Here is a 114549-nt window from a genome sequence, read left to right on the forward strand (position 1 = left end):
GGGATCGAGCACAGGGGTCATCGACGCGAGCACGTCGGGATCCGCGCCGTCCATGAGACTCAGGCGCGACCGTGGCGCTTCTCGTACTCCAGGTGCTCGGCGGCGTGCTTGCGCCGGACGACCTCGTCGGCCAATGCCTCGTCGAACCCGTGGCGGCGCAGCGTCGCGCGTCGGTAGTACTTGTCAAACACGAAGCAGAAGTACAGGGCGCCCAGGATGATCGGGAGCGTGACGATGATCGCCGTACCCCAGCCGACCGACCGATAGGTCAGCAGGAACGGCGACATGAGCAGCACGACGGGGAGCATGAACCGGCAGACGACGCGGCGCGTGGCGCCCGGTCCGGCATTGTCCTCGCGGACCCACTCGTTGTATTTCGCCGGCAGCGGGCGCTTGCCATACGTGCGCCTGCCGTAGGCGTACGGGATGAACTCCCAGAATCCAGGGCGCGGGCGCTCTTTGTTGCTCACGCCCCCAGTTTAGGAGGTGGCTCCCCGGGACCTTTGACCCATCCCCCGGGGAGGTTCCCAGGGAGGTCGGGCGTCAGTCGGCGCGCGGCTTGACGAGCGGGAAGAGCACCGTCTCCCGGATACCCAGTCCGGTGAGCGCCATGAGCAGGCGGTCAATACCCATCCCGGTGCCGGCCGTCGGCGGCATGGCGTGTTCCATCGCCGCGAGGAATTCCTCGTCGAGCACCATGGCCTCGTCGTCGCCGGCCGCGGCGAGGCGGGCCTGGTCGACGAAGCGCTCGCGCTGGATGATCGGGTCGACGAGTTCCGAGTAGCCGGTGGCCAGCTCGAATCCGCGCACGTAGAGGTCCCACTTCTCGACGACCCCCGGGATGTCGCGGTGGGCTCGGACGAGCGGCGATGTCTCCACCGGGAAGTCGCGGACGAAGACCGGCTCGTCGAGCTTCGACCCGACGAGGTGCTCCCACAGCTCCTCGACGAGCTTGCCGTGGCCGTAGCCCTTGCCGGCCGGGATGTCGAGTCCGGCGTCGTCGGCGATCTTGAGCAGTTCATCGACGGTGGTGCCCTGCGCGACGCCGTCCTTCTCATGCTGCGGGACGATCTCGCGGCCCAGCGCCTCCGACAGCGACGGGTACATCGAGAGCGTGGTCCACTCACCGGACAGGTCGTAGGTGCTGCCGTCGGGCATGGTCGGGGTGAGGGTGCCGAGCGCCTTTTCCGCCACGGTCTGCACGAGGCTGCGGATGAGTTCCGCGGCATCGTCGTAGGTGCCGTATGCCTGGTAGGTCTCGAGCATCGCGAACTCGGGGCTGTGCGTGGAGTCGGCGCCCTCGTTGCGGAAGTTGCGGTTGACCTCGAAGACGCGGTCGATGCCGCCCACGACGCAGCGCTTGAGGAACAGCTCCGGCGCGATGCGCAGGAAGAGGTCCATGTCGAAGGCGTTGGAGTGGGTGACGAAGGGGCGGGCCGCGGCACCGCCGTGCAGGGTCTGCAGCATCGGCGTCTCGACTTCGAGGAAGCCGCGGCCGTCGAGGAAGGCGCGCAGCTCGGCCATCACCTTGATGCGGGTGCGCGCGATCTCGCGGGCCTCCGGACGGACGATGAGGTCGACGTAGCGCTGGCGCACGCGCGTTTCTTCGTTGAGGTCCTTGTGCGCGACGGGCAGCGGGCGCAACGACTTCGAGGCGAGGCTCCACTCGTCGGCCATCACCGACAGCTCGCCGGTGCGCGACGAGATGATCTGGCCGTGGACGAACACGATGTCGCCGAGGTCGACGTCGGACTTCCACCGCGCCAGCGATTCCTCGCCGACCCCGTTGAAGCTGACCATCACCTGCAGCTGGGTTCCGTCGCCCTCCTGCAGCGTGGCGAAGCAGAGCTTGCCCTTGTTCCGCAGGAAGATGACACGACCGGCGACCCCCGCCTCGACGCCCGTCTCGGTGCCGGCCTCCAGCTGGCCGTACTCGGCGCGGATCTGCGCGAGGGTGTGGGTGCGCGCCACCTCGACGGGATAGGCCTCACGACCCTCGGCGAGGATGCGGTCGCGCTTCTCGCGTCGAATCCGCAGCTGCTCGGGCAGATCGTCGACGGCAGCGGTGCGCTCGTTGTCAGTCACGGCTGCCGAGTTTATCCCCGCACGCGCGGGGAGCCCGAATCGAGACCGCCGCGGCCAACTGCCGAACGACGGTGGTCTACTGCGGGTGGTCGGCGACCATCGCGAGTTCGCCGACGCTGAGCGGGCCGTTGAGGCCGCGGCGCCGAAGGGCGTCGTGGCCGCCGGCCAGGAACACCGCCCCGGCGACGCCGCGCGCCCGCAAATGCCAGGCCAGCCACTCGGCGTCGTCCCCGTCGTCGGAGATCAACAGCCAGCGGGCATCGGCGGATGCGGCGCGCAGGGCGGATGCCGTGCCCGGGGTCAGGCGCTCGAGCGCGTCGAGCGGATCGAGCGCCAAGGCGCCGTGGACCGCGCCGTCGGCGCTGCGCTGCGCCTGCGTGCGGATGTCGACCGCGCGCAGCCCGGCGTCGAGCGCGGCTCGGAAGTCGCGGGCGGGCACCGAGAGCGCGGTGTCGAGGGCGGGTGCCTGGATGGGGGCAGCGGGCAACGTGGTTGCGGAGGAAGAAACAGGAGCCAGGGTGGCGGTGGTCATCTGAGAACTTTCGGGTGATCACTCGAGCCCGAGACGGGCGAGTAAAGCGGATGGTCGGGAAGCGGACTCCGGGCCGGCGCCACAGCAAAACGACGTTGCTGATGAGGCAGCTCAGCCCTGACAACACTTCCGACAACGCTTGATCACGACGACCAGTCTGTCATGCCCACTCGTCGTCGCTCAACCTTTTCGCGCCCCATGACGCAAAATCCATCAAAATTCACTACCGGTTCATGCCGGTGCACCCAGATGTGACTAGGGTGGAGCGGGCACCGTGCAGGGCACGGCCGAACAATCGAAGTGAAGGTGGATTTTTCATGAGTGACACTCTCAACGTTGGTGACCGCCTGGGCACCGGACAGTCGCTGACCTCGGCAAACGGCGCTTACACGCTGACGCTGCAGGACGACGGCAACCTGGTTCTCACCGACGGCGGCAAGGCCGTCTGGTCGACCAAGACCAACGGCAAGGGCGCCGTCCGCGCATCCGTGCAGGAAGACGGCAACTTCGTCCTGTACAACGGCTCCGACGAGGGCGTCTGGTCGACCAAGACCTCGGGTGCCGGTGCGCGCCTGGTGCTGCAGGACGACCGCAACGTCGTGCTGTACGTCGGCGACAAGGGCGAGTGGAGCTCCAAGACCGTGACCGACGCTCCAGTCGCGCAGGCCGCGTCGAACGAGGCACCGGCTCCGGCCAAGACCTACACCGTCGTCGAGGGCGACACCCTGTGGGCCATCGCCGAGCGCTTCCTGGGTGACGGCAACAAGTACCCCGAGCTCGCGTCGCTCAACGGCATCGCGAACCCGGACCTGATCAACGTCGGTCAGGTCATCAAGCTCCCGTAGGGAGCCCGGGTACTGCAAACCCAGCAGTTTCGGACAGACCCCGCACCTTCACGGTGCGGGGTTTGTCTTGTTCTGCGGGGTTTGCGCGTGCAGCTCTTCCAGCGCCTGCCACAGCCGCCCCTCCCGCTCCTCGTCGTAGGACTCCTCCGACGAGCGGGCCGCGACGTTGCGATCGAGATAGCCGCCCGACTCGACCTCGACCGCGCCGAGCGCCGCGTCGGCGAGGTAGCGGCCCGCCGCCGACGCGGAGGTGGCCAGCGGAGTCAGCGTCATGAGCGGCATGATCCGCCGCACCGCGAACCGCGACAGCGCTCCCGCATGCCGCGTGAGGTCCGTCCCCGGGACGAACCCCGGGTTGTAGCCGACGATGCTCACCCCCGCCGGCAGGCAACGCGCATATTCGTGCACCAGGTAGATCGCGGCGAGCTTGCTCGTCGAATAGGCGGTCCGCCCGGCCGTCACCGACGACGGTTCGGGGAAGGCTCCGATCCGCGCGAGCCGACTCGGGTCGTCGGGCCATCTCGGCCCGGGGACCATTCCCAGGTTGTGCCGGAGGTCGCCGAAGTGGGTGTCGCTGACCGTCACGACGATGCGCGCCCCGGCCGTGAGCGACGGCGCCAACTCCTGAAGCAGGACGTGGTTGGCCAGCACGTTCACGGCGAAGGTCGATTCCAAGCCGTCGACCGTCTCGGTCAGGTCGTCGACGTGTTGGATGCCGGCGTTGGCGACCATCGTCCGCAGCGGCGGGAGGTTGCCGTGCGCCAACTCATCGGCCAGGCGCGCGGCGGCCGCTCGCACGCTCGCCAGCGACGAGAGGTCGGTGTCGATCGAGACGACGGCGTGCCCGGCGCCCGACATCTCATCCGCCAAGGCCGACCCACCCGGTTCACGGGCGAGGATCACGAACGTCGAACCCGGCGCGGCTCGTCGTGCGAGTTCGTCGAGCGCCACCCGGCCGATGCCGCGCGTCGCACCGGTCATCACGATCGTCTCGGGCACCCTGTTCTCCCTCGTCGTTGTTGCTGTAGTGATCGCTACAGTATCGGGAGGGTTGGGTTCGGTCAATGGTGCGGTCGGCGAGGCCCGGTTGCGGGGTCTCGATACGGTTCCTCGCCCAGGGGCTCGGATCCACTCGACCACCCCGGATCCACTCGACCACCCCGGATCCACCCGACCACCGTCGAGGTCGGCACTCAATCTGCCGTACGGAGGCGGTCGATGACCGCGAGGATCGCGTGCGCGTGCAGATCGAACAGGGCAGCACTGTCGATTGCCTCCCCCTCGTCGGCACCGATCTCGCGGGCGATGAAGAGGCCGTCGGCACCGGCCATCGCGTAGACGGCCACTTGCTGCACGGCCTGCCCGTCGAGGTCGGGGAACTGCTCGGCGAGGGCCGCGCGGACCGTCGCCAACGCCGTCTCGCGCACACGCAGGAAGACTTCGCGTGCCCGCGGTTCGACCGGACGCCGACCGAGCGCGAGCGTCAGGCCGAGTCGCAGGAAGTCCGGTGACGACGCCTGGGCCTGCGCCACGGCGACCGTCGCATGGATCAGTCGCTCTCGTCCCGATCCGGATTCCGGCACCTCCCAGGCCGCCAGCCACTCGGCGAAGCTGCGCTCGATGACCGCGGCGATCAGCTCGTCCTTGTTGGCGAAATGCCAATAGATCGAACTCGCGGGCAACCCGCTCCGCCCGCTGACGAGTGCGATCGAGGTGCCGTCGTAGCCGAGTTCGCCGGCGATCTCCGTTGCCGCGTCGAGAATCCTCGCCCGCGACGCCTCGCCGTTGGCGCGGGTCCGCCGACCGGGCTTGTCCTCACCCGCCGGGTTCTCGGTCTCGCCCGACGACATCAGCGCGACTTGCCCGCTTTGACGCGCTCGTAGACGCGGCGCAGACCGTCGAGGGTGAGGAAGCTGTGGTGGTCGGTGATGGTCTCGCATTCGCCGACCATGAGCGGCGCAAGGTAGCCGGTCGCGACGACGCGGGTGTCGTCGGAATCGAAGTCGGGCACCTCGTCGCGAATCCGGTCGACCAACCCGTCGACCTGGCCGGCGAAGCCGAACAGGATCCCCGACTGCAATGCCTCGACGGTGTTCTTGCCCAGCACGCTGCGCGGCGGGCGCAACTCGACGCGGCGCACCGTCACCGTGTGCTCGCTCAGCGCGTCGACCGCCAGATTCACCCCGGGCGCGATCGCCCCGCCGAGGAACTCGCCTTTCGCCGAAACCGCGTCGACGACGGTGGCCGTGCCGAAGGCGACGACGATCGTCGGGGCACCGGGATAGTTACCACTGGCCGCGACGGCGTTCGCGACGCGATCGGTGCCCACTTCCTTCGGGTTGTCCACCAGCAGCGGCACCCCGGTCCGCACCCCGGGCTCCAGCAGCACATGCGGTCCGGCACCGAAGTGTTTGTCGACCATCGCCCGCAGTTCGCGCAGCAGCGAGGGCACCGTGGAGAGCGCAGCGACCGCGGTCACCTGTTCCAGGTCCGGGCCGAGGAGACCGCGGATCAACAGTTCCAGCTCGTCGGCGGTGAGGTACGGATCGGTGTGGATGCGCCAATCCCGCACCAACGTCGCATGATCCCCCGAGCCGGCGAAGACGCCCAGGTGGATATTGGTGTTGCCGACCGCAGCGGTGAGCAGCATCAGGCGATCGACGCGACGAGGCTCTCGCGTCCGCGCGGATCCTTCAGTCCGGAACCGGCGGGGACGTCGGCGGGATCGGTGCCCTCGGTGAGCACTCGGTTGTGCTCGTCGACGAACACGACGGCCGGCGAGTAGTCGGCCAATTCCTCGGGGCTCATCACGCCGTAGGCGATGATGATGACGAGGTCGCCGGGGTGTACCAGATGCGCGGCGGCGCCGTTGATCCCGATGACCCCGGTCCCGCGCTCACCGGCGATCACGTAGGTCTCCAGGCGGTTGCCGTTGTCGATGTCGACGATGCACACCTGCTCGCCCTCGAGCAGGTCGGCGGCGTCGAGCAGGTCGGCGTCGATGGTCACCGAACCGACGTAGTGCAGGTCGGCCTGCGTCACCGTCGCGCGGTGGATCTTGGACTTCATCATGGTGCGAAACATGGGTTCCTCCGTGAGGTCTGTGGTCTGCGAGGTCTGCGGTGTCAGGGTCTGGCTGAGGTTTGCGGCTGGTCGCCGGGGGCGAGCGGGAGCGGTTCGGGCTCGTCGGTGCGGGAGACGCCGATCGCGACGCCGACGTTGTCGATCAACCGCGTGGTGCCCAGACGCGCCGCGACGAGCAGGCGGCCGTCGCCCCGTTCCGGCGGGGGCCCCAGGTCGCGGCCCAGTAGTTCCAGGTAGTCGACATCCACTCCGTCCACCCCGTCGAGGACGGACCGGGCGGTGGTCAGCACCGCGTCGGCCCCGGCTGGTGCGGCATGGGCACCGGCGGTCAGCGCGGCCGAAAGCGTGGTCGCCAACCGGCGCTGCTCTTCGTCGAGGTAGCGGTTGCGCGACGACATGGCCAGGCCGTCTGACTCGCGGACCGTCGGGACGCCGACGACGTCGACCGGCAGGTTCAAATCCGTGACCATCTGCTGGATCAGCACCAGCTGCTGATAGTCCTTCTCCCCGAAGTAGGCGGCGTTGGGGGCGACGATCGTCAGCAGCTTCGCGACGACGGTGAGCATGCCGGTGAAGTGGGTGGGCCGCGACTTCGCCTCGAGGATCTCCCCGACCGGACCGGGATGGATCGTGGTGCGCCGACCGTTCGGATACATCGCCGCATCGGTGGGCGCGAAAACCAATTCGACGCCGAGCGCGCGCAGCTTGGCACAGTCCTCGTCGAAGGTGCGCGGGTAGGCGTCGAGGTCCTCCCCGGCGCCGAACTGCAGCGGGTTCACGTAGATGGACACGACGACGACGGTGTTGCCCGCCGCGCGGCACTCCCGCACCAGCGTCAGGTGGCCGTCGTGCAGGGCGCCCATCGTCGGGACGAGCACGACGCGTCTACCGGTGGCGCGCAACGCGGCGGTCACCTTGTGCATCGTCGCGGGATCGCGGTGGACGGTCAGTTCACCCGGGGTGAACGCCGACGACAGGTCGCTCATCACGCCTCCCCCGACTCGTCGGATCGACCCGGTCCGCTCGCCGCGCCGCCGAGCACGGCGGCCAGGGCGGGCGACGGGCGGGCATGGGCGGCGGCCCGGCGGGCCTGCATGAGATAGGCGTCGACGATGGTCGTATCGGCGGCCGGAGCGGTCTTCCCCCACCGGGTCAGCGCGTTCAGGTGCGCGGCGACCGCATCCGCATCGCCCCGGGCGACCGGCCCGGTCAGCGCCGCGGGCCCCATCTGCAGGGCGTTGTCCAGCGCTGCGGTGACCAGCGGCGTCAGCATCTCCTGCGCGGAACGCAGCGGGGCCCCGTCGGCATCGGCCCGTTCGATCACCGAGTGCAGCACGGTCACGGCGTCGTCGATGAGGGCGACGAGGTGGTTCGCCCCGTGCGCGAGGGCGGCGTGGTACAGCGTGCGGTCGGCCTCGCCGATCCGCACCGGCTGCCCGCCGATCTCGTAGACGAGCGACGAGCCGACGGTGAATCCGATCTCGTCGTCGGCCGTGACCGCGAAGCAGGCGGACTGCATCCGCCGGGTGTCCTCGGCGGCCCCGACGAAGGTCATCGCCGGGTGGACGGCCACCGCGAGCGCGCCGAGCGCGGTCAGCGGTGCGAGAACGCCGGTGCCGTGTGCGCCGGCGGTGTGCACGACGATCGTGCCCGGGCGGACCCGCCCGCCGTCGGCCAATGCGGCGACGACGGTCGGCAACTCGTCGTCGGGGACGGCCAGGATCAGCAGTTCGCTGCGTGCCGCCACCTCGTCGGCGTCGGCGAAGACCTCGGAATCGGGGAGGCGCAGCCGCGCCCGCTCCTGCGACTGGTCCGAGCGCGCGACGACGGCGCCGACGACGTGCCCGACGGATTCGAGTGCTTGGGCCAGCGCGGTTCCGACGCGCCCGGCCGAGACGAGGCCCACGGCCAAACGCGCGGGCGCCGACGGATCGGCAACACCGAGCAGCGGTGAATCAGTCACCGTGGATCCTCCAGAGTCGTTCCAGTCCCACCACCGACGGCGGGTACCAGACGTTTGCGGTCCAAGGATACTGCGATTGCGCAGGTACTGCCTACGCGGTGTGACCGGCCTCACCCGGATGGTCGGGACGGACTCCCCGCCGACCCCGGCCGGAGGCCGAAACGCGTATCAGCTGTTCTCGCCGCGCAACTGGTTGAACAGCTCGGCCGCGGAGATGCCGCGACCGGATTCGTGCTGGCCCTCGGCCCGGCGACGGCGACCCGCTCCGGCGGACGGCGCGGAACTCGACGGGGTCACCCAGGACTCGGTGGGCGCCTCGCGTTGCGCCTCTTCGGCCGCATCGCTCACCGGCTCGGGAATCCCCATCACATCGACCGGTTCGGCGACGTCGGCGGGCTCGGCCGTTTCGGTCGTCGGCGGGACATACGCCCCGGCGGTGTACGCCTGGGCACCGGACCAGCTGGGCGTATGGGTCGATTCGGAGGTGGGCGCGGCAGTCGGCTGACCCGCGCCGAAGGTCTGCGGCGGGGCGCCGAAGGGCGCGAACGGTTCCGGCGCCGGCTCCTCCTCCACGACGGGGATGATCTCGGTGAGGTCGTTGCGGCCACCCTGCGGCGGCGGGGCGTGGCGGCCGTCGGCCGACGGCGGTGCCGTCGTCGCGAAGTCGGTCGCCGCCAGAACACTGTCGTCGGGTGTGTAGGTCGACATCGACGAGGCGAGTTCCCGCAACCGCTCGTTGGGCAGCGCCACCCGCTGCTCCGGCAGCGGCTGGCCCATCATCGCTTCCAGGCTCGCCCGCAGGGCGGCGATCTGTTGCTGCAATTCGTGCAGGTCGCGGTTCGCCTCGGCCGTCACCTCGGCGCGGATCTGCGCTTCGATGTCCATCTCGTATTGGCGCCGGGCCGCGATCTCGCGCTCCAACTGCAACTCGTAGACCAGCCGCATGTCCTGGCCGCGGGCCTCGGCGACCTCGGCCTGGCGGCGATAGCGAGTGATCCCGATGGCGCCGAGCACGGCCGCCCACAACGCGGCGACCACCGCGACGGAGGCGCTGACGGAGAGCTCTTTGCTCCAGATCATCAGGCAGCTCGCGACGAGGGCGAGAACGATCAGGAGACCGAGGAACCATTGCCCTGCACCGCGCGGTGACCCTGCGCTGCGCTTTCCGGCCGAACGACCCTCGCTCGTCGTCATAATCGTGAACCTACCCGTCTATCATCCCAAATCGGCTGAGGTTGCGCCGGAGAGTCGCCGACGCCCACACCTCAGGCTGCATCCGGGTTGGGCACCTGACCGTCGTCGGTCGGATCGTCGGGCGCGCGGCAGCATTGCTCAAGCCACAGCGCCGCGACGACGAGCGCGATTCCCCCCAATGCTCCGATGATGCTACCCGCCTTGCTGGCATTCGCGCTGGCTACGTCCTGCAGGTGGAACAGGTAACCGGCGATCGCACCCCACGCCCCGGCGGCCACGGCACCGACGATCGCCGACGCCTTCGCCAGCGCGACCAGCCGTGCGACGGTCAGCGGGTGCAGTTGTTCGCGGGCCTGTCCCACCTCGTTGTCGGCGACGCGACGGCGGACCACCAGGGCCACCACCGCCTCGACGGCAGCCAAGACGAACAGCGCCGCACCGGTGTACCAACGGATGATCGGGAAGTCGCCGAAGTTGAAAGCGATCAACACCCAGCCGAGGATCGCGGCACCCACCGCCAGCAGGATCAGGTCGCGCACCCGGGTCGGGCCGAGCCGCCCCTCCGGGTCGTCGGGGCCGGGCGAGGGCGCCGTCATCGACCACCCGATTCATTCGGCCCGCTCGCTGCGCTCCCGGCGCCGGGGAGTGCGACGTCGAGGCAGGTGATTCCGTCACGCTCGGACGGGGCGAGGGCGGCGACCAGGTCGGTGACCCTGCTTGTCGCGCCGTCGGGAAAATCGAGGCGGGCATCCGGGTCCGCGGCCAGCCACGGGATCAATACGAACCCGCGCTCCGCGGCGCGCGGATGCGGCAGCGTCAACTCCTCGGTGGCGCTGAACTCCGGGACACCGGCCGCGTCGCGCACGGCGACGACGTCCACGTCGAGGGTGCGCGGACCCCAGCGGACCTCCCGTCGACGATCGGCCGCCGCCTCCAGTTCGGCTCCGCGCCGCAACCAGGACAGCCCGTCGCGCGGGCCTTCGACGATGAGCACGATATTCGCGAAGTCCTCCTGCTCGACCCCACCCCACGGCGGCGTCGAATAGACCGGCGACACCGCGACGATCCGGTCGCCGGAGTCCTTGAAGCCGTCGACCACGGAGGCCAGATGGGCCAACCGGTCCCCCAGGTTGGAGCCGACCGAGAGCACCGCGACCGATGTCACTGCTGCCCCCGCGCCAACATCGTCTTGCGGGAACGCCGCGTCACGACGGCGACGTCGGCGAAGTCCAGCGGGATCGGTGCCGACGGCTTGTGCACGGTGACCTCCACCGCGTGCAGCCGTTCGTCGGCCATCACCGCCTCGGCGATCTCGGCGCCGACCTTCTCGATCAGGTTGCGCGGCGCTCCGGCGACGATGTCGTGGACGAGTTGGGCGAGCGCGCCGTAGTCGAGGGTGTCGGTGAGCTCGTCGCTCTCGGCGGCGATGGACAGGTCCAGCCACACCGAGACGTCGATGATGAAGTCCTGCCCGTCGCGGCGCTCGTGGTCGAAGACGCCGTGGTGCCCGCGCACGCGCAACCCGGTCAGCTCGATCCGGTCAGCCATCTGATTCCCCTCTTCCCCGCCACGCCCGGGCGACGGCGATCGCGTCCCGGCTCGCCGCCGGGTCGTGGACGCGCACTCCCCACACCCCGGCGGCCGCCGCCAGTGCCGATACCGCGGCGGTCGCCGCCTCCCGGCCGGCCGGCGGACGGTCGACTCCGTCGGGACCGGCCAACAACGAACCGAGGAAGCGTTTGCGCGACGCCCCGACGAGCACCGGGAAGCCCAGCCCCACCAGGGTCGGCAATCCGCGCAGCAACTCCCAGTTGTGCTCGGCGTTCTTGGCGAAGCCCAGGCCCGGGTCCAGGATCAACCGGTCGGGGTCGACCCCGGCGGCCACCGCCGAGTCGACCTGCGCGAGCAGTTCACCGCTGACCTCGCCGACCACGTCGCGGTAGGCGCCGGTCTGCCCGGCCCGGTGCGTGAAGTCGTCCGGCCCGTACGGATCCGCCTCCGCGCCGGGGGCGTCGGCGGACGGACGGGATCGATTCGCGGCGCGCTCGGTCAGCGGCCGCCAGTGCATGAGGATCCACGGCAGCCCCGCCTGCGCGACGACGGTGGCCATCGCCGGGTCGGCCCGCCCGCCGGAGACGTCGTTGACATAGGAGGCGCCGGCCTCGATGGCGGCCGCGGCGACCCCCGCGCGCATCGTGTCCACCGAGACCGTGACACCGTCGCTCGCCAGGTCGGCGATCACCGGCACGACCCGCGCCGTCTCGGTCTTCTCGTCGACGCGATGCGCCCCCGGCCGGGTGGACTCCCCGCCGATGTCGACGATGTCGGCGCCGTCCGCGACGAGTCGGTGCGCATGGGCCAGCGCCGCGTCGACGTCGAGGTAGCGCCCGCCGTCGGAGAAGGAATCGGCGGTCACGTTCAGCACGCCCATGATCCGCACGGCGTCGGTGGTCGGGTCAGGGCGCATCGGTCAACGCGCGATCAGCTGCAAGGCCTCGCTGCGCGACACCGCGTTGGTCTTGAAGATCCCGCGCACCGCCGACGTGGTAGTGCTGGACCCGGGCTTGCGGATACCGCGCATCGCCATGCAGAGGTGCTCGGCCTCGATGACGACGATGACGCCGCGCGGGTCGAGCTTGCTCATCACCGCGTCGGCGATCTGGCTGGTCAACCGCTCCTGCACCTGTGGCCGCTTGGCATACAGGTCGACGACGCGGGCCAGCTTCGACAGGCCGGTGACGCGGCCGGAGGGGCCGGGGATGTAGCCGACGTGGGCGACCCCGTGGAAGGCGACGAGGTGGTGTTCACACGTCGAGTACAACGGGATGTCCTTGACCAGGACGAGTTCCTCGTGGTTCTCGTCGAACGTCGTCGACAGCACCTCGTCGGGGTCGGTGTAGAGACCGGCGAACACCTCGCGGAAGGCGTTGGCGACCCGCGTGGGGGTGCGGCGCAATCCCTCCCGGTCGGGGTCCTCGCCGAGCGCGAGGAGCAGTTCGCGCACGGCGGCCTCGGCCCGCGCCTGGTCGAATTCGCCGATGCGGGATGGCTCAGTGCTCATCGGTGTCCGTCCCGGACTCCGCGGGGCCCTCGGACTGCTGACCGTTGGGTGCCTGACCGTTGGGTGCCTGGCCGTTGGGCGCCTGACCGTTGGGGCCGGGCACGCCGTTGGCCGGGTATCCCTGGGGCTGGCCGCCCGGATGCGGCGCGGGCGGCCACCCGGGCGCCGACCAACCCGCCGGCGCACCGTAGTCGCCACCGGCCGGGTAGGCACCCGCAGGCGGATACGCGCCGGCCGGGTAACCGGGTTGGGGATAGCCGGGCTGCGGGTAGCCCTGCTGGGGGTAAGGCTGCGGATAGCCGGCCGGTGCCACACCGGTCGACTGCGCCGGTTGCGGAACCGAGACTGCCTCGGGCGCGGGATCGGGCTCGGGCGGCCACGGCTCGCCGCGCTCGATCGCCAGCTCGCCCGGCGTCTTCACCGGCGGCTTGTCGCTGGGAGTACGCCCGCCGAAGTCGTCGAAGTCGGTGATGCGGTCACGCTTCGTGACGCCCTCGAAGATCTCCTCGAGGTCCTTGCGTGTCAACGTCTCCTTCTCCAGGAGTTCGGTGGCGAGCACGTCGAGGGTGTCGCGGTACTCGGTGAGGATCGCCCACGCCTCGGTGTGGGCCGCCTCGATGAGCCGGCGCACCTCCACGTCGATCTGGGCGGCGACCTCGTCGGAGTAATCCGCCTGACTGCCCATCCCGCGGCCCAGGAAGGGATCGCCCTGCTCCTGGCCATAGCGCACGGCACCCAGCTTGGAACTCATGCCGTACTCGGTGACCATCGCCCGCGCGATCTTGGTGGCCTGGTCGATATCCGACGAGGCGCCCGTCGTCGGCTCGCGGAACACGAGTTCCTCGGCGGCGCGCCCGCCCATCGCCATGACCAGCCGCGCGATCATCTCCGACCGCGTCAGCACGTCCTTGTCCTGCTCCGGCACGGCCAACGCATGTCCCCCGGTACGGCCGCGGGCCAGGATGGTGACCTTGTAGATCGGGTCGAGGTCGGGCATGGCCCACGCGGCGAGCGTGTGACCGCCCTCGTGGTAGGCGACGACCTTCTTCTCGTGCTCGCTGATGATGTGGCTCTTGCGTCGCGGGCCGCCGATGACGCGGTCGACCGACTCCTCCAGCGTGGCCGCGGTGATCATCGTCTGGTTCTCGCGGGCGGTGAGCAACGCCGATTCGTTGATGACATTGGCCAGGTCCGCCCCGGACATGCCCGGGGTGCGCTTGGCCAGACCGGCCAGGTCGACGTCGGCGGCCAACGGCTTGCCGTTGGCGTGTACGCGCAGGATGGCCTCGCGACCGCGCATGTCGGGGTTGCTGACCGGGATCTGCCGGTCGAATCGGCCCGGGCGCAGCAGCGCCGGGTCCAGGATGTCGGGGCGGTTGGTCGCGGCGATCAGGATGATCCCGGAACGGTCGCCGAAACCGTCCATCTCGACGAGCAGCTGGTTGAGGGTCTGCTCGCGCTCGTCGTGCCCGCCGCCGAATCCGGCGCCGCGCTGACGGCCGACGGCGTCGATCTCGTCGACGAAGATGATGCACGGGCTGTTCTGCTTGGCCTGCTCGAACAGGTCGCGCACGCGCGACGCGCCGACACCGACGAACATCTCGACGAAGTCGGAGCCGGAGATGGTGAAGAAGGGCACGCCCGCCTCACCCGCGACGGCCCGGGCGAGCAGCGTCTTACCGGTTCCGGGCGGACCGTAGAGCAGGACGCCCTTGGGGATCTTGGCGCCCAGCGCCTCGTAGCGCGCCGGGTTCTGCAGGAAGTCCTTGATCTCGTAGAGCTCTTCGACCGCCTCGTCCGCACCCGCGACGTCGGCAAACGTCGTCTTGGGCATGTCCTTGGTGATCTCTTTGGCGCGCGAGCGGCCGAAGCCCATCACGCCGCCGCGACCGCCGCCCTGCATGCGGTTCATCACGAAGAAGAACAGGCCGAGCAGCAACAACAGCGGCAGGATCAGTGCCGCCATCTGCATGATCGCCGAATCCTGGCGCACATTGGTCTGATAGGTCGCACCGGATTGGCGCACCGAGTCGAATACGAAGTCCGCCCCGCGCGCGGGGTACTTCGCGCTGATCTGGGTGGCCTTGACCTTCGCGGCCTTGGGGCTGTTGCCGTCGACCTCGATCGGGTTCTTCAGCTCGATGCGCAACTGCTGCTCGCGGTCGTCGATGTCGACCTTCTTGGCGTTCTTGACGTTGAGCTGCGTCAGCGCGACCGACGTGTCGACGCCGCGGTACTCGCGCGAGCTGTCGCGCATGTAGCTCCATCCCCAGAGGGCGAGCAGGATCAAGACGAAGATCGCGACATTGCGAAAGACTGTCTTACGGTTCATACCTGGTGCGGCGACAACCGGTACCGGAGCCGCCAACGTCCTTCCATCAGAAGATTTCCTACCAGGTTACCTGGGTCGCGCCCGGTGCGTCATCGGTGCCGAATCGGACAGGCGAGCGCACCGCGCCGCGCGTCAGCCCTGGTAGACCGACGGCTTGAGCCGGCCGATGAACGGCAGGTCGCGGTAGCGCTCCGCGTAGTCGAGCCCGTAGCCGACGACGAAGTCGTTGGGGATGTCGAAACCGACGTCGGCGACGTCGAGTTCGGCGCGCACCGCGTCGGGTTTGCGCAGCAACGTGCAGACGCTCAGCGAGCGCGGCGAGCGGGTGGCGAGGTTCTTGAGCAACCACGAAAGCGTCAGCCCGGAGTCGATGATGTCCTCCACGATCACGACATCGCGATCGGCGATGTCGCGGTCGAGATCCTTGAGGATGCGCACCACGCCCGACGACGAGGTCGACGAGCCGTAGCTCGACACCGCCATGAACTCCATCTGAGACGGGATCGGCAGCGCGCGCGCGAAATCGGTCATGAACATGATCGCGCCTTTGAGGACCCCGATGAGCACCAGGTCGTCGGGGGCGTCGCGAAACCGGTCGGCTACCGATTCCGCCAGCTCCACCGTCCGCTGCTTGATCTGTTCTTCACTGACGACCACGGCCTCGATGTCGTCGTCGTAAGGATGGCTGCTCACCCCTCTAGCTTGTCACGGCCCGCGCGCCCAACACCGCGCAACCCGCCCCTGCCGGGTGGTCGGAGCCAGGTACCCGAGGCCGCGTCGGACCTATCCGGCGAGTGCCCGTGCGCCAGGAGCTGTGCGAAATTGCCCGCATACTTGGCGACGTTCGGGATCGATCATTCGCTGCCCCATCAGGTCGACAACGACCGTGCATTGGCCTGGTTTGCCACCGCATTGCTGGGGAGGCGCTGACCCCGCCGATAGGCCGCAAAGGCCAGTGGCGCGGGTCGGTCCGGAACGGGGGTTCGGACCGACCCGCGCTGTCGTGTATTCCGCGCAAACCGCCCAACTTGTGGCGATTGATCCCCTTTGCGCGAATCAGATTTCACCTCCGGCGGCACGCGTGGTTAGCGTTGGATTCCGGGACGCCGCACGCCTCCCCGCATCCCCGCACCCACACGTCCGATACCTACTCGAGGAGCGCCACCGGCCATGACGACAGCAACCTGGAACCGAGCGCACTCGGTGCGGATCGCGGCGATGGGAATCGCCGTGGCAGCGGGGGCCGCCGCGACCCTCGGCGGCTCGGCGCGAGCGGCGGCGGCGACCGCCTCGGACATCCCCTACACGGTCCGCCATGTGGGCAAGTCGGCTCAGATCACCCTGGGTCGCGGACACTTCAGCATCGAGCGGGGCACCCTCGTCGTCGACGACGACGCCGGTCGGCCGAGGTTCGCCTACCCGCTCTCCTTCGTCCTCGGCGCCAGGTCCTATCCGATCGATGTCCAGACCATCGGGAGGTCGGCGACGCTGACCCCCGTCGTCGATGCCGCCCGCTCGGTCCAGCTCAGTTCCGCCGACGGCGACCGCACCGACCGGCACTCCCCGAAGTCTCCCAAGACCAGGGACGGCAAGTGGGAAATCGTCGGGCCGCAGACAAAGCAACAGCGCGACGACCAGGATCTCGAACAGTTCAGCTCAGAGGTGAACGCGACCATGACCATTGCGTCGATCGTCGGGTTGGCCGTCGGCGCGGTGGTCGGCGGGGCCGTGCTCGGATTGGTCGGCTGCGCCGCGCTGGTCGTCCTCGGGTGTGTGCCCGGGTTGATCCCGGGCGTCATCGTCGGCTCCACACTCGGATCCATCGCCGGGGTGATCATCGGCGGCGGTGGCGGCGCCCTGCTCTACGCCGTGCAGTACTTCAACGAGGTCAACGCCCCGTTCAAGCCCCACTACCGCCGGGTGCCCGGCGGCACACGGGCCTCGTAGCAGTGCCGCCTAGCGGCGCGGTTGGCGGCGCAGCCGCAGCGCGTCACCGTCGCGTTCGACGACCAGGCGCGCGGCGAGATCCCCGCCCACCGCGACCGGTCCGCGCCCCCGCCAGTCGGTGACCAGCGCGTCGACCGCGGCGACTACCCGCGACGACGGCTCGGTGGCCCCGCCGTCGAGCAGCCACCGCCGCAGCACCCGGGTGCGCAGCGCGGCCGGCGCCGCGACGAGGGGCGCCACGCACAGTCGATCCCCGGCGCCCGCGGCAGCGGCCGATTCACTGGCGCCCGCAGCGGCGGCCAGTTCACCGGCGAGAGTGCTCAAGAGCTCGTCGTCGGCTGCGAGCAGGTCCGCGGTCCGCGCCAGTGCAGGCGCCACGCCGCCGCCGAGGACCTCCTCCAGCAACGGCAGCACTTCGCTGCGCACGCGTACCCGGGTGAACCGGGGGTCGTCGTTGTGCGGGTCGTGCGCCGGGGCGAGCCCCCACTGCTCGCACGCACCGACGGTGTCGGCGCGGCGCATCCCCAGCAGGGGTCGGCCCCAGGGTGCGCGCCAGGGGCGCATCCCGGACAGCGACGCCGGTCCCGACCCCCGGCCGAGACCGAGGAGCACCGTCTCGGCCTGGTCGTCGAGGGTGTGGCCGAGCAGCACCGGCCGCCCGTCCCGCGCGGAGTCCAGCGCCTCGTAGCGCGCCGCCCGCGCCGCCGCCTCCAACCCGCCGTCGGCGCCCACCAGCACCGGGAGGACCCGGGCATCGGCGCCCAACGAGCGGGCCGCCGCGGCCGCGCCGTCGGCCACCCGGGCCGACTGCTCCCGTAGACCGTGGTCGACGACGAGTGCCGACACCTCGAATCCGGCGTGTACCGCCGCGGCCGTGAGCGCCAGGGAATCGGGACCGCCGGAGAGGGCCACGCAGACGTCGCGCCGACCGTCGAGCCACTCGTCGGCGAAGGCGCGGACCGCGCCGATCAGAGCACGCGGGAGATCCACCGGTCCGGCTCGTCGATCTCGTCGGGGCGGGGCAGCGTCTCCGGCCCGGTCCAGACGGTGTTGAACGCGGGCATGCCGACCGCTCCCACCACGTGGTCGGTGAAGGCTTTGCCGCGGATGTACTGGGCCATCTTCGCGTCCATCCCGATCAACGCGCGCATCAGGCGGGCCAGCGGGTTGCGCGGCGCGGCGCGGCGGGCGTCGAAACCGGCCCGGATGCGCTCGACGGTCGGCACGTGCGCCGGCCCCACGGCGTCCATGACGTGATCGGCGTGGCCCTCCAGCAGGGTGCCGAGCATCATCAGATTGGTGAACGCCTCGTACTGCTCCGGCGACTGGAGCAGCTGCATCACCCCGAGGACCCCGGATTCGCGCGGCTTCTCCCCACGCACGCCCGCCGCGATGCGGGCGACCAGTTGGGCTGCGGTCTCGTCGCCGGCGTCGGTGAGTTTGGCGACGTTGTCGACCATGTAGCCGCGCAGCCACGGATTGGCGGAGAACTGCACGCGGTGGGTGACCTCGTGCAGACAGACCCAGAGCCGGAAGTCCGACGGCACGGCCTTCAACTTCCGTTCGACGGCGACGATGTTGGGCGCGACCAGGAGCAGCACGCCGTCAGCGCCGGTGCTCTCGTCGACGGTGAACGGGTCGTACTGCCCGAGGATGGCGCCGGAGAGGAAGGCCAGCAGGCCACCGGCCTGGAAACCGCCCGCCTTCGCGGTCAGCCCGGACATCAGGGCGCCGATGGTGCCGGTGTCGTCGTCGGAGGCCGACGCATCGGACCCCTTGTCCTGGTCAGCGGCGGACTCGACCTCCGGTTCGTCGGTCGCGGCCCCGATCATCGAGCGCATCGAATCGGCGGCGGCACCGATCCACTGGCCGCGGTCGACGATCCGCGCGGTCGGCACGGCCAATCCGTCGGCCAGCCCGGTCACCTCGCGCACCGGCCCTTCGGCGCGCACCGCGGCGTCGGCGAGTTCGGCGTACACCTGGTCACGGGTGTAGTCGGTCATCGCCGGGCCGCTGCGGGCCAGTCGGCGGCCCACCGTCGCGGCGGTGCGCCAGTCGATGGATCCGCTTAGGTCGGGACGCGGCCGATCGGCACCGGTCGCGGAGGTCACCGACACCCGCAATCGCGGATCTTGCCGACGACGGCGTCGAGCGCGGGCCGGGCGACGTCGGGCGATGTCCCGTTGGACATCAGCGCGAAGGACAGCACCCGTCCGTCGACGGTCTGCACGATGCCGGTCAGCGAACTGACCCCGGTCAGCGTCCCGGTCTTGGCGCGCACCCACCCGGCCCCCGAGGTCTTGCGCGGGTCGAAGCGCTCGGCGAGTGTGCCGGTGCCGGCCGCCACCGGCAGCCCGTCGAGCAGGACGCGCAGCTGTGGGTAGCGGCTGCCGGCGATGCCGGACATCATGTCGTTGAGGACGCGGGCGGGCACCCGGTTCGCGTAGGAGAGGCCCGAGGTGTCGTGCAGGGTGACCCCCGAGGTGTCGAATCCCTTGTCGGCCAGTGTCTTGCGCACCGCGTCGGCCCCGCCGGCCAGGGTGCCGGGTCCGCCCGCGGACAGCGACAGTTCGATCGAGAGCGCTTCGGCCAGGACGTTGTCCGAGTACCGCATCATGTCGTTGACGCGCGTCGCCAGCGGCGCCGAGCGCACCTGCGCGACGACCTTGGCGCCGTCGGCGGCTTTCGCCTGCTTCACCGGCGCGTCGACGCCGAGCGCCTTGGCCAGCGCCTTGCCCGCGGCGATCGCCGGGTCGGGGGTGCGCGGGGAGAACTCGTCGAGCGGGTCGAGGCGTCCCGCGTCGAGCATCAGCGACTTGATCGGTGCGATGTCACCGCCGGCGATGTCGCGGCGGTCCCAGGTCTTGTCCATCGACGATCCGCTGAACAGTGAGAGGTCGACGGCCACCGAGGTCGGCTTGATGCCGGCGGCGCGAATCTGTTGGGCCAGGTCGGCGATGCGCGGCGCGTCGGTGAAGAAGGTCTCCGCGGCGGCGGGCTGCCCGGACAGGGTCGGGTCGCCGGCCCCGCGCAGGATGATCTGACCGTTCTCGCCCGCGACCACCGTCGTGGTCAGGCGGCGGTCCTGCGGCATACCGAGCAGTGCGGCCGCCGCGGTCAGGATCTTGGCGTTCGACGCGGGGATGAGCGGGCGGCCCGGGTTCTTCTCCCACAGCACCGCTCCGGTCAGCGGGTCGGAGACCTGGCCGGTGAGTTCACCGAGGTCGGGGGAGACCGACACCTTGGCCAGCGCCATCGTCAGCCCGGTCGCGGTGGGGATCGGGGCATTCGCCTCGACGGGCAGGATCTGCGGCGCAGGGGTCACCAGTTCGGGGCGCGGGGGCGTGCCGTCGGGCGTCTTCTCCCCCGCCCACACGGTCTTCTTCGCGACGAAGCCGCCACCGGCGACGAGTGCGACCACCAGCAATGCCACCAGGGCCCAGCGCACCGCGCCGCCCCGCTTGCCCGTGTCGGCCACTGACCACCTCCGCGTCGAATCACGGGTCGGTTCCGGCCCGCTACAGCTAAACAGTATCGTTTGAGCCGTCTGGTGCCGACCAACGAGAGGAACCGCCGTGGCCGTCGACGTCATCATCGAAATCCCCAAGGGAAGCCGCAACAAGTACGAGGTCGACCATGAAACCGGTCGCGTCTTCCTCGACCGCTACCTGTACACCTCGATGGGGTACCCGGCCGACTACGGCTTTTTCGAGAACACCCTCGGCGAGGACGGCGACCCGCTCGACGCGCTGGTGCTGCTCCCCGAGTCGGTCTTCCCCGGCTGCACGGTGAAGGCCCGCGTCGTCGGCATGTACACGATGACCGACGAGGCCGGCGGCGACGACAAGCTGCTCTGCGTCCCGGCCGGCGACGTCCGCTGGGACCACATCCAGGACGTCTCCGACGTCAGCAAGTTCGAGCTGGACGCGATCAGCCACTTCTTCGAGCACTACAAGGACCTGGAGCCGGGCAAGGAGGTCACCCCGGGTGGTTGGGTCGGCCGCGAGCAGGCGCAGAAGGTCCTCGACGAGGCCGTCGAGCGCCTCAAGACCCAGGGCCACTGATCCCGGCCGCACATCGGCTACCGGATTTCACAACTTCTACCGTTGCTTCGGTAGAAGTTGTGGGTTTTGGTAGCGGATGTCCGTCAGCGCCCCGCGCTACGGTGACAACGTGAGTGCAGCACCGACTTTCCTCCTCTCGGGGGACCCCGGTTCGGTGCGCGGCAGCGGCGTCGCACGTGCGTTTTCCGACGGAGAAGCGGCCGCCGCCGCGTTGCGAGACGGCGGTTGCGCAGCGCTGGTCGGGGCACTGCCCTTCACCCCGGGCGACCCGGTGGCCCTGTGGGAGCCCGCCGAGCTGATCACCGATCACGACCCGATCCGACCGTCGTGGCCGCAACGCCGACGTCTTCGAGTCAACGCCGCACGGCCGGAGCCGGCCGAGCACCAGCGTCGCGTCGCAGAACTCGTCTCCCGGATCCGCGCGGGTGAGGCGGGCAAGGTCGTCCTGGCCCGGGCGCTGGAGATGTCGCTCGAGGAGGACGTGGATCCGCTTGCCCTGGCCGCCGCCTTCGCCCACGGCAACGCCGCACACAACGCCTTCGCCGTCGCATTGGACGCGGCGGGCGGGTCTCACGCCGGGCAGTGGCTCGTCGGGGCCAGCCCGGAGCTGCTGGTCCGCCGCCGCGGGCCGGAGGTGTTCTGCCGCCCATACGCGGGCACGATGGCCCGCTCGGACAATCCCGCGGTCGACAAAGAGCGGGCAGAAGCGCTGCGCGGGTCGGCCAAGGATCTCGCCGAGCACGCCTTCGTCGTCGACTATCTGCGTGAGCGCCTGGCACCGTTCTGCACCGAGCTCGACATGCCGGCCGAGCCCGTGTTGCTCTCCACCGGGGAGTTGTGGCACTTGGCGACGCCCATCCGCGCCCGGTTGAAGGACCCCGCCACCACCTCGCTCGACCTCGCCCTCGCGCTGTCCCCCACGCCCGCGCTGTGCGGCACCCCGAGCGATGTCGCGGCGGCGATGATCGAGCAGTACGAGCGCGACCGCGGCTTCTACGGCGGCGCGGTCGGCTGGAGCAATGCCGACGGCGACGGCGACTGGGTCGTCGCCATCCGCTGCGTCCTGCTCGACGCCGATCGCCGTCGCGTCACCGCCTGGGCCGGCGGCGGGATCGTCGCCGACTCCGATCCGGCCGCGGAGCTCGCCGAGACGACCGCGAAGTTCGGCACCGCCCTGCGCGCCTTGGGCGCCGATCCGGCCGTCGCCGACCGGTAGTCCCAGCGCCTGCCCGTTGTCCTAAACTGTCAAATACTTGGCCTGAACTGTCAATACGCCCGACCTCCTCATCCGCCACAGTTGACCCAGACCGCAACGGCAGGAGAAGACACATGGGCTCGTCGCACCACTCACCTCGGCGCATTCGCCGACTGTCCGCCATCGGCATCGCCGGAGTCACCTTGGTCGTGGCCGCCTGTTCGACGTCGACTCCCGCACCGTCCTCGCCCGGCACGGTCTCGGCCGCCGAGGCCGCCAGTATCGCCGAGGCGGCCTACATCTACGGCTATCCCCTCGTCACGGTCGACATGACTCGACGCGTCCTGACCAACGTCGCCGAACCGGCGGGCACACGAGCGCCGATGAATCAGCTGGTGCGGATGCGCCAGTACCCGACCGCGGCCTTCCGCGATGTCACCGCCCCCAACGCCGACACCCTCTACACCACCGGCTTCGTCGACGTCGCCAAGGAGCCCTGGCTGCTCACCCTTCCCGACGCCAACGACCGGTACTACTTGTTCCCGATGCTCGACGGGTACACGAATGTGTTTCAGTCGCCGGGCAAGCGCACGACGGGGACCGGTCGGCAAACGTATGCGATCACCGGCCCCGATTGGAAGGGCACGCTGCCCGACGGCGTCAAGGAGTACAAGTCGCCGACCTCGATGGTCTGGCTGCTGGGCCGGATCTACTGCAACGGCACACCGGAGGACTACGCCGCGGTGCACAAAATGCAGGACGAGATCACGCTGGTCCCACTGAGCTCCTACGGGAAGCCCTATACCCCGGAGCCCGGCACGGTCGATCCCGCCGTCGATATGAGGACACCGGTCCGCGACCAGGTCAACAACCTGTCTGTCGAGGACTTCTTCACCAGGTTGGCCGCCTTGATGAAGAACAATCCGCCGACCGCGGCAGACAAGCCGATCGTCGAGAAGATGGCGAAGATCGGCCTCGAACCCGGCAAGCCGTTCGACATAGCCAAACTCGGTGCCGATGCGGCCGGCGCCCTGCGTTCGGTCCCCAAGACGGCGCTCGCCGCGATCGTCGCGCATTTCGCCCAGCTCGACACGATCAACGGGTGGAAGTTCTCCACCCAGACCGGTCAGTACGGAACCGACTACCTGCAGCGCGCCTCCATCACCTACGTGGGTCTCGGTGCGAATCTGCCGCAGGATGCCATCTACCCAACCTCCGACGCCGACAACACCGGGCAGGCCTATGACGGCGCCCACCGCTACACACTGCGCTTCGGCAAGGGGCAGCTGCCTCCGGTGAACGCATTCTGGTCGTTGACGATGTACGACGCGGGCTACTTCTTCGTTGCCAACCCGCTCAACCGTTACACGCTGAGCCAACGAGACAAGCTCACGCCGAACCCGGACGGGTCCATCGATCTGTACCTGCAGCACGAGAATCCCGGAGCCCAGCGGGAGGCGAACTGGTTGCCCGCACCGAGCGGCCGATTCAACCTGATGCTGCGCCTGTATTGGCCCAAGACCAACTCACCGTCGATCCTCGACGGCACCTGGAAACCGCCCGCGGTGACACGAACAGATTGAGGGAGCGGAAGAAGGACTAACCGAGGGCCTGGTCGAGATCGGCGATCAGGTCCTCGGTGTTCTCCAGGCCGATGGAGATGCGCACCACCGAGTCGGTGATGCCGACCGCGGCGCGGCCCTCCGGCCCCATCGCGCGGTGGGTCGTCGTCGCCGGGTGCGTGGTGAGGGTCTTGGCGTCGCCGAGGTTGTTGGAGATCTTGACGACGCGCAGCTTGTTGAGGACCTCGAAGACGCGCTCCTTGCCCTTCTTGTCCGCGGTGTCGGCGATCTCGTAGGTGACCACGGTCCCGCCGGCCGACATCTGCTTGCGCGCCAGGTCGTACTGCGGGTGCGACGGCAGATACGGGTACTTGGTCCACGCGACGCGCTTGTCGTCATCGAGGAACTGCGCGACCTTCAGCGCCGAGGCGACCGAGGCGTCGACCCGCAACCGCATGGTCTCCAGGCCCTTGAGCAGCGTCCACGCGTTGAACGGGCTCAATGCCGGCCCGGTGTGGCGCATCAGGTTCTGCACCGGGCCCATGACGAACTCCTCGGTGCCGAGGATGGCCCCGCCCATGACCCGGCCCTGCCCGTCCATGTGCTTGGTCGCCGAGTACACGACGACGTCGGCGCCCAGGTCGAATCCGCGCTGCAGCAGCGGGGTGGCGAAGACGTTGTCCAAGACCACCTTGGCGCCCGCCGCATGAGCGAGTTCGCAGACCGCGGCCACGTCGACGAGGGTCTGCATCGGGTTGGCCGGCGTCTCGAAGAAGACGGCCGTCGTCGGCACCGACAGCGCCTCCTCCCACTGCTGCAGGTCCTCCCCGTCGACGAAGACGGTCTCGATGCCCCAGCGCGGCAGGATCTCGTTGCAGATGACGAAGCAGGAGCCGAACAGGCTGCGCGCGGCGACCAGCCGGTCGCCCGCCTTCAGGATCGCGCCGAGCGCGACGAACACGGCCGCCATGCCGCTTCCGGTGGCGAAGCAGGCCTCGGCGCCGTCGAGCAGCCGCAGCCGCTCCTGGAACATCGCGACCGTCGGATTCCCATAGCGGGAGTAGACGAACCGCTCCTCCTCGCCGGTGAAGGCGCGCTCGGCGGAATCCGCCGAGTCGAAGACGTAGCCGCTGGTCAGATACAGCGCTTCGGAGGTCTCCTGGAACTGCGATCGCGCCACCCCGCCCTGCACCGCGACGGTGTCGAACCCCACGTCGGGTGGCAGCTCACCGAATATGTCGTTCACTTATCGCTCCTCTTCGATGGCTGTCAGGACTGGCGCCACGGCAGGTTCTGTGCCCGCCAGCCCTGGCCGCCGCGGTGGTCGTTCTCGTCGAGATGCCCCTCGAAGCCGTCGAGGATGTTGAACGCCTGGGCGATCCCGGCCGCGGTCGCGGCCTGCGCGGCACCGATCGACCGATGCCCCGAGCGGCAGATGAACAGCACCCGGTTGTCGTCGGTGATGCCCGCGTCGCGCAGCTGCTCGACGAACCGCGGGTTGGGCGTGCCCGACGGGAAGGTGGTCCACTCGACGAAGACGGTGCGCTTCTCGATGACTTCGAGGTCGGGCACGCCGACGAAGTTCCATTCGGCCTGCGTGCGACAGTCGACGAGGACAGTGTTCTCGTCGTTCTCCAGCAGCTCCCAGGCCTCGGTGGGGCTCACGTCCCCGGCATATCCCTGAGTCATCAGCACACCTTCCAGTTGCCGCCCTGGTGGACCAGGGTGGTGGGCGTCGCCGTCGTCGCGTCGCCCTTCTTCGCGTGTCGCACATGCACGGTCGCCGTCGCGCTGTCGCCCTTGATGACGACGTCGGTGATCGACGGGATCTCGACGGCACCGTTCTCCTCGGCCGACCGCCGGTTCACCGAGATGAACTCCGCCTGCGACGGGGTCTTCGCCGCGCACGTCGCGCCGGCGAAGCGGTTGTAGTCCAGGGCGTTAGCGGCACTGAAGTGCGCGTCGATGGCGCTGCGCACCGCGAAATCGGGGCTGCTGCGATCCGGACCCGGCCGGGAGAGCACGCCAATTAAAATCACGCTGACTAAAACCGCGACGACGGCCAGTGCGGCGACGATCGGCCACCTCGTCGGGGCGTCGCGCTCATCCAACTCGTCCGTCAATCGGCCCAAGTCATCGTCGGGGGAATCCGCCACAACGATCCAGTATATGGCCGCGCAGGTCAACACCCGAAGTGAGGCGAACCTCACTGCACGCACCGGGCCGCATTTTGGCGGGCGGTGGCAAGGACATACCGTAGATGTCATGAGCGAGGAAAACCGCGCGCTGCGCGTTGCCATCGTCGGCGCCGGGCCGGCCGGCATCTATGCCGCCGATGCCCTGATGAAGCACGACGACCTGGCCGACCGCGGCGTCAGCATCGACCTGTACGAGCGCATGCCGGCCCCCTTCGGCCTCATCCGCTACGGCGTGGCTCCCGACCACCCGCGCATCAAGGGCATCATCACCGCCTTGCACAAGGTGCTCGACAAGCCGCAGATCCGCCTGTTGGGCAACATCGACTACGGCACCGACATCACGCTCGAGGACCTGAAGAACCACTACGACGCGGTGATCTTCTCCACCGGCGCCACCGACGACCGCGGCCTCAACATCCCCGGCGTCGACCTCGAGCGCAGCTACGGCGCCGCCCAGTTCGTCGCCTGGTACGACGGCCACCCCGACTTCCCGCGCACCTGGCCGCTGGACGAGGAGAAGGTCGCGGTCATCGGCGTCGGCAACGTCGCCCTCGACGTCGCGCGCGTGCTCGCGAAGACCGGCGACGAGCTGCTGCCCACCGAGATCCCGGCCAACGTCTACGAGGGCCTCAAGGCGAACAAGGCCGTCGAGGTCCACGTCTTCGGACGCCGCGGCCCGGCCCAGGCGAAGTTCACCCCGCTCGAACTCAAGGAGCTTGACCACTCCCCCAATATCGAGGTCATCGTCAACCCCGAGGACATCGAGTACGACGAGGGTTCGGCCGTCGCCCGGCGCAGCTCCAAGATCACCGACCAGGTCGCGACGATCATCGAGAACTATGCGATCCGCGAGCCGAAGCAGGGCGCGATCCACAAGCTCTTCCTGCACTTCTTCGAGAACCCCGTCGAGATCCTCGGCGAGGACGGGAAGGTCGTCGGGCTGCGCACCGAGCGCACCGAACTCGACGGCACCGGCAACGTGCAGCCCACCGGCCGCACCACCGACTGGGATGTCACCGCCATCTACCGCGCGGTCGGCTACCTCTCGGACAACCTGCCGCAGATTCCGTTCGACACCAACGCCGGCGTCATCCCCAACGAGGCGGGCCGCATCTTCGACGAGGGCGCCCACCTGACCGGCCTGTACACGACCGGCTGGGTCAAGCGCGGCCCGGTCGGCCTGATCGGCCACACCAAGGGCGACGCGAACGAGACCGTCGACTGCATCGTCGAGGACATGAAGAACGACAGCCTCGGCACGCCGACCGATGCCTCCGAAGAGGCGATCATCGCCCTGCTGGAGGAGCGCAGCATCCCGTTCACGACCTGGGACGGCTGGTACCGCCTCGACGAGCACGAGCGCTCATTGGGCGCCGCCGAGGGTCGCGAGCGCATCAAGGTCGTCGAGCGCGAGGACATGCTCGCCGCCTCCGAGCCGGACAAGGTCCGCAAGGCATGATCGGCCGGGTGTAAACCCCGCAGTTATGGACAGACCCAGCACCTCTGAGGTGCTGGGTCTGTCCAGTTCTGTCGGGTTTGCGACCGGCTGGGCGCTTAGGACGAGCCCGCGGGCGGGGGCACGTTCGGGTTCGCCGGGCGCTGGATGTCGGTGCGCCAGAAGCCGAAGTTATTGCCCAGGTCGTCGTAGGTGTCACCCCAGGTGTAGCCGCTGATCGACGTCGGGACACATCCGGTCCAGCGCGTCTCGATCGGCCGCTGCCACCGCTTGGTCTTGTTGTTCCAGTGCGACATCGACTGGCCGGGCTTGATCTCGCGCACGGTGACGCGCGGACCGTTGATCTCCTGCAGGGTCACGTTGCGCATGGTGGTCCCGCCGATGTTGACGACGGTCATCCAGCGCACCTGGTACCACAGGTTGTTCCACGTCGACCCCTTCTGGCCGAAGTGGCATTCGATACCGCCGCGAATCTGCAGCTCTCCCGGGCTCGCGGCCTGGGCGGGTGCGGCGACGGCGGCGGATACGGCCATCGTGGTGGATGCGGCAGCGGCGATCAGTCCTGCACGCCAGTTGGCCTTCGTATTACGCATGGCTTCATTGCCTCCTGGTTCAGCGTTACGACGACCGTCTCGGCGCGGCCGCTCATCAAGTCTTTCGGTGCGCGGATCGGCAGCGTTAGCCGCTTCAGAGCATGCCCAGCATTCTGGCAGCCGACCCGCAGGATCGAGCCCCGGTAATATTGGGCGCCATGCGCTCAGAGAAAACCGCCCGTCGCCGTTGGTTCTGGTCGGGCACCGCCCTGATCACCGCCCTGCTCGTCGGCCTCGGCATCGTCGGGTGGCAGCAGGCGCGCCGCGACGAGGGTTCGCCGCTGGCCGGTATCTGGCCCGCCTCCCGCCCGACCTTCCCCGCCACCGACCCGGGCCTCTCCCCGACGCGGGTCCGCATCCTGAACGTGTTGCGCGGCGAATACGAGCACACCCGTCCCACCGAGGAGTACACGCAGGGCGTCAAAGAGGCGTGGTGTGCGGACTTCGTCAGTTGGACGCAGCGCCGCGCCGGGGTGACGCTGCGCAACCCGAACACGGGCTCGTGGCGCATCCCCGGCGTCGCGACGCTGACCGAGTACTACCAGTCCGTCGGCCGCTTCCACGGGCCCGACTACCGGCCGAAGCCGGGCGACGTGGTGCTCTACTCCCCGCCGAACCGGTTCAAGCAGCACACCAACACCGTCATCGCGGTGAACGGCGACCACGTCACGACCCTCGGCGGCAACGAGCCGCCCAACGGCATCAGCATCAACGGTTACGACCTCTCGACCGTGAAGGGCATCGTCGGATACGGGAGCCCGCGCTAGACCCGACGGCCGACCCGCCGGCGCGGAGAGCGCCGGGCGCTCAGAACGTGAACGCCCCGACCAGCCAGATCGCCGTCGCGCAGAGGGCGCCGGCGAGTTCGACGAGCATGCTCGCGCCCGCCGCCTTCGTCGCCGCCCAGGCACCGCGCCAGGCAGCGTCGAAACTCCACCCGCGGACCAACTCGCTGGCCATCGCGCCGACGATGAACCCGATGATCAGGCCGAAGACCGGCACCACGAAGAATCCGACGATGCCGACGACCCCGCCGACGAGAACCGTCGTACTGGGCACCCCCGCCGATTTCAGGGTCCGCCCGGCGACGTAGTACTTCACCACTTCGGCCAGGAGGATGATCACCGCCGCGGCGGCGAAGAAGGCCCAGGCCCAGCCGCCGACGAAGAAGGCCCACACCCCGATCGCGAGACCGACGAGAAGGCCGCCGGGCAGCACCGGGAACACGATCCCGAGCAGGCCGACGACGATGACGAGGCCGACGAGGGCCTCACCCCAGAACGGCACCTACTTGGCGCCGATGACGGCGGTCGGAGCCTCCGACTCGACCCGATCCGCACCCCGCTCGGCATTCGAGACGACGCGGATCAGCGACGCGGCCTCACCGGCCCGGCGTCGGGCCGCATCGGTGTCGTCGGCGGTCGCGGTGACCACGCCCAGGCGGCGGCGCGGCCGCGACTCCGGCTTGCCGAACAACCACACGCTGGTCTCCGGCACCGCCAGCGCGGCGGCGACGTTCACGAAGCCGACCGCCTCTTCCTGGCGGTCGCCGTAGATCACCGCCGAGGCGCCGGGCGAGGCCAGGGTGACCTCCACCGGCAGCCCCAGGATCGCGCGGGCGTGCATCTCGAACTCGCTGATCCGCTGGCTGGCCATCGTCACCAGTCCGGTGTCGTGCGGCCGCGGGCTGACCTCGGAGAAGTAGACGTCCTCGCCCTTGACGAACAGCTCGACGCCGAAGATCCCGCGGCCACCGATCCCGTCCTCGTCACCGGCGAGCGCGCGGGTGATACGCGCGGCGATCGACGTGGCCGAGGCCATCGGGAAGGACTCCATCGGCTGGGGCTGCCAACTCTCGACGTAGTCGCCGTCGACCTGGCGGTGCCCGATCGGGGCGCAGAACTGTGTGCTGATCGTGCCGGTGCGCGGGTCGACGGAGCGGACCGTCAGCAGCGTTACCTCGTAGTCGAAGTCGATGAAACCCTCGACGATGACGCGCGAATTCGCGACGCGCGCCTTGGTCGTCGCGTTCCGCCACGCGGCCTCGACGTCACGCGGGCCGGCGAGGATCGTCTGCCCCTTGCCCGACGACGACATGATCGGCTTCACCACACACGGGTAGCCGATGCTCTGCGCCGCGCCGCGCAGCTCCTCGAGAGAGTTCGCGAACAGATACGGCGGCACCGGGATGCCCAGCTTCTCGTCGGCGAGACGTCGGATCCGCTCGCGGTCGAGCGTCGCGGCGACCCCCTGCGCCGATGGCACGACCTGCGCGATACCGCGGTTCTCGACGTCGATCAGGGCATCGGTGGCGATGGCCTCGATCTCCGGGACCACGAAATCGGGGCGGTACTTCTCGATGACCGCGGTGACCGCCGCGGCATCGGTCATGTCGATGACCTCGGCGTGGTGGGCCACCTGGTGTGCCGGAGCGTCGGCGTAGCGGTCCACCGCCACCACCTCGACGCCCAGGCGGGTGAAGGCGATGGTCAACTCTTTGCCCAGCTCGCCGGAGCCCAGGATCAGGACCCGCGTCGCCGAATCCGACAACGGGGTGCCCAGAACGGACGGCGCTGGCGATGCGGGCCGACCCTGCCTCGCGGCCTGCGCCTTGGAACCTGCCGGTTGGGAATCGCTGTTCATGCCAGCATCCTACTTGTCCGCATCATCGGGTAGTGCCCCGCAGACCACCGTCGGCTCACTGCGCCCGCGCAGCACCTGCGCCTCGAGTTCCTCCCAGTGCGCCGCCTCCTCCGGACCGGCCGCGCGCACGGCCACCTGCGACGCCAACGGACGGCGCGGATCGCGTTTGGCGAGTTCGGAAAGCCGGGAACTCTCGTTGACCGGGTCGCCGATGACGGTGAACTCGAACCGCTCGATCGCGCCGACGTTCCCCGCCACCGCCGGTCCGTATCCGACGCCGATCCCGGCCGCCAGCTCCGGCACCTCGACGGGCAGCCGGGCCGCGATCCGCCGCGCCGCCGCCAACGCTGCCCCCGCCGGGTCCGGCAGGTGCAGCGGCGCGCCGAAGATGGCCAGCACCGCGTCGCCCTCGAACTTGTTGACCAGTCCCTGGTGCTCCTCGACGCCGCCGACGATGACCCCGAAGAACCGGTTGAGAATGCTGACGGTCTCGGTCGGGCTGTGCGTGGTGGCGAGCGTCGTCGAGCCGATCACGTCGATGAACATGGTCGCGACGACCTGCTCGCTGCCACCCAACTCCGGGTCGTGCCGCAGCGCGGCGGCGGCGACGTCCTGCCCGACGTGCCGGCCGAACAGATCGCGGATCCGCTCCCGCTCGCGCAGCCCGTACACCATCGTGTTGAAACCCACCTGCAGGTCGCCGAGCTCCGAACCGTCGTAGACGACCACGTCGACGTCGGTGTCGCCGGCGCGCACCCGGCGCATCCCCTCCTGCACCGAGCGCACCGGGCCCACGACGCTCATCGTCGAAAGGATCGTCAGCAGGAGTCCGGTGAACACCGCGACGCCGCCGATGACACCGACCGAGACGATGAGGTCCTGCTTGCGGATGTTGCTGAAGAAGATCGAGAACAGCGCCACCAGCAGGATCCCGAGGATCGGCACCCCGGAGCCGACGAGCCATGCCGCGATGGCCCGGCCGCGCAACCGCATGCGCCGGCCGGTGGTGAATCCGGCGGCGAGGATGGACGCCTCGGTGGGGCGCAGGATGAATTCGACGAACATCGCGGAGATCGAGACGACGACGGTCCCCGCGAAGGCCAGGACGATCAGCACCTTGGGGATCAGCTGCGGGTCGACGAGTCCGTAGAGGATCGTCGCGCCGGTGGTCGCGACCAGCCACAGCAGGCTCTGCAGCGCGATCAGGCGCCACGGCACCCGGCGGGCCCGTTTCGCGTCGGCGGCGGTGGGGATGTCGCCGCGGATCGCCCACTTCAAGTCGCGGACGGTGGCGTAGGTCCCCCACCCCCACCCGACGACGAGCGCGAAGAGGCAGTAGGTCGGGACGACGATGAAGTTGACCCACCACAGTTCGGATCGGAACACCGACGGCACCGGGATGCCGACCGTGACCAGGACGAGGACGATCGCGATCCCGATGATGTTCGTGCCGACGAGCGCGATCGTCAGCAGGGTCTGGATGCGGACACGCTTGCGGAGCTGGCTGTCGGTGCTGGAGCCCAGGAGCACCGAGCCGTAGTCACGGGCAGACGACCGAAGCGGCATGCCCGCACCCCCGTCTCGTCAGTGTTCTCGTCGTGACACCGGAGCCCCCGGCGTGCCGCGTCAGGCGATCGCGCGCCGGACGATCGTCTCGTCGCGGCCCGGGCCCACTCCGATGCAGGAGATGTGCGCGCCCGACAGCTCTTCGAGTCGTAGCACGTAGCGCTGCGCATTCGGGGGCAATTCCTCGAATGTCCGCGCGGTCGAGATGTCCTCCCACCAACCGGGCATCGTCTCGTACACCGGGGTCGCCACCGAGAAGTCCGATTGCGTCATCGGCATCTCGTCGAAGCGCTTGCCGTCGACCTCGTAGGCGACGCAGATCGGCACCTCGTCGAGCCCGGACAACACGTCGAGCTTGGTCAGGAAGTAGTCGGTGATGCCGTTGACGCGGGTGGCGTAGCGGGCGATCACCGCGTCGAACCAACCGCAGCGTCGCGCGCGACCGGTGGTCACGCCGACCTCGCCGCCGGTCTTGGCCAGGTACTCACCGGCGTCGTCGAACAGCTCGGTCGGGAACGGGCCGGAGCCCACCCGGGTGGTGTAGGCCTTCAGGATGCCCAGCACCGTCGTGATGCGACCCGGGCCGATGCCGGATCCGACCGACGCGCCACCCGACGTGGGGTTGGACGAGGTCACGTACGGGTAGGTGCCGTGGTCGACGTCGAGCAGGGTGCCCTGCGAACCCTCGAGCAGCACGGTCTCGCCGGCTTCGAGCGCCTGGTTCAGCAGCAGCCTGGTGTCGGCGATCCTTCCCTTGAAGCCCTCGGCGAGGCCGAGTACCTCGTCGACGACCGCCTCCGGCTCGAGGGCCTTGCGGTTGTAGATCTTGGTGAGGATCTGGTTCTTGATCTCCAGCGCGGCCTCGACCTTCTCGGCGAACAGCTTCTCGTCGAGGACGTCGGCGGCCCGGATTCCGACGCGGGCGATCTTGTCCTGGTAGCAGGGGCCGATGCCGCGACCGGTGGTGCCGATCTTCGCGTTGCCCAGGAAGCGCTCGGTGACCTTGTCGATGGCGACGTGGTAGGGCATCAGCAGGTGCGCGTCGGCCGAGAGCAGCAGGTTGGTCGTGTCGACGCCGCGGTCCTCCAGCCCGGCCAGCTCGGAGAGCAGGACGCTGGGGTCGACGACGACGCCGTTGCCGATGACGTTGCGGACGCCCGGGGTGAGAATCCCCGACGGGATGAGATGCAGGGCGAAGGTCTCGCCGTTCGGCAAGACGACGGTGTGACCCGCGTTGTTACCGCCCTGGTACCGCACGACCCACTGCAACTTGCCGCCCAGCAGGTCGGTCGCCTTCCCCTTGCCCTCGTCGCCCCATTGGGCACCGATCAGCACGATCGCAGGCATTGCGTCAGCTCCTTATTCAGCCGGACAATCGGGCATAACCCTACTTGGTCGGGCCGCCCACTACGCTATTCGCCGTGACCGCCGCCGTGCTGACGCCTCCCGAGACCGACGATTGGACCCTGCTCGGGCTGCGTTCGGCGGTCAAGCCGATCGTCGACGAGGCGGTCGCGGGCGGCTCGTCACGGCTCGTCGTCGACGCGCGTGCGTGCGCCCATCCAGATGCTTTTCTCGGTGCGGTCCTCGCACGGTTGATGGCGGTCGAGCGGCTCGACGTCGAGATCGCCTATGTCGCCGCGGCGCCCACCGCCGCCACGCGCCGCCTGTCACTCCCGATCGGCGCGGCGGCGTTGGCGCTGGCGGAGTCCGGGAGGGCCGACGAACTCCCCCTCATCCGCGACGACGCCGCCTCGGTCCTCGTCGGCCGGGCGCGCCACGTCGGGGAGGGGGGCGGAAAGCTGATCGGCGAGGGCTACCTGGACAGCCGGCGACTGTTCGACGGGGAGGTCGCCGCGGTGGAGATCGAGCCGAGCGGCGACGGGGTGCGGGCACGGGTTTCCCGACGCGGGGTGCCGCGACGCTGGGTCCTCGGCCGCGCCGCCCAGACCGGCGGACCCGCAGTCTTCGTCGAGCGCGAGGGCATCCTCACCCCCCGACCGACGCCGCGCTCCACCTTCTACCCGCACCACGTCGGGTGGCGGCTGGTCCGCTGACTTCTCGCTCGGGAACAGCTACCAGCTCAGTTCGTGACAGCCTTCGCTCTCGACCTGGACGGTGGCGTGTTCCAGACCGGCGTCGGCGAGCACATCCCTGGCCGCGGCGAGGACGACGGCGCTCTCGGCGGTGCTGGTGAGATGCACGGTCGCGACGTCCATCCCGGTGGTCAACGTCCAGACGTGCAGGTCGTGGACGTCGGAGACGCCGGGGATCGCGCCGAGCCGCTGGGCGACGGCCTCCACGTCGACGTGTTTGGGGGCCTGCTGGTTGAGGATGCGCAGCGCGTCGGCGGCCAGGCGAACGGCCCGCGGCACCACCCACAGCGCGATCAGCACCGCGACGACGATGTCGCCGTAGCCCGATCCGGTGACCATCGCGAACACACCGGCGACGAGTACGCCGACACTGCCGACGGCGTCGGCCAGCACTTCCAGGTAGGCGCCGCGCATCGCGATCGATTCCTTGGCGCCGGCGCGCAGGAGCAGCATGGCCACGATGTTCACCGCGAGGCCGATCAGCGCGACGACGATCAGGGTGAGGCCGGGAACCTTCGGGTTCTCGCCGATCCGCTCGATCGCCTCGTAGAGGACGTAGGCCCCCACCCCGATCAGCAGCACCGCGTTCACCACCGCGCTGAACACCTCGGCCCGGTGCCACCCGAAGGAGCGGCGCGCGCTCACCGAGCCGTGCCGGGCGAGCAGCACCGCGGACATCCCCATCAGCAACGCGACGACGTCGGTGGCCATGTGTCCCGCATCGGCGATCAGCGCCAAGGAGTTCGACGCGATGCCGACGATCAGCTCGACGACGAAGAAGCCGCCGATGAGCGCGACGGCCGCCACCATCGGCCAGAGTCGACGCGGCGGCGACGCGGCACTGGCATGCGCATGATCGTGGGAGTGGCCCATACGCCGAACATATGCGTCAGAACGCATGTTTGCAAGACTTGGGATCACATCGGTCAGGACCGCGAATGCAACTGCGCGACGGCCGACGTGCGCGACAGCCCGGCGATCATCAGCATGTCGACCAGTTGCGAGCGGATCTGCGCCAAGGTCGAGACCGCCGTCAGCTCGCCGTCGGCGACCAACTCCGGCTTGGCCTGCCGGACGATGCCGCGCAGCACCCGCGCCGCGTCGGCCGCGTCGGGCTCGCCGTCGGGTGGCGCCAACATGTAGGCCCGCAGGATTTCGTATCCGTCGGCGAGCTGGTCGATCAGATCGACGATGCCGTCGGGCACCTGCTCGCCGCGCGTCAGCATCCCGTTGACCCGGCGCACCAGAACCAGCAGGTTGCGCACCGCGCCGTCGATGGGCTCGGCGGTGCTGGCGATCCGCGCGATCCGTGCCCGGGAACTCCAGTACAGCGGCGAGATGACGCTGACCTCCCGGCCACCGCGCATGTCGGCGCGCATCGTGTCCAGCGCGCCGCGCAGGCCGTAGATCTCGTCGTATACCGCGCCGGCCGATATGTCATCCCCGGCCCGCACCGCATCGGCCAGGCGATGACAGGTGTCGCGCATGGTCGCGAGGATCCGCGCGGCGTCGAGTCGCGCGCGATGCGCCGGGTTAGTGGGAAGGATCGCGACGATGAGCACACCCACCACGCCACCGATCAGGGCGTCGACGGCCCGCGTGAAACCCGCCCCGACGATCGGCACGGCGACCACCAGCACCGCCGACGACGCCGCCTGCATCGGGATGATCGGGCCGTCGTCGACGAAGACGGCCACCGACATCGCCACGGCGACGGCCACCGCGATCTGCCATGCGCCCGATCCGAAGTAGCGGACCAGCAAGTCGCCGATCAAGACGCCGATCGTTACGCCGCCGACCAGTTCCAGCGACCGGCGCCAGCGCTTGCTCAACGAGAGCCCCAGGGAGATGATCGCCGCGATCGGCGCGAAGAACGGCGCCCGGTGGCCGAAGACGGTCGTCGCGAGCCACCACGAGAGGGCAGCGGCGACGCAGCACTGCAGTATCGGCACCACCGCGTTGAGCAGTCGGCGCACGCGCGCCCGCATGGTCGGCGGCAGTCGACGCAGAAGGCGGCTCCCCGGCGCCCGGGCCCGCATCCACTGTTCGCCGACGGCCTGCGCCGGATGGGGGTGCGACGGCCACTCGCGTGACCTCGCCGCCCACCGTTCCCACGCCATGGCCGAATGATAGCCGCGCCGCTGTCGCTACTCGCCGCCTCGACGCCTCAGCTCCTGACAGGATGGCCACATGCATCACGTCGGCGACGCGCTCATCCGGATCGGGCCCGTACTCGTCATCGTGATGGTGGTCCTCGCCGGAGTCGCGGTGGCCGTGAACGTCGCGTCGAGCGGCTACGGACGCGACACCGCGATCGCCGTTGTGCGCGCGACCGTCCAGCTCACCGCGCTCGCCGCGGTGCTCGCCGTCGTGATCGGTCACCTGTGGGCGTCGGTGCTGTTCATCGTGCTCATGTCGCTGACGGCCGCCTGGACCGCGGCGACCCGGATCACCAAGGACCGCCGGCCATTCCGTGACACCCTGTGGTGCCTGCTCCCAGCGGCAGTTCCCACCGCGGTGATCATGCTGGCTGTCGTCGCAGCCGGGGTGGTTCCCGCAGCCGGCATCGCAATCATCCCGACGGCGGGCATCATGCTCGGAAACGCGATGATCGCGACATCGCTGGCAGGACGACACTCCCTCGACGACCTGACGACACGACGCGGCGAGGTCGACGCCGCGTTGTCGTTGGGCTTTTCCAGCCGGGATGCGCGAATGGAGGTCGTCCGACCGGCTGCTGCGACGGCCCTGATTCCCGGAATCGATCAGACCAGATCGGTCGGCCTGGTGACCATCCCCGGTTCCTTCGTCGGCATGGTTCTGGGCGGTGCGTCGACGACGGTAGCGGCCGTCATGCAACTCTTCGTTCTCATCGCCCTGCTGGCCGTGAGCGCGATCGCGGTGCTCGGCACCACCGAACTGGTCAGTCGCGGACTATTGGGAGTCCACGTCGCGAAAGCAGAGGCCGCGGACGGGCCCCGGCGTCCACTCAGAGGCCGACATTCTCCGCCGCGCGCGGATCGCAGTCGTTGAGCAGATCGAGGCAGCGGAGATACTCGTCCTCCTCGCCGATGATCTTCGCGGCGCGGGCCAGCGCGCCGACGCAGCGCAGGAAGCCCTGGTTCTGCTGGTGTTCCCACGGGACCGGGCCGTAGCCCTTCCAACCGTGCTTGCGGAGCTGGTCGAGACCGCGGTGGTAGCCGGTCCGCGCGTAGGCGTATGCGGCGACGACCTCGGGCGGAACATCGCCCGCGGCCGCGGCCGAATCATCGACGCCCTCGAGTGCGGCCTCGGCGAGGTAGGCCCACGCGATCGACGCCGTCGGCGAACCCGCCGCAACGGTCGCCGGAGCGACGCCGTTGAGCAGGTCAGACTCGGCTTCATCGTCGCCGGTGAGTAGGGTTGGCGGGGGGCCGAGAAGGTCTCCGAAGGAAGTCACCGCCCAATTCAATCACCTCTGGACGGTGCGATCACCTCGTCGGCGGGCATCCAAGTGTGTCGCAGCCGACGGATTTCGCTAGTGTGGACCCGCTAGTGATCTATGGACAAAGGCAGGGCGGGCCCGATGGCGCAGTCAGACGAAACCCCCAACGAGGGCGGCAACGGCGAGGACTCCGGTAAGACGGAGGTCGAGTCGCTGCGTAACCGCCGCTCGCCGGACGACTCGAAGCCCGCCCCGCGCGGTGGCCTCGGGATCGATTCCGCGACCCGTGTGATCGGCCGCGACCAACTCCCGGAGCTGGCGGACGACCTGCCCGATCTCGAGGACATCGACGCCATCGACGGCACCGCCGACGAGGAGAACGCGGCGGACAACACCGTCGACGAGTCGGAACTCGACGAGGCCGCCGACGCGGAGGCCGCCGAAAACCTCGACGAGGCCGGTCTCGGTGACGTCGCCGACGAAGGCGAGAACGCCGAGGACTCGGCCGCCGAAGGGGAGGCCGACCTCGCTTCCGCCGATGCCGACGCCGCTTCCGCGGAAGCAGCGGAGTCCGAGGACGACGTCGACGCCGAGGCGGTTGCCGAGGATGCCGCCGACGCCGAGGCAGTGGAAGCCGATTCCGCGGTCGCCGCCACGGCCGCGGCCGGTGCCACCGCTGCGGCCGTCGCCGCCGCCGTCGCCGCCAAGCTCGCCGGCGAGCGGGCCAAGGCCAAGGCTGCCGAAGCCGACGAGGACAAGACCGAGAAGGCCACGGACGAGGACGACAAGGCCGAGGACGAAGGAGCCGAAGAGGCTGCCGAGTCCGACGCCGAGAAGACCGCGGACGAGAAGACAGAGGACGCGGAGAGCGAAGCCGACGCCCAGGAGGAATCGGAGAAGGGCGAGTCCGAAACCCTCGTCACCAAGCGCTCCGACGCCAAGGAAGCTGACACCAAGGACGCCGAGACCGACGCAGACGAGACCGAGGCCGAGTCGGTCGAAGAGGACAAGGCCGAGGACGAGAAGGCCGAGCCGCTCGTCACCAAGCGACCCGAAACCAAGAAGGCCGACACCAAGAAGGTCGACGCCAAGGTCGCGGAGAAGACCGACGAGGTCGAGGCGGACGAGGCTCCGACCGAGGCCGTCGCGACGCCGCCGAAGGCCGAGCCGACCACCGTCGCGCCGACCCCGGCACCGGCACCGGCGAAGCCCAAGCGGTCGCGCAAGCCCCTGTGGCTCACCGCGGCTGCCGTCATCGTGATCGCCGCGGTGGCCGCCGCGTTCTGGTTCCTGCGCAAGCCGGCTCCGGCCGACGTCGCCGCCCAGACCGCCGTCGACTACGTGGCCGCGATGAACAACGGCAACCTGCAGCAGCTGCGCGACGTCACCTGCGGCGATACCCACGAGTACTACGCCAAGATCGGCGACGCCGAGTACGCCAAGCTGTTCGCGGCCCAGCAGGCCCGCAACCAGCTGGTGAACATCAGCGGCGTGCGCGCCGCCAAGGTGGTCAAGGGCGATCAGGCCGTCGTCGAGGTCAACTCCTACCGGACCGCCACCCCGAACGAGATCGTTCCGACGTCGATCAACCTGCGCAAGGTCGACGGCCAGTGGAAGGTCTGCACCCCGAAGTAGGCCAGAAATGGTGGTCGAGTGCCGTAGACGGTGGTCGAGTGCCGTAGACGGTGGTCGAGTGCCGGCGAGGCGCTAGCCGAGTCGGTGTATCGAGACCGCGCTAGCCGAGAAGGTGTATCGAGACCCAAACGAAATCGCCCCCGACCAACCGGTCGGGGGCGATTCTCGTCTGCGGGGTCAGGCCGAGATCGACTTGCCCGCGGACTTCAGGTCGTTGCAGGCCTCGACGACGCGCTCGGCCATCCCGGTCTCGGCCTTCTTCAGGTAGCTGCGCGGGTCGTAGACCTTCTTGTTCCCGACCTCGCCGTCGACCTTCAGCACACCGTCGTAGTTGGTGAACATGTGCCCCACGACCGGGCGGCTGAAGGCGTACTGCGTGTCGGTGTCGACGTTCATCTTCACGACGCCGTAGGACAGCGACTCCTCGATCTCGCTCTTCGCCGAGCCCGATCCGCCGTGGAAGACGAAGTCGAACGGCTTGGCGCCGTCGCCGAGGCCGGCGAGCTTGGCCGCGGCCTTCTGACCGTCGTCGAGGACGGAGGGCTTGAGCTTGACGTTGCCCGGCTTGTACACGCCGTGGACGTTGCCGAAGGTCGCCGCCAGCAAGTACTTGCCCTTCTCGCCGGTGCCGAGCGCCTTCACGGTCTTCTCGAAGTCTTCGACCGAGGTGTAGAGCTTGTCGTTGATCTCGGCCTCGACGCCGTCCTCTTCACCGCCGACGACGCCGATCTCCACCTCGAGGATGATGTTGGCGTTCTTGCACTTCTCCAGGAGTTCCTGCGCGATCTCGAGGTTCTCGTCGATCGGCACGGCCGAGCCGTCCCACATGTGCGACTGGAACAGCGGGTTCTGTCCCTTGTCCACGCGCTCCTGCGAAATCTCCAGCAGCGGGCGGACGAAGCCGTCGAGCTTGTCCTTCGGGCAGTGGTCGGTGTGCAGGGCGATGGTCACGTCGTACTGTGCGGCGACGACGTGGGCGAACTCGGCCAATGCGACGGCGCCGACGACCATATCCTTCACACCGAGGCCGGAGCCGAACTCGGCGCCACCGGTGGAGAACTGGATGATGCCGTCCGAACCCGCGTCGGCGAATCCCTTGATGGCGGCGTTGATCGTCTCCGACGAGGTGCAGTTGATGGCCGGGAAGGCGTACCCGCCGTCCTTGGCCTTTTGCAGCATCTGCGCGTAGGTCTCCGGAGTGGCGATGGGCATGGAACTGTCCTCCAAGATGGTCTGACCGCATCCGCCGCGGCGGCGGGATGACGAAATGTCCCCCCAGTATGGCAAGTCGCGCCGCGACGCACTGGAGACGGCCCCTCAGTGGGTTCTCAGCCGGGCGCCGGTAGCCTTTTGGCCTGTGAACATCTTGTCGCTGGCGCAGACCACCACCGATGTCGTCGCCCTGCCGGGAATCCTGGACCCGTTCAACGTGATCGGCTGGTTCGGCACGTGGGCACTCGTCGGACTGCTGCTCGTGGTCTTCATCGAATCCGGTGTGCTGTTTCCGGTACTCCCCGGTGACTCGCTGCTCTTCGTCGCCGGGCTGATCGCCGCGGGCAAGGTCGGCGAGCATGCGGGCAAGGTCGCCGACGCCCACTTCAACATCTGGATCCTGCTGATCAGCATCCCGATCGCCGCCATCCTCGGCGGCCAGGTCGGCTACTGGATCGGCCGCTTCATCGGCGTCGAGATGTTCAAGCCGGACGCCCGATTCCTCAAGCAGCGCTACCTCGACGAGGCGCACGCCTTCTTCGAGAAGCGCGGCCCGGTCACCATCTTCCTGGCCCGATTCGTCCCGATCGTGCGCACCCTCGCCCCGATCGTCGCCGGCTCGGCGAAGATGGGCTTCGCCAAGTTCACCGCGTACAACGTCATCGGCGCGATCGTCTGGGGTTGCGGCATCACCCTGCTCGGCTACTGGCTGGGCCAGTTCGAGGTCATCCAGAAGCTGATCGAGCCGATCTTCATCGCCATCGTGCTGCTGTCGGTGCTGCCGATCGCCCTCGAGTGGTGGCGCCGCCGCCGCAATTCGCCGGCCGCCTCCTAGATCCGGGGCCGCTTCACCACGCGTCGTCGAGGTCGGCGTGCCTGCTGACCCACGCGTGCATCGCGATACCCGCCGCCACCCCGACGTTGATCGAGCGCGTCGACCCGAACTGGGCGATCGAGACGGTGAGGTCGGCGCGCGACTGCGCGTCGTCGCTGACCCCCGGGCCTTCCTGACCGAACAGCAGCACGCACTCCCGCGGCAGCTCGACCCGTTCCAGGCGCTGTGATCCCGGCGTGTTGTCGACGGCGACGACGGCCAGCCCGCGCTCGCGCGCCCATGCGATCAGGTCGTCGACGGTCTCGTGATGCTCCAGATGCTGGTAGCGGTCGGTGACCATCGCGCCCCGACGGTTCCAGCGACGGCGGCCGACGATGTGCACGGCCGCGGCGGCGAAGGCGTTGGCGGTCCGCACGACGGTCCCGATGTTCGCGTCATGCCCGAAGTTCTCGATGGCGACGTGGAACGGATGCCGACGCCGGTCGATATCGGCGACGATTTCCTCCCGCCGCCAATACCGATAGGCGTCGACGACGTTGCGGGTATCCCCCTGTGCGAGCAGTTCAGGGTCGTAATGCGGATCGTCGGGGAGTTCACCGGGCCACGGACCGACGCCGACCGGCGGGATTCCCCGCGGCTGCCACTCGGTGGGCCCGGGCTCGTCGGCGGCCACGGTCCTCAGGCGAGCCCGAGGTCGGCCAGGTTCAGCAGCGACCGGTAGGGCACGCCGAGCTTTCCGATGACCTCGTCGGCACCGGTCGCCCGGTCCACGACGGTCGCCACACCGACCACCGTCGCACCGGCCTCGCGTGCGGCGGCGACGGCCTCACTGGGCGAGGCGCCGGTCGTCGACGTGTCCTCGACGACGAGGACACGGCGGCCCTCGATATCGGGTCCCTCGATGCGTCGCTGCATCCCGTGGGTCTTGGCGGCCTTGCGGACCACGAAGGCGTCGATCGGGCGGCCGGGGGCGTGCATGATCGACGTCGCGACGGGGTCGGCGCCGAGCGTCAACCCGCCGACGGAGGCGAAGTCCCAGTCGGCGGTCAGTTCCCGCATGAGCCGGCCGATCAGCGGCCCGGCTTCGTGATGCAGGGTCGCGCGCCGCAGGTCAACGTAGTAGTCGGCCTCCCGCCCCGAGGAGAGGGTCACTTTCCCGTGGACGACGGCCAGTTCCCGGACCAGTTCGGCGAGACGTTCCCGGTCCGCGCTCACAGCTGATCGTCGCCGGGTTGCAGGGGGGAGCGCTCGGGACGGGGGCGCTGCCACCCCGGCTGGCCGGTGCGCGGCGGCTGCTGCCACTGCGGACCCGGCTGCGGCTGGCCCGGCTGTCCCTGCTGGGGCGGTGCCGGACGTCGAGCGGGGGCCGGCGGTTGCTGGCCGTACCCGGGCTGCGGGCCGCGCGGCGGCAGCGGGTTGTGCGTCGTCTCCAGACCGGCCGCACGCTCGGCGGCCTCGCGGCGGCGCTTGTCGCGCATGTGGTCGGTCTTCTCGTCGGCGAGTTCGGCGTTGGCCGGGCCGGAGGGGTCGCGTGGATCGGGCGCGTCCTGCGGGTCGACCGAGGGCGGCAGCACGCGCAGCAGGTCGGCGAAGCGCTGCACCACGTCGAGTGCCGCGTCGAGGCGGTTCGGGTCGTCGGTGAGCGGCATCGAACCCAGCGCCCACCTCCCCTCGGTCCACAGGATTTCGACGAACGGCGGCGCGCTGTTGGCCAACGCGATCATCCGCCGATCGCAGACGCGGCGCGCGACCTCGATGTTGTTGGAGAACATCACCCGCGGCCCCATCGCGCCGAGCAGCTCCACGTCGGTCTCCGCCGGTGCCAGCACGTCTTCGTGACGCAGGTCGACGATGACCTGCGACGCGGTCTGCCTGCGCACCGCGACGACGGTCGCGGTCTCGGTCAGGTCGAAGACGACGGCCTCGGCGCCGTCGTGGTCGCCGAAGGCGACGTCGCGCACCTCGACGTGGTCGGGGACGTCCATGCCCGCGCGGCGGAAGACGCGACGCAGCTTGGTATCGGACTCGCGGTAGGCGAAGTCGTGGGCGTCGGCCCACACTTCACGCGCCCGTCGGGTCACCGACGCCCGCTGGCGGTCAAGCCACAGCAGGAGCGCGGCACCGGCCAGGGCGACCGCGCTGATGAGGAAGTACGCGATGGTAGTCATCAGCTGCCACCTTACTATCGGTGGTGACACGACCCCCGCCATTGACCACCGAATCGGTAAGGAGGCACACATCGTGGCTCCGAGTGTGACCGAGGCCGAACGATCGCTGTTGGCGCGACTGGATCCGGCTCCGATCGTCGAGTTGGCCGCGGAACTCATCGCACGACCCAGTGAGAACCCGGGCGGCACCGAGGCGGCGACGGTCGCCGTGCTCGCCGATGCGTGCCGGGCCGCCGGACTGACGGTGGAGACCGCCGACGCGGCACCCGGGCGGCCGAACCTCGTCGCAACGCTGCCGGGTACAGCCGACGGCGGCACCCTGCTGTTCCTCGGCCATTCCGACGTCGTGCCCGCCGGTACCGCGGGCTGGACCGGCGATCCGTTCACCGCCAGGGTGATCGACGGGCGCTTGACCGGGCGCGGCGCCGCCGACATGAAAGGCGGTCTGGCCGCCATCGTCGCGGCACTCGGCGCCCTCGCGCAGACCGAGGTCGGCGGCCGCGTGGAGTTCGTCTGCACCGCCGACGAGGAGGCTGGCGGATTGGGCGCGCGCACCTACGTCGCGGCTCGCGGTGCCGCCGACGACGTGGTGGGCTGCATCGTCGCTGAGCCGACCGGGCTGCGCGCCGTACACGCCGGGCGGGGCACGGCGAATATCGACATCGCCGTGACCGGCAAGGCGGCGCACTCCGGGCGCCCCGCCGACGGGTGCAGCGCCATCGCGGTGGCAGGCCAGATCCTCTCGGTCATCGCCGACGACGGTGCCCGCCTCACCCGGCACCCCCACCGGGACCTGGGCCCCGCGACGTGGAACGTCGGGACCATCGCGGGCGGACAGGGCATCAACGTCGTGGCCGCCGACTGCCGACTCGGCGTCGACCGTCGGCTCCTGCCCGACGAGAGGATCGCCGCCGTCGCCGACGAGCTGCGGGAGCGCATCGACGCCGCCGGGATCCCCCACGGTGCGACAGTCGCGGTGACGGTCGATTCCGAGACCCCGGCGTTCTCCACCCCCCTGGACCACCCGCTCACCGTGGCCGCCTCCGCCGCCCTCGCCTCACTGGGCCTCGACCCCACGCCGTGCGTGTGGAGCGCCGCCTGCGACGCGGGCTTCCTGCACCGCGATCTCGGCGTCGCGTCGATCGTCCTGGGTCCCGGCGACATCAACGCCCAGGCCCACCAGGCCGACGAGTCGGTGCCGGTAGACGAATTGCTCACGGCCGCACGGCTCTACGCCCTCATCGCGCACCGGTTGCTCAGTCCGGCGCCCGATCGCCGATGAAGCGATAGCCCATCCCGGACTCGGTGATCAACACGCGCGGATGCGACGGATCGGCCTCGAGTTTGCGGCGCAGGCTCGCCAGATAGACGCGCAGATAGTTGGTCTGCTCCACATAACTGGGCCCCCACACCGTCCGCAGGATCTCCCGCTGGGTCACCAGCTTGCCCTCGTTGCGGACGAGCAATTCCAGGATCCCCCACTCGGTGGGCGTCAGGCGGACCGGTTCGCCGTCGCGGGTCACCTGTTTGCCCGCGAGGTCGATGCGGATGGTCGCCACCGCCACCACCGGGTCGGCCCGCGTGGCCGGTGCCGCCACACCGCGACGGATCGCGGCGCGCAGCCGCGCGACCAACTCCTCCATCCCGAAGGGTTTGGTGACGTAGTCGTCGGCACCCGCGTCGAGCGCGCTCACCTTGTCCGAGGAGTCGGTGCGCGAGGAGAGGACGATGACGGGCACATTGGTCCACCCGCGCAACCCGGCGAGCACCTCCAGGCCGTCGATGTCGGGCAATCCCAAGTCGAGGACCACCACGTCGGGCACCGTCTTCGCGACGGCGCGCAGCGCGTCGGCGCCGGTGGCCGCGGTGAGCACCTCGAATCCCCGGGCCCGCAGGTTGATCCGCAGCGCGCGGAGCAACTGCGGCTCGTCGTCGACCACCAGCACGCGACCGCGGTCGCCCCCGCTAGCCATGAGCCGCCTCCGACTCCGCTTCGGCCCGCGTCAACGGCAGTTCGACGACCATCGTCGTTCCGCCGCCCGCGGTGTCGGCGACCGTCAGGCTCCCGCCCATCGCTTCGATGAACCCGTTCGCCACCGAGAGCCCCAACCCCACTCCGGCCCCGTCCCTGCCGTGGTCGCCGTATTGCTGGAAGGGACGGAAGACCCGTTCCCGCTCGCTCAGCGGAATCCCCGGGCCCCGGTCGACGACCCGGATCAGACAGGCGGATCCGTCACCGGACCGCGACGTTTCGATGCGCACCCGTCCCCCGCCGTGCCGCGCGGCGTTGTCGACGAGGTTGGCCAACGCGCGCTCGAGCAGCCCGGCGTCGGTCCGGGCCCACGGGTACCCGACCTCGATGTCGACGTCGTGCCCGCCCACCGCCACCACGCGGTGGATCACTTCCGGCAGATAGGTGTCGCGCAGCACCGGCGCGACCACCCCGGCCGCCAACCGCGACGAGTCGAGGAGGTTGCCGACCAGCGCGGTGAGCTGGTCGAGGGATTCCTCGATCGTGGCCAGCAGCTCCGAGGTGTCGGCGGCGTCGAAGGCGAGGTCGGGGCTGCGGAGGCTGGACACCGAGGCCTTCGCGGCGGCCAGCGGGGTGCGCAGGTCGTGGCTCACCGAGGCGAGCAGTGCGCGGCGCAGCTCGTCGGTCCGGGCGATCTCATCCGCCTCCGCGGCCTGCCCGGCCAATCGGTCGCGCTCGACGGCGGCCGCGACCTGGTTCGCCACCGCCGACAGCACCGTGCGGTCGCGCGCGTCGATCTCCGGCCCGCGCAGCAGCAGTGCGTACCGGCCGCCCGACGCCTCGCAGACCGTCGAGGCCGCGTCGGTCGTCGTCGGCGGGTCCGATCCGACGCAGGCGCGGGAGTCCTCGGCGCGGCCCTCGCGGCGGACCACCGCGACCGACTCCTGGTGATAGGTCTCGCGCACCCGGTCCAGCAGGTCGGGAACGGCGGCGTCACCCAGGACCGCGCTGGAGAAGGCGGAGAGCAACTCGGCGTCGCGGTTGGCCTGAGCGGCTTCGCGGCGACGGACGTTCGCCGAGTCGACGAGCGCCGCGACCGCGACGGCGGTGACGAGCATGACGGCGATGGTGATGAGGCTGTCCGGATCGCTGATGGTCAGGGTGTACCGCGGCGACGTGAACAGCAGGTTCAGCAACACCCCGGACACGAGCGCCGAGAGCACCGCGGCGCCGACGCCGCCGAGTAGCGCGACCGCCAGGATCCCGATGGTGAACGCGGCGGACTTGCTGGCCACCCCGAGGTAGGGGTCGAGCGGGACCAACACCGCCGCGACGACTCCCGGCAGGACGACGGCGAGCACCCAGGTCAGCGGTCGGTGGAACCGGGTGGTGCGGATGTCGAACGGGTTGCGGCGGCGCGAGGCCTCGCCGTGGGTGACCATGTGGACGTCGATCTTGCCGCTGTCGCGAACGACCGCCGAGCCGACGCCCTCGTCGAACAGCCGCTGCCACCGGGGCCGCCGCGACGTGCCGAGCACCAACTGCGTGGCGTTGACCCCGCGCGCGTATTCCAGCAGGGTCGCGGGGATGTCGTCGCCGATGACGGTGCTGATGGTGGCGCCGAAACCCGCGGCGAGTGCCCGCAGGTCATCCATCTCCACCGCGGTGGACGGGGTCAGGCCGTCGCCGCGGACCACTCGGACGATCAACAGCTCCGCGCTCGACCGCGACGCGATGCGGCGCGCGCGCCGGATCAACGCGGCCGACTCCGCCCCTCCGGTGATCGCGACGACGACCCGCTCGCGCGCCTCCCAGGTGTCGGTGATGGCGTGCGCGGCCCGGTAGTCGGCAAGCTTCTCGTCGACCCGGTCGGCCAGCCACAGCAGGGCGAGTTCGCGCAGCGCGGTGAGGTTGCCCTGGCGGAAGAAGTTCGCCAGGGCGCCGTCGACCCGCTCTGGACCGTAGACCTTTCCCTCGGACAGTCGGCGGCGCAGCGACTGCGGCTCGATGTCGACCAATTCGATCTGGTCGGCTCGGCGCACCACGTCGTCGGGCACCGTCTCCCGCTGGGTCACCCCGGTGATGTCGGCGACGACGTCGTTCAGGCTCTCCAGGTGCTGGATATTCACCGTGGACAGGACGTCGATACCGGCGTCGAGGATCGTGTCGATGTCCTGCCAGCGCTTCGCGTGCGCCATTCCCGGCGCGTTGCTGTGGGCCAACTCGTCCACCAGCACCACACGGGGCGCGCGGGCGAGCACCGCGTCGAGGTCCATCTCGTCCAGCACCGCGCCGCGGTATTCCACCCGCTTCCGCGGGATCGTCTCCAGGCCGGCGGCCTTGGCAGCGGTGTCCTCGCGGCCGTGCGATTCGACGATCCCGATGACCACGTCGACGCCGTCGGCGGCCAACCGCTGGGCGCGGTCGAGCATTTCGAAGGTCTTGCCGACGCCGGGCGCGCAGCCGAGGAACACCTCGAGTTGCCCCCTCGGGCGGGCCGCCGGGTCCATAGGGGAATCCTAGTGTCCCGGCGGGCCCGGACAGGTGGCGACGGTGTGGCCCAATGCGAGGTTGACGCGCAGCACGTCGACGCGCGGCTCGCCGAGGAAGCCCCACTGCCGACCGCGGGTGTTGGCGCGGATGATCGCCGCGACCCGCTCGGTTCCGATTCCGGTCGCGCGGGAGATCCGCGGGATCTGGAGCCGCGCGTAATCCGGCGAGATGTCCGGGTCGAGGCCCGAGGCCGATCCGTTCACCGCATCGTCGGGCACCTGCGCCGGTGGCACCCCTTCGCGGGCGGCGATCGCCGCGCGCCGCGCCGCGACGGCCCGGGCCAGGACCGGGTTGTTGGGGCCGAGGTTCGACGACGAGGAGGAGGCCGGACTGCCGGGTGCGAGTGGGTCGTCGGCGGTGCCGACGACTCTCGAGTGCAGATACCCGTCGGGGCGTCCGGGTGCGGGACGCAGGTCCACGCCAATGAGGGCGGACCCCGCCGGGCAGCCGCGGGCATCGGTCAGGACCGAACCCTCGGCCTTCGACGCCGTGATCCGAGAGATCCCCCACGTGATCGCGGGGTAGGCGAGCCCGAGGACCACCGTCGCGGAGACGAGGACCACCACCGCGACGACGAGTTGGCGCAGAAATCCGCCGATTAGTGCTTTCACCGGTTCACCCCATTCCGGGTAGCAGTCGGATGACGAGGTCGATCAGCGCGATGCCGACGAAGGGTGTGACGAGCCCGCCGAGTCCGTAGATCAGCAGGTTGCGCCCCAACAGGCGCGACGCGGAGTCGGGCCGATATTTCACCCCGCGCAGCGAGACCGGGATCAAGGCGATGATGATCAGCGCGTTGAACACGACGGCCGAGACGATCGCCGACTGCGCCGAGTGCAGCCGCATGATGTTCAGCGACTCCAGCTGCGGGTAGGTGGCGACGAACAGCGCCGGAAGGATGGCGAAGTACTTCGCCAGGTCGTTGGCCAGCGAGAAGGTCGTGAGCGCGCCGCGCGTGATGAGCAGTTGTTTCCCGATCGCCACGACCTCGATCAGCTTCGTCGGGTCGGAGTCGAGGTCGACCATGTTCCCGGCTTCCTTCGCCGCGGCGGTGCCGGTGTTCATCGCGACCCCGACGTCGGCCTGGGCCAGGGCCGGGGCGTCGTTGGTGCCGTCCCCGGTCATCGCGACGAGCCGCCCGTCGGCCTGCTCGCGGCGGATCAGGGCGAGTTTGTCCTCCGGGGTGGCCTCGGCGATGAAGTCGTCGACACCGGCCGCTGCGGCGATCGCCCGCGCGGTGAGCGGGTTGTCGCCGGTGACCATCACCGTGCGGATGCCCATGTCGCGGAGCTGCGCGAAACGCTGCGCCATCCCCTCCTTGACGACGTCGGACAGTTCGACGACCCCGACGATCCGCACGCCGCCGACCCCCGACTCGGCCACGACCAGCGGCGTGCCGCCGCCCCGGGCGATGTCGTCGACCGTGTGCCGCACCGCTTCGTCGACGGATCCGTCGGAGTCGGCCACCCAGGCGGCGACCGCGTCGGCGGCACCCTTGCGCAGGCTGCGCCCGCCTTTCTCGTCGTCGACGTCCACCCCGCTCATCCGCGTGTTGGCGGTGAAGGCGACGAGGGCGAACCTCGGGTCGCCGCCGGCCCGGGCGAGTGCAAGCTCCCCCTCCGGGAGGGGTGTCACGCCGAAGTCGTCGCGACACAGGTCGACGATGCTGCGGCCCTCCGGGGTGTCGTCGCCGAGGCTGCAGAGGTAGGCGGTCCGCGCCAGGTCGTCGGCGGTGACGCCCGGGGCCGGGTGCAGCGCGGTGGCCCGCCGGTTGCCGTAGGTGATCGTCCCGGTCTTGTCCATCAGCAGGGTGTCGATGTCGCCGGCCGCCTCGACGGCGCGACCGCTCATCGCGAGGACGTTGCGCTGGACCAGCCGATCCATCCCGGCGATGCCGATGGAGGAGAGCAGGGCGCCGATCGTCGTCGGGATGAGGCAGACGAGCAGGGCGATCAGCTTGACCGGATCGGGTGAGTCGCCGCTGTAGCGCTGGAGCGCGCCGGTGGAGACCACGACCAGCAGGAAGATCAGGGTCAGGGCGACGAGCAGGATGTTGAGGGCGATCTCGTTGGGCGTCTTCTGCCGCGCCGAGCCCTCGACCAGGGCGATCATCCGGTCGACGAAGGTCTGGCCGGGTTCGGTGGTGATCTGCACGACGATCCGGTCCGAGAGGACGACGGTTCCGCCGGTGACGGCGCTGCGGTCGCCGCCGGATTCCCGGACCACCGGCGCCGATTCGCCGGTGATCGCGGACTCGTCGACGGTGGCGATGCCCTCGACGACGTCGCCGTCGCCGGCGATGACCTCCCCGGCCTCCACGACGATCCGGTCGCCGACGGTCAACTGGGCGCCGGGTACCTCGGTGATCGTGCCGTCGGCGTCGATCCGCCGGGCGACGGTGTCGCGCTTGACCTTCCGCAAACTGTCGGCCTGTGCGCGGCCGCGCCCCTCCGCCACCGCCTCCGCGGCGTTGGCGAACAACACGGTGAACCACAGCCACGCGACGACCGCCCACGCGAAGACCGAGGGGCGCCACAGGGCGAACCCGGTACAGATGATGGCGCCGAGATAGACGACCAGCATCACCGGGTTGCGCGCCTGCGCGCGCGGATCGAGCTTGGCCACCGCCTGCGGCAGTGCCTGCACCATCTGCCGGGCGCGAAACGCACCGCGGCCGACGATCTCGGGCTGCTGGTCCACCGGGGGGATGGTCGTGGGAGCGGTCACCGCAGTGCCTCCGCTATCGGTCCCAGCGCCAGCGCGGGGAGGAAGGTGAGTCCGGCGACCAGGACGACGGTGCCGGTCAGTAGCACCCCGTACAAGAGGCCGTGCGTGGGGAGCAGCCCGCGCTCGGGGTCGGTCGTCGCTTCGTCGCCGACGTGTTGCGCGTCGACGGCTTCGGCGGTCTCGCGGGGAGCCTGGCGGGCCAGGAGTCCGGCGAGTGCCAGGACCAGGACGATCGGCAGGAATCGGCCGACGAACATGGCCACCGCCAGGGAGACCTGGAACCAGTCACTCGTGGCCGTGAGCCCGCCGAAGGCGCTGCCGTTGTTGTTCGCCGCCGAGGCATAGGCGTAGATGATCTCGGTGAGGCCGTGGTTGGCGCCGGCACTGCCCGGCGGACCGCCGTTGAGCAGGAAGCCCGACGTCGACGACCCGACGGCACTGATCGCCACCCCGCTCAGCACCAGGGCGGGCATCGTCAGCAGATACAACGCGACGAGCATCATCTCGCGCTGGCCGATCTTCTTGCCGCCGAACTCCGGCGTCCGCCCGACCATCAGGCCACCGACGAACACCGTGGTGATCGCGACCACGAGGATTCCGTAGAGCCCGGAACCGGTGCCGCCCGGAGCGATCTCGCCGAGCAGCATGTTCCACAGCAGCACACCACCCGAGCCGGGCGCCAGGCTGTCGTGTGCGGCGTTGACCGCGCCGGTCGACGTGCCGGTCGTCGAGACGCCGAACAGGATCGACCCGGGTACGCCGAAGCGGGTCTCGATTCCTTCCAGCCCGCTCTGGCGCGACTGCAGGTACCAGGCGAGGGCCAACATCCCGGCCCACAGGGTGGTCATCACCCCCAGCAGGGTCAGGCCCTGCCTGCGGTCGCCGACCATCGTCCCGTAGGTGCGGGTCAGGCAGACCGGGATGAGCAGCATCGCTGCTATCTCGAGCACGTTCGTGAACGGCGTCGGGTTGGAGAAGGGATGCGCCGAGTTGGCCGCGAAGGTGCCGCCGCCGTTGGTGCCGAGCATCTTGATCGCTTCCTGCGATGCGAACGGCCCGATCGGGCTGTGCGCCCTGGTCCCGTCCAGCAGCGTGTAGTCGACGCCGGTCCGCCACGATTGGACCGCGCCCGCCGCGATGAGCGCGACGGCGACGACCAGGGAGATCGGCAGCAGGATGCGGACCGTGCCGCGTACGAGGTCGACCCAGAAGTTGCCCAGCTCGCCGTTGCCCGCACGGGCGGCGATGCCGCGCACGAGCGCGATCGCCACGGCCATGCCGACGGCCGCCGACACGAAGTTCTGCACCGCCAGCCCGAGCATCTGGACCAGATTGCTCATCACCAGTTCCGGCGAATAGGACTGCCAGTTGGTGTTGGTGACGAAGGAGACCGCGGTGTTGAGGGCCATCGTCGGCGACATCCCCGGCTTCCCGTCGGCCCAGGGCAGATGACCCTGGACCCGCATCAGGAGGTAGAGCCCGAGGATCGACACCGTCGAGAAGGCGAGCACGCCGGTCGCGTAGGCGCGCCAGCTCTGGCCAGCGCGCGAGTCGATACCGCCGACCCGGTAGACGAGCCGCTCGACGGCGAGATCGCGGCCGCTGCGGTACACCCTCGCCATGTAGTCGCCGAGCGGTACGTACAGCAGCGCGATTACGCCGAGGACCAGTGCCACCTGCAGCAGTCCGCTCCACAGATCCGACACGTCAGAACCTCTCGGGGTCGATCAGGGCGACGAGCAGATAGCCCGCGACCAATGCGGCCACGACGAGGAGCCCGACGGTTACCGCGCCGTCGACGGTCATCGATCCGTCTTCGCGCCGAGCGCGTACACCGCGACCATGCATACCGCCACCAAGGCCGCCACGATCGCCATCATCGCCAGATCCGCCATCAGCCCTCCATCGCCGAAACGGGCGCAATTCGCCCACCCCGACGATGCGCCGGCGGTGCCGCCGGATTCGAGCGCCTTAACGCGATTCATACGGCCCGGCACGGAGTCTTGACGCAAACATGCCGAGCCATCGAAACCCAACACAACGAGACAAACCCAGCACCGTTGAGGTGCTGGGTTCGTCCGATACCGCGGGGTTTACTGTTCGACGACCTCCGCTTCGACGCCGGCCTGCACGGTGAGCGACTCACCGTCGCCGGCCACGTCGACGAGCACGGTGTCGCCGTCGCGGATCTCCCCGGCCAGCAGCGCCTTGGCGAGCTGGTCGCCGATGGCCTGTTGCACCAGGCGTCGCAACGGCCGGGCACCGTAGAGCGGGTCGAAGCCTCGCTCGGCCAGCCATTCCTTGGCCTTGGGCGTGACGTCGAGCGTCAGGCGCCGCGCCTCCAAGCGCTTGTTCAGGCTCTTCAGCGCGATGTCGACGATCGTCACCAGTTCCTCGGGGCTCAGCGCGTGGAAGATCAGCACCGCGTCGAGGCGGTTGATGAACTCCGGCTTGAACGCCGTGCGGACCGCCGCCATCACCTGCTCCTCGTCGCCACCGGCGCCGAGGTTCGACGTCAGGATGAGGATGGTGTTGCGGAAGTCGACCGTGCGGCCCTGGCCATCGGTCAGCCGCCCCTCGTCGAGGACCTGCAACAGCACGTCGAAGACGTCCGGGTGGGCCTTCTCCACCTCGTCGAAGAGGATGACGGAGTAGGGCCGACGGCGCACCGCCTCGGTGAGCTGACCGCCGGATTCGTACCCGACGTATCCGGGGGGCGCACCGACGAGACGGGCGACGCTGTGCTTCTCGCCGTATTCGCTCATGTCGATGCGGACCATCGCCCGCTCGTCGTCGAAGAGGAATTCGGCGAGCGCCTTGGCCAGCTCGGTCTTGCCGACGCCGGTCGGGCCGAGGAAGAGGAAGGAGCCCAGCGGCCGGTTCGGGTCGGCGACGCCGGCCCGCGCGCGGCGCACCGCGTCGGAGACGGCCTGCACCGCGTCGGATTGGCCGACGACCCGCTTGCCGAGTTCGTCCTCCATGCGCAGCAGCTTGGCGGTCTCACCCTCCAACATGCGGCCGGCGGGGACGCCGGTCCACGCCGAGACGACCTCGGCGACGTCGTTGGGGCCGACCTCCTCCTGCAGCATCACGTCCTCGTCGGGGTCGGTGCCGGTCTTCTCGATCGCGGCCTCTAACTCCTTCTCCAACGCGGGGATCTGCCCGTAGCGCAGCTCGGCCGCGCGGCCCAGGTCGCCGTCGCGCTCGGCCCGGTCGGCCTCGCCGCGCAGCTGCTCCAGCTTCTCCTTGGAGTCGCGGACCGCGTCGATCGCAGACTTCTCGCTCTGCCACCGGGCGGAGAGCTCGTTGAGCTTCTCCTTCTGGTCGGCCAGCTCGGCGCGCAGCTTCTCCAGCCGTTCCTTCGACGCGGCGTCGGTCTCCTTCTGCAGGGCGACCTCCTCCACTTCGAGGCGGCGGACGGTGCGCTCCACCTCGTCGATCTCGACGGGGCGCGAGTCGATCTCCATGCGCAGTCGCGACGCGGCCTCGTCGACGAGGTCGATCGCCTTGTCCGGCAGGAACCGCGACGTGATGTAGCGATCGCTCAGCGTTGCCGCCGCGACCAGCGCGGAGTCGGTGATGCGGACACCGTGGTGTACCTCGTAGCGGTCCTTGAGGCCGCGCAGGATCCCGATCGTGTCCTCCACCGACGGCTCGCCGACGAACACCTGCTGGAAGCGGCGCTCCAGCGCGGCATCCTTCTCGATGTACTGGCGGTACTCCTCCAGTGTGGTCGCGCCGACCAGGCGCAGCTCGCCGCGGGCCAGCATGGGCTTGATCATGTTGCCCGCGTCCATCGCGGAGTCACCGGTGGCACCGGCGCCGACGATGGTGTGCAGCTCGTCGATGAAGGTGATGATCTGCCCGGCCGACGCTTTGATCTCGTCGAGCACGGCCTTGAGGCGCTCCTCGAATTCGCCGCGGTACTTCGCACCGGCGACCATCGCACCGAGGTCGAGGCTGACCAGGGTCTTGTCGCGCAGCGACTCGGGCACGTCGCCCTCGACGATGCGCTGGGCCAGGCCCTCCACGACGGCGGTCTTGCCGACGCCGGGCTCGCCGATCAGCACCGGGTTGTTCTTGGTGCGCCGGCTGAGCACCTGCACGACGCGGCGGATCTCCGAGTCGCGGCCGATCACCGGGTCGAGCTTGCCCTCGCGGGCGGCGGCGGTCAGGTCGGTGGAGTACTTCTCCAGCGCCTGATAGGTCGACTCCGGGTCCGGACTCGTGACGCGTGCGGTGCCGCGCACGTTGACGAACGCGTCACGCAGCGCATCGGGGGTCGCGCCGTTGTTCTTCAGCAGCTTGGCGGCGTCGGAGTCGCCCTCGGCGAGGCCGACGACCAGATGCTCGGTCGAGACGTACTCGTCGCCGAGTTCGGTGGCGAGTTTCTGCGCGGCGGAGACCGCGGCCACCGACTCGCGCGAGAGCGACGGGGGCGCGCTTTGGCTCGCCACCGTCGGATACCGGTCGATCAGCTCTTTGGCCTGGCGCCGGATGTGGGACGGATCGGTGCCGACCGCCTTGAGCAGTGGCGACGCGATCCCGTCGGTTTGTTCCAGAAGGGCCACCAGGATGTGCGCGGGCCGCACGTCGGAGTTGCCGGCGGCCGCCGCGTCCTGGACGGCGGCCTGCAGTGCGGCCTGGGCCTTCGTGGTCGGGTTGAAGCTGTCCACTTCGTTGCTACCTCTCGTCAGACCTGCGGATTCACACCCGCGGTAAAGTTTAGTCCTTCGGACTCAATGTGGTCCGTCGAAAGGTGCAACCTGAAGTTAGTTGAGTCTATTCCGCTCAATTCTGTCGAGTTTCCAACCCGCGGATCGCGTCACTCGTGGACGATGATCCCGCGGATGATCTTGCCGTCGCGCAGGTCCTGGTAGCCCTGATTGACCTCGTCGAGCGTGTACCGCTTGGTGATCAGCTCGTCGAGCTTGTACTTGCCCTCGTGGTACATCCGCAGGATCTTGACGATGTCGTACTGGGAGTTACTCGACCCGAACTGGGAGCCGCGGATGACCTTCTCGCTGCGGACCAGCTGGGCGCTGGGGATCTGGATGGTCAACTCGTCGGGATGCGCCTGCGAGGTGATCACCAGGGTTCCGGTCTTCCCGATGACGTCGAAGGCCTGACGGATGACCTTGTCGTCGGCGACGCTGACGGTGACCAGCGCCTGGTCGGCACCCTCTCCCCAGGTCAGCTCGTTGACCTTGGCGGCCGCCTCCTCCGCGTCGGCGAAGGCGTGGGTGGCGCCCAGGCTCAGCGCCGTCTCCCGCTTGAACTCGAGCGGGTCGACCACGACGACGTACTTGGCGCCGGCCATCGCCGCGCCCTGGACCGCATTGATGCCGATCCCGCCGACGCCGTAGATGACGACCGCGTCACCCACCCGGATGTCTCCGGTGCGCACCGCGGTGCCGAATCCGGTGGGCACGCCGCACCCGACCAGCGCGGCCGGCTCCAACGAGATCCACGGATCGACCTTCACGACCGATTCCTCGGGAACGGTGGCCCGCTCGGAGAAGGTGCCGAGCATGCAGAGCGCGCCGTAGTCCACGCCGTCGCGGTGGAAGCGGAAGGAGCCGTCGGGGAGGTTGCCCGCCATGAGATGGGCGCTCAGGTTGCAGAGGCTGGCATGCCCGGTCACACAGTAACGGCACTTCCCGCAGCTGGGGACGAAGCTGCCGACGACGTGGTCGCCCACTTCGACGCTCCGCACGGCCGAACCCACCTTCTCCACGATCGCCGCCCCCTCGTGGCCGGCGATGATCGGGAAGCGCGGAATGATGAAGCCGTCGATCAGGTGCAGGTCGGAGTGACAGAGCCCCGATGCGACGTATTTGATGTGGACCTCGTGCGGCCCCGGTTCGTCGACGTCGAGTTCGACGATCTCGAACTCCTTCGCCCCCTCGTTCAGCACGGCCGCCCTGGTCGTCATACCCATCTGCCCGGTCTCCTTCTACGTACGAAAGTTTTTACGTATTACGCATAATATACTTTCGATACTCACGGGCGGGCGGTTTTCGCAGAGCAGGTCAACGGGAGTGAGTCCGGGCGGGTTCTCCCGCCCGGACCCCGGTCGTCGCGGCTACCGGACGGAGATCACGGTCGAACAGGTCGGCGCCGGGATGGACCACAGCGCGTTGCTGTTCACCGCGGTGAGCACCAGTCGGACCGGACCACGGCCGAGCTGCCTGGTCGGGATGGTGATCTGGTGGGTTCCGGTGTACGGCGGCGAGACGTTCCGATTGGAGATCCGCATGCCGCGCTGCCCGGTGTGCAGGTTGCGGAAGTCCAGCCGCATGCGCGAGTGGTAGCCGACGCCCACCCACAGGCTGTTGAACTCGGTGGTCAGGTACGTGTTGCCCGCGTACTCGGACACGATGACGCGAGTCGGGTTGTACGGCAGATCGACGATGTTCGGGCTGGGGGCGGTGCAGTTGGTCAACGGATAGACGCGAGCCGCGTTCGCCGCACCCGACCCGACGGCGACCGCGGCCGCCGCGGTGCCGACCGCCAGCGCCGCCGCACCGATTCGTGTGCGAATACTGCGTGTATTCATGCTGAGCCTCCCTGGCTGGTTCAAATAGTGACGATTCGGACTCTACGAGGCCGTTTGTCCGATTTGAACCCCTGCCAAGGAGGGCACAGCACGTTCACAGCGCTCGTTACCCTCCGCGCGGTGGAGGACTCAGACGAAGGGGTGCGCGGAGAAACGGCCCCACATCACGAACAGCGAGAGGGCCAGCAGCAGGATGTTGACGCCGATCAGCGGCCACTCCTTGCGGCGGGCGTGGACGACGATCGCACCGAGCATCACGACCGCGAGCCCGGTCGCCGCCCAGGCGACCAACCCGGGCGCGATGTGGGTCCAGGCGGGCAGCACGAGACCGATCGCACCGAGCACTTCGACGAGTCCGATGGCCTTGATCGCGCCGGGGTCGACGTCGCGCGCCCATCCCATCCCCGAGTCCACCAGCTTCTCGCGCCGCTGGGTCAACTTGGCCGCCCCGGCACCCAGGAAGATCAGGGCGAGCACGATGGTGACGATCCACAAGACGGTATTCATGGTGATCCTCCTCTTGATGGCCGACGCGGCCCCGGACGGGACCGCGGTCCGTTTCGTTCAAGTGTGACATGCGGCACGTTTTCTTGGGAACTTCCCAGGACGCATCCGTGGTTCGACCGACCCCGCGGCGCTAGCGTCGAGTCATGTCACACTCGATTTCGCCGACTTTCCGCGTCGCCGCCACGACCCTGGCGGTGGCGATCGCGATCATCGCGCCGGTCACCGCCGTGGCATCGGCGGCCCCTCCTCAGCTGGGCCAGCCGTGTGCCGGTGCCGAGATCGGCCGCAAGGTGGTCGACGACCAGGGGCGCACCATCATGTGCAACAACTACCGCTGGCAGCTCTACACCGGGCAGCGGCCGTCGCACCCGTGGGCCGACGACCAGCGCTGAGCACGCCTACCTGGAGAACTCCGTCGCCCATTCGTCGACAACCCGCCCGTCGGCGTCGACGACGGTGATCAGCGGCCAGCGGTCGAAGGCGCCGCACGGGTGGGACACCCCGAAGTCGACGAGGTCGCCGATCGTCACGTCCCCCTCGGCGCGCAGCACCGCGTGGTGGTCGTAGAGCGCCTCCACACTCCCGCTCAGCACCTTGCCGCGGCGCCCGTGCGGATCCCAAGCACCGATCACCGACGGCAGATCCGCGTCATGCGGCATATCCCGCTTCCCCGCCCCGACGACCAGCAGCCCGGGCTCCGGCACCGAGAGCACCTCCCCACGCACCGTCACCGCCGCCGCCAATCCGGGCACCGGACAGAGCCGGCGATACATCCCGTGGTCGTGGACCACGTAGCACCCGGACCGCACGATCACCTGGGCGCCGGGCACGGCGCGCACCGGCCCGACAGCCGCGACGACCCGGTCGGGGAAGGCCGACCCGCCCGCGGTGAACACCGGGGCCCCGGTCTCGAAGCCGCTGACGAGTTCGACGAAGGCCGCGACCGCCAGCGCGCAGTGGTCGTCGACCAGGCGCAGGGTCTGATCGTCGCGACTGGCCGGCACCACCCCCTCGTAGGCGGATACCCCGATCAGCCGCAGACCGCGGGCGGAGTGGACCAATCCCGCCACCTCGGCGGCCGCCGCGAGGTCGCGGACTCCCGACCGTCCGCCCGGCCGACCGACGTCGAGCAGGATGTCGAGTACGACGCCGGTCTCCCGCGCCGCGTCGTCGGCCGCCGCCACGCCGACCGCGGAATCGACCAGCAGCATGATCTGCGCGTCGCCGGTCAATCGGCAGATGCGCCGCAGCTCGCCCGCGTCGACCACCTCGTTGGCGATCAGAATCCGCCGACATCCCCACGATGCGGCCGTCGCGGCCTGCGCGGGCGTGGCCACTGTGACACCGGTGGCCCCGGCGGCGAGCTGCCTGCTGACGATCGGCTGGCACATCGTCGTCTTGATGTGGGGCCAGTGCCCGACCCCGGCCTGACCGCTCCACGCCGCCATCGCGGCCAGATTCGACTCGAGTCGCGGAAGGCTCAGGCGCAGCTGCGGATAGCTCGTCACGCGGCCCAGTCTGTCATCCGCGCGACGAGGGCGATCCACGGTTCCCCGCAAGAGATTCACCGCCGACCTATGCATGACTCGATATATATGCAACAATGCATATGTGGCGCCGTCCAAGCGCGGACGCCACCCATCGACACGATTACCGAAAGGCGAACAACCATGACCGAGCACATCGAGCACACCGGCCACGACCACCAGCACGGCCAGGGCTGCGGCCACGTCGCCGTCCCCCACGGCGACCACGTCGACTACGCCCACGACGGCCACCTGCACCGTGAGCACGACGGCCACTTCGACGAGTGCGAGGCCGCCGACCACGTCGAGCACACCAACCACGATCACCAGCACGGCGAAGGCTGCGGCCACGTCGCCGTCCCCCACGGCGACCACGTCGACTACATCCACGACGGGCACCGCCACGCCGCGCACGCCGGGCACTACGACGACCACTGACCCGTCTCACGGGCGGTGCGTGCGCGCGGTGGAAATCCACCGCGCGCACTTTTTTGCCCTCTTCTGTGCTCTGTGCACATAACGGCCGATGAAGTTCAGCGGCGCAGACCGTAGAAACGTGCAAAACGTCGCCCTAGTGTTATGCATCACACACAGCCATTGGAGTGATGCACAGCATGTCCGACATCGGTTACTTCGCCTGGAATCTCGTCGACCGCGGCGACGCGCCCTGCGTCCGCGACGACAACACGGAGCTCGGCTACGCCGCGTACGCCGAGCGCATCGACATCCTGGCGGCCCAGTTCGCCAAACTCGGCGTCACCCGCGGCTCGGTCGTCGCCGCGTGGCTGCCCAACCGCGTCGAACTCCTGATCGCGTTGGAGGCCGCCTGGCGCCTCGGTGCGACCGCCACCCCGGTCAACCCCCAGTTCCTCCTGCCGGAGGCGAAGCGCCAGATCGACGACTGCGACGCCGTTCTGGTCGTCGCCGAGAAGGACGAGCCGGGGCTCGGCCGGCCGATCCTGCTCGTCGATGATTTCGCCACCACCCTCGACGACTCGTGGCGCCCGCCCGCCGAACCCGCCCCCGACGACATCGCACTGCTGATCTACACCTCCGGCTCCACCGGTGTCCCCAAGGGCGTCGAACTCGCCCACGCCAACCTGCAGTACATGGGCACCGCCATCGGGCAGAACGCCGACCTCTCGGCGAGCGACCACGCGCTGCTCATCCTGCCGCTGTTCCACGTGAACGCGATCGCCGTCAGTTTCATCGCACCGGTGTTGGTCGGCGGGCAGCTCACCGTCACCGGGCACTTCTCGGTCACCCGCTTCTTCGCCGACGTCGCGCGGCTGCGCCCGACGTACTTCTCGGCCGTCCCGACCATCTACGCGATGCTCGTCTCGAAGATGCCCGACGACGCCGACCTGTCGTCGCTGCGATTCGCCATCTGCGGCGCCGCGCCGATCTCCCGCGAGCTACTCGTGAAGGTCGAGGGGGCGCTGGGCATCCCCATCCTCGAGGGCTACGGCCTCACCGAGGGGACCTGCGCCTCGGCGTGCAACCCGCTCAACGGCAAGCGCAAGGTCGGCACCGTCGGGCCCGCCCTGGCCGGGCAGACGATCGCGATCGCCGACCACGACGGCAACCATCTGCCCCCGGGGGAGTCCGGCGAAGTCATCATCTCCGGGCCGAGCGTCATGCGCGGCTACCTCAACCTGCCCGACGCGACCGCGGCGACGATCAAGGACGGATGGCTCTACACCGGCGACGTCGGCAAGCTCGACGAGGACGGCTACCTGACCCTCGTCGACCGCGTCAAGGACATGATCATCCGCGGCGGCGAGAACATCTACCCCAAAGAGATCGAGAACGCGCTGGCCGAGCACCCCGCCGTCCTCGAAGCGGCCGTCGTCGGCCGCCCCGACGACGTCTACGGCGAGGTCCCCGTCGGCTACGTCGTCCCCTATCCCGACGCCGAGGTCACCGGCGAGGAATTGCTCGAGCACCTCTCGAGCCGACTGACCCGGGTCAAGCTCCCGGTCTCGGTCACCGTTGTCGACGCCTTGCCCCGCAATCCCGTGGGCAAGATCGACAAACCCACATTGCGGGTCCAGGCCAAGGCAACCCCCTGATCGGCACATCCCCCGGCCCGTCGGGCCGAAACCACCCGCACGAATCAAATCCCCCGGAGTAGAGGAGTACACCGCCATGGGATTCAAAGAGGGCGTCATGCCCGAAGTCGATCCGGCCACCTTCATGGACAAGCCATACCTGGATCGCATCAAGATCACGTCCCGATTCTGGGTCGAGAACGGCTTCGGCACGCCGAAGATGCTGCCGACGATCTACGTCGTCAAGGTCGTCGTGCTGTACCTCGTCGTCGGCATCGCGATCGCGACCCTCACCAGCGGGCTCAACCCGCTGCACCCGTCGCAGTGGTGGAACCAGCCGATCTTCTACCAGAAGGCCATCATGTGGACGGTCTTCCTGGAGACGCTGGGCCTCGCCGGATCGTGGGGGCCGCTGGCCGGCCACTTCGCCCCGATGACGGCCGGCTTCAAGACGTGGTTGCGCCCGGAGACCATCCGGCTCCCACCATGGCCGGGCAAGGTCCCCGGCACCGCGGGTGACCGGCGCACGGTCTTCGACGTGGCGGTCTACGCGCTGGTACTCGTCTCCGCTCTCGTGACGCTGTTCGCGCCCCGGGTCGACGCCACCGGATTCCCCGGCGGCCAGAAGGTCGCCGAGCATCTGGGCCAGACCAACGTGTACCTGGTCAACCCGTGGTTGTTCCTCCCGGTGCTGGTGTTCCTGGTCATCCTCGGCCTGCGCGACAAGGTCGCCTTCCTGGCCGCTCGCCCGGAGCAGTACATGCCCGCGATGGTCTTCGGACTACTCGCGCCGGCGATGGGCGTGGTCACCATGCTCGTCTGCCTCAAGCTGCTGATCACGGTGGTCTGGGTCGGTGCCGGCATCTCGAAGATCGGCAAGCACTTCGGCAAGGTCGTTCCGCCGATGATGTCGAACACCCCGATCCTGCCGGGCAAGGCCACCCGCCGGCTGTTCTACCGGAACTTCCCGGAAGACCTGCAACCGTCGGGGTTGGCGCACTTCTTCGCCCACGGCCTCGGCACCGTTGTGGAGATCGGCTTCCCGCTGATCCTGCTGCTGGTCGGCACGCCGTGGTGGCTGGTCGTCGTCGCCGTCATCATGATGATCGGTCTGCACGCCGTGATCTTCTCGACCTTCCCCCTGGCCGTTCCGCTGGAGTGGAACGTGCTGTTCGCCTTCGCCGTGGTCTTCCTGTACCTCGGCTGGCCCAACAAGGACGGCTTCGGCTTCATCGGCTCGGATTACGCGTGGACGGTCCCCGTCCTGATCGCCCTGGTGATCTTCCCGATCCTGGGCAATCTGCGGCCCGACTGGGTCTCCTTCCTGCCGTCGATGCGGCAGTACGCCGGCAACTGGGCCTCGGCCCAGTGGGCGATCAAGCCGGAGGCGGAGAAGAAGCTCGAGGAGCACATCGTGCGCTCGCAGCCGAACATCATCACCCAGTTGCAGAAGGCCGGGTATCCCGAGGATGTGGCGGAGGTCGTCCTGTCCATGACCACCGGCTGGCGCTCGTTGCACAGCCAGGGTCCCGGGCTCATGTCGATCATGCGCAACTACCTCGGCGAGGAGAAGTTCAACACCTACCGGATGCGCGAGGCCGAGTTCGCCTGTAACTCCATCATCGCGTTCAACTTCGGTGAGGGACATTTCCACAACGAGGATCTGATCCGCGCGATTCAGCGCCGATGCAACTTCGAACCCGGAGAGTTCCTGGTGGCATGGGTAGAATCCCAGCCAATCCACAAGAACTACCAGGAGTGGAAGTTGATCGACGCGGCCCTCGGTGTGGTCGAGCGCGGTACCTACAAGGTTGCGGACTCGGCTGATACCCAGCCGTGGCTGCCGAACGGGCCGATTCCGCTCGAGTACACCTGGCGAAGTGACAGCGCTACCCCCGCTGGAGCTTCTCGGTGACGACGGCAGTCGTGGTCGGCGGCGGGCCCAACGGGCTCGCCGCCGCCCTGCATCTCGCCAGGCATGGCGTCTCGGTCACCATCCTGGAGGCCGAGTCGACGGTCGGTGGCGGCGCCCGCTCGGGCGAGGCCGGATACCCGGGGTTGATCAACGACTACTGCTCGGCGGTCCACCCGCTCGGCGTCGGCTCGCCGTTCTGGAAGACGGTCGACCTCGAGCGCTACGGTCTCGGCTGGTGCTGGCCCGAGGTCGACTGCGCGCATCCCCTCGATGACGGCCGGGCCGGCGTGCTCTACCAGTCCGTCGACGAAACCGCCGCGGGCATGGGTGTCGACGGCAAGCGGTGGAAGCGCCTCGTCGGCGACCTCGCCGAACATTTCGATGATCTCGCCGCGGACCTCCTCGGCCCGGTCATCGGCATCCCGAGCCACCCGTTCCGTCTCGCGTCCTTCGGCCCGCGGGCACTGCTCTCGGCGCAGCTGGTCTCGAAGTACCTCAAGACCGACACCACCCGCGCCGTCTTCGGCGGCGCCGCCGCGCACGCCTTCACCCGGCTGGACCGCCCGCTGACGGCATCGCTCGGTCTGATGATGCTGGCCGGCGGACACCGCTACGGGTGGGTCGTCGCCCGCGGCGGGTCCGGGTCCATCACCCGGGCCCTGGTCGACGCGCTGGGCGACTACGACGTCACCATCGCGACCGACACCTTCGTGCGCAGTCGGGCCGACATCCCCGACGCCGACACCGTCATGCTCGACATCACGCCCGCGCAGGTCCTGCGCCTCTACGACGACGACCTGCCCGGACGCGTCGCCCGCGCCTACCGGAGATTCCGGGTCGGCTCGGCCGCGTTCAAGGTCGACTTCGCTATCGAGGGCGACATCCCGTGGACCAACCCCGATTGCCGGCGGGCGGGCACCGTCCACCTCGGCGGGACCTTCGAGGAGATTGCCGCGACCGAGCGCGCCCGCATCGAGGGCACCATGTCGGAGCGGCCGTTCGTCCTCGTCGGGCAGCAGTATCTGGCCGACCCGTCCCGGTCGAGCGGGAACATCAACCCGATCTGGTCGTATGCCCACGTCCCGCCCGGATACGACGGCGATGCCACCGAACTGGTCGTCAACCAGATCGAGCGGTTCGCCCCCGGATTCCGCGACACGATCGTGCACACCCAATCGCGCGGCACGGCCGCCCTGCAGGCGTACAACCCGAACTACGCCGCGGGCGACATCATCGGCGGTGCGAACGACGGATTGCAGATGGTGCTGCGGCCGAGATTCGGTATCGACCCGTACGCGACGGGAATCGACGGGGTGTACCTTTGCTCACAGTCGACCCCACCAGGCGCGGGTATCCACGGGATGTGCGGGTTCAACGCCGCACAGCGAGCCCTGCACCACCTGCGCATCCCGACGCAGTTGGACTGAATTTGCCGATCACCCCGCGCCAGCCACCGCCCGCCTCAGCCGAGGCCGTGGCGGTGATCGGCCAGATCGCGGCCCAGCTGCAGAAGCGATCCGACGAACTCACCGACGGTCTCTCGGCGGTGATGGCCCGCGACATCGAGGGCCTCGACGACGATCCCGTCCTCCTCGAGGCGCTCTGGGACAGCGTCGAGTCGAATGTCTCGACGATCCTCTACGGTCTGGCCAACAACGTGCCGATCAGTCATCTGCAGCCGCCGTCGGCCGCCGTCGAATACGCCCGGCGCCTCGCCCAGCGCGGCGTCTCGCCGAACTCTCTGGTGCGCGCCTACCACGTCGGCCAGCACGATTTCCTCAACGAGTTCTTCCCGATCGTCGACTCGATGGGCTATTCGCGCGAACTCACCCTGGAAGTCCTCCGATACAGCTCCGACCTGGTCTTCGCCTATATCGACTGGATCACGATCTACGTCTTCGACGTCTACGAGCAGGAGCGCAACCTGTGGCTGGGCGCTGCCGGCAACATCCGCTCCGCACTCATCCACGGCCTGCTGCAGGAATCCGGCAACGACGGCGCGGCATTCGAGGCCCAGACCCGGTATCGCCTCGACCAGTACCACGTGGCCGCGGTCATCTGGTCCGACGCCGAGCGTCCGCTCACGCCCGCCTCGATGGAAACGGCGGCCACCGGCCTGGCGCGCGCCATCGGGGCGTCGCGCGACATCGTCTCCACCGCCGTCGACCGCGAGACGCTCTGGGCGTGGATCCCGCTCGGCGACCATCCACCCCGACTGGAAAGCGCCGTCCTGGGCAGCACGCTCAAACTGCCCCCGTCGCTACGGATCTGCCTCGGCCTGCCCGCGCCGGGCCTGAGCGGCTTCCGCCGCACGCACGAACAGGCCATCGCGGCCTACGAGGTCGTCTCGATGCCGCACGGGCCGCGCGGCCCGGTGGTCGGATTCGGCGACCGCGGCATCGCCGTCACCTCGCTGCTGGCCGCCAACCTGGACTCCACCCGGGCCTGGGTGGGCGAGGTGCTCGGGTCGCTGGCCGACGACACCGACAACGCCGCCGTCCTGCGCGAGACCCTGCGGACCTTCTTCGCCACCGGGGAGAGCCACCTGCACACAGCCGAGCAGTTGAACCTGCACCGCAACACCGTGAAATACCGGGTCGACAAGGCCCTGGCCGGCCAGCGCAACCGTCACGACCGTCTGGACATGGCGCTGGCGTTGCAGGTCTGCGAATTCCTCGGCCCGACGGTCCTGCGCCCGGTCGCCCGGAAGTAGGCGCGGGTCAGGGCAGCCGACCCGCCTGTTTCAACGCCAGCCGCAGCGCGTATTCGAGCTGGCCGTTGATGCTGCGCAGATCGTCGGCCGCCCACTTGGCGATCGCCGCGTGGACGGCCGGGTCGAGGCGCAGCAAGACCTTCTTCGACTCCGGCTTCCCCGCTGCGCCGACCATCAGGAGTAGAGCGATCCCACGTTGACCACGGGCTGGGTGGCCCGGTCGGCGCACAGCACGGTCAACAGGTTGGACACCATCGTCGCCCGCCGCTCGCCGTCGAGATCGACGATCCCCTGTGCCGACAAGCCGTCGAGCGCCAGCCCGACCATGCCGACCGCACCCTCGACGATCTGCTGTCGGGCGGCGACGACCTGGGCGGCCTGCTGGCGCACCAGCATCGCCTGGGCGATCTCCGGGGCGTAGGCGAGGTGGGTGATCCGTGCCTCGACGACCTCCACACCGGCCAGCCCGGTGCGCTCGGCGAGCTCGGCGGTCAGCTCCTCGGCCACCAGCGCACCGTCGCGCAGGGAGGTCCGGTCGGCGTCGTGGGCGTCGTAGGGATGGGTGGTGGCGAGATGCCGGACCGCCGCCTCGGACTGGGTCTCGACGTACTCCTCGTAATCGTCGACGGCGAAGGCGGCCTGGTAGCTGTCGACCACCCGGTAGACGACGACCGCGGCGATCTCGACCGGATTGCCGTCGGCGTCGTTCACCTTCAAGCGCTGGGTCTCGAAGTTGCGGACGCGCAGCGTGATCGACCGGCGCACCGAGAGCGGGAGCACCCAGTGGAACCCGGGATCGCTCACCGATCCCGCGTACCGGCCGAAGAACTGCACCACCCGGGCCTCGTTGGGGTCGACCACCGTCAACCCGCTCAGGCAGGTGAAGGCGACGATGACGCCGAGTACGCCGACCACCGCCGCTGCGATGGCGCCGGCGCCGCTGCCGGTCAACCCGTACAGCGCGAGCACGCCGAAGCCGATGAGCAGGCCGAGGATGACCACGAGTGCGACAAAGCCGTTGGTGCGAAAAGCCCTTCTCAACATCCCAGCCTCCATATCGTAGTGATATCACCACACTAGCACTCCGTGGAGACGCCGACCATCGGCCCCGGTCGGGCGTAGTATTCGACGACCAGCCCTGGAATCCTGCGTTCGCCGAGGAGGACACCACCCGTGGCCGACGACGAGACCCGCATCGTCCTGACCCACCTGCGCACCTCCCTCAACGCCGACCCCGCGCGTTTCGCCAACAACTTCTTCGCCCGCCTGTTCAGCCTCGACCCGTCGATCCGCGACCTGTTCCCACCTTCGCTGGCACATCTGCGCAACGCCTTCCCCCGCGTCGTCGACCACGTCCTCGACGGGGCGCTGGCGCCCACCGGACACGGCGCCCTCGTCGAATTGCTCGCCCAGCTCGGGCGCGACCACCGCAAGTACGGGGTGCTGCCGCAGCACTACGAGCTGGCCGGCCGGGCGCTGGAAGCCGAATTCGCCGCCGTGCTCGGATCGTCGCGGACCCCGGCCGCGGCCGCGGCGATCGGTCAGATCGTCGCGACGATCACCGGTGTGATGAGCGGTGCCGCGGCCAAGGAGACCGGCCCGCCGGCGACCCCGGCCCGGGTGGTGCAGAAGTTCCAGATCAGCCGCGAGCACGCCGTGGTGCGCCTCGTCGCCGAGCGTCCGTTGAACTATCTCCCCGGCCAATACGTCGAGGTCTGCATCCCCCAGTGGAGCCGTTCGTGGCGGATGCTCTCGCCGGCGATTCCGGCCAGCCCGACCGGCGAGGTCGAGTTCCACCTCCGCGCCGTCCCCGGCGGGACGGTCAGCCGGTCGATCGTGCTCGAGACGGCCGTCGGCGACGTCTGGTCGATCGCACAGAACCACGGGATGCTGCGCGTCGATCCGAACACCCCGACGACCATGATCGCCGGCGGCACCGGGTTGGCCCCGTTGCGTGCCATCCTCACCGGGCTCGCCGCGAACGTCGACAATCCGCCGATCCACCTCTACTACGGCGCGCGCCATCCGGGCGAGCTCTACGAATTGGCCACCCTGCAGCCGATGTGCGCGATGAGCCCCTGGCTCTCGGTGACCGCGGTGACCGAGGAGCGCGACGACCCCTGGTGGCTCGGCTCCATCGCGTCGCCGACCGATCTGGGATTCCCGCACATGCTCGGGACCCTGGCCGACGCGGTGGTCCACGACGCGGACCGCACGCCCGGTTATTGGGACTCGCGCGACGTGCTGATCGCCGGGTCACCGGCGATGATCGAGACCACCGAGCGCAAACTGCTGATCAACGGCGCCAGCTATCGGCGCATCCACCACGACCCGGTCGGCTGAACGCTAATTCCCGCTCGGCCCCTGCGGCCCCTGCTGTCCCTGACCCTGGCCCTGCTGGGTCTCGGTCTCGGTGATCGTCTCCGTCTCGGTCTCGGTCACCGTGGTGGCCGGTTGCGTGGTCGTCTTGGTGACGGTCTTCGTGTGGGTCGGCGGCGTGACGGTCGTCGTGTGGACCGTGTTGTTGCGCTCGGTCTCGGTGTTGGTCACCGTCGTGGTCTGCGTGGTCACCGACACCGTCGTGACGCCGACGACGCGCTGGGCGGTGCCGGTCGAGAAGAGCACCGCCGCGATCGCCGCGCCAAGGATGACGAAACCGGCCAGAGTGGTGCCGCCGATCAACCACCAGCGCCGACGGGTGCGCTGATCCGACGCGGGCGCCGGGTCGCCGTCCTCGTCGAGCGATACCGTCGCGGCGTCGGTCACGCCCTCGCCGACCGCGTAGTGGTCCGATCCGTAAGGGGCGGAAGAGAATTGGGGTGCCGGCGGCGTGCCGACCGCCTGCGGTACGACCTGATGCGGCACCGCCTCCGGGACGAGCTGATGCCGACCGGTGGAGGGGGCCTGCGCCGCGAATGCACCGGACACCGGTTCATAGGCGGGCCGGGGCTGGCGGGCCAAGCCCGCGGCGGCACCGGCGATGGCGAATTGCGGGCGCGGCGCGATGACGACCGGGCGGCCGAGTGCGCGCTCGAAGGCCGCGTGGACGCCGGGGACCGCCGCACCGGCACCGGTGAAGACGACGTGGGTGATGGATTCGCTGCCCGGGATCGAGGCGATCGCCGACGCCACGGTGGCCGCGCCGGTCGGGTCCAGCACGGCGGTGTGCTGCTCGTGGTCCGGGCTCCAGGAAGCACGTCCGGTGATCGTGCCGGTCTGCGGGTCGACGGTGACGATCGGCATCCCCGACGTTGGGGCGGTGTACTCGTCGAGGTTCACCACCGCCACCGACTTGCTGGTGCCGCCGAGGCTTCCGGTCGCCGGCCCGGCGCTGCCCTCGATCGGCGTCGCATCGGTGCGGGTCAGCTCGACGAGGGCCGAGTCGACGGTGTCGACCGATACCCCGGCAAACCAGACCGGCCGGTCCGGGGCGGGCGCGAAGGCCGCCCGGAGCGCGTCCACCTGGGCCGGGGGCGCGACCAGCCCGATCCGCGACACCTCGAAGGGCGCCGAGGAGACCAGGTCGATGACGGCACCGCCGATGCTCGCGGCCGACTGGTCGTCGACGTCGACGACATGGGTGGCGACGACGGCGTCGCTGTCGTCGCGGACGACCGAAGCGACCTGCCCGTCGACGACCGCGATTCCGATCACATGCGACATTGCCCCACCTTCTACTCGGCCCCTGAGGCTATCAGGAGCGGCGGCCGCGGCGGGGTTGCCAGACCACGAGGGCGGTCGTGCGCGGCGACGGGACGACTTCGCCGCCCGGCCGCCGCTTGCCGACCGCGTCGAGTTGCGCGCGCAGATCTTCGACCTCGCGGGTCAGGTCGATGATCCGCTTGATGCCGGCGAGGTTGACGCCCTCCTCCTGGGAGAGGCGCTGGATCTCGCGCAACAACTCCACGTCGCCGCGGGAGTAGCGACGCCCGCCGCCGCTCGCGCGGGCGGGCGTCACCAATCCCAGACGGTCATAGGTGCGCAGGGTCTGCGCATGCATGCCGGCGAGTTCGGCCGCGACCGAGATGACGTAGGTCGCCCGATCCTCGGACATGTTGTTCTGACCGGCGGCCATGACTCACCTCCCCCATCCGGCCCGTGGTTCGTAGCCCGAGGCCTTCTCCGCCTCGGCGTAGGCCTTCAACTCCTCGGTGGCCTTCTCGTCCAGCGAGGTGGGCACCGCGACCTTCACCGTCACCAACAGATCGCCCGAGCCGCCGGCCCGCTTCGGCACGCCGCGACCGCGTACGCGCAGGGTCCGGCCGTCGGCCGTGTTCGGCGGGATCTTCACCCCGACCGAGCCGTCGAGCGTCGGTACCGACACCGTCGCACCCAGCACCAGCTCGGAGAAGCTGACCGGCAACTCGACCTTGAGGTCGTTGCCGCTGCGGGTGAACAGCTTGTCGCCGGTGACGTGGACCGTGACGAAGAGGTCGCCCGAGGGCGCCCCGCGCATCCCGGCCTCGCCCTGACCGGCGAGGCGGATCCGCTGGCCGTCTTCGACGCCCACCGGAATGCGCACGTTGATGTTGCGCGCCCGGACCTGGACGCCGTTGCCGCCGCAGTCCGGGCACGGGTCCTCGATGATCGAGCCGGTGCCCTGACAATCGCGGCAGGGTTCGCTGAACCCGAACGCGCCCTGGTTGCGGCTGACGAACCCAGAACCGTTGCACCGCGGACACATCCGCGGCGAGGTCCCGGGCTTCGCCCCGCTGCCGTGACACGTCGTACACGGCGACGGGCTGGTGACCCGCATGCTGACCGTCGTACCCTTCGCCGCGTCGCGGAAGGAGAGCGTCGTCTCGGCCTCGAGGTCTTGGCCCCGACGCGGCCGGGACGCGGTGCCGCGACCCGTGGATCGGCCACCGCCTCCCCCGCCGAACATCCCGCCCAGGATGTCGCCGAGGCCGCCGCCGGCGTCGGCACCGCCGCCGAACAGGTCGTCGAGGTTGAAGTCGCCGCCCGTCGTGTAGGTGGTGCCGCCACCGCCGTTGAAGCCGCCCGGGAACCCGTTACCGCCGCGGAAGCGGCCGCCGGCAAACATCGCCCGGGTCTCGTCGTACTCCTTCTTCTTCTCCGGATCCGACAGGACGCTGTTCGCCTCGGAGACGCGCTTGAAGCGCTCCTCGGCAGCCGCGTCGCCGGGATTCTTGTCCGGATGCAGCTCGTTGGCCAACTTGCGGTACGCCTTGCGAATCTCGTTGGCCGTGGCGTCGGAGGAGACGCCGAGTTCGGAGTAGAAATCCTTCTCCAGCCACTCACGTTGGGGAGCCATCGTGCGTCACCTCCTTTCTCGTTTCATTCATCGTGTCCTGTTGTCTTCCACTCACTCCTGAGTGGGAACGGTGTCGGCGTCGGCACCGTTGCCGTCGGTCACGGTGACCATCGCGGTACGGACGACGCGGTCGCCGATGCGGTAGCCGACCCGGTAGACCTCGCCCAGGACCGGGTCGTGTCCGGACCCGTCGTGTTGGACCGCCTCGTGCAGCTCGGGGTCGAACGCATCGCCGGGGGCGCCGAAGGCGGTGAGGCCATGGGCGGTCAGCGTTGCGGCCAACTTGTCCGACACGGCGCGCAGCGGACCCGACTCGAGGTCGCCGTGCTCGCGGGCACGGTCGAGGTCGTCGAGGATCGGCAGCAGCTGTTCGATGACCAGTTGCTTGCCCAGCGAGACCTTGGCCGCCATCTCCTCGTCGGAACGGCGCTTGTAGTTGGTGAACTGGGCGCGCTCGCGCTGCAGCGCGGCGGTGAGCTCGGCGACCTGGTCGTCGGCGGCCGGAGCGACACCCGGCTCGGCAGCCGGGGTACCGCCCGCTGCGGCGGGGGCATCGGCCCCCGCCGCAGCAGTCGGCGTCACGTCCGGTTCGGGCTCACCCGCGCCGTTGGTGGCGTCGAAGGGTTCGGTCACTTGTCGTCACCCTCGTCCACGACCTCTGCGTCGACGACGTCGTCGTCGCCACCGGTCGGCGCACCCTGCGCGCCGTCGGTCGACTCGGCCGAGCTGGCCGCGTAGATCGCCTGGCCGAGTTCCTGCGACACCGACGAGAGGTTCTCGATCGCGGTCTTGATGGCCGCGGTGTCGGTGCCCTCGAGCGCCTTCTTGGCCTCCTCGACGGCGCCCTCGACCTTGGCCTTGACGTCGGCCGGGACCTTGTCGTCGTTCTCGGCGAGGAACTTCTGCGTCTGGTTGACCAGCGACTCCGCCTGGTTGCGGGTCTCGGCCTCCTCGCGGCGCTTGCGGTCCTCCTCGGCGTGGGCCTCGGCGTCCTTGACCATCCGGTCGATCTCCTCCTTGGAGAGTCCCGAACCGTCCTGGATGCGGATGCTGTTCTCCTTGCCGGTGCCCTTGTCCTTCGCGGTGACGTGCACGATGCCGTTGGCGTCGATGTCGAAGGTCACCTCGATCTGCGGGACACCCTGCGGGGCAGGGGCGATGCCGCCCAGCTCGAAGCTGCCCAGCAGCTTGTTGTGCGAGGCGATCTCGCGCTCACCCTGGTAGACCTGGATCTGCACTGAGGGCTGGTTGTCCTCGGCCGTCGTGTAGGTCTCGCTCCGCTTGGTGGGGATCGTGGTGTTGCGCTCGATCAGCTTGTGCATCACGCCGCCCTTGGTCTCGATGCCAAGGCTCAGCGGGGTCACGTCGAGCAGCAGCACGTCCTTGACCTCGCCGCGCAGCACACCGGCCTGCAGGGCCGCGCCGACCGCGACGACCTCGTCGGGGTTGACGCCCTTGTTGGGCTCCTGGCCGCCGGTGAGCTCCTTGACCAGCTCGGTCACCGCGGGCATGCGGGTCGAGCCGCCGACGAGGACCACGTGGTCGATGTCCTTGACGGAGATGCCGGCGTCCTTGATGACGGCCTGGAACGGCGCCCGGGTGCGCTCCAGCAGATCGTTGGTGATCTTCTGGAATTCGCTGCGGGTGAGCTGCTCGTCGAGGAACAACGGGTTCTTGTCCGCGTCCACCGTGATGTAAGGCAGGTTGATCGAGGTGCTCTGCGAAGCGGACAGCTCGATCTTCGCCTTCTCGGCGGCCTCGCGCAGGCGCTGCATCGCCATCTTGTCCTTGGTCAGGTCGATGCCGTTGGCCGCCTTGAACTTGTCGGCGAGCCAGTCGACGATGCGCTGATCCCAGTCGTCACCGCCGAGGTTGTTGTCGCCGGAGGTCGCACGGACCTCGACGACGCCGTCGCCGATTTCGAGCAGCGAGACGTCGAAGGTGCCGCCACCGAGGTCGAAGACCAGGATGGTCTGTTCCTTCTCGCCCTTGTCCAAACCGTAGGCCAGCGCGGCCGCGGTCGGCTCGTTGACGATGCGCAGGACGTCGAGGCCGGCGATCTGGCCGGCTTCCTTGGTGGCCTGGCGCTGGGCGTCGTTGAAGTAGGCGGGCACGGTGATGACCGCTTCGGTGACGTCCTCGCCGAGGTAGGCCTCGGCGTCGCGCTTGAGCTTCATCAGCGTGCGGGCGCTGATCTCCTGCGGGGTGTACTTCTTGTCGTCGATCTCCACCGACCAGTCACCCTCGCCCATGTGGCGCTTGACCGAGCGGATGGTGCGGTCGACGTTGGTGACCGCCTGGTTCTTCGCGGGCTGGCCGACGAGGACCTCGCCGTTGCGCGCGAAGGCGACGACCGACGGGGTGGTGCGCGAACCCTCGGCGTTCGCGATGACGACGGGCTCGCCGCCTTCCAGTACGGAGACCACCGAGTTCGTGGTTCCCAAGTCGATTCCGACAGCACGGGACATAAGAGTTGTTCCTCCTGTTGATGTGATCGGCGATCAGAGATCACCGACCGTGGTTCCAAGTTCGGGTTCTTCGAAACCTCAGCGCTTCCGACTCAAGTTCTAGTCGCCGAATCCATGCCGGTCAACCTTTGTTGAGCCTTGCTCACTCAAGTTTCTCGCATGGTCCAACCTCAACCTCGGCGAATCCATTCCCGATTCGTCAGAAAAAGTTGAGTCCCGTGCGCGCAAACCCCGCAGTTTCGGACAAACCCCACACTCGAATCGTGCCGGGTTTGTCCGAAACTGCGGGGTTTGCCGGGGAGTCCCTAGAACTGCCGCGGCAAGAATCGTGGGGTCGAACGGTCGAGCCCCGCCTTGCGCGCAATCGCGGAGTTCTTACCGCGCAGGAGCCGCACCTGCAGCGCCTGCTCGACGGGGAAGGAGAGGCGCGAGCCGTTGTACCAGGTGTTCTCGAACAGCGACTTCGACGCGGCGACGGAATCGGGCGAACGCTGCTTCACCGCGTCGACCAACGCCAGCGCCGCGGCCATCGGATCGTCGTCGACCGAGCTGACCAGCCCCCAGTCCAGCGCCTGCTCCGCGTCGAACATCTCGCCGGTCATGGTCAGCCGCTTGGCGATGTCGATGCTGGTCAGCTGGGCGATACTCGCCGAGAGCGACATGTCGGGGATCAGTCCCCACTTGGCTTCGAGGATCGAGTAGTCGGCGTCGCGGGCGCTGAACCGGAAGTCGGCGCCGAGCGCGATCTGCAACCCGCCGCCGTAGCAATGACCGCCGATCACCGCGATCACCGGCACCGGCACGCCGCGCCAGGCCCAGCCGGCGGCCTGGAAGTTGTTGGCCGCCGACGAGCGCTTGGGCACGAGGTTGCGCATGATCCGCCCGCGTTCCTTGCCAGCCGACGCGAAGTCGAGGCCGGAGCAGAACGACGGCCCCTCGCCCGACAGGATGACCGCCCGCAACGAACGGTCCTTCGCGGCGCGGTCAGCCGCGCGGGCCAGGTCGTCGAGCATGTCCAGGGTCAGCCCGTTGTGCTTGTCGGGACGGTTCAGCCGCACATGGGCGACGTCGTCGCGTACGTCGTAGTCGATGTTGCTCATGGCGCAACGGTAGCCCGCCGATTCCCTCGGCCACGCCGTAGGAGTGAACGCCGCCGGGTAGGTTGGCGCCATGACCGAAGTCGACGGCCTCCTGTTCAACCCGCACACCTACGATCCTCGCCACTTCGACGAGCCGACGCGCCGGTTGCTGCGCGCGACCATCGACTGGTTCGAGGGTCAGGGCAAGGGCAAGATCGTCGCGGAGGAGCTGTCGGCCGCCTGGCCGGCGGCCTTCGTCGACTTCGTGAAACGGGAGAAGCTGTTCGCCACCTTCCTGACTCCGGCGGCCTACGGCGGCGGCGACCCGGCCAAGCGCTGGGACGGTGCCCGCAACCACGCGCTCTCGGAGATCCTGGGGTTCTACGGGATGGCCTATTGGTACACCGAACAGGTCACCATCCTCGGGCTGGGCCCCATTTGGCAGAGCGCCAACGAGCAGGCCAAGTTGCGTGCCGCCGCCGACCTCGAGGACGGTCAGCTCATGGCGTTCGGACTCTCCGAGCGCGAACACGGCGCCGACGTCTATCAGACCGACTTGATCCTGACCCCCGCGAGCGCGGCCGATCAAGCCGACGGAATCCGATACCGCGCGAACGGCGAGAAGTACTACATCGGCAACGGGAACGTCGCCAGCATGGTGTCCGTCTTCGGACGCATCGACGACGGCAAGGGCACCGCCGAGGCCGGCAGCGACTACACCTTCTTCGTCGCCGACAGCCGGCGCCCCGAGTACGAGCTCATCGACAACGTCGTCCACATGCAGTCGTATGTGTCGACGTTCCGACTCAACGACTACCCGGTTCGCGACGAAGACATCCTACACTCCGGGGTCGAGGCGTTCGCCGCCGCGTTGAACACCGTGAACGTCGGAAAATTCAACCTGTGCAGCGGGTCGATCGGGATGGCCGAGCACGCGTTCTACGAGGCGATCACCCACGCCGACAACCGGATCCTGTACGGCAACCGCGTCACCGACTTCTCCCACGTGCGGGCGAACTTCGTCGAGGCCTACGCGCGCATCATCGCGATGAAGCTGTTCAGTCAGCGGTCGGTCGACTACTTCCGCAGTGCGAGCCTCGAGGACCGCCGCTATCTGCTGTTCAACCCCCTGACCAAGTCGAAGGTGACCCTGGAAGGCGAGGCGGTGGTGCGGCTGCTGCACGACGTCATCGCCGCGAAGGGGTACGAGAAGGACACGATGTTCCGGCATTTCGCCAACATCATCGGTGCCTACCCGCGGTTGGAGGGCACGGTCCACGTCAACGTCGGCCTGGTCCTCAAGTTCATGCCCAATTACATGTTCAACCCGAAGGAGTACCCCGAGATCGGCACTCGGCTCGACGCCGACGACGACGTCTTCTTCTTCCACCAGGGCCCGACGCGTGGAGCCGGGCGGATCCAGTTCGCCGACTGGAAACCGGTGTACGAGAGGCACTCCGACCAACCGAACGTGGCGACCTTCTACCGGCAGGCGACGGCGTTCGCGGAGTTCCTGGCCACCGCCGCCCCCGACGCCGAGCAGCAAAAGGACCTCGATTTCCTTCTCACCGTCGGCCAGCTGTTCTCGCTGGTCGTCTACGGTCAGCTGATCCTCGAGCAAGCCGACCTCACCGGACTCGACGACGACACCACCGCGCAGATCTTCGACACGCTCATCCGCGACTTCTCGTCCTACGCCGTCGATCTCCTCGGCAAGCCTTCGGCCACGCCGGCACAGCAGGAGTGGGCCCGAAGTGCCATCGCCGCGCCCACCGCGGACCCCGAACGGTTCGACCGGGTGTGGCAGCGAGTGCAGTCCTACAACGGCGCGTACGAGATGAATCCCTGACGGCTAGCGACGAACCGGCTCGCGATAGAGCCGCAGGATCGGGCCGACCGTCACCGCCACCAGGAGTAGGACGAAGACGACGACCACGGGCAGCCACACGTACTGTCCGTCCGTGCCGATCGCGGTGATCACATTGATCGCGGTCAACAGCAGGATCACCACCGCCGCGACGTCGAACATCATGTTTCTGGTGAGCGCGTCGAAGGCAGGCCGCCGCCGCTCGGACAGCCAGTATTCGCGGTGCGGGGTGTTGATCATCGAGTCGGGCAGACGCGGAGCGAAGACGCCGACGGCCACCATCACGACGGTGGTCGCCACCGCCGTCAGGCCGGTCGTCACCAGGTATTCGCCGCGTCCGGCCCATCGGTCGACCTGGCCGTCGATCCCCCAGTGCATCGGCACCCGATCCGGCGCGGCCACCGCCACCCAGATCCATGTGAGCACAACGCCCACCCAGGTGAGGGCCAAGGTCCACAGACTTCGCGACACAGCGTCAAACCTACTGGGAAACGCTACTGTGCAGGAATGAGCGACGACTCCGACGTGGACGACGGCGACTACACCGTCGAGCAGTTGCAGCCCGAGGACATGCTCGCCGACGAGGAGGTCGGCGACATCCTCGACCGCGGATACTCGCCGCCCGATCACCCGCCGCATGACTACGCCCGGGGCAACGACATTCACGAGACCCTCGACGAGCGACTCGCCGAGGAGGAACCGGACACCACCTACGACCCCGATTCCGACGACGGCCTCGACGACGATTTCCCCGCCTCAGACGAGGTGGGCGGCCGCCGCGCCGGCCGACTGGTCGGCCCCGACGACGGCGTCATGTCCGACGACGACGAGCAACTCCTCGGCACCGATGTGGGGGTCGACGGTGCCGGCGCCTCCGCCGAGGAGGCTGCCGTCCATATCATCGATCCCGACTGACGATCCCGGGTCTCGATACGGTTCCTCGCCTACCACCCCGGATCGACTCGACCACCCCGGATCCACCGTATCGAGACCCACCCGACCAACACTGGTCTGACCACTTGACAGGCTGACCAATCGGCGACATGCTCGACGGGTGACCTTCCAACCCGTCGTGAAGCGCTCCGTCTCCGACGACGTCTTCGACCAGATCGCCGCCCGCGTCGTCAGCGGCGACCTGTCCGTCGGGGCGTCGCTGCCCAGCGAGCGCGACCTGGCCGCCGCGCTCGGAGTCTCCCGACCGGCGGTCCGCGAAGCGCTCAAACGCCTCGACGCCTCGGGCCTCGTCCACATCCGGCAGGGCGACGCGACGACGGTGCGCGACATCCGCCGCGACGGCGGTCTCGACCTCCTGCCGCTGCTCCTGGTCCACGACGGTCAGCTCGACTTCCGGGTGGCCCGGTCGGTGATCGAAGCACGCGCCCAGATCGCGCCCATCGTCGCCGGTCTCGCCGCGCAGCGCCTCGACGAATCCGCCGCCGCAGACCTGCGCACCCTCGTCGACGAGATCGCGGCGCAGACCGATCCGCTGCAGTTGCAGATCCTCGCGCTGCGGTTCTGGGACGGGATCGTCGACGGCGCCGATTCGCTCGTCTACCGGCTCATGTTCAACACGCTGCGGGCCGCCTACGAGCCCGCGCTGCCCGCGCTTTCCGCCGCGATGGCCGGCGAGGTCGGCCAGGTCGACGGCTACCGCGCCCTGCTCGCGGCGTTGACCGCGCACGACCCGGCGGCCGCCCGTCGCGCGGCGGATGACCTGCTGTCGCCGAGCACTTCTGCCCTCCTCGCCGTCTTCGACGCGGCGAGCACCTTCCAAGGAGACACCGATGGCCACTGATCACACTGTCGCCACGACGAACCGGACCACGCGGCCGGCCCGCCCCCGAATCACCACGCTGCGCGCCGCGACGGCCGAGTTCTGGCGGCACCCGTCGCCCTGGATGATCGCGGTACCGCTGGTCGGCGCGCTGATCGCCCGGATCCTGCTGGGCGATTGGCAGTGGACCGACGCGCTCGTCGTCGCCCTGCTGCTCGCCGTCTCACCGGTGACCGAGTGGCTCATCCACGTCGGAATCCTGCATTGGCGCCCACGCAAGGTCGGGCGGATCACCGTCGACTCGATCCTGGCTCGTGACCACCGCCGTCATCACCGCGACCCGCGCGACATCCCGTTGATCTTCATCCCGTGGCCGGTGCTCGTCGGGCTGCTCCCGGTGCTGACGGTGATCGGCGTCTTCGCCTTTCCCCGGACGGCTCTGGGCATGACCTTCCTGCTCACGGTCACCGCCTTCTTGATGTTCTACGAGTGGATCCACTTCCTGATCCACACCGACTACAAGCCGCGGCACCGCCCGTATCGGGCGGTGTATAAGAACCACCGCTACCACCACTTCAAGAACGAGCACTTCTGGTACACGGTGACCACCTCGGGGACCGCGGACCGCGTCCTCGGCACCTATCCGGACCCGGCGAGCGTCCCCACGTCGAAGACCGCCAAGAACCTACACGGCGTCTAGACGTCGGTGAAGTGCTCGGCGCGCGGCGCACCGTCGAAATAGGGGCTGATCGCGGCGATCCACTGCCCGAAGGCCTCGGTCTTGCCCGCCGCCCGGTGGGCGTCGATGGAATCCCACTCGATCAGCAGGATGAACCGGTTGGGCGACTCGATCCCCCGCGTCATGCGGATGGACCGTTGCCCCGCGACCCCGTCGATCCCGGCCTTGGCGGCCTGATGCGCCTTCTCGAAGGCGTCGGCATCGGTCACGTCGAAAATTGCCACTTCTTGAACCATGAACTCGAAGGTAGGCCCCGACGCCGACCCGCGTACGGCACTTGTTCGTTCTGGCGGCGCATGGCCGTGCGGGCTGCCGCGACGGCACAGCGGACAAACCGCCCAGCCGTGCGTGCTGCTTAGGTTCTCCAAGAGTCAACGGCTACCCTGGCACGTTGTGACTGCGAGCTCGACGACCACGGCCACCGGTGATTCGACCAAGGATCCCGGTGCCCCCTCGACGAACGCCAAGCCCATCGCCTACCGCCACGACCTCGACGGTCTGCGCGGTCTCGCCATCGCCTTGGTCGCAATCTTCCACGTCTGGTTCGGTCGGGTTTCCGGTGGCGTCGACGTCTTCCTGACGCTGTCGGGCTACTTCTTCATCGCCTCGCTCCTCAAGCACGTCACCGTCACCAACAAGCCGTCGTCGACGTGGCGCGAGGCACTCAACCCGTGGCCCCGCCTCTCGCGGCTGCTGCGCCGGCTGCTGCCCGCGCTCTACCTGGTGCTCGCCGGCATCGTCGTGCTGATCGCGGTGGTCATGCCGATCTCGCGCTTCGGGCCGCTCGGCCAAGAGGTCATCGCGTCGGCGCTGTACTACCAGAACTACCTGCTGGCACTGAACTCGCAGGACTACGCCGCGGCCTCCTCGGCGGCCAGCCCGATGCAGCACCTGTGGTCGATGTCGATGCAGGGCCAATTCTTCGTCGGCACCCTGCTGTTCGCCCTCGCCTTCGGCGGCGTCCTGAAGCTGGCCGCGCTGCGCTGGCCCAAGGTGGGCAACCCCCGCACCATCAAGTGGATCGTCGGCCTGAGCCTGCTGGCCGTCACGGTGGTCTCCTTCGCCTGGGCCAACTACCGGCATTCGGTCAACCAGCCGGTCAACTACTACGACACGATCGCCCGCCTGTGGGAGCCGCTGGCCGGTGGCCTGCTGGCCATCTGGATGCCGCGGATCGTGATGAGCCGCGCGGTCCGCAACCTGCTGACCGTGATCGCGCTGCTGATGATCATCACCTCCGGCTGGTGGATCATGGGGGTCGAGGAATACCCGGCCGCGCTGGCACTGGTCCCGGCCGGTGCCACCCTGATCATCATCTGGACCGGCTCCGCGGCCACGCGACCCGCCGACGATCCCGTCATCGACGTCGACGACAACCGGGACATGAACGCCCTGATGGCCCAGCCCGGGATGATGTGGCTGGGCAACATCGCCTACTCGCTGTACCTGATCCACTGGCCGCTGCTGATCTTCTACTTGACGTGGCGCCAGGAGGAGAAGGCGACCTTCCTGGAGGGCACCGCCATCCTCGCGGTGTCGGTGCTACTCGCGTGGGCCGTCAGCCGGTTCGTGGAGACGCCGCTGCGGGCCGGGCGCGGCACCGATTTCTCGCCGCTGTACCGGCGCGGCCTGGTCGTCTTCCTGGTGTTGGCGACCGTCGCGGCGGGCACCACGTCGGTGGCGTGGATCCGCCACCAGGCGAATATCAAGGTCGACACGATGAACCTCGACCCCACGCTCTACCCGGGCGGCATGGCCTTCTGGGCCGGAGTCCCGACGCCGCACATGCCCCCGCAGCCGCCGCCGGAGGCCGCGCTGATGGACCGCGGCGCGACGTGGGACGGCAAGCCTAACCAGCGCATGATCACCTGGTGGGACGACGACACCGTCAAGGTCGGCGTCTACGGGGACGTGACCGCCAAGCGCACGGTGGCGATCGCCGGCGGCTCGCACGCCGACATGTGGCTGCCCGCCCTCGACGTCCTCGGCAAGAAGCACCATTTCAAGGTGACCACCTACGTCAAGGTGGGCTGCGCGCTGGTCAAGTCCCACGTCTTCAAGTGGTACGGCCGCGACCGCCCCGACTGCAACCGGTGGGCGGCCAAGGTGATGAAGCGCCTGGAGCAGGACAAGCCGGATGTCATCATCACCAACAGCACGCGGCCGACCGAGGCCGAGGACCACCGTCCGGGCGACTACCTGCCGATCGACTACACCGAGGTCTTCGACGATTTCAAGGCCTGGAACCAGCGCGTCATCGCCATCCGCGATACGCCGTGGACCCACCTGAAGCCCAAGCAGACCCCGGCGGAGTGCCTGATGTCCGGCCGCAAGCCGCAGGTGTGCGGTGTCGAGCAGAAGGTCGCGCTCGCCCCCGTCGACCCGGCACTCAAGATCGCGCCCAACTACCCCAACATCACCTTCCTCGACTACACGAAGGCGTTGTGCAAAGACGGGTACTGCCCGGCCGTCGTCGGCAATATCGTCGTCTACCGTGACATACATCACTTGACGGCCACCTTCGCCCGCAGCATGGCCCCTGCGCTGGAGAAAGACATGGGCAAGGCCCTCGGCTGGTGGTAGCAAAACTTCGGCTGGCTAACTAAGTATCAGGTGGCTCCCAGGTTCGATCGTTAGACTGCCTGCATTAGCAAGCACGCCCGCGACGCCACGCGGGGGCCGATGACCGCAGCGCCGCGGCATCGAGCGCACACGTACTTGAGGGGCTTGATTCGATGACCAGCACAGTCAGCACGCGGGAACTCCCGCGCGGTGGCAGCGCCGGCGCGCCCGCCCCCACCTCGGCCACCGGCGCGGCCACCCCGGCGCCGAAGTCCGCCAAGCGCAGCTATCTGCACCACCTCGACCTGATCCGCGCGACGACCTTCGCGCTCGTCATCTTCGTGCACGTCCTCACCCAGACCGCCGACGAGGTCAACAGCATCGGTGTGACCAGCACCGGGCTGCTGCTGCACTTCACCCGCAACACCTTCTTCGCGCTGACCGGGTTCGTGCTGACCTACCAGTACTACGGTCGCGAGGACTTCACCACCTGGTCGTTCTGGCGCCGACGCATCAAGCTGGTCGCCTACCCGTACGTGATCTTCACCGCCGTCTACTTCGTCGTGAAGATCCTGATCCCGCAGGGCCGGCTGTCGCAGGGCACCAAGGACCTCGGCGGATACCTCTGGGGCGGCGTCACCGGCTCGTCGTCCTTCCGCGATTTCCCGGCGACGGTGAGCGGCGACCTGGCGGAGTTCGGCCGCAACCTCGCCTGGGGCCTCGGCGGCGGCGGCTTCCACATGTACTTCCTGTTCGTGATGGTCCAGGTCTACCTGCTGTTCCCGCTGCTCCTGTGGCTGCTGCAGGCCACCAAGGGATTCCACGCCGTCGTGCTCACGTCGTCGCTGGCGCTTCAGGTCCTGATCACGGTCACCATCACGCACTGGCTGCCCGGCTCGGACCCCTGGTGGCACCATTACGCGACCTTCATCCCCTATCAGTTCTTCCTGGTGTACGGCGCCGTCGCGGCGATCCACCGCGACGCCATCGCCCGAGCGCTCACCGGACCGAACAAGGCCTATCTGTTGAGCGGTCTGGGCGTGGCGCTGCTCGGTACCGGCGCCTACGCGATGTTCGAGTTCCTACGCCGCGTCTCGGCGAAGGCCGCGGACGCCGCACCCGGCCAGGCTCCGGCTCCCAGCACCTCGTCCGGCCCGTTCGAGCCGACGCTGCTGCCGTTCCTGATCGTCGCCATCGCCTGCCTCTACGCGGTCGCGCTGACCTGGGGCACACGCTGGCGCGCGCGGACCCCACGCTTCGCCCGTTTCGTCTCCTTCGCCTCCAACCGCTCCTTCGGCGTCTTCCTGGTCCACGTGTTGGTGCTGTTCTTCGTGCTCGGGATGAACTGGCACGGGGAGGGTTCCTGGATCATGCGGACGATCCCGCAGCCGTTCGGCACCGCGACCGTCTACGCGTTGACCCTGGTCGGATCGATCCTGCTCGTCGAACTCCTGCGTCGTCTGCCCGGCTCGGTGTACACCACCGGCCGGCCCCGGCTGCCCCTGCCGAAACTGGGCCGACGGGCTAGCGCAGCACCGTCGACAGCAGCGCCCGCGGCCTAGCCAACAGCGCCTCGCGCGCATGATTGCGCGCGATCGTCCACCGCGCACAATCCGGGCACGGCGCCTCGACGCCGATCGGGTCGGGCCCGTCGAGGCGGCACAGGGCGATCGCCCGGTCCAGGTGGAACCCCTGGGTCACCAGCACGACCTTCGACAACCCGAATTCCGAGCGCGCTCGCGAGCAACTGCGCTCGGTGTCGTATCCGGCCGGGTCGTCGCGGATCGCCGACGACGGGATCCCCGCCCGCTCCAAGTAGGCGCGCATCACGTCGGTCTCGCTGCCGTAGCGCGACGACCCGTTGCCCGAGTTGAGGATCGTCGTGACGCGGCCGGACCGGTACAGCCCGATCGCGGTGTCGAGCCGTGCGCGCACGTAGACACCGGGTTCGCCGTCGCTGACCTTCGCGCCGAGGACCAACGCCGTCGATCCGGCCGGCACGTCGGCGGGGACCACCTCCCGGGTCCGGGCGGCGAAATACACCCACGTGTTCGCCGCCGCGACGATTCCCTCGACGACCACCAGCGCGACGAGTACCAATCGGCCGAGTACCGCCGGAGGCCGCCGCCTTGGTCGAGTCGTCACCCCGCCACCGTAGGCGATGGTCACTCCCGACCACGACTGTGACGTACCTTTCCCCCGGCGACAGGCGTGAGGCTAGGCTGATCGCAAGTTTGCTGCCTGCGGAGGGGAAATCAATGCAGTACATGCCCGTCACCTCGTCCATGTTCCTGATCGCAGAGACCCGTGAGCAGCCCATGCACGTGGGCGGTTTGCAGCTGTTCATCCCGCGCGAAGGCCAGACCGCGGAGGAACTCGCCGACGAGGTGCAGGCCGCGTTCACCTCCGACATGGCGATCAGCGAGATCTTCCGCCGCCGGCCGGCCCAGCCGTTCAGCCTGGTCGGTTCGGTCGCCTGGAGTGTCGACGACGAGCTCGACATGGCCTATCACGTGCGCCGCATCGCGCTGCCGAAGCCGGGGCGCATCCGCGAGCTCTTCCACTACGTCTCGCTCAACCACTCGACGCTGCTCGACCGGTCGCGCCCGATGTGGGAATGCCACATCATCGAAGGGCTCGCCGACGGCCGGCTCGCGCTCTATACCAAGGTCCACCACTCCCTCGTCGACGGCGTCACCGCGATGCGCCTGCTCGCGCGCACGTTGTCCGACGATCCGGACAACCGCACCTGCACCGCCCCCTGGGACGATCGCCTGCGCCGGCGCAAGGCGGCCGCGCTCGACGACCCGGAGCGCGCGGTCGTCGACCCGCGGACCGTATCCGAGGTGCAGCGACCGGGCTCCGGGCTCCTCGACGGCCTGCGCAAGCAGGTCGGGGCCGCCGCCGACATCGCCGGGCAGGTCGCCGGCCTGGTCCCGGCGGCCGGGCAGGTGGCGTGGAAGGCGATCAACGACGAGGACTTCGTCGCCCCCGGGACGTTCGCGCCCCGCTCGATGTTCGACGTGCCGATCGGCGGTGCCCGACGATTCGCCGCGGATCAGTGGTCGGTGTCGCGGATGAAGGCCGTGTCCGAGGCCCTGGACGTCACCATCAACGACATCGTCCTGGCCATGTGCAGCTCGGCGTTGCGCACCTACATGATCGAGAACGACTCCCTCCCCGAGGATCCGCTGATCGCGATGGTCCCGGTGTCGATGCACGTCGGCAGCGACGACGACGGCAACGCGGTGAGCGCGGTGATGGCCAACCTCGCCACCGACGACCCGGACCCGGCCTCACGGCTGCGGACGCTGGCCGCGTCGATGCGCGCGAGCAAGAACATCATCCGCGGACTGCGGCCGATCCAGGCGCTGGCCCTGGGCGCGGCGACCCTCGCCCCGCTGGCCTTCATGTCCATCCCGGGGTTCGTCAACTTCACCCCGCCACAGTTCAACCTGATCATCTCGAACGTGCCCGGCCCCCGCGACCAGATGTATTGGAACGGCGCCCAGCTCGACGGCTGCTACCCGGTTTCGATCGCCACCTCGGGTAACGCGCTCAACATCACACTGACGTCGGCCGCCGACCAGATCGGCTTCGGCCTGATCGGCGCGCGGGCACAGTTGCCCAGCCTGCAGCGCATGCTCGACTATCTCGAAGACGGCCTGGTGGAGTTGGAGAAGGTGGTGGCACAGGCCACCGACCAGCGAAGTTAGGTAAGCCTGGGAGGCGTGACACGGGGTCGAACCTCTACCGTATTCACGACGGTATGTAGTACCTGCTCGTGTTGACGAAAGGCGAGGTGACTTCGTTGAACGCAACGACGATCACTTTGGGACTCATCGGCTTGGCGCTCAGCCTCGTCTGCTGGGGATTCTTCCTCCGGGGTGTGGCTGGAATCGCCCGCACCGTGGCGCAGGGCCAGCCCGCGCCCGGCCGGTTCTTCCCGTTCCTCCCGCGGTTGGCGACGATGCTCACGGAGTTCCTCGCCCACACGCGCATGGCGAAGTTCCGCACCGTGGGATGGGCCCACTGGCTGGTGATGATCGGCTTCCTCGGCGGCTTCCCCCTGTTCTTCGAGGCCTACGGCCAATCGATCAACCCGGAGTTCCACTGGCCCGTCTTCGGTGACACGTTCGGCTGGCATCTGTGGGACGAGCTGCTGGGTATCGGCACCGTCATCGGCATCGTCACCCTGATCGTCATCCGCCAGCTCAACCACCCGCGCGTCCCCGCTCGCCTGTCCCGTTTCTCCGGTTCCCGATTCCTGCCCGCCTACACCATCGAGGCCATCGTCCTCGTCGAGGGCTTGGGCATGATCTTCGTGAAGGCCGGCAAGATCGCCACCTTCCACCACAGCAACGCCGGTTCGGACTTCTTCACCATGCAGGTGGCCAAGCTGCTGCCGGCAAGCCCGTTGATGGTCTCGATCTTCGCGCTGATCAAGCTCCTCTCCGGCAGCCTCTTCCTGCTGCTCGTCGGCAGCAATCTCAACTGGGGTGTGGCCTGGCACCGGTTCTCGGCATTCTTCAACATCTTCTTCAAGCGCGAGGACGACGGCGGCGTCGCCCTCGGCGCCCTCAAGCCGATGATGTCGGGCGGCAAGGCGCTGACCATGGAGACCGCCGACCCGGACACCGATGCGTTCGGTGCCGGCAAGATCGAGGACTTCAGCTGGAAGGCGTTGCTGGACTTCACCACCTGCACCGAGTGCGGTCGCTGTCAGAGCCAGTGCCCGGCCTGGAACACGGGTAAGCCGCTGAGCCCCAAGCTGCTGATCATGTCGCTGCGCGACCACGCCTATGAGAAAGCCCCGTACCTGCTGGCCGGTGGCCGCACGGATATGGGCGGCGACGAGGTCGGCCTCGTCGACGCCGACGGCAAGGAATTGACAGCCAAGCTCGAGAAGATCCCCGCCGCGGCGCGGGCCGCAGCCGAGCGCCCCCTCGTCGGCGAGGCGCAGGGCGAAGGCCTCGGCGCGGTCATCGACACCGAGACGCTGTGGAGCTGCACCAACTGCGGCGCCTGCGTGGAGCAGTGCCCCGTCGACATCGAGCACGTCGACCACATCGTCGACATGCGCCGCTACCAGGTGCTCATCGAGTCGGACTTCCCGTCCGAACTCGCCGGGCTGTTCAAGAACCTGGAGAACAAGGGCAACCCGTGGGGCCAGGCACCGTCGGCGCGCACCGCGTGGATCGACGAGATGGACATCGACATCCCGGTCTACGGCCGCGACGTCGAGAGCTTCGCCGGCTTCGAGTACCTGTTCTGGGTCGGCTGTGCCGGCGCCTACGAGGACCGCGCCAAGAAGACCACGAAGGCCGTCGCCGAGCTGCTCGACACCGCTGCGGTCAACTTCCTCGTCCTCGGCGAGGGCGAGACCTGTACCGGTGACTCGGCCCGACGCGCGGGCAACGAATTCCTGTTCCAGATGCTCGCCCAGCAGAACATCGAGCAGTTCGACGAGCTGTTCGCGACCGCACCGTCGCAGCGCAAGAAGATCGTTGTGACCTGTGCGCACTGCTTCAACGCGTTGAGCAACGAGTACCCGCAGGTCGACGCGGAGCGCGGCCAATTCGAGGTCGTCCACCACACCCAGCTGCTGAACCGGCTGGTGCGCGAGAAGCGCCTCGTCCCCGTGGCACCGCCGCAGGGCGAGTCGGTGACCTACCACGACCCCTGCTTCCTCGGTCGGCACAACCAGGTCTACGACGCCCCGCGCGAGCTGGTCGAGGCTTCGGGTTCGACGCTCACCGAGATGCCCCGCCACGGCGAGCGCTCCATGTGCTGTGGCGCCGGTGGCGCGCGCATGTGGATGGAGGAGCAGCTCGGCAAGCGCATCAACATCGACCGCGTCGATGAGGCACTCGATACCCTGGCCGGCGGGCCGGTGCTGACCGGCGAGAAGCAGAAGATCGCGACCGGCTGCCCGTTCTGCCGCGTCATGCTCACCGACGGCGTGACCGCGCAGACCGCCGGCACCGAGAACGAGGACCAGATCGAGGTCGTCGACGTCGCGCAGCTGCTGCTCGAGGGCGTACGACGCGGCCGCGAGATCGAGGTCGTCCGCGAGGGCAAGGTGCGCGGTCCGGGCGACGTGGAGCAGCCGGCCCCGCCGGTCGCCCTCGTCGAGGAGAAGCCGAAGGCGGCCCCGGCACCCGCCGCTGCCCCCGCACCCGCCGCCGCGGCTGCTCCGGCCGCTGCCGCTCCTGCCGCGTCGGCTCCGGCCGGCGACGCGAAGCCGGCCGCCAAGGGCTTCGGCATGAAAGGCGGCATGAAGAAGCCGGGCGGCGGATCGCCCGCCCCCGCTGCTGCCGCTGCCCCGCCGGCTTCCGCTCCGGCCGCCGAATCGGCCGCACCTGCCGCCGAATCGAAGCCCGCCGCCAAGGGCTTCGGCATGAAGGGCGGCATGAAGAAGCCCGGCCAGGCCGCCAAACCCGCCGCAGCAGCACCGGCCGCTGAGGCCACACCGGCAACCGAGGCCGCCACCCCGGCCGCGGAGGCTCCCGCTGCCAAGCCGGCCGCCAAGGGCTTCGCGATGAAGGGTGGCATGAAGAAGCCGGGCCAAGCGGCCAAGCCGGCCGCCGCCGCGGCCGCCGCCGCGGCCGAGTCCGCACCGGCAGCGACGACGGAGGCACCCGTCGCCGAGTCGGCCCCGGCGGCCGAGTCCGCTCCCGCCGCGGCGGCGCAGGCACCGACGAGCGCGCCGGTGACCACCGAGGCGACCGAGGCCAAGTCGAAGGGCTTCGGCATGGCCGCGGGCAAGAAGCGACCGGGGGCCAAGGCAGCACCCGCTGCGGCTCCGGCCGCCGAGCCGGCCCCGGAACCGGAGGCCGTGACCGAGGCTCCTGCGACAACGGCACCCGCCGAGACGCCGGCAGAGGCGCCAGCAGCGGAGGCTCCCGCGGCCGCGCCACCGGCGGCAGCGTCGACGAGCAACGGCGCCACCACCGAGGCGACCGAGGCCAAGGCGAAGGGCTTCGGTATGGCTGCGGGCAAGAAGCGCCCCGGCCAGCACTGATCGACCGAACAGAACCGCTCCCGACGGACACCGTCGGGAGCGGTTCTCGTTTCGGCTGAACCGGGGCACGGTGAATTTGGTTTGCCGTGGCTGTCACAATTAACTGGTGAGTAGACCGCACGTTTCGCACCCGAACCTGAGCCTCAAGCCGCTCGAGCAGTCCTTCAAGCTGCAGAACGTCTGCTATGAGATCCGCGGACCGGTACACGCACACGCGGCGCGGCTGGAATCCGAGGGCCACCGCATCCTGAAGCTGAACATCGGCAACCCGGCCCTGTTCGGCTTCGAGGCGCCCGACGTCATCATGCGCGACATGATCCACGCGCTCCCCTACTCCCAGGGTTACTCCGAGTCGGCCGGCGTGCAGTCGGCCCGTCGCGCGGTGGTGACCCGCTACGAATTGATCGACGAGTTCCCCTACTTCGACGTCGATGACGTGCTGCTGGGCAACGGCGTCTCCGAACTCATCACGATGACGATGCAGGCGTTGCTCAACGACGGCGACGAGGTGCTGATCCCCTCGCCCGACTACCCGCTGTGGACGGCCATGACGACGCTGTCGGGCGGCAAGCCGGTGTACTACCGCTGCGATGAGTCGACCGGCTGGCAGCCCGATGTCGAGGACATCGAGTCGAAGATCACCGATCGCACCAAAGCGCTGCTGGTGATCAACCCGAACAACCCCACGGGCGCGGTGTACTCGCGCGAGGTGCTGACCCAGATCGCCGACGTGGCCCGTCGCCATTCGCTCCTGCTGCTGGCCGACGAGATCTACGACAAAATCCTCTACGACGACGCCGAGCACGTCTCGATCGCCTCGCTGGCGCCGGATCTGCTGACGCTGACCTTCAACGGCCTCTCCAAGGCCTACCGGGTCTGCGGTTACCGCTCGGGGTGGGTCGTGCTGACCGGCCCCAAGGAGCATGCGAGCGGCTTCATCGAGGGGTTGCACGTCCTGGCGTCGACCCGACTGTGCTCGAACGTCCCCGGCCAGCACGCGATCCAGGTCGCCCTGGGCGGCTATCAGTCGATCGACGCGCTCTGCCAGCCGGGCGGGCGCCTCTACGAGCAGCGCAACGTCACGTGGGAGAAGCTCAACGAGATCCCCGGGGTCTCCTGCGTCAAACCCAGCGGAGCGCTCTACGCCTTCCCCGGCCTCGACCCCAACGTGCACGAGATCCACGACGACGAGCAACTGGTCCAGGACCTGCTCCTACAGGAGAAGATCCTGGTGGTGCAGGGCAGCGGGTTCAACCTGTCCGACCAGCACCATTTCCGGATCGTCACCCTGCCGTGGGCGCAGGACCTCGCCGAAGCCATCGACCGGATCGGCAACTTCCTCTCGTCCTACCGGCAGTAGCGACGGGCCGCGGCACAATGTCTCACCCTTCAATGTAACAACGCGCGATGTTATATTGGCTTCCGTTGCTTTCACGGAAGAGGTGTGACGATGCCGGCCGACCACGACGCCGCCCCACAGTGGCGCAAGCGCGTCATCCGCAACGGCGAGATCGAGTTGGCCGCCTTCGAGGTCGGCGACCCAGCTAACCCCCCGGTCGTCCTGATCCACGGCTGGCCCGATTCGCACCTCCTGTGGAACGGGGTGGCCGCCGACCTCGCCGCGGACCATTTCGTCGTCGCCTACGACACCCGCGGCTACGGCGAGAGTTCCAAGCCGCGCGGTGACGCCCCGTACCGCCTCGAGCACCTCGTCGACGATCTGTTCGCCGTGATCGACGCGGTGGCCGGTGGCCGCAAGGCACACCTCGTCGCCCACGACTGGGGGTCGCTGCAGACGTGGGAGGCGGTGACCTCGCCCGGCGCACCGGAGCGCGTGGCCTCCTACACCTCGGTCTCCGGCCCCAACCTCGACTACATCTCCCAGTGGGCGCGGGACACGCTGGCCCGCCCCACCCCCGCCAACCTGCGCAACGGCCTGGCCCAGCTCGCGTCGTCGAGCTATATCGCCTTCTTCCACCTGCCGGTGCTGCCGCAGGTGCTGTTCCGCACGCTCGGCCGCCCCGCGCTCTGGCGCCGGTTCCTGTCGATCGTCGAACGCGTCGACGCCTCCGGTGCGGAGTTCTCGAAGACCTTCGGCTCCGACGCGGCCAATGGGCTGCACTACTACCGCGCCAACATCCGCGGCAAGCTGGCCCACCCGGACCCGCGCGCGATCGACATCCCGGTGCTGGAGATCGTCAACGAGCGCGACAAGTTCATCCGGCCGGCGGTCTTCGACGAGACTCCCCGCCACGCCGGCAACCTGCGGCGGCGCAGCAGCCGCACCGGCCACTGGCTGCCGATCGCCAACCCGCGGTATCTCGCCGCGACGGTGCGCGAATTCGTCGCCTCCGTGACGGGCGGCACCGACGGGGTACCGCAGTCGATGGACCGGGCCCGGCTCGCCGTCGCGCACCCCGCCGGTCCGTTGGCGGGCAAGTTGGCCGTCGTCACGGGCGGCGGAAGCGGTATCGGCCGGGAGACGGCCTACGCCCTCGCCGCCGACGGCGCGGAGATCGTCGTCGCCGACATCGATCTCGAGAATGCCGGGCAGACCGCCGCGGAACTGAAGGAGCGCGGGGCCCTGGCCCACGCCTATCTGCTGGACGTCGCCGACTCCGCGGCCTTCGCCGAGTTCGCCGACACCGTCGCCGCGACCCACGGCGTGCCCGACATCGTCGTCAACAACGCGGGCATCGCGGTCGGCGGCAGCGCGCTCGACGCGACGGATGAGCAGCTGGACCGGGTCGTCGACGTGAACCTGCGCGGCGTCATGACCGGGTGCCGCGTCTTCGGCCGACAGATGGTGGCGCGCGGCACCGGCGGGCACATCGTCAACCTCGCGTCGGCCGCGGCCTTCACCCCGCAGCGGAGCCTGGGCATCTATTCGGCGACCAAGGCCGGCGTGCTGCTGTTCAGCGAGTCGTTGCGCGCCGAGCTGGCGCCGCACCGCATCGGCGTGACCGCGATCTGCCCCGGCATCGTCGACACCAACATCGTCTCCACGACCCCGCTGGCCGGGTTCGCCGACGAGGCCGCCGAGTCCGCGCAGCGCGAACGCCTCGACCGCCTGTACCAGCGCCGCGGATACACCCCCGACCGGGTGGCCGCGCAGATCCTGAAGGCGATCCACGGCAACCGCGCCGTCGTCCCGGTCACGCCGGAGGCGGCGATCGGCTACCGCGTCTACCGCTTCTTCCCCGCGCTCTCCCGCCTCGCGGCGCGCGGGAAGGTCATGGGATAGGAGTCAGCAGTGACGAAACGCAAGAACACTCCGGTATCGGCCGTCGATCCCGGTCCGGTGGAGCTGCACGCCCGCAACGTCGAATTCGATTGGGCGGACACGCCGCTGCACTGGCTGCCCGGCCACCCCTATCCGGCGCATACGGTGACCGCGCTGAACCTGCTCCTCCCCGAGGGGGAGCGCTGGTTCGTGCGGACCTTCAACGAGACGCTGCCGCTGGTGGCCGACGAGCAGTTGGCCGCGGCCATGCGCGGGTTCATCGGCCAGGAGGCGATTCACGCCGAGTCCCATGACAAGGTGCTCTGGACCTACCTGATCGATCATGGGATCGACGCCAGGCCCTTCCAGCGACAGATGGAGTGGGTGTTCCGCAAGCTGCTGGCCCCGCACGAGAAGTCCTCGCCGAAGGCCGCCCGCAAGCATCTGATCGAGCGGTTGTGGCTGATCGCCGCGATCGAGCACTACACCGCAGAACTCGGCGACTTCGCGCTGAACTCGTCGTGGTCGGAGATCGGCGGCGACCCGCAGATGGTCGACCTGTTCTGCTGGCACGGCGCCGAGGAGGTCGAGCACCGTGCCGTCGCCTACGACGTCGCCAACTACTTCGGCAACAGCTACCTGACGCGCGCCCGCACCATGCTGTTGGCGCTGCCCGCGCTCATCTGGCTGGTCTTCCGCGGCGCGAAGGACATCACCCGGCAGGACCCGGCCACCCGTCGCATGAGCTATCTCGGACGGCGCGTCGGCTACTGGCGCGGCGTCCAGGCCAACGTGGTGCCGTCGATGCTCGGCCTCGCGTGGTCGACGGTCAAATACTTCCGGCCCGGCTTCCACCCGGACCAGGTCGGCAGCACGGCGCAGGCGGTCGCCTACCTCGCCTCCTCCCCGGCCGCTCGGCGGGCCGGATGACCCCCGCCCCGCCGACCACCACGCCGCCGAGTCTGACCGGCCGGTTCCGCCGCGATCCGCTGCTGTGGGTGGCGACCGGGATCGCGAAGCTGTGGTGGCCCGTCTGGGGCACCGTCACCCGCCTCCCCGACCAGACCGGCGTCGACGACGGGGTACTCACCGTGCGCATCGTCGACCGGGAGCGCGTCGCACTCGACGAGAACGTCGTGGCGCTCACCTTCGCCTCCGCCGACGGCGGACCGCTGCCGCGCTGGCACGCCGGCTCGCACGTCGACCTGCTCCTGCCGTCGGGCAGGGTCCGGCAATACTCGCTGTGCGGCGATCCGGCGGACCAATCCAGCTATCGGATCGCCGTGCGCCGCATCCCCGACGGGGGCGGCGGCTCGCTCGAGGTACACGAGGCATTGGCCGTCGGCGACACCCTCGAGATCAAGGGGCCGCGCAACGCCTTCCCCCTGGTCCTGCCCGGCGTCACCGACGGACGCGACCCGGCGGCCCGGCACCTGCGATTCGTCGCGGGCGGTATCGGGATCACCCCGATCCTGCCGATGCTCGCCCATGCGCAGCGCCTCGGGTTCGACTGGTCGATGATCTACACCGGGCGCAGCCGGGAATCGATTCCGTTCCTGCACGAGTTGGCGCGCTACGGCGACCGCGTCACCATCCGCACCGACGACGAGCAGGGCCTCCCCGACGCGGCCGACCTGATCGGCCCGCTCGACGGGGAGCGGCCGGTCGCGCTGTACTGCTGTGGACCGGTTCCGATGATCGACCTGCTGCGCACCCACCTCGACGGGCGCACCGACGTCGAGCTGCACTACGAACGGTTCTCGCCGCCGCCGGTCGTCGGCGGATCGGAGTTCACCGTGACCCTCGCGCGCACCGGTGTCACCACCACCGTCGACGCCGAGGAGACGCTGCTCGCCGCACTCCGGCGCTGCAACCCCGGCGTCCCGTACTCCTGCCAGCAGGGGTTCTGCGGGACCTGCCGGATCCGGGTCCTCGACGGCGATCCCGAGCACCGCGACACCCTGCTCACCGAGGCCGAGCGCGCCGACGGCGAGATCCTCACCTGTGTTTCCCGCTGTGCGGGGGATCACTTGACGGTCGACCTCTGACAGCTCTGCGCTCCGGCGTGGGAGAATTTCGGAATGACCGAGTACCGCATCGACGATCTGGCCCGTGAGGCCGGTACGACGACGCGCAACGTGCGGGGCTATCAGGACCGCGGCCTGCTGCCCCGGCCGATCCGGCGCGGCCGGATCGCCATCTACAGCGACGCACACCTGGAGCGCCTGCGGGTCATCAACAACCTGCTGCGCCGCGGGTTCACCACCCGCCACATCGCCGACTTCTTCAGCGGCATGCAGCGCGGCGACGACCTGGCCGGCGTCCTCGGACTCGAAGACATCGTCAACGCACCGTGGTCGTCGACGAAGACCTCCACCGCCACCGCGGCAGAGCTCAAAGAGCTGCTGAACACCAACAATCCGCGCCACCTGGCCCGCCTCACCGAGTACGGGCTGATCGCACAGAACGAGTCCCCGGGCCGGGGCCCGCGCAGTTACCGCATCCTCGACACCGCCACCGTGGAGGCCTACAGCCGACTGGTGAAGCTGGGGGTGCCCCTCGATGCCATCCTCGACGTCCACGGCAAAGTCACCGAGCGACTCTCCGGCGTCGCCGAGACCCTGATCTCCTCCGGCCGGCATTTCATCACCGACCAACACCACGACGGCTGGGTGCCCCACACCGACGAGGAATCGGCGTGGGCCGCGGAGATGGTGGCCGAACTCCGCTCCGCCGGCATGGTGTCGGTCCACAACATCTTGAACCGCGAACTCGACCGCACCACTTCCGAGCAGCTCGCGGAGTATCTGGGCGACCGGAAGAAGGGCGCCTGACTCAGGGCGAATTGCGCCCGCGCAACTCGATGGCGATTTGGGCGGCGTCGAGGTCGACGAGTTCTTCGGCCAGGACGTCGGCCTCGAAGGTGCCGTCGTCTCGCGCGTCGAGCAGGGCGTCGCGCTGGGCCTGCAGGGTCTCCACCCGATGCTGTTTCGCCGCCGCGAAGCGCTCCTCGCGCGGCGCATCCTCCGGCAGCTCCGTCTTGGGGATCGATTCCGCGCTCGACCGCATGAGGTCGAGCAGGCGGCGACGTTCGGATTGCTGGAACTCCGCCTGCGCCTTGTCGGCCTCCGGGTCGTCGGGGGAGAGCAGCTTCAGCAGCGCACCGATGGTCCCGCCCTGCACCAGCAGCGACAGCGCGGCGACGGTGAACGCGATCAAAACCAGTTCGGCCCGACGCGGAGTCTCGTGCAGCGGCAACGTCTGCGCCGCGGCGACGGTGATCGCACCGCGCATGCCCGCCCAGACGACGACGGTCCCCTCCCGCCAACCGAGGGGGTCGCGCAGAAAGTAGTCGATGTCGGCCAGCCCGCGCGTCAGCCGGGTGGTGAACCGATCGAAGTCCATCTCGACGCGGCTCCGCCGTTTCGTGCCGATCCGTCCCTTCTTGCGCACCCGCCGCGTTTTGCCGGCCCGGCTCGCCCTACGGGTGGCGATCTTCTCCAGCGTCTCCTGACGCCCCTCCGGAGTGCTGATCTTCTCCTGCAGCCCGGTGTACCTCGGTTGCATCCGCGCGTAACGCCGGGCCCGCGCCGCGAGCGAGGCGAGTAGCGGGGCCACGTATGCCGCCCGCGCGACGATCGTGATCAGCAGGGCTCCGACGGCGATCAGCATCGCGATCACGATCCCGCTGTGCTCCTGTTCCACCTTCTGCAGGATCGTCTTGATCTGCAGTCCCATCGTGAGGAACACGATGCCCTCGAGGACGAACTCGACGGTCCGCCAGTTCTGACCGTCGGACAAGCGGTTGCGCGGCGAGAGCATGCGCGGCGCGCGATACCCGGTGACCAGCCCGGCGCAGACGGCGGCGACGAGACCCGAGCTGTCGAGCAGCTCGGCGGGCACCGCCGCGAGGAACGGGACGGTGAAGGAGATGACCGTGTTCACCGTCGAGTCGGTCACCCGTTTGCGGATCGCCAGGTTGACCATGCCGACCGTCGCACCGATGAGGACGGCGACCACGACCGAGTACGCGAAGGTCCCGGCGGCGCCCCACAGGGAGAAGGCTCCCGCGGTGGCCGCGATCGCGGTCTTCAACAGCACCAGGGCGGTCGCGTCGTTGAGGAGGCTCTCCCCGTCGAGGATCGCGACGACCCGCTTGGAGACCGGCGTCTGCTTCACGATCGACGTGGCCACCGCGTCGGTGGGGCTGATGATCGCCCCCAGCGCCACTCCCCACCCGAACCCGACTTCCGGGACGACGAGCATGAAGAACAGTCCGAGCAGCAGCGACGTGCCGACGACGAGTAGCACCGACAGCCCGCTGATGGCGCGGAACTCGCGTCGGAAATTCATCGCCGGCATGGAGACCGCCGAGGAGTAGAGCAGTGGTGGCAGCAAGCCCTCCAGGACCAGGTCCGGATTGATCTGAAAGCCGGTGAACGCCGGGAGGAAACTGGCGCCGACGCCGAGGACGACCAGGAGCAGCGGGGCCGCCACCCCGATCTTGCTGCTGATCACGGTCGAGGCGGCAATGGTCAGCAGCGCCGCCACCAGGAGGACGAGGGTTTCAACCATGCCGTTGCGCTAGGGGAGGCGAATCGGGGGGAGTCCGCGCGGTAGCCGGATGGGTGGCAGGCCCGGGATCGGGTTGGGGAAGATGTTGCCCCGTTGAGAGGGTCGGGGGTTGCGTGCCACCGGGCGGCCGCTCTGCACCTGCGCGGGCGCGACCGGGCGGAACTCGGAGACCGGCGCGCCGATCTTGCGCCAGTCCGACATCTCGGCGGCACTCGACTGCGTGGGCTTGATCCCCGACATCGCCGCCGGTTGCGGCACCGCCCGCGGGCCATGTCGATTCGCCGACGATCCCGTGAGCACCAGGCCGCCCGCGATCACCGCGACCGCCGCCGCACCGGCAGCGATCTTGCGCCGCGGCGTGAACGGGGAGTCCTCCTGCTGAGCATTCGCGAGGTCGTCGATCTCGAAGTCGTCGGCCGGAGTCGAGTCGACCGGATCGGTCACCGGGATCGGCGCGTCCTCGCTCACCGGGATGTCGACGGTCTTCGAGTCCACCGTCCGCCGGGTCACCGACGCGGTCTCGCCCGCGACGACGCTCTTGGTCACGGCCGCACTCGTGGCGACGGCGGTCTTCGTCACCGCGGCGCTCGTGGCGACGGCGCTCCTGGTCACGGCGGGCGTCCTGGTCGGTGCGACGGTGCGGTCGCTCCCGGCGCTCTTGGTCACCGCGCTGGTGGTCGTCGCGGCGCTGCCAGCTATGGCAGCGCTCCGGGTGACGGCCGCGGCTTTGCGTGCCGCGCGCCCGTCAGACGGCTCGACCTGGGAAATCACCGCATCAAAATACCACGTCAAACCATCGATTCGCGTTCCTCGGTGGCGCTCACCACATGGGTGATGACCTGCGACGACCCCGCTCCCGCGGTACCGAGCGCTCGGTAGTCCCACCCGGCGTCGGCCCACGCTCGTCCGTCGAGACAACGACGGGCGTCGATGATCAGTCGGCGCGACACGGTGTCGGTCAACTCGGCGGGCGCCATGTGGACGAACTCGGCCCACTCGGTCGCGACGATCACGGCGTCGGCCGCCCGCGCCGCGGCCACCGCGGAGTCGGCGAAGCGCAGCGTCGGGAAGACGCGACGCGCGTTGTCCATCGCCTTGGGGTCGAAGACCGTCACGCGAGCACCACGCAAGGACAGCTGCGCGGCCACCGCGAGCGCCGGGGAGTCGCGGATGTCGTCGCTCTCCGGCTTGAAAGCAGCGCCGAGCACGGCGATGTTGCGGCCGAGGACGGAACCGTCGCAGGCCCGCTCGACCATCGCGACGAGTGCCGCCCGACGACGCATGTTGACCTCGTCGACGGCCCGCAGGAAGCTCAGCGCCGACCCGACGCCGAGCTCGTCCGCCCGGGCCGCGAAGGCCCGGATGTCCTTGGGTAGGCACCCGCCGCCGAAGCCGAGTCCGGCGTTGAGGAACCGCCGCCCGATCCGGGCGTCGTGCCCGATGGCGTCGGCCAGCGCGGTCACATCCCCGCCGGCGACCTCGCAGATCTCGCTGATCGCGTTGATGAAGGAGATCTTGGTGGCGAGGAAGGCGTTCGCCGAGACCTTCACCAGCTCCGCGGTCGCCCAATCCATCGTCAGATACGGCGTGCCGCCGTCGAGGATCTCGCGGTACACGGCGGCCAACGTCGAGGCGGCCGTCGAATCGGCCCGCCGCGGATCGGTGCCGACGACGATGCGGTCGGGCCGCAGCGTGTCGTCGACGGCGAATCCCTCGCGCAGGAATTCCGGGTTCCACGCCAGCTCGATCGATCCGTTGTTACGGGTCAGCGCGGCGATCTCGTCCGCGAGTTCCACGCAGGTGCCCACCGGCACGGTGGACTTGCCGACGATGAGATGGCGCCCGCGAAGATGGCCGACCAGTTCGCGGACGGCCGTGCGCAGCGCGGTGAGGTCGGCGGCGTCCGAGGCCGCCTGCTGCGGCGTGCCGACGCCGATGAAGTGGATCTTGCCGAAGGCGGCCGCTTCGGTGAAGTCGGTGGTGAACCGCAACCGACCGGCGGCGATGTTGCGGCGCACGACGTCGTCGAGACCGGGTTCGAAGAAGGGGACGCTGCCGGAGGCCAGCATCTCGATCTTGGCGGCGTCGACGTCGACGCCGAGAACGTCGTGGCCGAGTTCGGCCATGCAGGCGGCGTGGGTCGCGCCGAGGTATCCGCATCCGATCACAGTCATCTTCATGTCCCCATGGCTACCTGCGCCGGGAGGCCGCGCGGTGGCGACCGGCCCACGGTCTGGCTACGGGATCGTGAACATCGGACGGATCAGCCGGCGTTGACCTCGCCCAGCGCGCGGCCGGTGGTCCGCGGCCCGAGCAGGCCGACCGAGAGCGCGACCATCGCCATCGCCGCGGCGACCACGGCGAACAGCGCACCCGATCCGCCGTGGTGCAGCACGGGAACGAGGATGAACGGCATGAGCGCGCTGGACAGTCGGGACAGCGAATACGCCCAGCTCGACGCGGTACCGCGGACCCGCGTCGGGAAGACCTCGGCCTGGTACACGTGATAGGCGTTGGAGAAGATGTTGCTGACCGCGGTGTAGGCGAACCCCAGGACGAGGATCATCGCGGTGCCGTCGGCGAACCCGAACGCGACGCCGAAGACCGCCATCAGGGTGACCGACGCGACGATGAGGTATTTGCGCTCGACCCGGTCGATGATCGGCAGGGAAATGAGGGAACCGACGGGGTATCCGAGGTAGGTCACGCCCAGGAAGCCGAGGCTCGTCACCACGTCGTAGCCCTTGCCGACCAGCACGATGGGGACGAGTGTCCCGAAGCCGTAATAGCCCCAGGTCTGGAAGAACTGCATCACCACCATCATCACCGTGCGTCCGCGCAGCGCCGGGCGCAGGAGGTCGCGCAGGCCGACGCGCTCGTCGTCGGCCGCGGACGCCGTCGCGACGGGTGGCGGCAACGGCAGGCCCCGCTCCCGGGCGGCGTCCTCCATCCCGGTGACGATGGCGTCGGCCTCGTCGTGGCGCCCGACCGACGCCAGCCAGCGCGGCGACTCGGGCAGGCCGCGGCGGGCGAAGAACATGATGACCGCACCGAGGGCGCCGAAGAGGAACATCCACCGCCACCCGTCGAATCCGAATGGCGCGCGGGGCACCAGGTAGAAGCCGAGGAAGCCGGCGGCCGGGACGGCGAGGAAGGACAGCGTGTAGGCCCAGGCGGTGAACCGGCCGCGGTAGCGCGGCGGAAGCATGTCGCCGAGATAGGTGTCCGATACCGGCGGCTCCGCACCGATGCCCGTTCCGGCGAGGAAGCGCAGCGCGACGAGGGTCGCCGGGTTGGGGCTGAACGCCGCGGCGAAGGTGAACACCGAGTACACCGACATGCTGAGCAGGAATGCCGGGCGGCGCCCGAGCCGGTCGGAGATTCGGCCGATGACGATGGCCCCGAGGAACATGCCGAGGAAGGCGGAGGAGAGCAGCAGCGTCAGGCCGGTGCCGTCGAGGTTGAACTTGTGCTTCAGCGTGGCGCTGAGGGTGCCCGCCAGGAAGACCTCGTACAGGTCGAAGAACAGGCCCAGGCCGATCACGGCGGTGACCCGACGGTGCAGCGGCGTGATCGGCAGGCGATCCATCCGCGCCGCGATCGTCGCCGCGCCGTCGGGACTCGTGGCCGACGCCGCGTCGTTCATCGCGTCACTTCGCGAAGTTCAGGTACGCCTTCGACGGCGTCGGGCCGCGCTGGCCCTGGTACTTCGAGCCGACCGACGAGCTGCCGTACGGGTGCTCGGCCGGGCTGGACAGCTTGATCAGGCACAGCTGGCCGATCTTCATGCCCGGCCACAGCGTGATCGGCAGGTTCGCGACGTTGGAGAGCTCCAGGGTGATGTGGCCGGAGAAGCCGGGGTCGATGAAACCCGCCGTCGAGTGGGTGAGCAGGCCCAGGCGGCCCAGCGACGACTTGCCCTCCAGCCGCCCGGCTAGGTCGTCGGGCAGGGTGCAGACCTCCAGAGTGGAGCCGAGGACGAACTCGCCCGGGTGCAGCACGAAGGGCTCGTCTTTGGCCGGTTCGACCAGGGTGGTCAGCTCGTCCTGCCGCTGCGCCGGGTCGATGTGGGTGTAGCGGGTGTTGTTGAAGACGCGGAACAGCCCGTCGAGTCGAACGTCGACGCTCGACGGTTGGACCAGGCCCGGCTCGAAGGGGTCGATTCCCAGGCGCCCGGACTCGAGTTGGGCGCGGATGTCGCGGTCGGAGAGCAGCACGGTTCACCAGGCTATCGGTGCCGCCGTCGAACGCACCGCAAACCCCGCAGAATAGGACAGACCCCACACGTCATCGGTGTCGGGTTTGTCCGAAGGTGCAGGGTTTGCGGGTGCGGCGTGTGGCGTGCGGAGTCAGATCAGCCCGAGCGATTCGACGGCGGCCTTCTCCTCCAGCAGCTCGGCCACCGAGGCGTCGATGCGGGCGCGGGAGAAGTCGTCGATCTCCAAGCCCTCGACGATCTCCCACTGCCCGTCTACCGGCCGCACTGGGTACGAATGGACCAGTCCCTCCGGCACGCCGTACGCACCGGTCGAGACCAGCGCCGTCGACGTCCAGTCGTCCGGGTCGGCGAGACCGAAGCGGCGGTCGCGGACGTGGTCGATGATGGCGGTCGCCGTGGAGGCGACCGATGATCCGCCGCGCGCCTCGATGATCGCCCCGCCGCGCTGGGCGACGGTGTCGATGAACACCCCGTCGGCCCACTCCTGGCCGACCATCTCCAGGGCGGGACGGCCGGCGACCGTCGCATGCCGGATGTCGGGATACTGCGTGCGGGAGTGGTTGCCCCAGATGGTGATCCGCTTGATCTCACGGACGTTGACGCTGGTGCGGGCGGCGAGCTGGGCGACGGCCCGGTTGTGGTCGAGGCGGGTGAGCGCGGTGAACCGGTCGCGCGGGACGTCGGGGGCGTGGGCGGCGGCGATCATCGCGTTGGTGTTGGCCGGGTTGCCGATGACGAGCACACGCACGTCGTCGGCACCGACGTCGTTGATGGCGCGGCCTTGCGGGCCGAAGATCGCTCCGTTGCCCTCCAGCAGATCGGAGCGCTCCATGCCCGCGGTGCGCGGACGGGCGCCGACGAGGATGGCGTGGTTGGCGCCCTCGAACGCGACGCGCGGGTCCGCGGTCACCTCGATACCGGCGACCAGCGGCGACGCGGCGTCCTGCAACTCCATCGCGACGCCGGCCGCGGACCGCACCGCCTGCGGGGCTTCGAGCATCCGCAGCCGCACCGGGGTGTCCGGTCCGAACATCTCCCCCGCCACGACGCGGAACAGCAGCGCATAGCCGATCTGCCCGGCCGCCCCGGACAGCGTCAACGTGACGGGATGATGCAGCGACTGGGCTTCCATACCGCCCACTCTGCCATTTCCGTCGGGGTGGTCGAGTGGATCCGAGCCCCTGGCCGAGGAACCTTATCGAGACCTCGCGAGACGACATGCCAGGCCGATGGGCACGGAATCGTATCGCGACCCATCAGCGCCGTGGGCGCACCGCCCGTTCGGCGATCGCGGCGACCATCGCGCGCGGTGCGACGCGAGAAGCGTTGGCGCTCACGTAGTTCTGCAGACCGTCGACGACGCTCGGCTTGCCCTTTCTTAGTGCGGCGAGTGCCGTGTCGACGACCTGCTGGGGTGAGCGACGATTGCCGACGGCGGCATCGTCGCCGGCCACGTCGAAGAATCCGGTGTCGGTGGCGCCGGGGCAGAGTGCCAGGACGCGCACGTCGTGCTGCTTGCCCTCCCACCACAGTGCCTCGCTCAGCGAGAGGACGTATGCCTTGGTCGCGCCGTAGACGGCCATGTGCGGGATCGGCTGGAAGGCGGCCGTGCTCGCGACGTTGATGATGGCTCCGGATTTCGCCCGGACCATCCGCTGGTAGAAGACGGTCGTCAGGTCGGTGAGCGTGGCGACGTTGAGGGTGACCTCGTCGCGGATGCGTGCGGGGTCGGCGTCGGCGAGGTCGCCGTGAGTGCCGAATCCGGCGTTGTTGATCAGGATGTCGACGGTGAGGTTGCGCGAATCCACCTGGGCGACAAGGGAATCCGACACCCCCGGTACCGACAGATCCGCCGCGATCACCTCGGCGCGCACCCCGTGCGCGTGGTGGAGCTCATCCGCGATCGCGGTGAGCTTGTCCTCGCTGCGCGCGACGAGGATGAGGTCGGCGCCTTGGGCGGCGAGCGTGCGGGCGAATTGTTCGCCGATGCCGCCGCTGGCCCCGGTGATCAGTGCCGTCTTGTTGCGGTAGTCCATGATTGCTCCTTGTTCGAGTGGTTCTTGATTCGGGGTTATCTGGGTTCGAGGCCGTCGAGGGTTAGACGCGCCAGAGCGTCGGCCGGCGCACGCAGGCGCGCGATGCGGTCCTCCCCTTCGGGATCGTCGGCGGCTGCGGCGTCGACGAGGGCCTTGATCCCGTCGAAGGCGCCGACCAGCACGGTCGCCAGCACGGCGGCGTCGATGTCGTCGCGGAAGTCGCCGGCTTGTTGCCCGTCGACGATGATGCCGGTCAGCAGGGTGAGCCAGCCGTCCATCGGCTTCTCGACCGGAGCGTCGGTGGGCGGGTCTTCGGCAAGTTCGCGCACCAGGCGGACCACGCTCCACGCGCCCGGGTCCTGCGCCAGCAACTCGATCATCGCCGGGATCAGGTCGGCCAGTTGTTCGCGCGGGGTGGCGCGGGTCAACACCCGCTCACGCACGCGCGCGACCCACCGCCGGTCCTGCTCCCTCACCACCTCGGCGGCCAACGCCGCCTTCGACGGGAAGTAGAAGTAGAAGGCCCCCTTGGTCAGTCCCGACTCCGCGATCAGCTCGCTGAACTTGGTCGCCGCGTAGCCGCGCTCGGCGAACACGCGTGATGCGACGTCGACGAGGTGCGCGCGAGTGGCCTGCCCCTTCGGGGTCGGCGGTTCCTCGGTTCTGGCCATGCCACCAAAATAGACCGGGCGGTAGGTTTTTGCAAACCGCTCGGTATGTTTTGTGGATCGACGGCGGCGCCCGGGGCGGCGACGAGGCAAGACGCTCCGCCTGTGCGTACGCGCCCCTAGTCTCCAAGGACGACGAGACCGGGCGCTACGAGTTCACCAAGACGCAAACAACCAAGCACGAGACGCAGTACCCAAGTGGCGGTTCACCGAGTCGAAGCACGCAAGACCGCTCAGGCCGCGAAGGACACACGACCGACGACTGACAACACCCGGCTTGGAGTCCTCAGCTACTTGTTGGGCGGCCCTTAGCCTTAGTCAGTCGTCGAGCCTTACACCTCATCGTCCAAGTATCCGGGATCGGACTCGTAATAGATCGCGCGCTGTAATGCGAAGCGACGTGCCGTCGACCAAGCACTCTTAGGCTTCATCCCAGGCGCCTGACAGCGAGCTAGCGCATGGGCCTTGCCTCGCACGTCGTCGTCGGGGTCCTCGCTCTCGATGATCCCGGCACCGCCCTCTCTAAGATCACCGACGTGGAACCTGGCGATCCCATGCTCGTTCCAGTCATCAACAAGTTTTTCCGTGAGAATGTCGTGTCGCTTCATTAAGTACTCAAGGTAGCCAGACATGCCGCCCTGTGGCCCGTAGTCACCTGAGGAAAGCGAGAACGCTTTAGGGGCTAGGCAAGCTTTTTCGCTTATTCTGTCGCCTGTGAAATTCTCAGAGTCCCCGATTCTAATACGGCGATAAACGACAGCATCGTCGGGGATACCGGGATCGTCGTGGACCCAGCCGTCCTCTCCCATGGTCGCTAGAACTTCTGCGCTCGCCATGCCGGGTTGGCAGTTTCTACTTCCTTCGAGAATTGGTTGAGGCTGTGCTTAAGTCTCTCGATCTCAAGCTCGTACCCGCTGCCTTCGTAGGATTCGTGCGCCACATCAGTCACGGCCCACCAGAAACCCTCGCCAGGAAACACGTCAATCTCAATCGACATGCTCCCAGCCTTCCAATAGAAGATGAGACCGTTATCATCTTCAGCGATGGAAGCGTAAACCGTATTGGGTTTAAACAAGAATTTGGTGATCTTCATGCCATCTCGTGCCACAGCGTCCTTGATAGACCCACGCCGCTTTAGTCGGAGCACATCCGACTGAGCACGCCTTTCCGCTATCCCGAGGCTGTACACGGCGGGTATGTCAGATGGCCCGTCGTCATCTTCGGCCTGCGATTTCCGGCCGATCATCGTCACTGATAATTGGTGTTTGAGAAGCTCATCAGAGGGATGGGCTCGTTCGCGGGTCTGGCCAGGCTCTGCGTAGCAGCTTGCACTTGCCGAATTCATCGCTTCACCTTTCCCCACTCTTCTTTCATCTTCGGGCTCGCGCAAAGTTCAAAGTTCCGTATCAGTTCACGATGTGCGAGCCTCATTAGCTCGCTAGCCCGGTTAGCGCTCTGAATACCCTCCTGGCTATCCATCTGCGGAGTTGCGATCACACGAATGATCAATTCGGCCTCTTGGGATTTCAGGTCGTCGCGTAGACGAACGTACGCGATCGTGTCACCCTCATCATGGGTTGTTTCATTGCGTGTGTTGAATCCGATAAAGGCTGTCCCAGGTTGAGATTCGCGAATTGTAGATGAGTCGTTCCAACCAGTAACGTACCCGCTTACCCAGCTGGCCCCACGAACGCCTTCCAGAAGGTTCGTATAGACGCACTCACAGCCCTGCACTTCGAAGTCAGAGTCTGTTTGATCGAAGACAGCCGAGAACTGAGCCAGCCTATCGTCAAACTCAGCAGATAATGTTTCGAATCCTGGATATTGCCCCTCGGGTTTGTCGGCGTCGAAAGTCCACGACAGTGCGATCTGGTCGAACTGGTATGCGAGCGCCTTCTGTAAGGACTCGTCTGTTTGTTCGATTGATGACATCGCCCACCAGTTACCTCCCGCGAACGGAGGATCGACATCAGGAAGATTGGGAACCGATGGTCGCGGTTTAGCCGTGGACTGACGCAGGACTGGGTAGTCGCCACCCCACTCTGAGTTCAAGGAGAGCGCGAGGCCGATGTCAAAACTCTGGATGGGCTCAAAGTAGACCCTTAGCACCGTACTTCTCACTGGGGGACGGGCATACTGCACGAACTCTCCCGCGGTCATAGTGTCCATGTTGACACAGAGTGTGTGACTAGGGACGCATTGGTCGCGAATGTCATACCCGACGCGCCCCGGCTGACCGCCTTCGCATGGTCCCGCAGGAACTCGTGCAGACCGCGCTCTCGTTGCCACCTGAGCAGGGTGAACGCCTCTCGAAACTTGAAAATTACCCAACGCTTCGAGAGGTAGCCCTGGACTATCGGGCAGCCTGCATCTGTCCACACCGCCCTGTGACGCCTCGACCGTGCGTGTGGTCGTGATTGCGCGTATTGGCTGGTCTATACGCTATGCGGCGTCCGATCCCTGAGAGGCTCCATGCCTCGCTGGTTGCAGCGCGTGAGCGTCACGCTTAGGCCGCATGGCCAGCTCAGCGGATCACTCGGGTGCCTATGTGTCGTCGAACGAGACCGTGACGCGTACTCACCAGCTGTGCTCTCCCAACACTGGCGAGACATGCTGGTCAAGGTGGGTCATGTTGCGCGACGGCCAGCGCACGCCTGTGCCACGCTATGCACCCTGAAGGTGTCCTCGCACCAGTGAACGCCGCATGGATCGAACACGCTAACGCGTCCCTCACCCTGAGGCTGTATGCTCACTCGCAGGACGATGCCCTACGGGACGCCGCCAAACTTGATGCCTGCGTGACATTGACAATGAGCGTGATGCGCAGACGAGTGCAACGGGGTTGTGCGAGCGATCATCGCAGGTCAGAAATCTAATGCCGATGTAGTTTAGTGGTAGAACATCAGCTTCCCAAGCTGAGAGTGCGGGTTCGATTCCCGTCATCGGCTCCGAAACATGCTGGTCAGAGCCTCAATGTGCAATCGGATCGAGGCGTCTGCCGAAGTCAACGTCGTCGGTGCAACCGGGGCCAGATCTGCACCGCGAACCCGCCCGCCTCGACGACGATCGGCGTCAACGGGCGACCAGCGCCCAGGTGCCGTCCGTCGGTGAAGTCGCAATGGCCGTTCGGATTGATAACGACGGTCTGACCGCTGACCGGGTCGACATAGCTTAGGCGCGCCGACCCTTGCACTTCCCAGGGCTGCCGTCCGATCGCCCGGTGGAGCCAGTCGGCCAGGAACGGGTAGGCGCGATAGACGACGGTCCGCGAGCGCTTCCCGCCGCCGGTGACGATCACCGGAGGCACCTGGATCGGCGAATAGGGCGGCGTCACAGTCCGTTCTGTGCGATACCCCGGCGCCGACCGCCCGTTGGCCGGCTGGTTTGGGTCGGGTACCGGCGGCTGCGCCTGCGTCGGGCCTACTCCCGACAAGGTGCCCACAGACAAGGCGGCCACAACGGTGACGACGACTGCGGATACGTTCTTCACCCAGTGATGGTGCGCCCGTCGCGGTTAATCGTGAAGCGCTAGGCCCACGGTGACTGAATCGACGGAGATGCCTTCCAGCGGTCCCAGACTGATGCTCGCGGTTTTCAGATCTCGGGAAGCGCGCTCGGGAGCGCGTGGGCGGGAAGCGTGAACACGGCGGAGATCGGACGGTTGACGGTCTGCCTTCAGGCGGAATGCCCCACTCCGCCGCGGACACTCCGTGCGCGGCGCGGTGCGGCTACCGCCTCGTAACCCCAGAAAGTAAGGTAGGCGAGGGCGAGGAAGGCCCCCACGGCGAGCCCGACGCCGGTCGACTGGACCGACGAGAACGGATTCCGAACCCAGTCGAGGGTGGCCGCGACGACGTCGTCCGGGCGATGTACGAGATCCCAGGAGTTCCATCGCTGGAAGCGGCCGATCACGACGCCGACCGCGCACAGCGCCACCGTCGCCGCCATGACGAGCCAGCCGACGACGGCGCCCGCCTCGGCGGCGACCCGGCGGTGCACCAGCCGCATCGAAACGACGCCGAGCACGATCCCGGTCCAGGCGGCGAACCCGTATTGCAGCACGTGGCGCCACAGCTCGTATCCCTCGCGCAGATGGACCAGGTCGGTGACCAGATAGGGCGCGTTGGGCAGGAACACCAGCCAGCCCAAGCCCAGCGGGATCAGCCACCCCCGGCCCCGGACGACGGCGAAGGCGAGGGCCAAGACCACCGGGATCCAGGCGAGGAAGAGGTTCCAGATCAGGAAACGACTCGGATAGGACAGCGGCGCCCGTGGATCGGTGATACCGAGCACGACGGTGAGCACGGTCGTGCCCGCCAACGCCCCGAGCAGCACCACGATCCGCGGGTCGGTGAGTGAAAGCGGCGAACTCCGTCGCCGTGTCGCGGGCAGATCAGGCGAAACGGTCGTCATGGCCACACCGTATCCCGCCCGAAGTCGCATGACCGAGACTGGCGACCTCGCCCGGCGAGGGTGGGCGAGCCGCTACCGTCTCAAGTGTGACGCAGATTACAGATGCACCACCACTCGGCTCCGGCGCACCGGCGAAGCAACCCCTCGTCGGCAAGAACCAATGGGTCCTGTTCATCGCCCTGATCCTGTGTTTCACCGCGTGGGGGATCGCGGCCGACCTGACCACCCCGATGGTCGCCGGTTTCAAACAGATCTTCTCGATGAGCACCTTCCAGGCGTCGCTGGTGCAGTTCGCGTACTTCGGCGCGTACTTCCTGCTGGCGTTGCCCGCGGCCTTCCTCAACGAGCGGTTCGGATACAAGGTCGGGTTGCTCACCGGACTGGTGTTGGCGGCACTCGGCGCGTTCGCCTTCTACCCGGCCGCCCACATCATGACGTTCGGCGCCTTCCTCATCGCGCTTTTCATGATCGCCGCGGGCTGCTCGATCTTGGAGACGTCGGCCAACCCCTACGTCCTCTCCCTGGGCCCGGAGGCGACCGCGACGAGGCGCCTGAACTTCGCCCAGGCGTTCAACCCCGTCGGCACGAATATCGGCGTGCTGATGGCGGCGGTGTTCATCATGCCCAAGCTGAGCGAGCCGGTGAACCGCGCGAATCTGTCCGATGCGGAGGCCCGAACGGTCCGCGCCGGACAACTCGGCGCGGTGATGGGTCCCTACTTGGGCCTCGGCTTCCTGCTGATCGCGATCGCGGTGAGCATCGCGATCAATCGGGCCCCGAAGATCGTCGAAGAGTTCCCCGAAGGCGACCTCGCCGGCAAGAGCGTGCCCAAGATCCTGCTGGGCAATCGCCGCTACGTGTTCGGTGTCGTCGCACAGTTCTTCAACGTCGCGGGTCAGACCTGCACGTGGACCTTCATCATCCAGTACGTCCAACAGTCGCTGGACGGGTCGCTGAAGATGGGTGCCTACCTCCTGCAGATCAGCCTGATCATCTTCCTCGTCGGCCGCTTCGTGATGACCTGGGTGATCGGCAAGGTCCGCGCCACGAAGGTGATGGCCGTACTCGCGGCCGCCGCTGTCGGCCTGGCCTTGTTCGCCGTCGTATCGCCGAACGCCGCAGGCGTCGCCGCGGTCGTCGCCATCTCCTTCTGCCTCTCCCTGATGTTCCCGACGATCTACGGAGTCGCACTCGAAGGCCTCGGCCCTGCCACCAAGTACGGCGCGGCCGGTCTGGTCATGGCGATAGTCGGCGGCGCGATCATGCCGATGATCCAGGGCCGCATCCTCGACAACACCAGCGCGGCGATCTCGTTCATCGTCCCGGCGTTCTGCTTCTTCGTCGTGGCGATGTACGCGGTTTACGACCTACGTTCCCCCCGCCGGACAAGTCCCGGCCCCGTCACAAAGGAGGCGGTGGCGTGAGGCTCCGCAACGGATTGCGCTCCGGCCTGGCCGTCCTCGCCGGGGCAGCGCTGCTCGCCGGCTGCTCCGCCAACAACGGCGACTACACCCACTCGACCGACAAGGTAGAAGTGCTGTCCTGGTGGTCGTCGGAATCGGAGCGCCCCGCGCTCGACGTGCTCGTCGACGCGTTCAAGAAGGCCAATCCGGGCGTGACCGTCATCGACGCGGCAGTCGTCGGCGGCGCCGGGGCCAACGCACAGGTGGCCCTCTCCGAACGACTCGCGGCGAACAACCCGCCCGACCTGTGGCAGAGCCTCGCCGGTTCGGCGGTCGACAGCTGGGCCGCGGCGAACCGCATCGTCGACATCGACTCCGTCTTCGCGTCGACCAAGATCGGTCCGACGCTGAATCCGACGATCCTTCAGTCGGTCACCCGGAACGGGAAGCAGTGGGCCATGCCCACCGGGGCACACCGCGGCAACAACCTGTGGTTCAACCGGCAGGCGTTGGCCAAAGCGGGCGTCCCGACCCCCGGCCCCGGCTACACCCAGCAGCGGCTCGCACAGGACCTGGACAAGGTCGCGGCGGCGGGCGTCACCCCGCTGTGCCTGGGCGCCGCTGACACGTTCACCCTCGTCGAACTCTTCGAGAACACACTGCTCGGGATCGTCGGGGCCAGCGGATGGGCCAAGATCGCCGACGACCGCTTCAACTGGGACGGCCCGCAGGTGCACGAAGCCCTGGACACCTTCTGGAAATTCCGATCGCAGGCCGATCCGAACGCCGCGCAGACCACCTGGAGCGAAGCGGTGCGCAAGCTCGCGAAGGGCGAGTGCGCCTACCTGTCGATGAACGACTCCGTCTACGGCGAGCTGAGCGCCGACGGGGCCGTCGACGGCGAGCAGTTCGGGTACGCACCCTTCCCCGGCACCGAGCACACCTACCTCGCGATCGTCGACACTTTCGTCGCCGCCCGGCAGGCCCGCAACGGCGTCAACGCGCTCAAGTTCCTGCAGACCGTCGCCGACCCGGCAACGATGCTGGCCTTCACCAAGGTCAAGGGCTCGGTCCCGGTCCGCCGCGACGTCGACACCGCCGCGCTCTCGCCGTATCAGCGTGGTGCGTCGGCAGCACTGTGGAACGACTCGGTTCTGCTTTCGATGGCCCACGGCGAGCTGATGAACACCCAGTTCCAGCAAGCCCTCTACAGCGCCGTGAAGGATTTCGCGAAGAACAAGAACAAGCGCGCGTTCATCAACACCGTTCAGCTCGCAGGCGCCAGCGCGCCAGTCGGCGGCCGATAGTCCAATTTGTTCGTTTGATCTGTTTTATTCGCTCTATTCGCTTTCTCCCACCCTTTTCAGCGCGGTGTACGTCCTTTGTGTCAGAACCTTCCGAACGGGCCTACAGGCGGTTACCGTGTGGGCGTGAAAGTCGACCCCATAGACCTCTATCTTTCGGGATCCCGGACGAATCAACACGCCGCAGACCTCCTGGCGGCCCACACCTCGGCGAACTCGCGCGCGGCAGAGGCGCATACCGGCTGGGTCGGGGCCTCGGGTGCGGCTCTCACCGGCCTCGTCGAGTCGTGGCACGAATTCACCACCGGCATACATTCGACGATGACCCAACACGGAGACCACTTCACCTCCAGCGGCCACCACTATGCCGCTACCGACACCGCGACGGCGCGGACAATCGCCGAGGCCGGCGCCGACACGACGTCGCTGAACCTGGGCTAACCGGAGACCGGGTGACAATCACGATCGCCGACGTTGATCGCTGGGATCCGGGAGCGGTGCTGGAGGTCTTTCATGCCGCCACCAGCAGGGGCAACGCGGCACAGAACGCCAGCGACGGTCTCAACGGACTGCCCGCTTTCACGACGTGGGACGGCAAGGCCGCGGAAGCCTCGCAGGCAGCGATCGGCAAAGTCCGCGCCGACCTCGACGCTCACGGTCAGGAGTCGTTCGCGGTAGCCAAAGCGGCGCAGAACGCCGCCGACGAGATCGCCGCGGTCAAGAAGACACTCGCCGATTTGCGGGCCAACGCCCAGGCGATGAAATGTGTCATCGACGAGTCCGGCGACGTACGCCCACTCGTCACCACCGGGCCCGAGGCCGACACGTACGCCATCGACGCCGGGCTGCTGCGCCTGGCCGTCAAGGGCATGTTGGAACGGGCCGATGCCGTCGACGCGGATTTGGCAGCGGTGATCGACATGGCCAGCGGCAAGAAGCCGATCCCACCGGGCCTGCACGACTCGCGCCCGGAGATACGAGATGCCCTGTCCAAGCCCTTGCCGACCGATCCGCGACAGTTCCACGACCTCTGGGTGAAGCTGACGGCGGAAGAGAAGGACTACCTCTATTCGAAAGACCACACGATCGGCAACCGCGACGGAATGCCGTTCGTCGACCGTGATCACTACAACCGAGCACACCTCACCGAATTGCAGTCACAGGCTCAGAAACGGCTCGACGACATGGCCAAGGAGCACCCTAGTTGGGTGGGCAAGGAGTCCTTCGTCGACACTCATCCGCACAATCGCGGCAATCACAAGGAGCGATGGGATTTCGAGCACTGGAAGGATCGCTACAACGCCGAGAAGTCGAAGCTCGACGGACTCAACCAGGTGCTTTCGACGGTCAACAAGAACGACGGCAATCACCGATACCTGGGCATGGTCGACGACAAGGGGCATGCCGCCGTGTCGATCGGGAACCCGGACACGGCCCGCGACAACGTGACGTTCGTGCCCGGCACCGGCGTCGACGAGACACGGATGGACAACTACGACAACAAGATGCTGCGCATCCAGCAATCCGCCCTGAGCGCCGATCGATCGTTGCACCCCGGCGACGTTGCCGTCACCACCTGGATGGGATACGACCGGCCGATGAGCCTCGCCGACGCCGCGCACCGTTCCTATGCCACCGACAGCGCCGCGGCACTCGACAGCTTCCAAGACGGTGTGCGGATCTCGCACGAGGGGCCGCGCTCGTTCAACTCGATCATCGGTCACAGTTACGGCTCGACGATGGTCGGGGCGGCGGCCTCGGGCGACCACCATCTCGACGTCGATCGCGTCGTGGCGATCGGCAGTCCCGGGATGTTGGTGCACCACGCCGCCGATCTCCACATCGACGCCCCCGATCAGGTATATGCGTCGCGGGCCGACAATGACATCATCGAATACGCGGAGGGCACGACGCTCGGCCCCGGGCCCACCGGCAGCGCTGATTTCGGCGCGCACCGCTTCGATTCCGCACCGGGTCCGAACACCGGCTGGAGTTGGATGGGGTTGCCGTCCGTCGACGCGCACTCCAGCTACTTCGATCCGGGCAGCGCCGGCCTGCTGAACATGGGACAACTCGTGACCAACCATCAACCCGACCACCACAAATGAGCCGCCGCCTCGCGGGCGTCGCCATCTCGCTCGCAGCAGCCCTGCTCCCGCTGTCCGCGTGTGCCGGCACACCTCCCAACAGCACAGGAGAGTCGATGAACTCACCAACTCCAACGAGCCAGCACGACGTCCAAGACCACGTCGTCTCCCTGTTTCAGCGCACCGTCGACGCCTTCCCTCGGGGCACTGCGCTCGACTCCTCGCGCTACGCCCCCAACGGGACCACGGCGACGTGCGACGACAATGCCGACGGCCCCGATGCGCCCGTCGACTTCGCCCAATACGCCGACATGCGTCTCCTGCCGGGGACCGACTACAAGGCGACCGTTGCCAAACTCGGCGATATCTGGAGTTCCTGGGGGTGGAAGGTCATCGAACGCGACGACTTTCCCAAGCCCAATCGCTTCGCTTCCGCCCCGGACGGGTATCGCCTCCAGGCCGTGCTCAACGACCCTGCATATTCACCGACCGTCGTCGCCACGTCGCCCTGCTACAACGGACGCCTGGCCGACTACGCGATCCCCATGCCACGGTTGATCGAATCGACCGGAGACGGCTCGCGATAGATCACCGCGAAGGTCGTCGGGATCAGTTCGACGCGCCCGTCAGACGACGGTGCGCACCCATTTCATCCCGGTCCCGCCGGTGTTGGTGCAGCGGAGCTTGACGCCGCCCTGGTGAGCGATCCTGCCGTTCTCGCTGAGCGAGCAATGCCCGCCCAGACGCGGGGTCGAGGCATGCGCCTCGGTGGCCAGACCGGCGAAGAGGCCGCCGACGATGGAGACAGAGGCAATCAGGGTACGAGTCTTCATAGACCCGATCGTAGGCGACTCGACGCGACGGGTCGGTCGACCGTCAGCGGGCCTTGACGACCGGGCTGTCGGTCTGCGCGTCGCCCTGACCGATGTCGGTGGCGGCCACGTAGTAGTTCGCGTAGTAGCGGCCGGGCGGTAGCGAGACGCGCAGCGAACGGCCCCCGACCGGCCCCGCGACCACCCGCCCGTCGCGCGCGTGCACGATCGACAGGTAGACCATCGCGCCCGGATACTCGTCCCGCCCGTGCGCCGAGACCCCGTGCCGCGTCGCACGGATACACGCGGTGTCGCCCCGCCAGTCACTGTGGCACGCAAAGCGGTGGCCGTGCGCCGAGGCGTTCGCCGCCCCGGCCGACAGCACCGCGGCCACGATCCCGACGATGACGCCGACGAGGCTGATACGCGAAACCTGATTCACCCCGGCGAGGGTACGGAGCGAAGCTGTGTGGACGCCCCGGTCAGCCGGCCTTGATCAGGTTGGCCGCCTGCTCCCCGATCGCGACCGACGGCGCATGGGTGTGCCCGCGGATGATCTCCGGCATGACCGATGCGTCGGCGACGCGCAGCCCTTCGACGCCGCGCACCCGCAGCGCGGGATCGACCACCGACTTCTCGTCGCTACCCATCCGCGCCGTCGACGTCGGGTGATACAGCGTGTGCGAGAGCTGCTCCATCGCCGCGACGGTCAGCTCCTCCGGCGTCATGGTGGCGCCGCCGAACGGTCGGACGACCTTGCCGTTGGTGACGGCTTTGAGGCTCGGCGACTCGAAGATCTGCCGGCAGA

General features: G+C 68.7%; 112 protein-coding genes, 1 tRNA gene and 1 pseudogene (2 of these 114 cut by a window edge). 39 read left to right on the plus strand and 75 right to left on the minus strand.

What is annotated here, in order from left to right:
• The 4 genes from HUN08_RS15995 to HUN08_RS16010 all read right to left on the minus strand — a co-directional run.
• Positions 1 to 54: the start of a hypothetical protein gene (locus HUN08_RS15995; RefSeq protein ID WP_124246992.1), read on the minus strand. The gene continues 612 nt to the left of window position 1, outside the view; the window shows 54 of its 666 coding nt (coding positions 1-54); it begins with the start codon at positions 52 to 54; its stop codon lies off the left edge, out of view.
• Positions 55 to 59: 5 nt separating this feature from the next.
• Positions 60 to 470: a DUF5313 family protein gene (locus HUN08_RS16000; RefSeq protein WP_124246991.1), complete on the minus strand. Its 411-nt coding sequence runs from the start codon at positions 468 to 470 to the stop codon at positions 60 to 62.
• Positions 471 to 543: 73 nt separating this feature from the next.
• Positions 544 to 2085 carry a lysine--tRNA ligase gene (gene lysS / locus HUN08_RS16005; protein WP_124246990.1) on the minus strand — a complete coding sequence of 514 codons (1542 nt, stop codon included), beginning with the start codon at positions 2083 to 2085 and terminating at the stop codon, positions 544 to 546.
• 76 nt (positions 2086 to 2161) lie between these two features.
• Positions 2162 to 2617, minus strand: coding sequence for a rhodanese-like domain-containing protein (locus HUN08_RS16010; RefSeq protein ID WP_124246989.1), 456 nt, complete (start codon positions 2615 to 2617; stop codon positions 2162 to 2164).
• A gap of 317 nt (positions 2618 to 2934) precedes the next feature.
• Here HUN08_RS16010 and HUN08_RS16015 point away from each other — a divergent pair, with 317 nt between their 5' ends.
• Positions 2935 to 3462 (plus strand): LysM peptidoglycan-binding domain-containing protein, encoded by a 528-nt coding sequence (locus tag HUN08_RS16015; RefSeq protein ID WP_124246988.1) that lies wholly within the window; start codon positions 2935 to 2937, stop codon positions 3460 to 3462.
• Positions 3463 to 3510: 48 nt separating this feature from the next.
• On the opposite strand, the gene HUN08_RS16020 is transcribed toward HUN08_RS16015, so the two are convergent.
• The 14 genes from HUN08_RS16020 to hpt form a co-directional block, all read right to left on the minus strand.
• Complete coding sequence (locus HUN08_RS16020) at positions 3511 to 4461, minus strand: SDR family NAD(P)-dependent oxidoreductase (protein ID WP_301546766.1); 951 nt, start codon at positions 4459 to 4461, stop codon at positions 3511 to 3513.
• A gap of 194 nt (positions 4462 to 4655) precedes the next feature.
• Positions 4656 to 5312, minus strand: a complete 657-nt coding sequence (locus HUN08_RS16025) for a TetR/AcrR family transcriptional regulator (RefSeq protein WP_124246987.1) — start codon at positions 5310 to 5312, stop codon at positions 4656 to 4658.
• The gene (locus HUN08_RS16030) at positions 5312 to 6112 is read right to left on the minus strand and encodes a type III pantothenate kinase (RefSeq protein WP_124246986.1); all 801 of its coding nucleotides are present in this window, start codon (positions 6110 to 6112) and stop codon (positions 5312 to 5314) included. The genes HUN08_RS16025 and HUN08_RS16030 overlap by 1 nt, the downstream gene beginning before the upstream one ends.
• A complete protein-coding gene (gene panD, locus HUN08_RS16035; protein ID WP_124246985.1) occupies positions 6112 to 6546 on the minus strand; it encodes an aspartate 1-decarboxylase in 435 nt (144 codons plus the stop codon). The genes HUN08_RS16030 and panD overlap by 1 nt, the downstream gene beginning before the upstream one ends.
• A 41-nt stretch (positions 6547 to 6587) precedes the next feature.
• Entirely contained in the window at positions 6588 to 7532 is a 945-nt protein-coding gene (panC, locus tag HUN08_RS16040) for a pantoate--beta-alanine ligase (protein ID WP_124246984.1), read from the minus strand.
• The gene (locus HUN08_RS16045) at positions 7532 to 8509 is read right to left on the minus strand and encodes a Rossmann-like and DUF2520 domain-containing protein (protein ID WP_124246983.1); all 978 of its coding nucleotides are present in this window, start codon (positions 8507 to 8509) and stop codon (positions 7532 to 7534) included. Before HUN08_RS16045 ends, panC begins: the two co-directional genes overlap by 1 nt.
• A 168-nt stretch (positions 8510 to 8677) precedes the next feature.
• Positions 8678 to 9703: a DUF6779 domain-containing protein gene (locus HUN08_RS16050; RefSeq protein ID WP_124246982.1), complete on the minus strand. Its 1026-nt coding sequence runs from the start codon at positions 9701 to 9703 to the stop codon at positions 8678 to 8680.
• A 71-nt stretch (positions 9704 to 9774) separates the two neighbouring features.
• Positions 9775 to 10299, minus strand: a complete 525-nt coding sequence (locus HUN08_RS16055) for a DUF3180 domain-containing protein (protein ID WP_124246981.1) — start codon at positions 10297 to 10299, stop codon at positions 9775 to 9777.
• Positions 10296 to 10868, minus strand: a complete 573-nt coding sequence (gene folK / locus HUN08_RS16060; protein WP_124246980.1) for a 2-amino-4-hydroxy-6-hydroxymethyldihydropteridine diphosphokinase — start codon at positions 10866 to 10868, stop codon at positions 10296 to 10298. Before folK ends, HUN08_RS16055 begins: the two co-directional genes overlap by 4 nt.
• Positions 10865 to 11251 carry a dihydroneopterin aldolase gene (gene folB / locus HUN08_RS16065; protein WP_124246979.1) on the minus strand — a complete coding sequence of 129 codons (387 nt, stop codon included), beginning with the start codon at positions 11249 to 11251 and terminating at the stop codon, positions 10865 to 10867. Before folB ends, folK begins: the two co-directional genes overlap by 4 nt.
• On the minus strand, positions 11244 to 12134 hold the full coding sequence (gene folP / locus HUN08_RS16070; RefSeq protein ID WP_124247139.1) for a dihydropteroate synthase: 891 nt from the start codon (positions 12132 to 12134) through the stop codon (positions 11244 to 11246). Before folP ends, folB begins: the two co-directional genes overlap by 8 nt.
• A gap of 39 nt (positions 12135 to 12173) precedes the next feature.
• Positions 12174 to 12764 (minus strand): GTP cyclohydrolase I FolE, encoded by a 591-nt coding sequence (folE, locus tag HUN08_RS16075; RefSeq protein ID WP_124246978.1) that lies wholly within the window; start codon positions 12762 to 12764, stop codon positions 12174 to 12176.
• Positions 12754 to 15096 carry an ATP-dependent zinc metalloprotease FtsH gene (ftsH, locus tag HUN08_RS16080; RefSeq protein ID WP_124246977.1) on the minus strand — a complete coding sequence of 781 codons (2343 nt, stop codon included), beginning with the start codon at positions 15094 to 15096 and terminating at the stop codon, positions 12754 to 12756. Before ftsH ends, folE begins: the two co-directional genes overlap by 11 nt.
• 132 nt (positions 15097 to 15228) lie before the next feature.
• A complete protein-coding gene (gene hpt, locus HUN08_RS16085; protein ID WP_124246976.1) occupies positions 15229 to 15789 on the minus strand; it encodes a hypoxanthine phosphoribosyltransferase in 561 nt (186 codons plus the stop codon).
• A 477-nt stretch (positions 15790 to 16266) separates the two neighbouring features.
• Here hpt and HUN08_RS16090 point away from each other — a divergent pair, with 477 nt between their 5' ends.
• Positions 16267 to 17043: a hypothetical protein gene (locus tag HUN08_RS16090; protein ID WP_124246975.1), complete on the plus strand. Its 777-nt coding sequence runs from the start codon at positions 16267 to 16269 to the stop codon at positions 17041 to 17043.
• A gap of 9 nt (positions 17044 to 17052) precedes the next feature.
• Here HUN08_RS16090 and tilS read toward each other — a convergent pair whose 3' ends face one another.
• The 3 genes from tilS to dacB are packed head-to-tail and all read right to left on the minus strand — an operon-like array spanning position 17053 to position 20521.
• Positions 17053 to 18033: a tRNA lysidine(34) synthetase TilS gene (gene tilS, locus HUN08_RS16095; RefSeq protein ID WP_124246974.1), complete on the minus strand. Its 981-nt coding sequence runs from the start codon at positions 18031 to 18033 to the stop codon at positions 17053 to 17055.
• Positions 18012 to 19154 (minus strand): zinc-dependent metalloprotease, encoded by a 1143-nt coding sequence (locus tag HUN08_RS16100; protein ID WP_301546767.1) that lies wholly within the window; start codon positions 19152 to 19154, stop codon positions 18012 to 18014. The genes tilS and HUN08_RS16100 overlap by 22 nt, the downstream gene beginning before the upstream one ends.
• Positions 19151 to 20521, minus strand: a complete 1371-nt coding sequence (dacB, locus tag HUN08_RS16105) for a D-alanyl-D-alanine carboxypeptidase/D-alanyl-D-alanine-endopeptidase (RefSeq protein ID WP_301546768.1) — start codon at positions 20519 to 20521, stop codon at positions 19151 to 19153. The genes HUN08_RS16100 and dacB overlap by 4 nt, the downstream gene beginning before the upstream one ends.
• A gap of 97 nt (positions 20522 to 20618) precedes the next feature.
• Here dacB and HUN08_RS16110 point away from each other — a divergent pair, with 97 nt between their 5' ends.
• From HUN08_RS16110 to HUN08_RS16120, 3 genes are all read left to right on the plus strand, one after another.
• The gene (locus HUN08_RS16110; RefSeq protein WP_124246972.1) at positions 20619 to 21107 is read left to right on the plus strand and encodes an inorganic diphosphatase; all 489 of its coding nucleotides are present in this window, start codon (positions 20619 to 20621) and stop codon (positions 21105 to 21107) included.
• A gap of 109 nt (positions 21108 to 21216) precedes the next feature.
• Positions 21217 to 22323 carry an isochorismate synthase MenF gene (locus HUN08_RS16115; protein ID WP_301546769.1) on the plus strand — a complete coding sequence of 369 codons (1107 nt, stop codon included), beginning with the start codon at positions 21217 to 21219 and terminating at the stop codon, positions 22321 to 22323.
• 113 nt (positions 22324 to 22436) lie between these two features.
• Entirely contained in the window at positions 22437 to 23885 is a 1449-nt protein-coding gene (locus HUN08_RS16120; protein WP_124246970.1) for a DUF1254 domain-containing protein, read from the plus strand.
• Positions 23886 to 23901: 16 nt separating this feature from the next.
• Here the strand turns inward: HUN08_RS16120 and HUN08_RS16125 are convergent, their stop codons facing one another.
• Genes HUN08_RS16125 through HUN08_RS16135 form a run of 3 tightly spaced genes read right to left on the minus strand, consistent with a single transcriptional unit; the run spans position 23902 to position 26020 of the window.
• The gene (locus tag HUN08_RS16125; protein ID WP_124247137.1) at positions 23902 to 25101 is read right to left on the minus strand and encodes an O-succinylhomoserine sulfhydrylase; all 1200 of its coding nucleotides are present in this window, start codon (positions 25099 to 25101) and stop codon (positions 23902 to 23904) included.
• A 32-nt stretch (positions 25102 to 25133) separates the two neighbouring features.
• Positions 25134 to 25553, minus strand: a complete 420-nt coding sequence (locus HUN08_RS16130; RefSeq protein ID WP_124246969.1) for a rhodanese-like domain-containing protein — start codon at positions 25551 to 25553, stop codon at positions 25134 to 25136.
• The gene (locus HUN08_RS16135) at positions 25553 to 26020 is read right to left on the minus strand and encodes a hypothetical protein (protein WP_124246968.1); all 468 of its coding nucleotides are present in this window, start codon (positions 26018 to 26020) and stop codon (positions 25553 to 25555) included. Before HUN08_RS16135 ends, HUN08_RS16130 begins: the two co-directional genes overlap by 1 nt.
• 109 nt (positions 26021 to 26129) lie before the next feature.
• On the opposite strand from HUN08_RS16135, the gene HUN08_RS16140 reads away from it, so the two are divergent.
• Positions 26130 to 27521, plus strand: a complete 1392-nt coding sequence (locus HUN08_RS16140; RefSeq protein ID WP_124246967.1) for an FAD-dependent oxidoreductase — start codon at positions 26130 to 26132, stop codon at positions 27519 to 27521.
• A gap of 95 nt (positions 27522 to 27616) precedes the next feature.
• Here the strand turns inward: HUN08_RS16140 and HUN08_RS16145 are convergent, their stop codons facing one another.
• On the minus strand, positions 27617 to 28111 hold the full coding sequence (locus tag HUN08_RS16145) for a hypothetical protein (protein ID WP_124246966.1): 495 nt from the start codon (positions 28109 to 28111) through the stop codon (positions 27617 to 27619).
• A 158-nt stretch (positions 28112 to 28269) separates the two neighbouring features.
• Here HUN08_RS16145 and HUN08_RS16150 point away from each other — a divergent pair, with 158 nt between their 5' ends.
• A complete protein-coding gene (locus tag HUN08_RS16150; RefSeq protein ID WP_124246965.1) occupies positions 28270 to 28878 on the plus strand; it encodes a CHAP domain-containing protein in 609 nt (202 codons plus the stop codon).
• Between the two features lie 40 nt (positions 28879 to 28918).
• On the opposite strand, the gene HUN08_RS16155 is transcribed toward HUN08_RS16150, so the two are convergent.
• The 4 genes and pseudogenes from HUN08_RS16155 to HUN08_RS16170 all read right to left on the minus strand — a co-directional run bounded on the left by HUN08_RS16155 (position 28919) and on the right by HUN08_RS16170 (position 33667).
• On the minus strand, positions 28919 to 29398 hold the full coding sequence (locus HUN08_RS16155) for a DUF456 domain-containing protein (protein WP_124246964.1): 480 nt from the start codon (positions 29396 to 29398) through the stop codon (positions 28919 to 28921).
• A 78-nt stretch (positions 29399 to 29476) separates the two neighbouring features.
• Positions 29477 to 30754 (minus strand): annotated as a pseudogene (gene purT / locus HUN08_RS16160) (formate-dependent phosphoribosylglycinamide formyltransferase); the annotation flags it as partial.
• Positions 30755 to 30763: 9 nt separating this feature from the next.
• A complete protein-coding gene (locus HUN08_RS16165; protein ID WP_124246962.1) occupies positions 30764 to 32320 on the minus strand; it encodes an adenylate/guanylate cyclase domain-containing protein in 1557 nt (518 codons plus the stop codon).
• Between the two features lie 60 nt (positions 32321 to 32380).
• The gene (locus tag HUN08_RS16170; protein ID WP_124246961.1) at positions 32381 to 33667 is read right to left on the minus strand and encodes an adenylosuccinate synthase; all 1287 of its coding nucleotides are present in this window, start codon (positions 33665 to 33667) and stop codon (positions 32381 to 32383) included.
• Between the two features lie 74 nt (positions 33668 to 33741).
• Between HUN08_RS16170 and HUN08_RS16175 the strand changes: the two genes are divergently transcribed.
• Entirely contained in the window at positions 33742 to 34377 is a 636-nt protein-coding gene (locus HUN08_RS16175; RefSeq protein WP_124246960.1) for a hypothetical protein, read from the plus strand.
• An 18-nt stretch (positions 34378 to 34395) separates the two neighbouring features.
• On the opposite strand, the gene HUN08_RS16180 is transcribed toward HUN08_RS16175, so the two are convergent.
• Positions 34396 to 35289 (minus strand): cation diffusion facilitator family transporter, encoded by an 894-nt coding sequence (locus tag HUN08_RS16180; protein ID WP_124246959.1) that lies wholly within the window; start codon positions 35287 to 35289, stop codon positions 34396 to 34398.
• Between the two features lie 53 nt (positions 35290 to 35342).
• Positions 35343 to 36455, minus strand: coding sequence for an aromatic acid exporter family protein (locus HUN08_RS16185; protein WP_124247136.1), 1113 nt, complete (start codon positions 36453 to 36455; stop codon positions 35343 to 35345).
• Between the two features lie 151 nt (positions 36456 to 36606).
• Between HUN08_RS16185 and HUN08_RS16190 the strand changes: the two genes are divergently transcribed.
• Positions 36607 to 37449 (plus strand): ABC transporter permease, encoded by an 843-nt coding sequence (locus HUN08_RS16190; RefSeq protein WP_124246958.1) that lies wholly within the window; start codon positions 36607 to 36609, stop codon positions 37447 to 37449.
• Here HUN08_RS16190 and HUN08_RS16195 read toward each other — a convergent pair.
• On the minus strand, positions 37406 to 37855 hold the full coding sequence (locus HUN08_RS16195; protein WP_124246957.1) for a DUF3151 domain-containing protein: 450 nt from the start codon (positions 37853 to 37855) through the stop codon (positions 37406 to 37408). The genes HUN08_RS16190 and HUN08_RS16195 overlap by 44 nt on opposite strands.
• A gap of 126 nt (positions 37856 to 37981) precedes the next feature.
• Here HUN08_RS16195 and HUN08_RS16200 point away from each other — a divergent pair, with 126 nt between their 5' ends.
• The gene (locus HUN08_RS16200; RefSeq protein WP_124246956.1) at positions 37982 to 39475 is read left to right on the plus strand and encodes a hypothetical protein; all 1494 of its coding nucleotides are present in this window, start codon (positions 37982 to 37984) and stop codon (positions 39473 to 39475) included.
• Positions 39476 to 39652: 177 nt separating this feature from the next.
• Here HUN08_RS16200 and fbaA read toward each other — a convergent pair whose 3' ends face one another.
• Positions 39653 to 40702, minus strand: coding sequence for a class II fructose-bisphosphate aldolase (gene fbaA / locus HUN08_RS16205; protein ID WP_301546770.1), 1050 nt, complete (start codon positions 40700 to 40702; stop codon positions 39653 to 39655).
• Positions 40703 to 40832: 130 nt separating this feature from the next.
• On the opposite strand from fbaA, the gene HUN08_RS16210 reads away from it, so the two are divergent.
• Positions 40833 to 41522, plus strand: coding sequence for a VTT domain-containing protein (locus HUN08_RS16210; RefSeq protein WP_124246954.1), 690 nt, complete (start codon positions 40833 to 40835; stop codon positions 41520 to 41522).
• Positions 41523 to 41535: 13 nt separating this feature from the next.
• On the opposite strand, the gene HUN08_RS16215 is transcribed toward HUN08_RS16210, so the two are convergent.
• Genes HUN08_RS16215 through HUN08_RS16225 form a run of 3 tightly spaced genes read right to left on the minus strand, consistent with a single transcriptional unit; the run spans position 41536 to position 43690 of the window.
• Positions 41536 to 42204: an RNA methyltransferase gene (locus HUN08_RS16215; RefSeq protein ID WP_124246953.1), complete on the minus strand. Its 669-nt coding sequence runs from the start codon at positions 42202 to 42204 to the stop codon at positions 41536 to 41538.
• Positions 42201 to 42737, minus strand: coding sequence for an orotate phosphoribosyltransferase (pyrE, locus tag HUN08_RS16220; RefSeq protein WP_124246952.1), 537 nt, complete (start codon positions 42735 to 42737; stop codon positions 42201 to 42203). The genes HUN08_RS16215 and pyrE overlap by 4 nt, the downstream gene beginning before the upstream one ends.
• Positions 42734 to 43690, minus strand: coding sequence for a hypothetical protein (locus HUN08_RS16225; RefSeq protein WP_124246951.1), 957 nt, complete (start codon positions 43688 to 43690; stop codon positions 42734 to 42736). Before HUN08_RS16225 ends, pyrE begins: the two co-directional genes overlap by 4 nt.
• A 73-nt stretch (positions 43691 to 43763) precedes the next feature.
• On the opposite strand from HUN08_RS16225, the gene HUN08_RS16230 reads away from it, so the two are divergent.
• Positions 43764 to 44972 carry a M20 family metallopeptidase gene (locus tag HUN08_RS16230; protein ID WP_301546771.1) on the plus strand — a complete coding sequence of 403 codons (1209 nt, stop codon included), beginning with the start codon at positions 43764 to 43766 and terminating at the stop codon, positions 44970 to 44972.
• Here the strand turns inward: HUN08_RS16230 and HUN08_RS16235 are convergent.
• From HUN08_RS16235 to HUN08_RS16280, 11 genes are all read right to left on the minus strand, one after another.
• Positions 44947 to 45663, minus strand: coding sequence for a response regulator (locus tag HUN08_RS16235; RefSeq protein WP_124246949.1), 717 nt, complete (start codon positions 45661 to 45663; stop codon positions 44947 to 44949). The genes HUN08_RS16230 and HUN08_RS16235 overlap by 26 nt on opposite strands.
• Positions 45656 to 48172 (minus strand): sensor histidine kinase KdpD, encoded by a 2517-nt coding sequence (locus HUN08_RS16240; protein WP_124246948.1) that lies wholly within the window; start codon positions 48170 to 48172, stop codon positions 45656 to 45658. Before HUN08_RS16240 ends, HUN08_RS16235 begins: the two co-directional genes overlap by 8 nt.
• A 9-nt stretch (positions 48173 to 48181) precedes the next feature.
• Positions 48182 to 48826, minus strand: coding sequence for a potassium-transporting ATPase subunit C (locus HUN08_RS16245; RefSeq protein ID WP_124246947.1), 645 nt, complete (start codon positions 48824 to 48826; stop codon positions 48182 to 48184).
• A gap of 4 nt (positions 48827 to 48830) precedes the next feature.
• Positions 48831 to 50864: a potassium-transporting ATPase subunit KdpB gene (gene kdpB, locus HUN08_RS16250; RefSeq protein ID WP_124247135.1), complete on the minus strand. Its 2034-nt coding sequence runs from the start codon at positions 50862 to 50864 to the stop codon at positions 48831 to 48833.
• A gap of 74 nt (positions 50865 to 50938) precedes the next feature.
• Positions 50939 to 52648, minus strand: coding sequence for a potassium-transporting ATPase subunit KdpA (kdpA, locus tag HUN08_RS18435; RefSeq protein WP_124246946.1), 1710 nt, complete (start codon positions 52646 to 52648; stop codon positions 50939 to 50941).
• Position 52649: 1 nt separating this feature from the next.
• The gene (locus tag HUN08_RS16255) at positions 52650 to 52748 is read right to left on the minus strand and encodes a potassium-transporting ATPase subunit F (protein ID WP_124246945.1); all 99 of its coding nucleotides are present in this window, start codon (positions 52746 to 52748) and stop codon (positions 52650 to 52652) included.
• The gene (locus HUN08_RS16260) at positions 52745 to 52927 is read right to left on the minus strand and encodes a hypothetical protein (protein WP_124246944.1); all 183 of its coding nucleotides are present in this window, start codon (positions 52925 to 52927) and stop codon (positions 52745 to 52747) included. Before HUN08_RS16260 ends, HUN08_RS16255 begins: the two co-directional genes overlap by 4 nt.
• Positions 52928 to 53035: 108 nt before the next feature.
• Positions 53036 to 55618, minus strand: a complete 2583-nt coding sequence (gene clpB / locus HUN08_RS16265; protein ID WP_124246943.1) for an ATP-dependent chaperone ClpB — start codon at positions 55616 to 55618, stop codon at positions 53036 to 53038.
• A gap of 149 nt (positions 55619 to 55767) precedes the next feature.
• Entirely contained in the window at positions 55768 to 56877 is a 1110-nt protein-coding gene (locus tag HUN08_RS16270; protein ID WP_124246942.1) for an NDMA-dependent alcohol dehydrogenase, read from the minus strand.
• A 150-nt stretch (positions 56878 to 57027) separates the two neighbouring features.
• The gene (locus tag HUN08_RS16275) at positions 57028 to 57501 is read right to left on the minus strand and encodes a hypothetical protein (RefSeq protein WP_124246941.1); all 474 of its coding nucleotides are present in this window, start codon (positions 57499 to 57501) and stop codon (positions 57028 to 57030) included.
• A 129-nt stretch (positions 57502 to 57630) separates the two neighbouring features.
• Complete coding sequence (locus HUN08_RS16280) at positions 57631 to 58008, minus strand: DoxX family protein (RefSeq protein ID WP_124246940.1); 378 nt, start codon at positions 58006 to 58008, stop codon at positions 57631 to 57633.
• 143 nt (positions 58009 to 58151) lie between these two features.
• Here HUN08_RS16280 and HUN08_RS16285 point away from each other — a divergent pair, with 143 nt between their 5' ends.
• Positions 58152 to 58400: a hypothetical protein gene (locus tag HUN08_RS16285; protein ID WP_124246939.1), complete on the plus strand. Its 249-nt coding sequence runs from the start codon at positions 58152 to 58154 to the stop codon at positions 58398 to 58400.
• A 6-nt stretch (positions 58401 to 58406) separates the two neighbouring features.
• Here the strand turns inward: HUN08_RS16285 and HUN08_RS16290 are convergent, their stop codons facing one another.
• Positions 58407 to 59516 carry an alanine racemase gene (locus HUN08_RS16290; RefSeq protein ID WP_301546772.1) on the minus strand — a complete coding sequence of 370 codons (1110 nt, stop codon included), beginning with the start codon at positions 59514 to 59516 and terminating at the stop codon, positions 58407 to 58409.
• A gap of 162 nt (positions 59517 to 59678) precedes the next feature.
• Between HUN08_RS16290 and HUN08_RS16295 the strand changes: the two genes are divergently transcribed.
• From HUN08_RS16295 to HUN08_RS16315, 5 genes are all read left to right on the plus strand, one after another.
• Entirely contained in the window at positions 59679 to 59972 is a 294-nt protein-coding gene (locus tag HUN08_RS16295) for a hypothetical protein (protein WP_124246937.1), read from the plus strand.
• A gap of 176 nt (positions 59973 to 60148) precedes the next feature.
• On the plus strand, positions 60149 to 61606 hold the full coding sequence (locus tag HUN08_RS16300; RefSeq protein ID WP_124246936.1) for a class I adenylate-forming enzyme family protein: 1458 nt from the start codon (positions 60149 to 60151) through the stop codon (positions 61604 to 61606).
• Positions 61607 to 61682: 76 nt separating this feature from the next.
• Positions 61683 to 63500, plus strand: coding sequence for a DUF3556 domain-containing protein (locus tag HUN08_RS16305; protein ID WP_124246935.1), 1818 nt, complete (start codon positions 61683 to 61685; stop codon positions 63498 to 63500).
• On the plus strand, positions 63497 to 64927 hold the full coding sequence (locus HUN08_RS16310) for an NAD(P)/FAD-dependent oxidoreductase (protein ID WP_124246934.1): 1431 nt from the start codon (positions 63497 to 63499) through the stop codon (positions 64925 to 64927). Before HUN08_RS16305 ends, HUN08_RS16310 begins: the two co-directional genes overlap by 4 nt.
• Positions 64928 to 64980: 53 nt before the next feature.
• Positions 64981 to 66213 carry a CdaR family transcriptional regulator gene (locus HUN08_RS16315; protein ID WP_301546773.1) on the plus strand — a complete coding sequence of 411 codons (1233 nt, stop codon included), beginning with the start codon at positions 64981 to 64983 and terminating at the stop codon, positions 66211 to 66213.
• Positions 66214 to 66220: 7 nt separating this feature from the next.
• Here HUN08_RS16315 and HUN08_RS16320 read toward each other — a convergent pair whose 3' ends face one another.
• Positions 66221 to 66388 (minus strand): toxin-antitoxin system HicB family antitoxin, encoded by a 168-nt coding sequence (locus tag HUN08_RS16320; RefSeq protein ID WP_124246933.1) that lies wholly within the window; start codon positions 66386 to 66388, stop codon positions 66221 to 66223.
• On the minus strand, positions 66388 to 67257 hold the full coding sequence (locus tag HUN08_RS16325) for an SPFH domain-containing protein (RefSeq protein WP_301546774.1): 870 nt from the start codon (positions 67255 to 67257) through the stop codon (positions 66388 to 66390). Before HUN08_RS16325 ends, HUN08_RS16320 begins: the two co-directional genes overlap by 1 nt.
• A 129-nt stretch (positions 67258 to 67386) precedes the next feature.
• Here HUN08_RS16325 and HUN08_RS16330 point away from each other — a divergent pair, with 129 nt between their 5' ends.
• Positions 67387 to 68556, plus strand: a complete 1170-nt coding sequence (locus HUN08_RS16330) for an FAD-binding oxidoreductase (RefSeq protein ID WP_124246931.1) — start codon at positions 67387 to 67389, stop codon at positions 68554 to 68556.
• Positions 68557 to 68559: 3 nt separating this feature from the next.
• On the opposite strand, the gene HUN08_RS16335 is transcribed toward HUN08_RS16330, so the two are convergent.
• The 6 genes from HUN08_RS16335 to HUN08_RS16360 all read right to left on the minus strand — a co-directional run bounded on the left by HUN08_RS16335 (position 68560) and on the right by HUN08_RS16360 (position 75056).
• The gene (locus tag HUN08_RS16335) at positions 68560 to 69876 is read right to left on the minus strand and encodes a hypothetical protein (RefSeq protein WP_124246930.1); all 1317 of its coding nucleotides are present in this window, start codon (positions 69874 to 69876) and stop codon (positions 68560 to 68562) included.
• A 31-nt stretch (positions 69877 to 69907) separates the two neighbouring features.
• Positions 69908 to 70288, minus strand: coding sequence for a helix-turn-helix transcriptional regulator (locus tag HUN08_RS16340; RefSeq protein WP_124246929.1), 381 nt, complete (start codon positions 70286 to 70288; stop codon positions 69908 to 69910).
• Positions 70289 to 70291: 3 nt separating this feature from the next.
• Positions 70292 to 71488, minus strand: a complete 1197-nt coding sequence (gene dnaJ, locus HUN08_RS16345) for a molecular chaperone DnaJ (RefSeq protein WP_124246928.1) — start codon at positions 71486 to 71488, stop codon at positions 70292 to 70294.
• 51 nt (positions 71489 to 71539) lie between these two features.
• On the minus strand, positions 71540 to 72121 hold the full coding sequence (grpE, locus tag HUN08_RS16350; RefSeq protein WP_129624351.1) for a nucleotide exchange factor GrpE: 582 nt from the start codon (positions 72119 to 72121) through the stop codon (positions 71540 to 71542).
• On the minus strand, positions 72118 to 73956 hold the full coding sequence (gene dnaK / locus HUN08_RS16355) for a molecular chaperone DnaK (protein WP_124246927.1): 1839 nt from the start codon (positions 73954 to 73956) through the stop codon (positions 72118 to 72120). Before dnaK ends, grpE begins: the two co-directional genes overlap by 4 nt.
• A gap of 305 nt (positions 73957 to 74261) precedes the next feature.
• A complete protein-coding gene (locus HUN08_RS16360; RefSeq protein WP_124246926.1) occupies positions 74262 to 75056 on the minus strand; it encodes a crotonase/enoyl-CoA hydratase family protein in 795 nt (264 codons plus the stop codon).
• Positions 75057 to 75126: 70 nt separating this feature from the next.
• Between HUN08_RS16360 and HUN08_RS16365 the strand changes: the two genes are divergently transcribed.
• A complete protein-coding gene (locus HUN08_RS16365; protein ID WP_124246925.1) occupies positions 75127 to 76884 on the plus strand; it encodes an acyl-CoA dehydrogenase family protein in 1758 nt (585 codons plus the stop codon).
• 3 nt (positions 76885 to 76887) lie between these two features.
• Here HUN08_RS16365 and HUN08_RS16370 read toward each other — a convergent pair whose 3' ends face one another.
• Positions 76888 to 77373 (minus strand): DUF1648 domain-containing protein, encoded by a 486-nt coding sequence (locus HUN08_RS16370; protein WP_165353472.1) that lies wholly within the window; start codon positions 77371 to 77373, stop codon positions 76888 to 76890.
• Positions 77374 to 77409: 36 nt separating this feature from the next.
• Between HUN08_RS16370 and HUN08_RS16375 the strand changes: the two genes are divergently transcribed.
• The 3 genes from HUN08_RS16375 (at position 77410) to HUN08_RS16385 (ending at position 79376) form a co-directional block, all read left to right on the plus strand.
• Positions 77410 to 77817, plus strand: a complete 408-nt coding sequence (locus HUN08_RS16375) for a DUF5709 domain-containing protein (protein ID WP_124246923.1) — start codon at positions 77410 to 77412, stop codon at positions 77815 to 77817.
• A 139-nt stretch (positions 77818 to 77956) separates the two neighbouring features.
• Positions 77957 to 78697, plus strand: coding sequence for a FadR/GntR family transcriptional regulator (locus HUN08_RS16380; protein WP_124246922.1), 741 nt, complete (start codon positions 77957 to 77959; stop codon positions 78695 to 78697).
• 103 nt (positions 78698 to 78800) lie between these two features.
• Complete coding sequence (locus HUN08_RS16385) at positions 78801 to 79376, plus strand: sterol desaturase family protein (protein WP_301547009.1); 576 nt, start codon at positions 78801 to 78803, stop codon at positions 79374 to 79376.
• On the opposite strand, the gene HUN08_RS16390 is transcribed toward HUN08_RS16385, so the two are convergent.
• Positions 79373 to 79639, minus strand: a complete 267-nt coding sequence (locus HUN08_RS16390) for an antibiotic biosynthesis monooxygenase (RefSeq protein ID WP_301546775.1) — start codon at positions 79637 to 79639, stop codon at positions 79373 to 79375. The two genes, HUN08_RS16385 and HUN08_RS16390, sit on opposite strands and share 4 nt — an antisense overlap.
• A gap of 247 nt (positions 79640 to 79886) precedes the next feature.
• On the opposite strand from HUN08_RS16390, the gene HUN08_RS16395 reads away from it, so the two are divergent.
• Both HUN08_RS16395 and HUN08_RS16400 read left to right on the plus strand, forming a co-directional pair.
• Positions 79887 to 81998, plus strand: coding sequence for an acyltransferase family protein (locus HUN08_RS16395; protein WP_301547010.1), 2112 nt, complete (start codon positions 79887 to 79889; stop codon positions 81996 to 81998).
• 152 nt (positions 81999 to 82150) lie between these two features.
• Positions 82151 to 83539 (plus strand): acyltransferase, encoded by a 1389-nt coding sequence (locus HUN08_RS16400; RefSeq protein ID WP_124246918.1) that lies wholly within the window; start codon positions 82151 to 82153, stop codon positions 83537 to 83539.
• On the opposite strand, the gene HUN08_RS16405 is transcribed toward HUN08_RS16400, so the two are convergent.
• Positions 83502 to 84122 (minus strand): vancomycin high temperature exclusion protein, encoded by a 621-nt coding sequence (locus tag HUN08_RS16405; RefSeq protein ID WP_301546776.1) that lies wholly within the window; start codon positions 84120 to 84122, stop codon positions 83502 to 83504. The two genes, HUN08_RS16400 and HUN08_RS16405, sit on opposite strands and share 38 nt — an antisense overlap.
• 113 nt (positions 84123 to 84235) lie before the next feature.
• Here HUN08_RS16405 and HUN08_RS16410 point away from each other — a divergent pair, with 113 nt between their 5' ends.
• The 7 genes from HUN08_RS16410 (at position 84236) to HUN08_RS16440 (ending at position 95058) form a co-directional block, all read left to right on the plus strand.
• Positions 84236 to 85693: a wax ester/triacylglycerol synthase family O-acyltransferase gene (locus HUN08_RS16410; protein WP_124246917.1), complete on the plus strand. Its 1458-nt coding sequence runs from the start codon at positions 84236 to 84238 to the stop codon at positions 85691 to 85693.
• Positions 85694 to 85788: 95 nt separating this feature from the next.
• Positions 85789 to 89001, plus strand: coding sequence for a (Fe-S)-binding protein (locus HUN08_RS16415; RefSeq protein ID WP_129624353.1), 3213 nt, complete (start codon positions 85789 to 85791; stop codon positions 88999 to 89001).
• A gap of 106 nt (positions 89002 to 89107) precedes the next feature.
• A complete protein-coding gene (locus HUN08_RS16420; RefSeq protein ID WP_124248022.1) occupies positions 89108 to 90361 on the plus strand; it encodes a pyridoxal phosphate-dependent aminotransferase in 1254 nt (417 codons plus the stop codon).
• 90 nt (positions 90362 to 90451) lie between these two features.
• Entirely contained in the window at positions 90452 to 92245 is a 1794-nt protein-coding gene (locus HUN08_RS16425) for an SDR family oxidoreductase (protein ID WP_124248023.1), read from the plus strand.
• A gap of 9 nt (positions 92246 to 92254) precedes the next feature.
• Entirely contained in the window at positions 92255 to 93154 is a 900-nt protein-coding gene (locus tag HUN08_RS16430; RefSeq protein ID WP_124248024.1) for a metal-dependent hydrolase, read from the plus strand.
• Positions 93151 to 94272 carry a PDR/VanB family oxidoreductase gene (locus HUN08_RS16435; RefSeq protein ID WP_124248025.1) on the plus strand — a complete coding sequence of 374 codons (1122 nt, stop codon included), beginning with the start codon at positions 93151 to 93153 and terminating at the stop codon, positions 94270 to 94272. Before HUN08_RS16430 ends, HUN08_RS16435 begins: the two co-directional genes overlap by 4 nt.
• Positions 94273 to 94305: 33 nt before the next feature.
• Positions 94306 to 95058, plus strand: a complete 753-nt coding sequence (locus HUN08_RS16440; protein WP_124248026.1) for a MerR family transcriptional regulator — start codon at positions 94306 to 94308, stop codon at positions 95056 to 95058.
• Position 95059: 1 nt separating this feature from the next.
• On the opposite strand, the gene HUN08_RS16445 is transcribed toward HUN08_RS16440, so the two are convergent.
• From HUN08_RS16445 to HUN08_RS16495, 11 genes are all read right to left on the minus strand, one after another.
• Positions 95060 to 96799: a sodium:proton antiporter gene (locus tag HUN08_RS16445; RefSeq protein ID WP_124248027.1), complete on the minus strand. Its 1740-nt coding sequence runs from the start codon at positions 96797 to 96799 to the stop codon at positions 95060 to 95062.
• 9 nt (positions 96800 to 96808) lie between these two features.
• Positions 96809 to 97570 (minus strand): hypothetical protein, encoded by a 762-nt coding sequence (locus HUN08_RS16450; RefSeq protein ID WP_124248028.1) that lies wholly within the window; start codon positions 97568 to 97570, stop codon positions 96809 to 96811.
• A 17-nt stretch (positions 97571 to 97587) separates the two neighbouring features.
• Entirely contained in the window at positions 97588 to 98979 is a 1392-nt protein-coding gene (locus HUN08_RS16455; protein ID WP_124248029.1) for a UDP-glucose/GDP-mannose dehydrogenase family protein, read from the minus strand.
• 83 nt (positions 98980 to 99062) lie between these two features.
• Positions 99063 to 100445 carry an MFS transporter gene (locus tag HUN08_RS16460; protein ID WP_124248030.1) on the minus strand — a complete coding sequence of 461 codons (1383 nt, stop codon included), beginning with the start codon at positions 100443 to 100445 and terminating at the stop codon, positions 99063 to 99065.
• Positions 100446 to 100449: 4 nt separating this feature from the next.
• The gene (gene dcd, locus HUN08_RS16465) at positions 100450 to 101016 is read right to left on the minus strand and encodes a dCTP deaminase (protein ID WP_124248031.1); all 567 of its coding nucleotides are present in this window, start codon (positions 101014 to 101016) and stop codon (positions 100450 to 100452) included.
• 132 nt (positions 101017 to 101148) lie between these two features.
• Positions 101149 to 102150, minus strand: coding sequence for a malate dehydrogenase (locus HUN08_RS16470; protein ID WP_124248032.1), 1002 nt, complete (start codon positions 102148 to 102150; stop codon positions 101149 to 101151).
• A gap of 124 nt (positions 102151 to 102274) precedes the next feature.
• Positions 102275 to 103054, minus strand: coding sequence for an SDR family oxidoreductase (locus HUN08_RS16475; RefSeq protein WP_124248033.1), 780 nt, complete (start codon positions 103052 to 103054; stop codon positions 102275 to 102277).
• Between the two features lie 35 nt (positions 103055 to 103089).
• A complete protein-coding gene (locus HUN08_RS16480; protein WP_124248034.1) occupies positions 103090 to 103725 on the minus strand; it encodes a TetR/AcrR family transcriptional regulator in 636 nt (211 codons plus the stop codon).
• Between the two features lie 329 nt (positions 103726 to 104054).
• Complete coding sequence (locus HUN08_RS16485; RefSeq protein ID WP_124248035.1) at positions 104055 to 104558, minus strand: hypothetical protein; 504 nt, start codon at positions 104556 to 104558, stop codon at positions 104055 to 104057.
• Entirely contained in the window at positions 104537 to 105067 is a 531-nt protein-coding gene (locus HUN08_RS16490) for a hypothetical protein (protein ID WP_165353473.1), read from the minus strand. Before HUN08_RS16490 ends, HUN08_RS16485 begins: the two co-directional genes overlap by 22 nt.
• Entirely contained in the window at positions 105064 to 105882 is an 819-nt protein-coding gene (locus tag HUN08_RS16495) for a TIGR04255 family protein (RefSeq protein ID WP_124248037.1), read from the minus strand. The genes HUN08_RS16490 and HUN08_RS16495 overlap by 4 nt, the downstream gene beginning before the upstream one ends.
• Positions 105883 to 106599: 717 nt before the next feature.
• Between HUN08_RS16495 and HUN08_RS16500 the strand changes: the two genes are divergently transcribed.
• Positions 106600 to 106670, plus strand: a tRNA-Gly gene (locus HUN08_RS16500).
• Positions 106671 to 106726: 56 nt separating this feature from the next.
• Here the strand turns inward: HUN08_RS16500 and HUN08_RS16505 are convergent.
• Positions 106727 to 107056, minus strand: a complete 330-nt coding sequence (locus HUN08_RS16505) for a hypothetical protein (protein ID WP_124248038.1) — start codon at positions 107054 to 107056, stop codon at positions 106727 to 106729.
• A 10-nt stretch (positions 107057 to 107066) separates the two neighbouring features.
• On the opposite strand from HUN08_RS16505, the gene HUN08_RS16510 reads away from it, so the two are divergent.
• The gene (locus HUN08_RS16510; protein WP_165353474.1) at positions 107067 to 107219 is read left to right on the plus strand and encodes a hypothetical protein; all 153 of its coding nucleotides are present in this window, start codon (positions 107067 to 107069) and stop codon (positions 107217 to 107219) included.
• 178 nt (positions 107220 to 107397) lie between these two features.
• Here HUN08_RS16510 and HUN08_RS16515 read toward each other — a convergent pair whose 3' ends face one another.
• Positions 107398 to 108135, minus strand: coding sequence for a DUF1361 domain-containing protein (locus tag HUN08_RS16515; protein ID WP_124248039.1), 738 nt, complete (start codon positions 108133 to 108135; stop codon positions 107398 to 107400).
• A gap of 86 nt (positions 108136 to 108221) precedes the next feature.
• On the opposite strand from HUN08_RS16515, the gene fucP reads away from it, so the two are divergent.
• From fucP to HUN08_RS16540, 5 genes are all read left to right on the plus strand, one after another.
• Positions 108222 to 109559 carry an L-fucose:H+ symporter permease gene (gene fucP, locus HUN08_RS16520; protein WP_301546777.1) on the plus strand — a complete coding sequence of 446 codons (1338 nt, stop codon included), beginning with the start codon at positions 108222 to 108224 and terminating at the stop codon, positions 109557 to 109559.
• Positions 109556 to 110845 (plus strand): ABC transporter substrate-binding protein, encoded by a 1290-nt coding sequence (locus tag HUN08_RS16525; RefSeq protein WP_301546778.1) that lies wholly within the window; start codon positions 109556 to 109558, stop codon positions 110843 to 110845. Before fucP ends, HUN08_RS16525 begins: the two co-directional genes overlap by 4 nt.
• A gap of 123 nt (positions 110846 to 110968) precedes the next feature.
• Positions 110969 to 111283 (plus strand): WXG100 family type VII secretion target, encoded by a 315-nt coding sequence (locus HUN08_RS16530; protein ID WP_165353475.1) that lies wholly within the window; start codon positions 110969 to 110971, stop codon positions 111281 to 111283.
• 11 nt (positions 111284 to 111294) lie between these two features.
• Positions 111295 to 112950: an alpha/beta hydrolase gene (locus HUN08_RS16535; RefSeq protein WP_124248041.1), complete on the plus strand. Its 1656-nt coding sequence runs from the start codon at positions 111295 to 111297 to the stop codon at positions 112948 to 112950.
• 95 nt (positions 112951 to 113045) lie between these two features.
• Positions 113046 to 113516, plus strand: coding sequence for a hypothetical protein (locus tag HUN08_RS16540; protein ID WP_124248042.1), 471 nt, complete (start codon positions 113046 to 113048; stop codon positions 113514 to 113516).
• 39 nt (positions 113517 to 113555) lie between these two features.
• Here the strand turns inward: HUN08_RS16540 and HUN08_RS16545 are convergent, their stop codons facing one another.
• The 3 genes in view from HUN08_RS16545 to HUN08_RS16555 are tightly spaced (at most 43 nt apart) and all read right to left on the minus strand, a layout consistent with a single transcriptional unit that may run on beyond the window.
• The gene (locus HUN08_RS16545; protein WP_124248043.1) at positions 113556 to 113762 is read right to left on the minus strand and encodes a hypothetical protein; all 207 of its coding nucleotides are present in this window, start codon (positions 113760 to 113762) and stop codon (positions 113556 to 113558) included.
• A 43-nt stretch (positions 113763 to 113805) separates the two neighbouring features.
• Complete coding sequence (locus HUN08_RS16550) at positions 113806 to 114183, minus strand: hypothetical protein (protein ID WP_124248044.1); 378 nt, start codon at positions 114181 to 114183, stop codon at positions 113806 to 113808.
• Positions 114184 to 114223: 40 nt separating this feature from the next.
• Positions 114224 to 114549 carry the 3' end of a GMC family oxidoreductase gene (locus HUN08_RS16555; protein WP_124248045.1) on the minus strand. The gene runs 1216 nt beyond the window's last position, so only the last 326 of its 1542 coding nucleotides appear in the window; its start codon lies beyond the right edge, outside the window; the stop codon is at positions 114224 to 114226.

Source organism: Gordonia sp. X0973 (genome assembly GCF_013348785.1).
Lineage (GTDB): Bacteria > Actinomycetota > Actinomycetes > Mycobacteriales > Mycobacteriaceae > Gordonia.

What these genes read in the sequence shown, in the direction of transcription:
- HUN08_RS16010 (WP_124246989.1), bottom strand. Translation starts at nt 2,617, where the DNA reads ATGACCACCGCCACCCTGGCTCCTGTTTCTTCCTCCGCAACCACGTTG.
- HUN08_RS16015 (WP_124246988.1), top strand. Translation starts at nt 2,935, where the DNA reads ATGAGTGACACTCTCAACGTTGGTGACCGCCTGGGCACCGGACAGTCG.
- HUN08_RS16025 (WP_124246987.1), bottom strand. Translation starts at nt 5,312, where the DNA reads ATGTCGTCGGGCGAGACCGAGAACCCGGCGGGTGAGGACAAGCCCGGT.
- HUN08_RS16030 (WP_124246986.1), bottom strand. Translation starts at nt 6,112, where the DNA reads ATGCTGCTCACCGCTGCGGTCGGCAACACCAATATCCACCTGGGCGTC.
- panD (WP_124246985.1), bottom strand. Translation starts at nt 6,546, where the DNA reads ATGTTTCGCACCATGATGAAGTCCAAGATCCACCGCGCGACGGTGACG.
- panC (WP_124246984.1), bottom strand. Translation starts at nt 7,532, where the DNA reads ATGAGCGACCTGTCGTCGGCGTTCACCCCGGGTGAACTGACCGTCCAC.
- HUN08_RS16050 (WP_124246982.1), bottom strand. Translation starts at nt 9,703, where the DNA reads ATGACGACGAGCGAGGGTCGTTCGGCCGGAAAGCGCAGCGCAGGGTCA.
- HUN08_RS16055 (WP_124246981.1), bottom strand. Translation starts at nt 10,299, where the DNA reads ATGACGGCGCCCTCGCCCGGCCCCGACGACCCGGAGGGGCGGCTCGGC.
- folB (WP_124246979.1), bottom strand. Translation starts at nt 11,251, where the DNA reads ATGGCTGACCGGATCGAGCTGACCGGGTTGCGCGTGCGCGGGCACCAC.
- folP (WP_124247139.1), bottom strand. Translation starts at nt 12,134, where the DNA reads ATGGGCGTGCTGAACGTGACCGCCGATTCCTTCTCCGACGGCGGGCGC.
- folE (WP_124246978.1), bottom strand. Translation starts at nt 12,764, where the DNA reads ATGAGCACTGAGCCATCCCGCATCGGCGAATTCGACCAGGCGCGGGCC.
- ftsH (WP_124246977.1), bottom strand. Translation starts at nt 15,096, where the DNA reads ATGAACCGTAAGACAGTCTTTCGCAATGTCGCGATCTTCGTCTTGATC.
- HUN08_RS16090 (WP_124246975.1), top strand. Translation starts at nt 16,267, where the DNA reads ATGACGACAGCAACCTGGAACCGAGCGCACTCGGTGCGGATCGCGGCG.
- HUN08_RS16120 (WP_124246970.1), top strand. Translation starts at nt 22,437, where the DNA reads ATGGGCTCGTCGCACCACTCACCTCGGCGCATTCGCCGACTGTCCGCC.
- HUN08_RS16130 (WP_124246969.1), bottom strand. Translation starts at nt 25,553, where the DNA reads ATGACTCAGGGATATGCCGGGGACGTGAGCCCCACCGAGGCCTGGGAG.
- HUN08_RS16140 (WP_124246967.1), top strand. Translation starts at nt 26,130, where the DNA reads ATGAGCGAGGAAAACCGCGCGCTGCGCGTTGCCATCGTCGGCGCCGGG.
- HUN08_RS16145 (WP_124246966.1), bottom strand. Translation starts at nt 28,111, where the DNA reads ATGCGTAATACGAAGGCCAACTGGCGTGCAGGACTGATCGCCGCTGCC.
- HUN08_RS16150 (WP_124246965.1), top strand. Translation starts at nt 28,270, where the DNA reads ATGCGCTCAGAGAAAACCGCCCGTCGCCGTTGGTTCTGGTCGGGCACC.
- HUN08_RS16165 (WP_124246962.1), bottom strand. Translation starts at nt 32,320, where the DNA reads ATGCCGCTTCGGTCGTCTGCCCGTGACTACGGCTCGGTGCTCCTGGGC.
- HUN08_RS16170 (WP_124246961.1), bottom strand. Translation starts at nt 33,667, where the DNA reads ATGCCTGCGATCGTGCTGATCGGTGCCCAATGGGGCGACGAGGGCAAG.
- HUN08_RS16180 (WP_124246959.1), bottom strand. Translation starts at nt 35,289, where the DNA reads ATGGGCCACTCCCACGATCATGCGCATGCCAGTGCCGCGTCGCCGCCG.
- HUN08_RS16185 (WP_124247136.1), bottom strand. Translation starts at nt 36,455, where the DNA reads ATGCGGGCCCGGGCGCCGGGGAGCCGCCTTCTGCGTCGACTGCCGCCG.
- HUN08_RS16190 (WP_124246958.1), top strand. Translation starts at nt 36,607, where the DNA reads ATGCATCACGTCGGCGACGCGCTCATCCGGATCGGGCCCGTACTCGTC.
- HUN08_RS16200 (WP_124246956.1), top strand. Translation starts at nt 37,982, where the DNA reads ATGGCGCAGTCAGACGAAACCCCCAACGAGGGCGGCAACGGCGAGGAC.
- HUN08_RS16225 (WP_124246951.1), bottom strand. Translation starts at nt 43,690, where the DNA reads ATGACTACCATCGCGTACTTCCTCATCAGCGCGGTCGCCCTGGCCGGT.
- HUN08_RS16235 (WP_124246949.1), bottom strand. Translation starts at nt 45,663, where the DNA reads ATGGCTAGCGGGGGCGACCGCGGTCGCGTGCTGGTGGTCGACGACGAG.
- HUN08_RS16240 (WP_124246948.1), bottom strand. Translation starts at nt 48,172, where the DNA reads ATGGACCCGGCGGCCCGCCCGAGGGGGCAACTCGAGGTGTTCCTCGGC.
- kdpB (WP_124247135.1), bottom strand. Translation starts at nt 50,864, where the DNA reads ATGGTGCAGGCACTGCCGCAGGCGGTGGCCAAGCTCGATCCGCGCGCG.
- HUN08_RS16255 (WP_124246945.1), bottom strand. Translation starts at nt 52,748, where the DNA reads ATGACCGTCGACGGCGCGGTAACCGTCGGGCTCCTCGTCGTGGCCGCA.
- HUN08_RS16260 (WP_124246944.1), bottom strand. Translation starts at nt 52,927, where the DNA reads ATGAATCGCGTTAAGGCGCTCGAATCCGGCGGCACCGCCGGCGCATCG.
- HUN08_RS16270 (WP_124246942.1), bottom strand. Translation starts at nt 56,877, where the DNA reads ATGACGACCAGGGCGGCCGTGCTGAACGAGGGGGCGAAGGAGTTCGAG.
- HUN08_RS16275 (WP_124246941.1), bottom strand. Translation starts at nt 57,501, where the DNA reads ATGAATACACGCAGTATTCGCACACGAATCGGTGCGGCGGCGCTGGCG.
- HUN08_RS16280 (WP_124246940.1), bottom strand. Translation starts at nt 58,008, where the DNA reads ATGAATACCGTCTTGTGGATCGTCACCATCGTGCTCGCCCTGATCTTC.
- HUN08_RS16285 (WP_124246939.1), top strand. Translation starts at nt 58,152, where the DNA reads ATGTCACACTCGATTTCGCCGACTTTCCGCGTCGCCGCCACGACCCTG.
- HUN08_RS16295 (WP_124246937.1), top strand. Translation starts at nt 59,679, where the DNA reads ATGACCGAGCACATCGAGCACACCGGCCACGACCACCAGCACGGCCAG.
- HUN08_RS16300 (WP_124246936.1), top strand. Translation starts at nt 60,149, where the DNA reads ATGTCCGACATCGGTTACTTCGCCTGGAATCTCGTCGACCGCGGCGAC.
- HUN08_RS16305 (WP_124246935.1), top strand. Translation starts at nt 61,683, where the DNA reads ATGGGATTCAAAGAGGGCGTCATGCCCGAAGTCGATCCGGCCACCTTC.
- HUN08_RS16320 (WP_124246933.1), bottom strand. Translation starts at nt 66,388, where the DNA reads ATGGTCGGCGCAGCGGGGAAGCCGGAGTCGAAGAAGGTCTTGCTGCGC.
- HUN08_RS16325 (WP_301546774.1), bottom strand. Translation starts at nt 67,257, where the DNA reads ATGTTGAGAAGGGCTTTTCGCACCAACGGCTTTGTCGCACTCGTGGTC.
- HUN08_RS16335 (WP_124246930.1), bottom strand. Translation starts at nt 69,876, where the DNA reads ATGTCGCATGTGATCGGAATCGCGGTCGTCGACGGGCAGGTCGCTTCG.
- HUN08_RS16340 (WP_124246929.1), bottom strand. Translation starts at nt 70,288, where the DNA reads ATGGCCGCCGGTCAGAACAACATGTCCGAGGATCGGGCGACCTACGTC.
- dnaJ (WP_124246928.1), bottom strand. Translation starts at nt 71,488, where the DNA reads ATGGCTCCCCAACGTGAGTGGCTGGAGAAGGATTTCTACTCCGAACTC.
- dnaK (WP_124246927.1), bottom strand. Translation starts at nt 73,956, where the DNA reads ATGTCCCGTGCTGTCGGAATCGACTTGGGAACCACGAACTCGGTGGTC.
- HUN08_RS16360 (WP_124246926.1), bottom strand. Translation starts at nt 75,056, where the DNA reads ATGAGCAACATCGACTACGACGTACGCGACGACGTCGCCCATGTGCGG.
- HUN08_RS16365 (WP_124246925.1), top strand. Translation starts at nt 75,127, where the DNA reads ATGACCGAAGTCGACGGCCTCCTGTTCAACCCGCACACCTACGATCCT.
- HUN08_RS16375 (WP_124246923.1), top strand. Translation starts at nt 77,410, where the DNA reads ATGAGCGACGACTCCGACGTGGACGACGGCGACTACACCGTCGAGCAG.
- HUN08_RS16385 (WP_301547009.1), top strand. Translation starts at nt 78,801, where the DNA reads ATGATCGCGGTACCGCTGGTCGGCGCGCTGATCGCCCGGATCCTGCTG.
- HUN08_RS16400 (WP_124246918.1), top strand. Translation starts at nt 82,151, where the DNA reads ATGACCAGCACAGTCAGCACGCGGGAACTCCCGCGCGGTGGCAGCGCC.
- HUN08_RS16410 (WP_124246917.1), top strand. Translation starts at nt 84,236, where the DNA reads ATGCAGTACATGCCCGTCACCTCGTCCATGTTCCTGATCGCAGAGACC.
- HUN08_RS16425 (WP_124248023.1), top strand. Translation starts at nt 90,452, where the DNA reads ATGCCGGCCGACCACGACGCCGCCCCACAGTGGCGCAAGCGCGTCATC.
- HUN08_RS16435 (WP_124248025.1), top strand. Translation starts at nt 93,151, where the DNA reads ATGACCCCCGCCCCGCCGACCACCACGCCGCCGAGTCTGACCGGCCGG.
- HUN08_RS16440 (WP_124248026.1), top strand. Translation starts at nt 94,306, where the DNA reads ATGACCGAGTACCGCATCGACGATCTGGCCCGTGAGGCCGGTACGACG.
- HUN08_RS16445 (WP_124248027.1), bottom strand. Translation starts at nt 96,799, where the DNA reads ATGGTTGAAACCCTCGTCCTCCTGGTGGCGGCGCTGCTGACCATTGCC.
- HUN08_RS16455 (WP_124248029.1), bottom strand. Translation starts at nt 98,979, where the DNA reads ATGAAGATGACTGTGATCGGATGCGGATACCTCGGCGCGACCCACGCC.
- HUN08_RS16460 (WP_124248030.1), bottom strand. Translation starts at nt 100,445, where the DNA reads ATGAACGACGCGGCGTCGGCCACGAGTCCCGACGGCGCGGCGACGATC.
- HUN08_RS16470 (WP_124248032.1), bottom strand. Translation starts at nt 102,150, where the DNA reads ATGGAAGCCCAGTCGCTGCATCATCCCGTCACGTTGACGCTGTCCGGG.
- HUN08_RS16475 (WP_124248033.1), bottom strand. Translation starts at nt 103,054, where the DNA reads ATGGACTACCGCAACAAGACGGCACTGATCACCGGGGCCAGCGGCGGC.
- HUN08_RS16480 (WP_124248034.1), bottom strand. Translation starts at nt 103,725, where the DNA reads ATGGCCAGAACCGAGGAACCGCCGACCCCGAAGGGGCAGGCCACTCGC.
- HUN08_RS16485 (WP_124248035.1), bottom strand. Translation starts at nt 104,558, where the DNA reads ATGGCGAGCGCAGAAGTTCTAGCGACCATGGGAGAGGACGGCTGGGTC.
- HUN08_RS16490 (WP_165353473.1), bottom strand. Translation starts at nt 105,067, where the DNA reads ATGAATTCGGCAAGTGCAAGCTGCTACGCAGAGCCTGGCCAGACCCGC.
- HUN08_RS16495 (WP_124248037.1), bottom strand. Translation starts at nt 105,882, where the DNA reads ATGACCGCGGGAGAGTTCGTGCAGTATGCCCGTCCCCCAGTGAGAAGT.
- HUN08_RS16515 (WP_124248039.1), bottom strand. Translation starts at nt 108,135, where the DNA reads ATGACGACCGTTTCGCCTGATCTGCCCGCGACACGGCGACGGAGTTCG.
- HUN08_RS16540 (WP_124248042.1), top strand. Translation starts at nt 113,046, where the DNA reads ATGAACTCACCAACTCCAACGAGCCAGCACGACGTCCAAGACCACGTC.
- HUN08_RS16545 (WP_124248043.1), bottom strand. Translation starts at nt 113,762, where the DNA reads ATGAAGACTCGTACCCTGATTGCCTCTGTCTCCATCGTCGGCGGCCTC.